At 64.9% G+C, this 111,675-nt stretch carries 106 protein-coding genes, 7 tRNA genes and 1 other RNA gene (2 of these 114 only partly in view); 71 read left to right on the forward strand and 43 right to left on the reverse strand.

What is annotated here, in order from left to right; all coding sequences use genetic code 11:
• The 7 genes from lon to IFT65_RS07290 all read left to right on the forward strand — a co-directional run.
• A protein-coding gene (lon, locus tag IFT65_RS07260; RefSeq protein ID WP_188324884.1) for an endopeptidase La crosses the window boundary here: on the forward strand, positions 1–1,038 show its 3' portion. 1,428 nt of this gene lie to the left of the window's left edge; only the last 1,038 of its 2,466 coding nucleotides appear in the window; the start codon falls outside the window, past its left edge; it ends in the stop codon at positions 1,036–1,038.
• Between the two features lie 199 nt (positions 1,039–1,237).
• Entirely contained in the window at positions 1,238–1,510 is a 273-nt protein-coding gene (locus IFT65_RS07265) for an HU family DNA-binding protein (protein WP_042613351.1), read from the forward strand.
• 11 nt (positions 1,511–1,521) lie between these two features.
• Positions 1,522–1,596: transfer RNA gene (locus IFT65_RS07270), tRNA-Val, on the forward strand.
• Between the two features lie 27 nt (positions 1,597–1,623).
• Positions 1,624–1,700: transfer RNA gene (locus tag IFT65_RS07275), tRNA-Asp, on the forward strand.
• A gap of 83 nt (positions 1,701–1,783) precedes the next feature.
• Positions 1,784–1,860: transfer RNA gene (locus IFT65_RS07280), tRNA-Asp, on the forward strand.
• Positions 1,861–1,965: 105 nt separating this feature from the next.
• Positions 1,966–2,042, forward strand: a tRNA-Asp gene (locus IFT65_RS07285).
• A 176-nt stretch (positions 2,043–2,218) separates the two neighbouring features.
• Complete coding sequence (locus IFT65_RS07290) at positions 2,219–4,177, forward strand: peptidyl-prolyl cis-trans isomerase (RefSeq protein WP_192080914.1); 1,959 nt, start codon at positions 2,219–2,221, stop codon at positions 4,175–4,177.
• Between the two features lie 316 nt (positions 4,178–4,493).
• Here IFT65_RS07290 and IFT65_RS07295 read toward each other — a convergent pair whose 3' ends face one another.
• Together IFT65_RS07295 and gloB are read right to left on the reverse strand one after the other, a co-directional pair.
• Positions 4,494–5,711: a lytic transglycosylase domain-containing protein gene (locus IFT65_RS07295; protein WP_192080915.1), complete on the reverse strand. Its 1,218-nt coding sequence runs from the start codon at positions 5,709–5,711 to the stop codon at positions 4,494–4,496.
• Entirely contained in the window at positions 5,708–6,472 is a 765-nt protein-coding gene (gene gloB / locus IFT65_RS07300; RefSeq protein WP_192080916.1) for a hydroxyacylglutathione hydrolase, read from the reverse strand. Before gloB ends, IFT65_RS07295 begins: the two co-directional genes overlap by 4 nt.
• An 11-nt stretch (positions 6,473–6,483) precedes the next feature.
• Here gloB and IFT65_RS07305 point away from each other — a divergent pair, with 11 nt between their 5' ends.
• From IFT65_RS07305 to dnaQ, 3 genes are read left to right on the forward strand one after another with little or no spacing between them, the layout of a single operon-like run.
• Positions 6,484–7,167, forward strand: a complete 684-nt coding sequence (locus tag IFT65_RS07305) for a hypothetical protein (RefSeq protein WP_192080917.1) — start codon at positions 6,484–6,486, stop codon at positions 7,165–7,167.
• On the forward strand, positions 7,154–7,609 hold the full coding sequence (gene rnhA / locus IFT65_RS07310; RefSeq protein WP_192080918.1) for a ribonuclease HI: 456 nt from the start codon (positions 7,154–7,156) through the stop codon (positions 7,607–7,609). The genes IFT65_RS07305 and rnhA overlap by 14 nt, the downstream gene beginning before the upstream one ends.
• A gap of 4 nt (positions 7,610–7,613) precedes the next feature.
• Positions 7,614–8,342 (forward strand): DNA polymerase III subunit epsilon, encoded by a 729-nt coding sequence (gene dnaQ / locus IFT65_RS07315; protein ID WP_192080919.1) that lies wholly within the window; start codon positions 7,614–7,616, stop codon positions 8,340–8,342.
• A gap of 218 nt (positions 8,343–8,560) precedes the next feature.
• Here the strand turns inward: dnaQ and IFT65_RS07320 are convergent, their stop codons facing one another.
• A complete protein-coding gene (locus tag IFT65_RS07320; RefSeq protein ID WP_188324877.1) occupies positions 8,561–9,265 on the reverse strand; it encodes a protein phosphatase 2C domain-containing protein in 705 nt (234 codons plus the stop codon).
• Positions 9,266–9,433: 168 nt separating this feature from the next.
• On the opposite strand from IFT65_RS07320, the gene IFT65_RS07325 reads away from it, so the two are divergent.
• Together IFT65_RS07325 and IFT65_RS07330 are read left to right on the forward strand one after the other, a co-directional pair.
• A tRNA-Ser gene (locus IFT65_RS07325) sits at positions 9,434–9,524 on the forward strand.
• A gap of 107 nt (positions 9,525–9,631) precedes the next feature.
• Positions 9,632–10,033 (forward strand): DUF6165 family protein, encoded by a 402-nt coding sequence (locus tag IFT65_RS07330; protein ID WP_192080920.1) that lies wholly within the window; start codon positions 9,632–9,634, stop codon positions 10,031–10,033.
• A 24-nt stretch (positions 10,034–10,057) separates the two neighbouring features.
• Here IFT65_RS07330 and IFT65_RS07335 read toward each other — a convergent pair whose 3' ends face one another.
• On the reverse strand, positions 10,058–11,110 hold the full coding sequence (locus IFT65_RS07335) for a glycosyltransferase family 9 protein (RefSeq protein ID WP_188324875.1): 1,053 nt from the start codon (positions 11,108–11,110) through the stop codon (positions 10,058–10,060).
• 21 nt (positions 11,111–11,131) lie between these two features.
• On the opposite strand from IFT65_RS07335, the gene IFT65_RS07340 reads away from it, so the two are divergent.
• Together IFT65_RS07340 and IFT65_RS07345 are read left to right on the forward strand one after the other, a co-directional pair.
• Positions 11,132–11,881, forward strand: coding sequence for a 3-deoxy-D-manno-octulosonic acid kinase (locus tag IFT65_RS07340; RefSeq protein ID WP_188324874.1), 750 nt, complete (start codon positions 11,132–11,134; stop codon positions 11,879–11,881).
• The gene (locus tag IFT65_RS07345; protein WP_192080921.1) at positions 11,881–12,633 is read left to right on the forward strand and encodes an MBL fold metallo-hydrolase; all 753 of its coding nucleotides are present in this window, start codon (positions 11,881–11,883) and stop codon (positions 12,631–12,633) included. The genes IFT65_RS07340 and IFT65_RS07345 overlap by 1 nt, the downstream gene beginning before the upstream one ends.
• A gap of 219 nt (positions 12,634–12,852) precedes the next feature.
• Here the strand turns inward: IFT65_RS07345 and ffs are convergent.
• An RNA gene (ffs, locus tag IFT65_RS07350) (signal recognition particle sRNA small type) lies at positions 12,853–12,949 on the reverse strand.
• Between the two features lie 258 nt (positions 12,950–13,207).
• Here ffs and IFT65_RS07355 point away from each other — a divergent pair.
• The 3 genes from IFT65_RS07355 (at position 13,208) to IFT65_RS07365 (ending at position 14,569) form a co-directional block, all read left to right on the forward strand.
• Positions 13,208–13,507, forward strand: coding sequence for a hypothetical protein (locus IFT65_RS07355; RefSeq protein ID WP_192080922.1), 300 nt, complete (start codon positions 13,208–13,210; stop codon positions 13,505–13,507).
• Positions 13,504–14,109: a hypothetical protein gene (locus tag IFT65_RS07360; protein WP_192080923.1), complete on the forward strand. Its 606-nt coding sequence runs from the start codon at positions 13,504–13,506 to the stop codon at positions 14,107–14,109. The genes IFT65_RS07355 and IFT65_RS07360 overlap by 4 nt, the downstream gene beginning before the upstream one ends.
• Positions 14,110–14,251: 142 nt before the next feature.
• Positions 14,252–14,569 (forward strand): multidrug efflux SMR transporter, encoded by a 318-nt coding sequence (locus tag IFT65_RS07365; protein ID WP_192080924.1) that lies wholly within the window; start codon positions 14,252–14,254, stop codon positions 14,567–14,569.
• Positions 14,570–14,633: 64 nt separating this feature from the next.
• Here the strand turns inward: IFT65_RS07365 and IFT65_RS07370 are convergent, their stop codons facing one another.
• The 3 genes from IFT65_RS07370 to IFT65_RS07380 form a co-directional block, all read right to left on the reverse strand.
• Positions 14,634–15,254: a TetR/AcrR family transcriptional regulator gene (locus IFT65_RS07370; RefSeq protein WP_249405078.1), complete on the reverse strand. Its 621-nt coding sequence runs from the start codon at positions 15,252–15,254 to the stop codon at positions 14,634–14,636.
• Positions 15,255–15,258: 4 nt separating this feature from the next.
• Positions 15,259–15,855, reverse strand: coding sequence for an NAD(P)H-dependent oxidoreductase (locus IFT65_RS07375; protein WP_192080925.1), 597 nt, complete (start codon positions 15,853–15,855; stop codon positions 15,259–15,261).
• 88 nt (positions 15,856–15,943) lie between these two features.
• Positions 15,944–16,486 (reverse strand): DUF1543 domain-containing protein, encoded by a 543-nt coding sequence (locus IFT65_RS07380; RefSeq protein ID WP_192080926.1) that lies wholly within the window; start codon positions 16,484–16,486, stop codon positions 15,944–15,946.
• A 132-nt stretch (positions 16,487–16,618) separates the two neighbouring features.
• On the opposite strand from IFT65_RS07380, the gene IFT65_RS07385 reads away from it, so the two are divergent.
• Positions 16,619–16,993 carry a hypothetical protein gene (locus IFT65_RS07385; protein WP_192081067.1) on the forward strand — a complete coding sequence of 125 codons (375 nt, stop codon included), beginning with the start codon at positions 16,619–16,621 and terminating at the stop codon, positions 16,991–16,993.
• Between the two features lie 147 nt (positions 16,994–17,140).
• Here the strand turns inward: IFT65_RS07385 and IFT65_RS07390 are convergent.
• A tRNA-Ser gene (locus IFT65_RS07390) sits at positions 17,141–17,233 on the reverse strand.
• A gap of 143 nt (positions 17,234–17,376) precedes the next feature.
• Here IFT65_RS07390 and dnaX point away from each other — a divergent pair.
• The 4 genes from dnaX to IFT65_RS07410 are packed head-to-tail and all read left to right on the forward strand — an operon-like array spanning position 17,377 to position 20,703.
• Positions 17,377–19,344, forward strand: coding sequence for a DNA polymerase III subunit gamma/tau (dnaX, locus tag IFT65_RS07395; protein WP_192080927.1), 1,968 nt, complete (start codon positions 17,377–17,379; stop codon positions 19,342–19,344).
• 6 nt (positions 19,345–19,350) lie between these two features.
• Complete coding sequence (locus tag IFT65_RS07400) at positions 19,351–19,671, forward strand: YbaB/EbfC family nucleoid-associated protein (RefSeq protein WP_192080928.1); 321 nt, start codon at positions 19,351–19,353, stop codon at positions 19,669–19,671.
• A gap of 55 nt (positions 19,672–19,726) precedes the next feature.
• A complete protein-coding gene (recR, locus tag IFT65_RS07405; RefSeq protein WP_192080929.1) occupies positions 19,727–20,326 on the forward strand; it encodes a recombination mediator RecR in 600 nt (199 codons plus the stop codon).
• Between the two features lie 17 nt (positions 20,327–20,343).
• Positions 20,344–20,703, forward strand: coding sequence for a histidine triad nucleotide-binding protein (locus IFT65_RS07410; protein WP_192080930.1), 360 nt, complete (start codon positions 20,344–20,346; stop codon positions 20,701–20,703).
• A gap of 65 nt (positions 20,704–20,768) precedes the next feature.
• Here the strand turns inward: IFT65_RS07410 and IFT65_RS07415 are convergent, their stop codons facing one another.
• From IFT65_RS07415 to IFT65_RS07430, 4 genes are read right to left on the reverse strand one after another with little or no spacing between them, the layout of a single operon-like run.
• Positions 20,769–21,293 (reverse strand): Slp family lipoprotein, encoded by a 525-nt coding sequence (locus IFT65_RS07415; RefSeq protein WP_188324847.1) that lies wholly within the window; start codon positions 21,291–21,293, stop codon positions 20,769–20,771.
• A complete protein-coding gene (locus tag IFT65_RS07420; RefSeq protein WP_192080931.1) occupies positions 21,290–23,233 on the reverse strand; it encodes a DUF3488 and transglutaminase-like domain-containing protein in 1,944 nt (647 codons plus the stop codon). The genes IFT65_RS07415 and IFT65_RS07420 overlap by 4 nt, the downstream gene beginning before the upstream one ends.
• On the reverse strand, positions 23,226–24,182 hold the full coding sequence (locus tag IFT65_RS07425) for a DUF58 domain-containing protein (protein WP_249405079.1): 957 nt from the start codon (positions 24,180–24,182) through the stop codon (positions 23,226–23,228). The genes IFT65_RS07420 and IFT65_RS07425 overlap by 8 nt, the downstream gene beginning before the upstream one ends.
• On the reverse strand, positions 24,179–25,105 hold the full coding sequence (locus tag IFT65_RS07430) for a MoxR family ATPase (RefSeq protein ID WP_192081056.1): 927 nt from the start codon (positions 25,103–25,105) through the stop codon (positions 24,179–24,181). Before IFT65_RS07430 ends, IFT65_RS07425 begins: the two co-directional genes overlap by 4 nt.
• A 67-nt stretch (positions 25,106–25,172) precedes the next feature.
• Between IFT65_RS07430 and IFT65_RS07435 the strand changes: the two genes are divergently transcribed.
• Positions 25,173–27,014, forward strand: coding sequence for a glycosyltransferase family 39 protein (locus IFT65_RS07435; protein ID WP_192081057.1), 1,842 nt, complete (start codon positions 25,173–25,175; stop codon positions 27,012–27,014).
• Positions 27,015–27,060: 46 nt separating this feature from the next.
• Here the strand turns inward: IFT65_RS07435 and IFT65_RS07440 are convergent, their stop codons facing one another.
• On the reverse strand, positions 27,061–27,633 hold the full coding sequence (locus IFT65_RS07440; RefSeq protein ID WP_192080932.1) for a Maf family nucleotide pyrophosphatase: 573 nt from the start codon (positions 27,631–27,633) through the stop codon (positions 27,061–27,063).
• A 114-nt stretch (positions 27,634–27,747) separates the two neighbouring features.
• On the opposite strand from IFT65_RS07440, the gene IFT65_RS07445 reads away from it, so the two are divergent.
• From IFT65_RS07445 to IFT65_RS07515, 15 genes are all read left to right on the forward strand, one after another.
• Positions 27,748–28,263, forward strand: coding sequence for a YceD family protein (locus tag IFT65_RS07445; protein ID WP_188327348.1), 516 nt, complete (start codon positions 27,748–27,750; stop codon positions 28,261–28,263).
• Between the two features lie 135 nt (positions 28,264–28,398).
• The gene (rpmF, locus tag IFT65_RS07450) at positions 28,399–28,593 is read left to right on the forward strand and encodes a 50S ribosomal protein L32 (protein WP_042613380.1); all 195 of its coding nucleotides are present in this window, start codon (positions 28,399–28,401) and stop codon (positions 28,591–28,593) included.
• A 90-nt stretch (positions 28,594–28,683) separates the two neighbouring features.
• Positions 28,684–29,661, forward strand: a complete 978-nt coding sequence (locus tag IFT65_RS07455; RefSeq protein WP_192080933.1) for a beta-ketoacyl-ACP synthase III — start codon at positions 28,684–28,686, stop codon at positions 29,659–29,661.
• A 73-nt stretch (positions 29,662–29,734) separates the two neighbouring features.
• The gene (locus tag IFT65_RS07460; RefSeq protein ID WP_192080934.1) at positions 29,735–30,517 is read left to right on the forward strand and encodes a serine/threonine protein phosphatase; all 783 of its coding nucleotides are present in this window, start codon (positions 29,735–29,737) and stop codon (positions 30,515–30,517) included.
• A gap of 241 nt (positions 30,518–30,758) precedes the next feature.
• On the forward strand, positions 30,759–31,703 hold the full coding sequence (gene fabD, locus IFT65_RS07465; protein WP_188324841.1) for an ACP S-malonyltransferase: 945 nt from the start codon (positions 30,759–30,761) through the stop codon (positions 31,701–31,703).
• 79 nt (positions 31,704–31,782) lie between these two features.
• Positions 31,783–32,526, forward strand: a complete 744-nt coding sequence (fabG, locus tag IFT65_RS07470) for a 3-oxoacyl-ACP reductase FabG (RefSeq protein WP_192080935.1) — start codon at positions 31,783–31,785, stop codon at positions 32,524–32,526.
• Between the two features lie 151 nt (positions 32,527–32,677).
• Positions 32,678–32,917, forward strand: coding sequence for an acyl carrier protein (gene acpP / locus IFT65_RS07475; RefSeq protein ID WP_188324839.1), 240 nt, complete (start codon positions 32,678–32,680; stop codon positions 32,915–32,917).
• A 151-nt stretch (positions 32,918–33,068) separates the two neighbouring features.
• Positions 33,069–34,331: a beta-ketoacyl-ACP synthase II gene (gene fabF, locus IFT65_RS07480; protein ID WP_188324838.1), complete on the forward strand. Its 1,263-nt coding sequence runs from the start codon at positions 33,069–33,071 to the stop codon at positions 34,329–34,331.
• Positions 34,332–34,670: 339 nt separating this feature from the next.
• Positions 34,671–36,035 carry an aminodeoxychorismate synthase component I gene (locus IFT65_RS07485; RefSeq protein WP_192080936.1) on the forward strand — a complete coding sequence of 455 codons (1,365 nt, stop codon included), beginning with the start codon at positions 34,671–34,673 and terminating at the stop codon, positions 36,033–36,035.
• Between the two features lie 145 nt (positions 36,036–36,180).
• Positions 36,181–37,242, forward strand: a complete 1,062-nt coding sequence (gene mltG, locus IFT65_RS07490) for an endolytic transglycosylase MltG (RefSeq protein WP_192080937.1) — start codon at positions 36,181–36,183, stop codon at positions 37,240–37,242.
• A complete protein-coding gene (gene tmk, locus IFT65_RS07495; RefSeq protein ID WP_192080938.1) occupies positions 37,239–37,904 on the forward strand; it encodes a dTMP kinase in 666 nt (221 codons plus the stop codon). The genes mltG and tmk overlap by 4 nt, the downstream gene beginning before the upstream one ends.
• Entirely contained in the window at positions 37,901–38,872 is a 972-nt protein-coding gene (locus IFT65_RS07500) for a DNA polymerase III subunit delta' (protein WP_192080939.1), read from the forward strand. The genes tmk and IFT65_RS07500 overlap by 4 nt, the downstream gene beginning before the upstream one ends.
• Positions 38,869–39,222: a PilZ domain-containing protein gene (locus IFT65_RS07505; protein WP_188324833.1), complete on the forward strand. Its 354-nt coding sequence runs from the start codon at positions 38,869–38,871 to the stop codon at positions 39,220–39,222. Before IFT65_RS07500 ends, IFT65_RS07505 begins: the two co-directional genes overlap by 4 nt.
• Positions 39,223–39,288: 66 nt before the next feature.
• Positions 39,289–39,363, forward strand: a tRNA-Val gene (locus IFT65_RS07510).
• Between the two features lie 342 nt (positions 39,364–39,705).
• On the forward strand, positions 39,706–40,500 hold the full coding sequence (locus tag IFT65_RS07515) for a type I restriction enzyme HsdR N-terminal domain-containing protein (RefSeq protein WP_192080940.1): 795 nt from the start codon (positions 39,706–39,708) through the stop codon (positions 40,498–40,500).
• A 169-nt stretch (positions 40,501–40,669) separates the two neighbouring features.
• On the opposite strand, the gene IFT65_RS07520 is transcribed toward IFT65_RS07515, so the two are convergent.
• Positions 40,670–40,999 carry a helix-turn-helix domain-containing protein gene (locus tag IFT65_RS07520; protein WP_192080941.1) on the reverse strand — a complete coding sequence of 110 codons (330 nt, stop codon included), beginning with the start codon at positions 40,997–40,999 and terminating at the stop codon, positions 40,670–40,672.
• Positions 41,000–41,576: 577 nt separating this feature from the next.
• Here IFT65_RS07520 and IFT65_RS07525 point away from each other — a divergent pair.
• Positions 41,577–41,981: a hypothetical protein gene (locus IFT65_RS07525; RefSeq protein WP_192080942.1), complete on the forward strand. Its 405-nt coding sequence runs from the start codon at positions 41,577–41,579 to the stop codon at positions 41,979–41,981.
• Between the two features lie 234 nt (positions 41,982–42,215).
• Here IFT65_RS07525 and IFT65_RS07530 read toward each other — a convergent pair whose 3' ends face one another.
• Positions 42,216–44,648, reverse strand: a complete 2,433-nt coding sequence (locus IFT65_RS07530) for a membrane-bound PQQ-dependent dehydrogenase, glucose/quinate/shikimate family (protein WP_192080943.1) — start codon at positions 44,646–44,648, stop codon at positions 42,216–42,218.
• Between the two features lie 307 nt (positions 44,649–44,955).
• On the opposite strand from IFT65_RS07530, the gene IFT65_RS07535 reads away from it, so the two are divergent.
• From IFT65_RS07535 to IFT65_RS07560, 6 genes are all read left to right on the forward strand, one after another.
• Positions 44,956–45,123 (forward strand): hypothetical protein, encoded by a 168-nt coding sequence (locus tag IFT65_RS07535; protein WP_192080944.1) that lies wholly within the window; start codon positions 44,956–44,958, stop codon positions 45,121–45,123.
• A 102-nt stretch (positions 45,124–45,225) separates the two neighbouring features.
• On the forward strand, positions 45,226–45,642 hold the full coding sequence (locus IFT65_RS07540) for a BLUF domain-containing protein (protein WP_192080945.1): 417 nt from the start codon (positions 45,226–45,228) through the stop codon (positions 45,640–45,642).
• A gap of 93 nt (positions 45,643–45,735) precedes the next feature.
• Positions 45,736–46,527, forward strand: coding sequence for a hypothetical protein (locus IFT65_RS07545; protein ID WP_192080946.1), 792 nt, complete (start codon positions 45,736–45,738; stop codon positions 46,525–46,527).
• A gap of 169 nt (positions 46,528–46,696) precedes the next feature.
• On the forward strand, positions 46,697–47,605 hold the full coding sequence (locus tag IFT65_RS07550; RefSeq protein ID WP_249405080.1) for a glycoside hydrolase family 43 protein: 909 nt from the start codon (positions 46,697–46,699) through the stop codon (positions 47,603–47,605).
• A 129-nt stretch (positions 47,606–47,734) separates the two neighbouring features.
• Positions 47,735–48,115 (forward strand): YbjQ family protein, encoded by a 381-nt coding sequence (locus IFT65_RS07555; RefSeq protein WP_188324824.1) that lies wholly within the window; start codon positions 47,735–47,737, stop codon positions 48,113–48,115.
• A 117-nt stretch (positions 48,116–48,232) separates the two neighbouring features.
• A complete protein-coding gene (locus tag IFT65_RS07560) occupies positions 48,233–48,619 on the forward strand; it encodes a GNAT family N-acetyltransferase (protein ID WP_192080948.1) in 387 nt (128 codons plus the stop codon).
• An 8-nt stretch (positions 48,620–48,627) separates the two neighbouring features.
• On the opposite strand, the gene IFT65_RS07565 is transcribed toward IFT65_RS07560, so the two are convergent.
• Complete coding sequence (locus IFT65_RS07565) at positions 48,628–50,031, reverse strand: S41 family peptidase (protein ID WP_192080949.1); 1,404 nt, start codon at positions 50,029–50,031, stop codon at positions 48,628–48,630.
• 199 nt (positions 50,032–50,230) lie between these two features.
• Here IFT65_RS07565 and IFT65_RS07570 point away from each other — a divergent pair, with 199 nt between their 5' ends.
• Positions 50,231–51,892, forward strand: a complete 1,662-nt coding sequence (locus IFT65_RS07570) for a hypothetical protein (protein ID WP_192080950.1) — start codon at positions 50,231–50,233, stop codon at positions 51,890–51,892.
• A gap of 91 nt (positions 51,893–51,983) precedes the next feature.
• Here the strand turns inward: IFT65_RS07570 and IFT65_RS07575 are convergent, their stop codons facing one another.
• Positions 51,984–52,472 (reverse strand): hypothetical protein, encoded by a 489-nt coding sequence (locus IFT65_RS07575; protein WP_342365872.1) that lies wholly within the window; start codon positions 52,470–52,472, stop codon positions 51,984–51,986.
• Positions 52,473–52,670: 198 nt separating this feature from the next.
• Here IFT65_RS07575 and IFT65_RS07580 point away from each other — a divergent pair, with 198 nt between their 5' ends.
• On the forward strand, positions 52,671–54,011 hold the full coding sequence (locus tag IFT65_RS07580) for a S41 family peptidase (protein ID WP_192080951.1): 1,341 nt from the start codon (positions 52,671–52,673) through the stop codon (positions 54,009–54,011).
• A gap of 117 nt (positions 54,012–54,128) precedes the next feature.
• Here IFT65_RS07580 and IFT65_RS07585 read toward each other — a convergent pair whose 3' ends face one another.
• Positions 54,129–57,557 carry a response regulator gene (locus IFT65_RS07585; protein WP_192080952.1) on the reverse strand — a complete coding sequence of 1,143 codons (3,429 nt, stop codon included), beginning with the start codon at positions 57,555–57,557 and terminating at the stop codon, positions 54,129–54,131.
• 587 nt (positions 57,558–58,144) lie between these two features.
• Here IFT65_RS07585 and IFT65_RS07590 point away from each other — a divergent pair.
• Together IFT65_RS07590 and IFT65_RS07595 are read left to right on the forward strand one after the other, a co-directional pair.
• Entirely contained in the window at positions 58,145–58,771 is a 627-nt protein-coding gene (locus IFT65_RS07590) for a hypothetical protein (RefSeq protein WP_192080953.1), read from the forward strand.
• A gap of 76 nt (positions 58,772–58,847) precedes the next feature.
• On the forward strand, positions 58,848–59,612 hold the full coding sequence (locus IFT65_RS07595; protein WP_192080954.1) for a hypothetical protein: 765 nt from the start codon (positions 58,848–58,850) through the stop codon (positions 59,610–59,612).
• Positions 59,613–59,909: 297 nt separating this feature from the next.
• Here IFT65_RS07595 and IFT65_RS07600 read toward each other — a convergent pair whose 3' ends face one another.
• A complete protein-coding gene (locus IFT65_RS07600) occupies positions 59,910–60,494 on the reverse strand; it encodes a TetR/AcrR family transcriptional regulator (protein ID WP_192080955.1) in 585 nt (194 codons plus the stop codon).
• 135 nt (positions 60,495–60,629) lie between these two features.
• Here IFT65_RS07600 and IFT65_RS07605 point away from each other — a divergent pair, with 135 nt between their 5' ends.
• Together IFT65_RS07605 and IFT65_RS07610 are read left to right on the forward strand one after the other, a co-directional pair.
• Positions 60,630–61,856 (forward strand): MFS transporter, encoded by a 1,227-nt coding sequence (locus IFT65_RS07605; protein WP_192080956.1) that lies wholly within the window; start codon positions 60,630–60,632, stop codon positions 61,854–61,856.
• Positions 61,857–61,888: 32 nt separating this feature from the next.
• Positions 61,889–63,091, forward strand: coding sequence for an MFS transporter (locus IFT65_RS07610; RefSeq protein ID WP_192080957.1), 1,203 nt, complete (start codon positions 61,889–61,891; stop codon positions 63,089–63,091).
• A gap of 187 nt (positions 63,092–63,278) precedes the next feature.
• Here IFT65_RS07610 and IFT65_RS07615 read toward each other — a convergent pair whose 3' ends face one another.
• Together IFT65_RS07615 and IFT65_RS07620 are read right to left on the reverse strand one after the other, a co-directional pair.
• Positions 63,279–63,662 carry a nuclear transport factor 2 family protein gene (locus tag IFT65_RS07615; RefSeq protein WP_192080958.1) on the reverse strand — a complete coding sequence of 128 codons (384 nt, stop codon included), beginning with the start codon at positions 63,660–63,662 and terminating at the stop codon, positions 63,279–63,281.
• 52 nt (positions 63,663–63,714) lie between these two features.
• Positions 63,715–64,818 (reverse strand): alkene reductase, encoded by a 1,104-nt coding sequence (locus tag IFT65_RS07620; protein ID WP_197974032.1) that lies wholly within the window; start codon positions 64,816–64,818, stop codon positions 63,715–63,717.
• Positions 64,819–64,920: 102 nt separating this feature from the next.
• Here IFT65_RS07620 and IFT65_RS07625 point away from each other — a divergent pair, with 102 nt between their 5' ends.
• Positions 64,921–65,883 (forward strand): LysR family transcriptional regulator, encoded by a 963-nt coding sequence (locus tag IFT65_RS07625; RefSeq protein WP_192080960.1) that lies wholly within the window; start codon positions 64,921–64,923, stop codon positions 65,881–65,883.
• Between the two features lie 127 nt (positions 65,884–66,010).
• On the opposite strand, the gene IFT65_RS07630 is transcribed toward IFT65_RS07625, so the two are convergent.
• Complete coding sequence (locus IFT65_RS07630) at positions 66,011–67,048, reverse strand: alpha/beta hydrolase (RefSeq protein ID WP_192080961.1); 1,038 nt, start codon at positions 67,046–67,048, stop codon at positions 66,011–66,013.
• Positions 67,049–67,220: 172 nt separating this feature from the next.
• Between IFT65_RS07630 and IFT65_RS07635 the strand changes: the two genes are divergently transcribed.
• On the forward strand, positions 67,221–68,114 hold the full coding sequence (locus IFT65_RS07635; protein WP_192080962.1) for a LysR family transcriptional regulator: 894 nt from the start codon (positions 67,221–67,223) through the stop codon (positions 68,112–68,114).
• Here IFT65_RS07635 and IFT65_RS07640 read toward each other — a convergent pair.
• The 7 genes from IFT65_RS07640 to IFT65_RS07670 form a co-directional block, all read right to left on the reverse strand.
• Entirely contained in the window at positions 68,089–69,321 is a 1,233-nt protein-coding gene (locus IFT65_RS07640) for an MFS transporter (protein WP_197974033.1), read from the reverse strand. The two genes, IFT65_RS07635 and IFT65_RS07640, sit on opposite strands and share 26 nt — an antisense overlap.
• Positions 69,322–69,505: 184 nt before the next feature.
• Positions 69,506–70,594 carry a DUF5694 domain-containing protein gene (locus tag IFT65_RS07645; RefSeq protein ID WP_192080963.1) on the reverse strand — a complete coding sequence of 363 codons (1,089 nt, stop codon included), beginning with the start codon at positions 70,592–70,594 and terminating at the stop codon, positions 69,506–69,508.
• A gap of 122 nt (positions 70,595–70,716) precedes the next feature.
• Positions 70,717–71,307 (reverse strand): DUF1349 domain-containing protein, encoded by a 591-nt coding sequence (locus IFT65_RS07650; protein ID WP_192080964.1) that lies wholly within the window; start codon positions 71,305–71,307, stop codon positions 70,717–70,719.
• Positions 71,308–71,378: 71 nt separating this feature from the next.
• Positions 71,379–73,001, reverse strand: coding sequence for a PQQ-dependent sugar dehydrogenase (locus IFT65_RS07655; RefSeq protein WP_192080965.1), 1,623 nt, complete (start codon positions 72,999–73,001; stop codon positions 71,379–71,381).
• Positions 73,002–73,483: 482 nt separating this feature from the next.
• Positions 73,484–74,509, reverse strand: coding sequence for an NADP-dependent oxidoreductase (locus tag IFT65_RS07660; protein WP_192080966.1), 1,026 nt, complete (start codon positions 74,507–74,509; stop codon positions 73,484–73,486).
• Between the two features lie 82 nt (positions 74,510–74,591).
• A complete protein-coding gene (locus IFT65_RS07665) occupies positions 74,592–75,380 on the reverse strand; it encodes an SDR family oxidoreductase (RefSeq protein ID WP_192080967.1) in 789 nt (262 codons plus the stop codon).
• A 33-nt stretch (positions 75,381–75,413) separates the two neighbouring features.
• Entirely contained in the window at positions 75,414–76,508 is a 1,095-nt protein-coding gene (locus IFT65_RS07670) for an alkene reductase (protein ID WP_192080968.1), read from the reverse strand.
• A 180-nt stretch (positions 76,509–76,688) separates the two neighbouring features.
• Between IFT65_RS07670 and IFT65_RS07675 the strand changes: the two genes are divergently transcribed.
• The 6 genes from IFT65_RS07675 (at position 76,689) to IFT65_RS07700 (ending at position 83,105) form a co-directional block, all read left to right on the forward strand.
• The gene (locus tag IFT65_RS07675; RefSeq protein WP_192080969.1) at positions 76,689–77,279 is read left to right on the forward strand and encodes a TetR/AcrR family transcriptional regulator; all 591 of its coding nucleotides are present in this window, start codon (positions 76,689–76,691) and stop codon (positions 77,277–77,279) included.
• A 105-nt stretch (positions 77,280–77,384) separates the two neighbouring features.
• A complete protein-coding gene (locus IFT65_RS07680) occupies positions 77,385–78,371 on the forward strand; it encodes an MDR family oxidoreductase (protein WP_192080970.1) in 987 nt (328 codons plus the stop codon).
• A 226-nt stretch (positions 78,372–78,597) separates the two neighbouring features.
• Positions 78,598–80,364, forward strand: coding sequence for a methyl-accepting chemotaxis protein (locus IFT65_RS07685; RefSeq protein WP_192080971.1), 1,767 nt, complete (start codon positions 78,598–78,600; stop codon positions 80,362–80,364).
• An 86-nt stretch (positions 80,365–80,450) separates the two neighbouring features.
• A complete protein-coding gene (locus tag IFT65_RS07690) occupies positions 80,451–81,338 on the forward strand; it encodes an SDR family oxidoreductase (protein ID WP_192080972.1) in 888 nt (295 codons plus the stop codon).
• Positions 81,339–81,381: 43 nt separating this feature from the next.
• Positions 81,382–82,278 carry a LysR substrate-binding domain-containing protein gene (locus tag IFT65_RS07695; RefSeq protein WP_192080973.1) on the forward strand — a complete coding sequence of 299 codons (897 nt, stop codon included), beginning with the start codon at positions 81,382–81,384 and terminating at the stop codon, positions 82,276–82,278.
• 95 nt (positions 82,279–82,373) lie between these two features.
• On the forward strand, positions 82,374–83,105 hold the full coding sequence (locus IFT65_RS07700) for a class I SAM-dependent methyltransferase (protein WP_188324795.1): 732 nt from the start codon (positions 82,374–82,376) through the stop codon (positions 83,103–83,105).
• A gap of 4 nt (positions 83,106–83,109) precedes the next feature.
• On the opposite strand, the gene IFT65_RS07705 is transcribed toward IFT65_RS07700, so the two are convergent.
• From IFT65_RS07705 to IFT65_RS07715, 3 genes are all read right to left on the reverse strand, one after another.
• The gene (locus IFT65_RS07705) at positions 83,110–83,925 is read right to left on the reverse strand and encodes a sugar phosphate isomerase/epimerase family protein (RefSeq protein ID WP_192080974.1); all 816 of its coding nucleotides are present in this window, start codon (positions 83,923–83,925) and stop codon (positions 83,110–83,112) included.
• 101 nt (positions 83,926–84,026) lie between these two features.
• Positions 84,027–84,191: a hypothetical protein gene (locus IFT65_RS07710; RefSeq protein ID WP_188324793.1), complete on the reverse strand. Its 165-nt coding sequence runs from the start codon at positions 84,189–84,191 to the stop codon at positions 84,027–84,029.
• On the reverse strand, positions 84,188–85,327 hold the full coding sequence (locus tag IFT65_RS07715) for a PepSY-associated TM helix domain-containing protein (protein WP_192080975.1): 1,140 nt from the start codon (positions 85,325–85,327) through the stop codon (positions 84,188–84,190). The genes IFT65_RS07710 and IFT65_RS07715 overlap by 4 nt, the downstream gene beginning before the upstream one ends.
• 216 nt (positions 85,328–85,543) lie before the next feature.
• Here IFT65_RS07715 and IFT65_RS07720 point away from each other — a divergent pair, with 216 nt between their 5' ends.
• The 3 genes from IFT65_RS07720 to IFT65_RS07730 all read left to right on the forward strand — a co-directional run bounded on the left by IFT65_RS07720 (position 85,544) and on the right by IFT65_RS07730 (position 91,140).
• Positions 85,544–86,281: a class I SAM-dependent methyltransferase gene (locus tag IFT65_RS07720; protein ID WP_192080976.1), complete on the forward strand. Its 738-nt coding sequence runs from the start codon at positions 85,544–85,546 to the stop codon at positions 86,279–86,281.
• Positions 86,282–86,858: 577 nt separating this feature from the next.
• Positions 86,859–88,031 (forward strand): efflux RND transporter periplasmic adaptor subunit, encoded by a 1,173-nt coding sequence (locus tag IFT65_RS07725; RefSeq protein ID WP_192080977.1) that lies wholly within the window; start codon positions 86,859–86,861, stop codon positions 88,029–88,031.
• A gap of 7 nt (positions 88,032–88,038) precedes the next feature.
• Positions 88,039–91,140, forward strand: coding sequence for an efflux RND transporter permease subunit (locus IFT65_RS07730; RefSeq protein ID WP_192080978.1), 3,102 nt, complete (start codon positions 88,039–88,041; stop codon positions 91,138–91,140).
• A 321-nt stretch (positions 91,141–91,461) separates the two neighbouring features.
• Here the strand turns inward: IFT65_RS07730 and IFT65_RS07735 are convergent, their stop codons facing one another.
• The gene (locus IFT65_RS07735; protein ID WP_192080979.1) at positions 91,462–91,860 is read right to left on the reverse strand and encodes a GFA family protein; all 399 of its coding nucleotides are present in this window, start codon (positions 91,858–91,860) and stop codon (positions 91,462–91,464) included.
• Between the two features lie 215 nt (positions 91,861–92,075).
• On the opposite strand from IFT65_RS07735, the gene IFT65_RS07740 reads away from it, so the two are divergent.
• Both IFT65_RS07740 and IFT65_RS07745 read left to right on the forward strand, forming a co-directional pair.
• Positions 92,076–93,053, forward strand: coding sequence for a DUF4105 domain-containing protein (locus IFT65_RS07740; RefSeq protein WP_192080980.1), 978 nt, complete (start codon positions 92,076–92,078; stop codon positions 93,051–93,053).
• A 5-nt stretch (positions 93,054–93,058) separates the two neighbouring features.
• Positions 93,059–95,035 carry an alpha/beta hydrolase gene (locus IFT65_RS07745; RefSeq protein ID WP_192081060.1) on the forward strand — a complete coding sequence of 659 codons (1,977 nt, stop codon included), beginning with the start codon at positions 93,059–93,061 and terminating at the stop codon, positions 95,033–95,035.
• 52 nt (positions 95,036–95,087) lie between these two features.
• Here IFT65_RS07745 and IFT65_RS07750 read toward each other — a convergent pair whose 3' ends face one another.
• Together IFT65_RS07750 and IFT65_RS07755 are read right to left on the reverse strand one after the other, a co-directional pair.
• Positions 95,088–95,792, reverse strand: coding sequence for a hypothetical protein (locus tag IFT65_RS07750; protein WP_192080981.1), 705 nt, complete (start codon positions 95,790–95,792; stop codon positions 95,088–95,090).
• Between the two features lie 244 nt (positions 95,793–96,036).
• Positions 96,037–97,395 carry an MFS transporter gene (locus IFT65_RS07755; protein WP_192080982.1) on the reverse strand — a complete coding sequence of 453 codons (1,359 nt, stop codon included), beginning with the start codon at positions 97,393–97,395 and terminating at the stop codon, positions 96,037–96,039.
• Positions 97,396–97,461: 66 nt separating this feature from the next.
• On the opposite strand from IFT65_RS07755, the gene soxR reads away from it, so the two are divergent.
• Positions 97,462–97,896 carry a redox-sensitive transcriptional activator SoxR gene (gene soxR / locus IFT65_RS07760; RefSeq protein WP_192080983.1) on the forward strand — a complete coding sequence of 145 codons (435 nt, stop codon included), beginning with the start codon at positions 97,462–97,464 and terminating at the stop codon, positions 97,894–97,896.
• A gap of 220 nt (positions 97,897–98,116) precedes the next feature.
• On the opposite strand, the gene IFT65_RS07765 is transcribed toward soxR, so the two are convergent.
• Complete coding sequence (locus IFT65_RS07765) at positions 98,117–98,719, reverse strand: short chain dehydrogenase (RefSeq protein ID WP_192080984.1); 603 nt, start codon at positions 98,717–98,719, stop codon at positions 98,117–98,119.
• A gap of 95 nt (positions 98,720–98,814) precedes the next feature.
• Between IFT65_RS07765 and IFT65_RS07770 the strand changes: the two genes are divergently transcribed.
• Positions 98,815–99,711, forward strand: coding sequence for a LysR family transcriptional regulator (locus tag IFT65_RS07770; RefSeq protein WP_192080985.1), 897 nt, complete (start codon positions 98,815–98,817; stop codon positions 99,709–99,711).
• Positions 99,712–99,886: 175 nt separating this feature from the next.
• On the opposite strand, the gene proC is transcribed toward IFT65_RS07770, so the two are convergent.
• Both proC and IFT65_RS07780 read right to left on the reverse strand, forming a co-directional pair.
• Complete coding sequence (gene proC / locus IFT65_RS07775; protein WP_192080986.1) at positions 99,887–100,708, reverse strand: pyrroline-5-carboxylate reductase; 822 nt, start codon at positions 100,706–100,708, stop codon at positions 99,887–99,889.
• 18 nt (positions 100,709–100,726) lie between these two features.
• A complete protein-coding gene (locus tag IFT65_RS07780; RefSeq protein ID WP_342365874.1) occupies positions 100,727–101,383 on the reverse strand; it encodes a YggS family pyridoxal phosphate-dependent enzyme in 657 nt (218 codons plus the stop codon).
• A gap of 108 nt (positions 101,384–101,491) precedes the next feature.
• On the opposite strand from IFT65_RS07780, the gene IFT65_RS07785 reads away from it, so the two are divergent.
• Both IFT65_RS07785 and IFT65_RS07790 read left to right on the forward strand, forming a co-directional pair.
• Entirely contained in the window at positions 101,492–102,529 is a 1,038-nt protein-coding gene (locus tag IFT65_RS07785; RefSeq protein ID WP_188324779.1) for a type IV pilus twitching motility protein PilT, read from the forward strand.
• A gap of 90 nt (positions 102,530–102,619) precedes the next feature.
• Positions 102,620–103,765, forward strand: coding sequence for a PilT/PilU family type 4a pilus ATPase (locus IFT65_RS07790; protein ID WP_188324778.1), 1,146 nt, complete (start codon positions 102,620–102,622; stop codon positions 103,763–103,765).
• Positions 103,766–103,849: 84 nt separating this feature from the next.
• On the opposite strand, the gene IFT65_RS07795 is transcribed toward IFT65_RS07790, so the two are convergent.
• Positions 103,850–104,254, reverse strand: a complete 405-nt coding sequence (locus IFT65_RS07795) for a hypothetical protein (RefSeq protein ID WP_192080988.1) — start codon at positions 104,252–104,254, stop codon at positions 103,850–103,852.
• A 108-nt stretch (positions 104,255–104,362) separates the two neighbouring features.
• On the opposite strand from IFT65_RS07795, the gene IFT65_RS07800 reads away from it, so the two are divergent.
• Entirely contained in the window at positions 104,363–105,346 is a 984-nt protein-coding gene (locus tag IFT65_RS07800) for an aldo/keto reductase (RefSeq protein ID WP_192080989.1), read from the forward strand.
• 86 nt (positions 105,347–105,432) lie between these two features.
• On the opposite strand, the gene IFT65_RS07805 is transcribed toward IFT65_RS07800, so the two are convergent.
• Entirely contained in the window at positions 105,433–106,326 is an 894-nt protein-coding gene (locus IFT65_RS07805; protein ID WP_192080990.1) for a LysR family transcriptional regulator, read from the reverse strand.
• Between the two features lie 162 nt (positions 106,327–106,488).
• On the opposite strand from IFT65_RS07805, the gene IFT65_RS07810 reads away from it, so the two are divergent.
• On the forward strand, positions 106,489–106,929 hold the full coding sequence (locus IFT65_RS07810; RefSeq protein ID WP_249405101.1) for a cupin domain-containing protein: 441 nt from the start codon (positions 106,489–106,491) through the stop codon (positions 106,927–106,929).
• A 391-nt stretch (positions 106,930–107,320) separates the two neighbouring features.
• Positions 107,321–108,949: an FAD-binding protein gene (locus IFT65_RS07815; protein WP_192080992.1), complete on the forward strand. Its 1,629-nt coding sequence runs from the start codon at positions 107,321–107,323 to the stop codon at positions 108,947–108,949.
• Between the two features lie 52 nt (positions 108,950–109,001).
• On the opposite strand, the gene IFT65_RS07820 is transcribed toward IFT65_RS07815, so the two are convergent.
• Together IFT65_RS07820 and IFT65_RS07825 are read right to left on the reverse strand one after the other, a co-directional pair.
• Positions 109,002–110,381 carry a sigma-54 dependent transcriptional regulator gene (locus tag IFT65_RS07820; RefSeq protein WP_188324774.1) on the reverse strand — a complete coding sequence of 460 codons (1,380 nt, stop codon included), beginning with the start codon at positions 110,379–110,381 and terminating at the stop codon, positions 109,002–109,004.
• Positions 110,382–110,441: 60 nt separating this feature from the next.
• A protein-coding gene (locus IFT65_RS07825) for an ATP-binding protein (RefSeq protein ID WP_192081061.1) crosses the window boundary here: on the reverse strand, positions 110,442–111,675 show its 3' portion. Its footprint extends 383 nt past the window's final position; only the last 1,234 of its 1,617 coding nucleotides appear in the window; the start codon falls outside the window, past its right edge — the gene reads right to left on this strand; its stop codon occupies positions 110,442–110,444.

Genomic DNA, 111,675 nt, shown 5'->3' on the forward strand with positions numbered 1-111,675 from the left:
AACATTCCGGGCCCGCTGCTGGACCGCATGGAAGTGATCCGCATCCCCGGCTACACCGAGGAAGAGAAGCTCAACATCGCCATGCGCTACCTGGTGCCCAAGCAGATCAAGGCCAATGGCCTGAAGGCTGAGGAACTGGAGATCGATGCAGCCGCCATCCAGGACATCGTGCGCTACTACACGCGCGAATCCGGCGTGCGCAGCCTTGAGCGCGAGATCGCCAAGATCTGTCGCAAGGTGGTCAAGGAGATCGCGCTGGCCGGTCCGGGCGGCATGCCGAAGCCGGCCAAGCTGGCCAAGGGCAAGAAGTCGAAGAAGACCGCGCTGGTCAACGTCGACGGCAGCAACGTGGATACCTACCTGGGCGTGCGTCGCTTCGACTTCGGCCGTGCCGAAGAAGAGAACGAGATCGGCCTGGTGACGGGTCTGGCATGGACGGAAGTCGGCGGTGATCTGCTGCAGATCGAATCCACGCTGGTCCCGGGCAAGGGTCAGTTGATCCTGACCGGCCAGCTCGGCAACGTGATGAAGGAGTCCGCATCGGCTGCGTTGTCGGTGGTGCGCTCGCGTGCCGTGCAGCTGGGCATCGATGCCGGCTTCCTGCAGAAGCAGGACGTCCACGTGCACGTGCCGGATGGCGCGACGCCGAAGGATGGCCCCAGTGCCGGCGCTGCGATGGTGACCTCGCTGGTGTCGATCCTGACCAAGGTGCCGGTGCGCGCCGATGTTGCGATGACGGGTGAAATCACCCTGCGTGGCCGTGTCACTGCGATCGGCGGGCTGAAAGAGAAGCTGCTGGCCGCGCTGCGCGGTGGCATCCGGACGGTCATCATCCCGGAAGAGAATCGCAAGGACCTGGCGGATATCCCGGCCAATGTCACCCGCGACATCAAGATCATCCCGGTGAAGTACATCGAGGAAGTGCTGGAGCTGGCGCTGGAGCGTCCTCTCGCGCCGAAGAAGGCACGCAAGACCGCGCAGCGTGTCACGGTTCGCAGCAAGGGCAAGACAGCTTCCACCACGCGAGTCAAGCACTGATTGGTGCATTGTAATCGGCCGAAACCCGCGTCATTGCTGGGTTTCGGCTTGCGTGGGTGTAGGGCCACTGGTATAAAAGCAACACTCGCGAATCAGCTTGACCGAATTGAGCGAACCGATCCAACGCCCGCGTTCCAGTTGCATCGAACGTTGGCTTCCCTGGCTAATCCGCGGACCCCCGCATAAGGAGTTGTAGAGAATGAACAAGACCGAATTGATCGACGCCGTTGCCGAGACCGCCGACCTGACCAAGGCCGAGTCCGCCCGCGCCGTCGACGCCGTCGTTGCTGCCGTCACCAAGGCACTGAAGAGCGGTGATGCTGTGACGCTGGTCGGCTTTGGCACCTTCCAGGTCCGTGACCGCGCTGCGCGCACCGGCCGCAACCCGAAGACCGGCGACACCATCGCCATCGCGGCTTCGAAGAATCCGTCGTTCAAGGCTGGTAAGGCCCTGAAGGATGCTGTAAACTAAGCGGCTCGCTGGGGTGCTTAGCTCAGTGGTAGAGCGTCTCCTTTACACGGAGAGGGTCGGGGGTTCGAAACCCTCAGCACCCACCACAGCACCGCAGTAAAAGTTTGAAATGTGGAGCGGTAGTTCAGCTGGTTAGAATGCTGGCCTGTCACGCCGGAGGTCGCGGGTTCGAGTCCCGTCCGCTCCGCCAGTTTCAACGAGGCCTCCGGGTACATCCTGGGGGCTTTGTTTTCTCACCGGCCTGGCCGATGCGGAAACACGGTTTTGCAGTATGGAGCGGTAGTTCAGCTGGTTAGAATGCTGGCCTGTCACGCCGGAGGTCGCGGGTTCGAGTCCCGTCCGCTCCGCCACTGCATCGAAGTAAGGCCTTGTGAAAAACTTCTGAAAAAAGTGTTCATCGGGCTGGGCAATCAGATTATCTTCGGATAGAATGAGCGCCTGCAAAGTTTCAACGCGGAGCGGTAGTTCAGCTGGTTAGAATGCTGGCCTGTCACGCCGGAGGTCGCGGGTTCGAGTCCCGTCCGCTCCGCCACGAATGGAAAGCCCCTGGTGAAAGCCAGGGGCTTTTTTTATGCTTTTTGCGACGGGAGCCGATCTCTTTCGCCGGGTGTGACGGATCCGGCCCCACGCCATGTGCGCGCCTCTTTTGGAGCCTGCCCTGAAGCGGGTTACACTGCCCGGCTCGCCACTCAGGCCATGATTTTTCCCATGCTGCAGAAACTTCGCGACAAGACCTCGGGCTGGATCGTCACCGTGATCCTGGGGCTGCTGATGATCCCGTTCCTGTTCGTCATCGACTCCAGCTATCTGGGTGGTGTCGGCGCACAGAACGTGGCCAAGGTATCCGCACCGCCATCCTGGTGGTCATCCGCTCCGTCCTGGTGGCCGGCCCGCCTGTTCTGGAAGCACAACGAAATCACCTCGCAGGAATTCCGCGAACGCTTTGAACAAGAGCGTGCCCGCGTGCGCCAGCAGCAGGGTGATGATTTCGATCCGCGTGCGTTCGAAAGCGTGGAGAACAAGCTCGCCGTGCTCGACCAGCTGGTCGACGAACAGGTCGTCCGTCTGGCGGGTGAGCAGGCTGGCGTGGTGATCGGTGACGTGGCCGTGCGCGAGTACATCGCAACGATCCCGGCCTTCCTGGGTGCCGATGGCAAGTTCAACGGCGACCAGTACCGCATCGCCCTGGCCAGCGGCAACCCGCCGCGCACGCCGGCGATGTTCGAGCAGCTGGTGCGCACCAGCCTGCAGCAGTCGATCATTCCGAGCGCGCTGCAGAATTCCGGCTTTGTCACCGAAGCAGAGACCGAGCGACTGCTGAAGCTGCTGGGCGAGACGCGTGACGTGGAGATCGCCATGCTGCCAGAGCAGCCGGCCGACACCGCACCGGTCACCGATGCGCAGATCAAGCAGTGGTACGACACGCATACCAAGGATTTCCGCCAGGCCGAGTCGGTCAAGCTGGAGTACGTGGAGATCAACGGGGCCACGCTGCCGCCGCCGGCAGCCCCCGATGAGGCCAGCCTGCGCAAGCGCTACAACGATGAGAAGGCACGCTTCGCCACGCCCGAACAGCGTCTGGCCTCGCACATCCTGATCAGCACCGGCGACGGTGCCGAAGCCAAGGCGGCCAAACTGGCGACCGAGGCAAAGGCAGCGGGTGCGGATTTCGCAGCGCTCGCCAAGGCCAACTCCGATGACACCGGCTCCAAGGAGCAGGGCGGCGATCTGGGCTGGGTGGATCGCGGCGCGATGGTGAAGCCGTTCGAAGATGCGGTGTTCGCGGCGAAGGCCGGCGACATCATCGGACCGGTGAAGACCGACTTCGGTTATCACGTGATCCAGGTGCGCGAAGTGCGCGGTGGCGAAGGCAAGCCGTTCGAGGAAGTGCGCGATCAGTTGCTGGCCGAGCAGATCAAGGCCGATGGCGAGCGCGGTTACACCGAGCTGGCCGGCCGCGTGGTCGATGCCACCAACAAGAGCCCGAGTGATCTGGCGTCGGCGGCGAAGACCGTGGGTCTGCCGCTGCAGACCGTGGGCCCGTTCACCCGCCAGGACGCGAGCGGCATTGCCGCCAATCCAGCCGTGCTGCGTGCCGCGTTCTCGGACGTCCTGGTACAGGACGGTACCGCGAGCGACCCCATTGCGCTGGACGAGAGCGGCAACCACAGCGTGGTGATCCGCGTGGCAGAGCACACTCCGGAACAGGCGATCCCGCTGGACAAGGCGCGTGAGCAGGTGACCGCCGCGATCCGCGCAGACCGTACCCGCCAAGCGGCAGAAAAGGCAGCCGATGCGCTGCTGGCCAAGCTGAAGGGCGGTCAGACCCTGCAGGGCCTGGCAGAGAGTGAAAAGCTGCAGGTCAGCCCGATGCCCGGCCTGCCGCGCACCCAGCCGGTGCCCACGCCCGAGATCAACCGTGCGGTATTCAGCGCCGCGCTGCCGACCGAAGGCAAGCCGAGCTACGGCAAGATCGACGTGCAGGGACGCGCCGTGGTGTTCGCCGTGACCAAGGTGACCCCCGGCGACCTGAAGGACGTGACGGCCGAGCAGCGCCAGCAGCTCAAGCAGCAGCTGAGCCAGCTCGATGGCATGGCCGCAGCGGATGCGTTCATCAAGTCCACCCGCAAGCGCTTCCTGGTGCAGACCACCGAAGCCAACCTGTAACGGGACGGGCGACATCGCAATGAAAAGGCCCGGCAACGCCGGGCCTTTTTTTGTGTGCCCGCGCATCCTGTCGCCGCGCCACGCCCGGCACACGCAACGATCCGGTAGCGCCGAGCCACGCTCGGCGGGGGCCTGCACACGGAGCGATCCGGTAGCGCCGAGCCACGCTCGGCGGAGGCCTGGACACGGATACATTCCGCCGAGCACGGCTCGGCGCTACCAGGGAATCGGCTATGCGCTCGGCAGGGGCGGGACCCTGCACACGGATACATTCCGCCGAGCACGGCTCGGCGCTACCAAAGAATCGCGGCGACCTTCAGTCTTCGACGCGCAGCTGTGCGCCAGGCTTCAACACGCTCTGGCCGCTCAATCCGTTCAAGCTCAGCAGTGCCTTCACCGGCATGCCGTAGCGGCGCGCGATGGTCCATGCAGACTCGCCGTTGCGCACCGTGTGACGGCGGGTGCGTGGCCGATCGGCGGCACTGGCCACCGTGCGTGCCACCACCGGTGCGGGCGACACGGCCGCCACAGCGGCAGTTGCCGTCTGGCCGGTCACGCTGCCCGTTGAAGCAATAGCCGCCACCGACGCCGTCTCCGGCGCGCTTACCGGCGCCAACAGGCGCACCGGCGCATTCTGCGGGCGGCCACGGCCATCCGCTGCGGGATTCAGCCGCGCGATGCGTGCCGGGTCCAGCGCACGCTGAGCGGCCCACTGCTGCACGCTGGTGCCGGCCGGCAGGGTATGGCTTTTCAATACGGGCACCGTCCGGTCCAGCGACGCCATCACCGCCGGCTGTTCCTCGGCATTCTCCAGGACGCAGGCCAGCGCATGCAGCTTCTCCACATACGCGTGGGTGATCGGTGACATGCCGGGCAGATCGGCGGGCACGGCGTTGGTGGAGTTCATGCCGGCCTTGCGCAGGCCCTGCAGCACCCGGTATTCGCCGGCGTTGTAGGCCATCGTGGCCAAGCGCCAGTCGCCGCCGAACATGCCGTGCAGCGTCTTGAGATAGCGCACTGCCGCTTGGGTGGAATCGACAGCCGACAGGCGGCCATCGTAGCCCTCGCTCATCGGAACCCGATGGTTGCGGGCGGTGCTGGCGATGAACTGCCACAGCCCCGCGGGGCCCGCGCCACTGCGCGCATTGGGTCGGTAGCCACTTTCCACGAAGGGGATCAGCGCGAACTCGGTGGGCAGGCTTGCTTTGCGCAGCTCTTCCACCACGTAGCCAAACAGCACCAGCGCATCGTCGTTCTGGTTCGCCAGCCGCGCAGGCGCGTGGGCGAATTGCTTCTGCCAGCGCGGGCTGGTCGCCTCGGCGTCGCAGGTCGGTTCAGCCAGGCCCTCGCGGAAGCTGGCGAAGATGTCCTGGCCATTGCGCACGCTGGGCGGCGGCAAGGTTGCAGGATCCAACGGAAGGGCGCCGAGACCGGCCATGTTCTGGCTGATGCCAGCACCGAGTGACTGCGCGTTTGCGGTCCCGGCCAGCCCCAGCAGAATCCCCAGGGCTAGCGGTAGACTTCGGCGCATCATGCGCGAAAGCCGTCTTTCCAGTGCCGAAGTCCGGCCATTACGTCGACATCGTCGTTGACCTCCCGCCCCAGGAAAGCCGCCACCGCAGCGCGTACGGGCGCGGTGTGGGTACGCAGGAACGGGTTGCACTGTATTTCAGTTGCCAGGGAAACCGGCAGGGTAGGGCGATCATCGCGGCGCATGGCCAGGGCCTCCTCTTGGCGTTGCCGCAGGGCAACGTTGGCGGGGTCGACATGCCGCGCGAAGACGGCATTTGACACGGTGTATTCGTGGCCGCAGCACAGGAGCAGCTGCGACGGCAGGGACGCCAACCTGCTCAGGGAACCGAGCAGTTGGGATGGCGTACCTTCGAACAGGCGCCCACAGCCCAGGCTGAACAAGGCATCGCCACTGAAAAGATGTTCATCAGTGTGAAACGCGACATGGCTGTGAGTGTGCCCGGGCACGGATACTACGTGGAACATCCGCCCCGCTGCCTGAACGTGTTCACCATCGGCCACGCGCTCGGTAGCCAGCGGAATGCGCGATTCCTGTGGCGCGATCACCCGGATACCGGGAAATCTGGCCTGCAGCGCGGCCACGCCCCCGATGTGGTCATCGTGATGATGGGTGAGCAGGATGGCCTGCGGGCGAAGCCCATCGTCGGCTGCCGCCAGCACAGGACCGGCATCGCCGGGATCGACGACCACGGCGGTGCCGTCATCGCCGACCAGGCACCAGATGTAGTTGTCCGCGAATGCGGGCAGGGTCATGAGTCGCATAGAATCGGACCATGCCCGTCCTGCCGAGTCTCCGTCAAGCAACGCCCGCCTCGTGGTTCGACAGTGAGCCTGCGCAGCTTCTCTATGAATTGGAACAACAACTGCTGTTGCCGCAGCTCGCCAGCCTGCCCAGCCAGCCTTGGTTGTGGGTTGCCCCCAGCCCGCGGTGGCTGGAGGGGGCGGCCCTGACCGGGCGCGGGTTGCGCCTGCACCCGGAGGGCGGAGGTTACGCGGGTGAAGCGCGCTGCGCGTTGCCGCTGCCGCTGCCCAACGAGAGCGTGTACACCATCGTCCTGCAGCATGTGACGGCCAGTAATGCGGCCCAGCTGCTGGCTGAGTGCGAGCGTGTGTTGATGCCAGGCGGCCGGCTGTTCCTGAGCAGCCTCAATCCGTTCAGCCCCTACCGCACCCAGTGGCGCCGTCACGGGATGGTGGTGCGCACGCCGCAGCGCTTGCGGCAGCTGATCGACCGGGTGGGACTGGCATGTGGCGATACCCGTTACATCGGCCCGATGTGGCCGGCCGGCAGCGCGCGCTCCGGCAGCTTGGCGCCGCTGCGGGCGGCCTGTCTGTTCAGTGCGGAAAAACGCACCTTTGCCTTGCCGGGGCCCACGCCCCTGAGGGTACGCTGGGCCGGCCCGATGGCCACGCCCGGCATGACCCGATCGATTCTGGAACCGAATGAAGACCATTGAAGTACACACCGACGGCTCGTGCCTCGGTAACCCCGGCCCGGGCGGCTGGGCAGCCTTGCTGCGTTACAAGACGCATGAGCGCGAACTGAGCGGCGGCGAGCCGGATACCACCAACAACCGCATGGAGCTGATGGCGGCCATCTCCGGCCTGGAGGCGCTGAGCGAACCCTGCCAGATCGTGCTGTACACCGATTCGCAGTACGTGCGCCAAGGCCTGACCGAGTGGATGCCGGGCTGGATCCGCAAGAACTGGAAGACCGCGGGTGGCTCGCCGGTGAAGAACCGCGAGCTGTGGGAGCGCCTGCACGCGGCCACGCTGCGCCACCAGATCGACTGGCGCTGGGTGAAGGGGCATTCCGGTGACCCCGACAACGAGCGCGTGGACGTGCTCGCGCGCGAGGCGGCGACCAAGGTGCGCGCGACCGGCAAGGCGGTAAACTGAGCCCATGCGTCAGATCATCCTTGATACCGAAACCACCGGTCTTGCCTGGCAGAAGGGCAACCGCGTCGTCGAAATCGGCTGCGTGGAGCTGTTCAAGCGCCGGCCCAGTGGCAACCACTACCACCAGTACCTGAAACCGGACGTGGACTTCGAGCCCGGTGCGCAGGAAGTCACCGGGCTCACCCTGGATTTCCTGGCCGACAAGCCGGATTTCGCCCAGGTGGCCGAGGCCTTCCTGGCCTTCATCGACGGCGCCGAGCTGATCATCCACAACGCCGCGTTCGATCTGGGATTCCTCGACAACGAGCTGTCCCGCCTGGGACCGCAGTTCGGCAAGATCACCGACCGCTGCACCGTGGTCGATACCTTGGCGCTGGCGCGCGAGCGCTTCCCTGGCCAGCGCAATTCGCTGGACGCGCTGTGCAAGCGCCTGGGCGTGGACAACGCGCACCGCCAGCTGCACGGCGCGCTGCTCGATGCGCAGATCCTTGGCGAGGTCTACATCGCACTGACCTCGGGCCAGGATGATCTTGGCTTTGACATGGACGAAGACGGCGCCAAGCGCGTGGCCACCATGCAGGGCTTCGACCCGGCCAAGCTGCTGCCGCGCCCGCGCGTGCAGGCCACCGCCTCGGAACTGGAGGCCCATGCCGCCCGCCTGGAGCGCCTGCGCAAGAAAGCCGGCCACGCCATCTGGGACGGCCCGAAGATCGAAGCCGCCGCCGTCGCCTGAAAGCGCCCGGACGGTAGAGCCGGCTTCAGCCGGCTGCTCCAGCCGTTACGGTAGAGCCGGCTTCAGCCGGCTGCTTTCAGACGCTACGGTAGAGCCGGCTTCAGCCGGCTGCTCCAGCCGTTACGGTAGAGCCGGCTTCAGCCGGCTGCTTTCAGGCCCAGCCGACTGAAGTCGGCTCTACCAGGCAACACGGCAGCGCTGCCTGGGCTGGCGGTTGCTCAGTGGCAGCGCACCAGCACGACGGTGATGTTGTCCGATCCGCCGCCGTCCAGCGCCGCCGCCACCAGCGTATCCACGCATTCCTGCGCGCTCGCATCGTCGAAGGCCAGTGTGCGCGCGATACCGCTGTCATCCAGCTCTTCGGTGAGACCGTCGCTGCACAGCAGCAGCTGCATGCCCGGCCGCAGCTCGCCGGCCGTGGTCGCCACATTCAGATGCGCCGGGTCGGTCACCCCCAGTGCCTGGGTCACCACGTTGCGATGCGGATGCGCCCGCGCCTGTTCTGGCGTCAGGTTGCCCTGGGTCATCATCTCCTGCACCACACTGTGGTCCTGGCTCAGCTGCGCCAGCTGGCCGTCTCGCCACAGGTAGGCACGGCTGTCGCCCACCCACGCCACTTCGTAACGGTTGCCCTGCACGCGGGCAGCCACCACCGTGGTGCCCATGGGCAGCGTGTCGTTGCGGCGACGCGACGCGCGGATGATCTCTTCATCGGCGGTGCGGATGGCCTGGGCCAGCGGCGCCCCCCGGCGGATCTCGCGCACGATGGTTTCCCGTGCCAAGGCACTGGCCACCTCGCCACAGGCATGGCCGCCCATGCCGTCGGCCACCAGCCACAGCGCCAGTTCGCCATCACCGTAATAGGTGTCCTCGTTGAGGGCACGGCGCAGGCCGGGGTGGGTCAGGTGTCCGAATTCGATCATGAGTGGGGGGCAGCGAAAGGGGGGTCTACCAGGCAGTACGCCATCATCGCGGCGGGCAGGACATCCGACAAGCGCGGTAGTCAGGGAAGTTTCACTTTCCTGCGCGTGATGACTTGTGAATATCCGCGCATCCTCGTATCATGCGCGTCCCCGGTACGCCGGGGAAACGGAGAGGTGGCAGAGCGGTTGAATGTACCTGACTCGAAATCAGGCAGGCGTTTATAGCGCCTCGGGGGTTCGAATCCCCCCCTCTCCGCCAGATAAAAAAGAAAAGGGCTGCCCATCGGGTGGCCCTTTTCTTTTCCGCCCACCGGGGACACATGCACCACGCGTTATCATCCCCCTCTGCTTCCAGAGAGTGCCTCCATGACTGCTGAAATCCTCGTTCCCGTCGCCTTCGGCGAGCTGCTCGACAAGATCTCGATCCTGCAGATCAAGTCCGAGCGCATCAGCGACGAAGGTAAGCTGGCCAACGTGCGTGCAGAGCTTTCCGCGCTGGAGAGCACCTGGATGTCCCATCCCGCAGGGGGCAAGGACGTGGCGCAGCTGCGCGCGGACCTCAAGGCCGTCAACGAAGAGCTGTGGAACATCGAAGACACCATCCGCCTGCAGGACAAAGCCGGCGACTTCGGTCCGACCTTCGTGGAGCTGGCGCGCAGCGTCTACCTGCGCAACGACGAACGCGCGCGGATCAAGAAGGCCATCAACCTGGCGCTGGGCTCGGTGTACGTGGAAGAGAAGTCGTACAAGGATTACCGCGCCAGCTGACCCGCCACAGTACGCCCGGCGTCACTACCGGGCTGGCCGGTCTGCCACGTAGCGCTCGAAGGCAGCGATCCCGTCCTCCACCGTGATCAGCTGCATCACGTCGTCGAACTCGATCTTCGTACCCCATTTCAGCGCGCTTGCGGGCTTGCCGAGGAACTTCCGCGCGGCATCGTCATAGCGGTCCACGCAGTAGCGGCGATCCGAATACGGGCCGCTGCGGTGCGGATTGCTGGCCGCGTGCAGGCCCAGCACTTTCGCGCCCACGGCGTTGGCGATGTGCATGGGGCCCGAATCCGGGGTCATCACCAACGCGGCCCGCGCCAGCAGGGCGGGCAGTTGTTTCAATGTGTCCTTGCCCACCAGATCCAGCGCCGGCTGCTGCAACTGCGCCTGGATGGCGTCGGCGGTGTTGCGCTCCAACTCGCTGCGTCCACCGCACAGCACCACCCGCCAGCCGCGCGACGCCGCATGGTTGGCAACGGCCGCATAGCGGTCGGCATACCAGTTGCGGCGCTCATGGCTGGAGCACGGCGAGATCATCAGCACCGGGCGCCCGTCATCCTGCCACTGGGCCTGCGCCCACTCGTGCGCCGCGGGCGGCACCGCCAAGTCTCCCCAGCTGACCTCCGTCTGCTTGATCCCCAAGGGCTCGCAGAAGCTGCCGATCGCATCCAGTACGTGGATGCCCGGACGGTCCGGGATGCGCTCGTTGATGAACAGGCCATGCAGGTCCTTGGAGCGGCTGCGGTCATAGCCGATCCGGCGACGGGCGGGAATGAAGGCCGACAGCACGTTGGCGCGAAAAGCGACCTGCATCTGCAGCAGCGCCTCGAATCGGCCCTCGGGCAGCTGCGCGCGCAGGGCCTTCATGCCGGCCAGCCCCGTCTTCTTGTCATACGGATGGAAGGTGACGCCGGGCAGGCCTTCGAGCAGTTTCAGCCCTATTTTGTCGATCACCCAATGTATCGGCGTGCCCGGACGCGCGGCCTGCAGGGTCCGCACCAGCGGCACCACGTGGGTCACATCACCCAGCGCGGACAAACGCAAAAGGCACAGGGAAGAGGACGTTGATGCCATGGTGTTGTTAGACTCGAAGGAATGGTCGCATTCGACGCCAATGAAGCGATGACGCCTTGCCGCGAAGGACGCGGCATGGGTGCCATTCTGTTCGACCGCGAACGGCTGCGGCAAGCCGACGCCAGCCTGTTCTCGCCGCAGCACTGGGGCGAGCGGGCGCGGCCGGTAGGCGAGGGCGGTCGCGGCAGCGCGTGGTTCGTGGATGCGCCCTTCGGGGCCAGCGTGCTGCGGCACTACCGGCGCGGTGGGCTGGTGGCCAAGCTGAGCCACGACCGTTACCTGTGGCGTGGCTCCCAGCGCACCCGCAGCTTTGCCGAATTCCGCCTGATGCGTGCACTGCGCGAGCTCAAGCTGCCCGTGCCCCGGCCCATCGCGGCGTATTACATGCGCGAAGGCCTGCGTTACCGCTGCGCGATCCTGATGGAGCGCATCGAGGGCGTACGTTCGCTGGCCGACCGCGCGCTGGTCGCCGGCCGCGGCGCACCGTGGGAAGAAACCGGGCGGCTGATCGCCCGTTTCCATCGCGCCGGGCTGGACCATGCCGACCTCAATGCCCACAACATCCTGTTCGATGGCAACGGCCATGGCTGGCTGATCGACTTCGACCGCTGCGTGCAGCGTATCCCGGCCACCGCGTGGCGGGAGCGCAACCTCAAGCGCCTGCTGCGCTCGCTGCTGAAGCTGCGCGGCGAACGCAGCACCGATGAAGTGGAAAAGGACTTCGCGCGGCTGCGCCGTGCCTACGACCTGGCCTGGAACCGGGGCACCTGATGGACTGGTCGCTGCGTTTCCTGGGCGTCGGCAATGCGTCGGCGGTGGAGCTCGGTTCGCCGATGTCGGTGATCGAGCGCGACGGACAGCCCTGGCTGACCATCGATTGCGGCGGTGAAGGCCTGACCGCGTTCCAGGCGCACTACGGCCACCTGCCGCAGGCGCTGTTCGTCACGCATGTGCACCTGGACCACGTGGCCGGCTTCGAGCGGTTGTTCGTGGATACCTTCTTCAACGCCCAGCGTCGCGGCAAAGTGCGGCTGTACGTGCCCGCGCCGGTGGTGCCGCTGCTGCACAGGCGTATCGGGGATTACCCCAACGTGCTGGCCGAAGGCGGCGCCAACTTCTGGGATGCCTTCCAGCTGATCGTGGTGGGCGATGCGTTCTGGCACGAGGGCGTGCGCTTGGAGGTATTCCCCGCACGCCATCACTGGCCGGAGACCGCCTATGGCCTGCGGCTGAAAGGGTCACTGACCTGGAGTGGCGATACGCGGCCCATTCCCGAAATGCTGGCGCGCTTTGCCGATGACAACGAACTGATTGCCCACGATTGCGGGTTGCACGGCAACCCATCGCACACGGGCGTGGATGACCTCGAGCGCGAATACAGCGCTGAACAGCAGGCGCGGATGATGCTGTATCACTACGCCAGCGCAGCGGATGGCGATGCGTTGCGCGCGCGCGGCCATCGCGTGGCGATGCCGGGCGAGTGCGTGCCGCTGGCCACCCCGACCGCCATGCAGGTCGCCTGACCCCGACCGGTTTTTCCGTGTGCAGTCCTGAGTCGCGCGATGCGCGCATCGGTAGCGCTGAGCCATGCTCGGCGGAATGTTTCCGCGTGCAGTTCCCCGCCGAGCGTGGCTCGGCGCTACGGGAATGTTTGCGTGTGCAGTCCTCGCCGAGCGTGGCTCGGCGCTACCAAGGGCAGGTAGCCGCACGGCATCGCGTTTCAGTGGCCCAAAAAGGTGGCGACCCCGCCGGCTGACCTCGGCGCCCGCGTCGATCGATACCGTTGCTGCCTTCCGGCCCTGGCGGGATTTTCGATCTAGCGTCGCGAGGGGCCGACGGGGCCGCCATAGAGACGTGGACAGCGGGAGTAGTGGCGCCGCGCGCCGAACCTCACCGGTCCTGGCTGCACATCGCAGAGCGACGGCAGGCGCGCATTCTAGCGCATGCGTTGGTGGGTTAGCCAGCACGCACGACGGGAAGTTTCCCTGTACTACGGCTGCGAGTCAGCTGATTTCCGGCGTTGCGCGCCGTGCCTACGCTGAACAAGGTGCCTGCGATTATGGCCGATACGAGAAGTATCGTATAAGGTGGTGTCTTGTGGGATTCAGCGAAGCCAAGCAACGGGTGCTCCGTGACCTGCAAGCTGGCAACTTCGTGCACGAAGTCCGCCGCAACATCAGCAGCAAGAATCTGCTGCTGACCGGGCGTATCGGCGCGTCGGATCTGGCAGGGATTCTCAGGCGGGCACGGGGACAGGACCACCGCAGCTCGCCCCATCACCGGGATGCAGGCATCGAGGTGCACGAGATCCTCGTCGAAGGCTGGTATGTAAAGTTCTACTTTCTTTCCGATACGACGTTCATCAGCGTCCACCGACAAGAGTCCATCAGGCCATGAAGCTTTATCGCGAAGGCGACCACAGTCAGGCTCTGTGTCATCGAGACGGTCGGGCCACCGCCACGTTTGGCTACCGGGACGTGCCCTTCTCTGATGGGCGTGCGATCGCGCGCGGCATCCTGGTCGGATCTTGCAACACGTGTGGCGATGTGATCCTCATCCCGGCACAGTCAACGCCGGCGGTGGCCAATGCGCGTTCGGCGCAGCAGTGCTCGTTTGAGGTCAATCTACCTTCAGTGTTCGTTGAACTTCTGGACGCCGCTGCCGCGCGTATAACGCCACTGGCGACACCTGACTTCCGCAAACGGCTGTTCTTTTTCTACGTCAACCGGTACGCGCACGGTCAGGAGACGTCAGCCGAGCTTGCGAAGCTGGCCAGACGGTCGGCAGAGGTGGGGGCGGGCGGGCCGGCCAAGCGCTTGTCGATGAAATTGAGTGCTTTCGCCAACGAGCGCATCGAGACCGTACTGCAGCGTTCCTCGTTGACCAGAACCGAACTGATCAAGTGCGTCGCGTTGAAGGTGGGCGACGAGATCGTCTTACCAGAACGGCCGAGGCATATAGGGCAGCTGACAGTGCTTGCCGACATCCTGTACGCCTGATCAGCGTGAATCCGTTGTAACCAAAGGAGGCTCCGTGTGGGCTGGCGATCCTGCCGTTGCTAGAATCATCGGCGGAGGAACGGCCTCCCTCGCACCGGGTTGAAATGTCCAGGACGGCCTGGCCCCTGCAAAGGAGGCCGCCATGGCCTGGATCTATCTTTTGTTCGCTGGTCTTCTCGAAATCGTCTGGGCCGTTTCGATGAAACAGTCCGAAGGCTTCAGCAAGCTCACCCCGACGCTCATCACCCTGGTCGGCATGATCGCCAGTTTCTGGTTGCTGGCCGTGGCCATGCGTACGTTGCCACTGGGTACCGCATACACGATCTGGACCGGCATCGGCGCTGTCGGTGCGTTCGTGATCGGTATCGTGTTTCTGGGTGAGCAGATGAGCGCGATGCGCATCGGCGCCGCCGTGCTGATCGTCTGCGGACTGGTGCTGATGAAACTGTCGAGCAACTGACAAGGCCGGGGTCAGGTCCGTTTCGTGTAACCGAAGGGATCTGGCCCCGACAGGCGTAGCGCGATCATGCGCCGCGCTTCACCACCGACAGGATCACCGACCGCAGCTCGTCTTTCGCCTGCGCCTCGCTGATGTCGCCATCCACCGCGGCCTGCGACAGCGTATCGGCCGCCCCGAGCACGGCCCACATGCCCGCAGAGGGCACCCCGTCCCTTCCAGCGAAGGGGGCGAAGATGCCTTCGCACTTCTCGATGAAGGCCTGCTGGTACCGGCGTTTCACCTCCAGCAATTCCGCGGATCCGCCCAACGCGGCTACCACCGCGGATATTTCGCGCCCTTGGGTGAGCACGCAGGCGACATAGCTGTCTGCCACCACGCGGGCCTTGTCCTGCAGCGTCGCACGCGCGGCATCAACCGCAGCATCGAAGACCATCGTCTGTCGCGCGTCGTAGTCCTCATACAGCGCCGCCAACAGACCGTTCCGCGTACCGAAGTGGTCGTACGCCACGGGTTTGGTCACGCCCGCAGCCTCGGCCAGGCGCCCCAGTGACAGGGCGTCGCTGCCTTCGTCGCTGATCAGCGCCCATGCAACGTCCAGCAGCTGCCGCGTGCGCTGCCCGCGTGGCAGGCGCTGGCGCGCAGGTGCTGCGGGTGCTGGATTCAACGGGGCAGGGTGCTTGGGCAATGCGTCAATCCTTGGGTGAAACGATGCGGCGCCCAATGTCGAAGGCGGTATCCAGATGCGCAGCGGGAAAGCCGGGATCCGACGCGAGCAGTCGGGTGGAGCTGATAACAGGGGCACCACAATAGTCGAAGATGCCGTGGTCGATCTGGGTCGTCATGGCGGTTGCGTAGCCATGGCGATCGATCATGCCCTGGTCCGCGCCGCCGTTGGCGACCAGATGCACCTGCAATCGCTGCAGCTTCTTGATGACCTTTCCCTCCGGGTTCTCTTCGTAGGCCCAGCCGTTGGAAAACACGCGATCGATCCAGCCCTTCAGCAAGCCCGGGAACGACCACCAGTAGATCGGGTAGACGATCACCAGCCTGTCCGCCCGGTCCAGGCGCGCGTGCTCATGGGCGATCTCCGGCGGGGCCGGCGCGCGCTTCTCGAAATAGGCGAGGTCGGCAGGCGAGAAGGCCGGATCGAATCCTTCGGCGGCCAGGTCGGCGATTTCGACGCTGTCTGCAGCGTCTGCGCTGGCGATGCCTTCCGCCACGCGCTCAGCGATGGCATGGGTGAGGGAATCGGGATTGGGGTGCGAGATCACGATGAGGGTGTGCATGGGCGTCCTGAGCGGTGGGTTACCATTAGTAACCTACTATCCGTAGGTAGTCGCCCGGACGCAACTACATGGATGGAACGCTGGCACCTCATCCCGTGCTGGTTCGTCGCCCGATGGGCCGGTAGCCCTGCCACTCCGGCTTCGGTGCCGTTCCAGACGGATTGGGAGTGAGGTGCACCTGTCTGCCGTTGAAATCGCTGAGCGCCAGGCAGTTGTCCACCTCCCGCAGATCATCCTTGTGCAGTTGGTCCGCGCCCTGCAGCAACTGCCTGCGTGCCTTCGCCTTCGCGCCGGCGGCGTCCGCTGCGACAAACAGGCCGAACTCGTGCAGCTCAGCCAGCGTGTCCTTGCGGTAACCGCCCATGTTGACGAAGAAGAGGGTGAGGCCGGACGGATCCGGGCCATCGGCCAGGCGCACGTCGAAACCGTCCGCCCAGGTGATGTCCACGTAGCCATCCAGATGCAGGCTGGAGGGGTCGCCGAACCATGCCTCGCGCAGCGCGGGATAGGCATCCTGCACGCGGGCGACTGCCGCGAACTGCACGTCGTGCAGCTCGATGTTGGCGCGGCCGGCCGTACCGCCGATGTAGAACTGGTAAAGGCGCGGAGGAAAGAGCGAGGCAGTCGGCATGGCAGGCAGTCGATGCGGGAGCGAGCAGCCAGCGTAGCAGTGCCATGGTGCGTCGATGCCTTCGCGTTCGCGTGATGCACATGCCGTGGGTCTTACCGTGGAAACACGAACTTCATCGACGAGGAGTACCCGATGCGAACTTCTGCAACTGCGTCTGTGCACGGCGGTGGCGCCCGCCTGGTCATCTGGTGTGGTGGCTTGGCCGTGGCGTCGGCGCTGAGCGCCTGCGGTGCGGGCGCACCGCCCGACAAGGGCGCGGCTTCATCGCCAGCGGAGTCCGTGGCGCCGGACGCAGATCAGCTTTCGCCCGCCGCCACGCCTGCAGCACAGCGACCGATGGACGAAGTGCCCAAGCAGAAGACCAATGCCGCAGGCGAGCGCGAATATCAGTTCAACAACGGCTGTGTGGTGGTTATCGAACCCAAGCGGGCCGTGGTGAAGAGCGAAGGTCCAGAGTGCGCATCGCATCACCGTGACATCGCCCTGCTGTACGCCGCCGGCGACTGACCCCCGGTGGTGCCGACATTAGTCGGCAGCACGTATCCCGGTAGCGCCGACCCATGGTCGGCGAGCGCAGCGGCCGCCCGTGCGCGCAAAGCGGCCGCGCGGGACAAATAAAAAGGGCCGCCCGATGGGCAGCCCTTTTCATTTGTCTGGCGGAGAGAGGGGGATTCGAACCCCCGAAGCGCGGTTTAGACGCTTACACACTTTCCAGGCGTGCTCCTTCAACCGCTCGGACACCTCTCCGGATTCCCCTGCGGAACGACAATGCCGTTGCAGGGGCCGCAGATTCTAGCTGGCTGCGCGGCTGGACACAAGCACCTTCGGTGGCAGGCGGGGGGACTGGACAGGCGTGGCACAATGGACGTCCTGATGAAGACGGTGGCCTGATGTCCTATCTCGTCCTTGCCCGCAAGTGGCGTCCGAAGCGGTTTGCCGAGCTGGTGGGCCAGGAACACGTGGTCCGCGCGCTGACCAATGCGCTGGACAGCGGCCGCGTGCACCATGCTTTCCTGTTTACCGGTACCCGCGGCGTGGGCAAGACCACCATCGCGCGTATTTTTGCCAAGTCGCTGAACTGCGAACAGGGCACCAGCGCGGATCCGTGTGGTCAGTGCCCGTCGTGCCTGGATATCGATTCGGGCCGTTACATCGACCTGCTGGAAATCGATGCGGCGTCCAACACCGGCGTGGACGATGTCCGCGAGGTGATCGAGAACGCGCAGTACATGCCGTCGCGCGGCAAGTACAAGGTCTACCTGATCGACGAAGTGCACATGCTGTCCAAGGCGGCCTTCAATGCGCTGCTGAAGACGCTGGAAGAACCGCCGGAGCACGTGAAGTTCCTGCTGGCCACCACCGATCCGCAGAAGCTGCCGGTGACCGTGCTCAGCCGCTGCCTGCAGTTCAACCTCAAGCGCCTGGACGAAGATCAGATCCAAGGGCAGATGACCCGCATCCTGGCGGCCGAGGACATCGAAGCCGACGAGAGCGCGCTGGTGCAACTGTCCAAGGCCGCCGATGGCAGCCTGCGTGACGGCCTGTCCCTGCTCGACCAGGCCATCGCCTACGCCGGCGGTGCGCTGCGCGAAGACGTGGTGCGCACCATGCTGGGGACGGTTGATCGCACCCAGGTCGCGGCCATGCTGGAAGCGCTGGCCGACGGCGATGGTCAGCGCCTGCTCAAGGTCGTGGCGGCGCTGGCGGAGTTTTCGCCGGACTGGAGTGGCGTGCTGGAAGCGCTGGCCGAGGCGCTGCATCGCATACAGGTGCAGCAGCTGGTGCCGGGCGCGATCGCCGCCGACGGTCTGGACCTTGCCCGTTTCGCGGACAGTGTGCGGCCGGAAGTGGTGCAGCTCTGGTACCAGATGGCGCTCAATGGCCGCCGTGACCTGTCGCTGGCGCCGAGCCCGCGCGCGGGCTTTGAAATGGCCGTGCTGCGCATGCTGGCCTTCCGTCCGGCCGCTGCGGTGCCGCCGGTGCCGCGTACGCCGGAAGGGGGCGAGGGCGCGCAGCCGGGTGGCTCGTCAGGGTCGGGGGTGAATCCGGGGCCGACGGGTATCGCGGCCGCGTCCGCGGCCGCCGAGCAGGACGCGCCACAACCGAAGCAAACGGCCCCCGCGGCCGTGAAGCAGGCAGCGCCGGACCCCAAACCGGTGCAGGAACCACCGCCGGTGGAAGATCCGCCGCCGGCACCGCCCGTGCCGGTGGAAGAGCCGCCGCCGTCGTCCCCGGATGATGCCGATCTGCCGCCGTGGCAGGTGCAGGCAGCCGAGGGCGATGATGAGCGTGATGCCGCCCTGGCGGCTGAAATGGCCGGCCCGGACGCCGCCATGGTGGCGCCGTGGCAGCCGCCGGCAGAGCCAGCCCCCGCGCTGGCCACGCCGTTCCAGGCCGAAGGCATCGCCATCGCGCCGGTCGCGGCCAAGAAGGCGGATGCTCCGTCTGCAGCCGGCGAGCTGTCAGCGCTGGCGTGCGCCGAAGACTGGCTGGAACTGGTGGCTGGCAGCGGCCTGAGTGGTCCCTCGCGGCAGCTCGCCGCCAATGCGGCCTTCATCAGTTTCCAGCATGGGGTCTTGAAACTGGGCTTGTCGCCCGGATTTGAATACCTGAGTTCCGAGCGCGCCTTGGGTGCGCTGTCGGAGATGCTGGGCAAGGCGCTGGGTTCGCCGCCGAAGATCGTGGTCGATACCACGCAGGCGTCGGCCGAGACCCTGCACCAGCGCTCGGACCGTCAGCGTGGCGAACGCCAGCAGGCGGCCGAGGCGTTTTTCATGGCCGATCCGGAAGTACAGGTGCTGATCCAACAGCACGGTGCGCGGCTCGTGTCCGAATCCATCCGTCCCTTTGAAGAGTAAAGAACCATGCGCGGCAATATCGCCCAGATGATGCAGCAGGCCCAGAAGATGCAGGAGAACCTGCAGAAGGCCCAGGAAGAAATCGCCAAGCTTGAAGTCACCGGTGCGGCCGGTGGCGGCATGGTCAGCGTCACCCTGACCGGTGCCAAGGAGTGCCGCAAGGTGCGTATCGATCCGTCGCTGCTGGGCGACCAGGAAATGCTGGAAGACCTGGTGGCGGCTGCGTTCAACGACGCCTCCAACAAGGTCGATGCGGAGTCCAAGACGCGCATGGGTTCGGCCACGGCCGGCATGCAGTTGCCGCCGGGCATGAAGCTGCCGTTCTGAGCAGCGGCTCCATCACCTGCAGCGGGCCGTCGGCCCGCTCCATCGAAGCGCGACCATGACCGCCCCCCTGCTTGAACAGTTGATCGATGCACTGCGTGTGCTGCCGGGCGTGGGCCAGAAGACGGCCCAGCGCATGGCGTACCACCTGCTGGAGCGCGAGCGCGAGGGCGGCGAGAAGCTGTCGGCGATCCTGGCCCAGGCGATGGAGCGCATCGGCCACTGTGCGCAGTGCCGGGACTTCAGCGAAACCGAACTGTGCGCGACCTGCGCCAACAGCAGCCGTGATCGTGGCCAGTTGTGCGTGGTGGAGTCACCCGCCGATCGCCTGGCCATCGAGACCGCAACCGGTTTCCGTGGCGTGTACTACGTGCTGCAGGGGCGCTTGTCGCCGCTTGATGGCATCGGCCCGCGCGAGCTGGGGCTGGAGCAGTTGGACCAGCGCCTGGCGCAGGGCGAAATCGGCGAGATGATCATCGCCACCAGTGCCACCGTGGAAGGCGAAGCGACCGCGCATTATCTCGCGCAGTTGGCGCGTGCACGCACCGTGCGCCCCAGCCGCTTGGCGCAGGGCCTGCCACTGGGCGGTGAGCTGGAGTTCGTCGATCGCGGCACGTTGTCGCATGCGTTCGGTACGCGCAGCGAAGTGCGGGAATAACCATCATCGAGGCAGCCATGAGCAACGAAACGCTTTTCAGCAAGATCATCCGCCGCGAAATCCCTGCCACCATCGTCTATGAAGACGACGAGGTCCTGGGCTTCAACGACATCGCCCCGCAGGCGCCGGTGCATGTGCTCTTCATTCCCAAGCAGCACATCATCCCCACCCTGGATGACCTTCAGCCTGAGCAGGCCCACCTGATCGGCAAGCTGGCGTTGGCGGCCGCCTCGTATGCGCGTGACCAGGGGCTGGCGCAGGATGGCTACCGTATCGTCATTAACTGCCGCGAGAACGCGGGCCAGACCGTCTTCCACATCCACCTGCACCTGCTGGCCGGTGCGCCACTGGGTCACTTCGGCGCGCCCGGAAAGTAAGTACGCCGTGTACGAAAAAGCCGCCCGAAGGCGGCTTTCTGGTCAGCAACAAAACGGCAGGTGGCTTACCACCAGCCGTAACGGCCATAGCCCCACGGGCCCCATGCCGGACCCGGACCCCACGGTCCATACGGGTAGGGCACCACGTCCACCTGACGCTGCACCGGCCACAGATAGATCACGTCGGCGGCGAGCTTGGGCAGGCGGTAGTCGTACTCTCCGATCTTGACGCTCTCGAAGCCGTCCACGCGGCCGATGAAGGTCACATCGCGGCCCTCTTCGAACACGGCCGGATCGTAGAAGCCGGCACGACAGGCCACGAACCGGCCATCGCTGGCGTCGGTCGAGGTGGAGGTCGGGCGGCCACTGGCGGTCAGCGGGCGCGAGATGATCTGGAAGCAGGTCTGGCCCTGCACCGGCATCGTCTCGATGATGCGGCCACCCCAGCGCACCGGCGCACCGACCTGCTGGGTCGATACCGAGTCACGGGGCGTGACGGGGTTGAACTGGCCCTGCAGCGGCTTGGGCGCCGTTGCGCAGGCGGCCAGTACAAGCGAAGCCGCCAAGGGAAGCAGAAGTTTCAGGTTCATGGTGTGGCTCCGGAAGTCGGACGATGCCTTCGCAGGTCGACCAATAATGAGGCGTGGTCGACGTGAGTGCCAGCGTAGCGCGCGTCGACGAAACGCTGGCTGAGCGCCAGCAGTGCAGGGTCGCTCCGTTGGGCGTGAACGCGGCGTGCCCAGTCCATGGCAGGCTCGGCCGGTTCGCGTCCCAGGCCGCGCCGCGTGTACCGCCGCCCAAGGCGATGCCACGCGCGCAGCAGGGGGTCACGCTCGCGTTCGCCGCGTGCCAGCACCCACGCCATGGCACCGACGGCGAGCAACGCGATGACCACGAAGCCGATGATCAGTTGCCCCGGCTTCAGGTCCGGCATGCCGAAGGTGCGCAGCAGGTGCTGCTGGCGGTTGGCATCGAAGGACAGCACCAGGTCGTTCCAGCCACGCCGCAGCCAGTCCAGGGCTTGTCCGGTCTGCAGCCACGCCCCCTGCACGCCGCCCGGATTGGCGCCCAGGCGATCGTCCAAGGTGTCGTAGATGCGCTCTGGTGCCACCGCAGCGGTGGGGTCCACACGCACCCAGCCGCGCCCCGCCAGCCACACTTCGGCCCACGCGTGAGCGTCCATGCGGCGCACCACCCAGTAGTCGCCGATGGGATTGCGCACGCCGCCGGCAAAGCCGGTGACCACGCGTGCCGGCACCCCTGCATTGCGCATCAACACCACGAAGGCAGAGCTGAAGTGTTCACAAAATCCCACCTTCTGGTCGAACAGAAATTCGTCCACGGCGTTGCGGCCCGGCAGCGGGGTTTCCAGCGAGTACGCAAACTCGGCGCGTATCCACTCCAGGCTGCGGCGCACCAGTGCGGCGTCATCGGTGCCGGCCTGCGCGCGCCATTGCCTTGCCAGTGCGGCGGTGCGCGGGTTGAAGTCGGCAGGCAACTGCAGGGCCAGTTCGCGCTGGATCGGTGACAGGTCGCCGGCAAATACCTGCGGAGGGGCGGACTGCAGCGTCCATCGGGTCAATGCGCTCAGCGGGCGGTCGCTGATCAGGCTGTAGTCCGCTGTCAGCCGGCTGCCTTCAGGGGCTGCGCCGGGCAGATCCAGCGCGACCAGCTGCCGGCGGTCGGTGGGTTCGTAATCGATGGTGTAGTCCCAGCGCTGCGCACCGGGCTGTACCGCTGCCGGCGGGGCCTGTTCCAGGCCGCGATCGCGCTGCCAGCGGCGCCCGTCGAAACGGCTCAGCACGGGGCCGCGCCAGTAGCGCTGTTCGGCCGCCGGCACCGGCCCGCGGAACTGCGCGCGCAGGGCGGGGGTGTCGTCGGCCATCAGATCCAGCCATTGCCCGGGTTCCATGCTGTCGGACAGGCCGGGTCGGGCGACCGCCCGCTCGGGCAGACCCCACAACGGCTGCGACAGCCGCGGGAACAGCCAGAACGTGGCCATCGCCAGCGGCAGGCCGATCAGCAACAGACGCATCACGCCGCGCAGTTGCGTGCGCAGGGCCGGTGGCGGTGCATGTCCTTCGGCCTGTGCCAAGCGCTGCAGGGCCAGCAGAGCGCAGGTGCCGGCCAGTACCGCCAGCACGGTGGTGATCGGTCCCTGGTCCAGCAGGAAGGCGGCGAACGGCGCGAACAAGGCGAAGCCGAGCAGGCTGCGGGCATCACGCAGCGTGCGCAGTTCGCTGGATTTGATCGCCAGCATGGCCGCCAGCAGCGCGCAGCCGGTATCGCGTCCAGGCCGCATGCCCATCTGCGCATAGATCAACGCCAGCATCGCCACCACCAGCAGCAATCGCACGGGCACCGGTAGCAGGCCACGACGCGACACCAGCGCGGTCAGCACGGCCGTGCCGGCAATGGCCGACGCCAGCAGCGTGGGCAACTGCAACAACAGCGGAAGCAAGGCCAGCGCGGTGCTGGCCAATGCCCAGCCGCGTGCGTGGCGATCCAGCAAAGAGGCAGGTTCAGTCATGAGGCAGCAGCGCCAGCGCGCGCAGGCAGAGGTGATGATGGGGCGCGCCCTGGGCCGGACCCAGCGGCGGTTGCCCCGGCAGCTTCAAGGTGTAGCGCCGTCCCTGGCGTTCGGCCAGGTCGACCCAGCGCGCCAGACGGGCAACACGTTGTTCTGTGCCCAGTCCCTGCAGGTGACGCCAGTCCAGTACGGCATCGATCCCTACCGGTTTTTCGTACTCGCGCACCAGCAGCGTGTCGCGGCGCGCGGAATGCTTCCAGGAAATGCTGCGGCGAGGATCCCCTGCGCGATACGGACGCAACTGATGCAGCTCTTCGCCGGCGGCGTCCATGCGGCTGTGCAGCGGGTCGCTGCCCTGTTCGGGTAGTCCCGGTCCCTGCGTTTCCGCTTGTGGATACACCAGCAATGGCTGGTCCGGCCAGAACCATGCCCATGCGCGTACCAGGCCGAGCGGCTGCGTGGTGGACAGGCGGATGCGCTCCAGGTCCAGCCAACCGCGCTGTTCGGTAGGCAGGTCGAGCGTGGCTTCCACGCGGCCGGTGGCCGGCAGCGTGACCCAGCTGCGGGCATCACCATGATCCAGCTGCAGGCCAGGGCGGTTGCGCTGTTCGCGCTGCGACAAGGCCAGCCGCAGCCGCAGGGGATGGCCGGCGGGCACCGGCTCGGCGGCCACCGCATCCAGGCTTACCCCGGAGAGCGCAAGGTGGGCGCTGATCGTGCTGGCTACTGCCGCGCCGGACAACAGCAGGGCCAGCAGCAATGCAGGATTGTTGTTGTAGTTCAGCGCCCCCAGCAGCATCGCCAACAGCAGCGCCGCGACGAACAGCCCGAACCGCGTGGGCAGCACGTAGATGCGCCGCCGATGCAGTCGCTGTGGCAGGGTTTCAGTTTGACGCGGCTGGGCAAGCGCCAGCAGACGCTGCCGACGCGAAGGCGCAGGCGCGTTCAATCCACCGGCACCGTCTGCAGAATGGCGCGTGCGAGCGCAGGACCGGCGGAGGATTCCGCTTCGCCTACCAGGCGATGGCCGGCGACCCCAATGAACAGCGTCTGCACATCTTCGGGCACCACGTGCGCACGTCCCAGCAGCAAGGCATGGGCCTTGGCCGCGCGCAACAGGGCCAGCCCGGCACGCGGCGACAGGCCCACGCGCACGCCGGCATGTTGGCGGCTGCGGGTCAGCAGGGCCTGCACGTAATCCACCAGCGCATCGCTGACGTGGACCTGCAGCACGGCATCGCGCAACTGCCGTACCTGGTTGTCGTCCAGCTTCGGGGTGGCGCGCGCGATCAACTCGCGTCGGTCCACGCCACGCAGCAGCTCGCGTTCGGCATCCACGTTCGGATAGCCCATCGCCAGCCGCAGCAGGAAACGGTCCAGCTGCGAATCCGGCAGCGGGAAGGTGCCCGAGAGGTCCACCGGGTTCTGCGTGGCGATCACGAAGAACGGGTCGGGCAGGGCATGGGTCTGCCCGTCCAGCGTCACCTGCTGCTCGGCCATCGCTTCCAGCAGGGCGCTCTGCGTACGGGGCGGGGCGCGGTTGATTTCATCGGCCAGCAGCACGTGGGTGAACACCGGCCCGGGATGGAAGGCGAACTCGCGGCTTCCGGGATCGAGGATCGACACGCCCAGCACATCGGCAGGCAGCAGGTCGGAAGTGAACTGCACGCGCTGGAAACCGAGCCCCAGACTGGATGCCAGGGCGTGGGCGAGGGTGGTCTTGCCCAGGCCGGGCAGGTCCTCGATCAGCAGGTGCCCGCCGGACAGCAGCGCCACGAAGGCCAGCCGTACCTCATGGGCCTTGCCCAGCACCAGCGAATTGACCTGCTCTTGCGCAGCATGCAGGGCCTGAAGCAGTTCATCGGTTAGCATGCGGGACACGCGGGGCGAAGATTCCATCGTCGTCTCTGGCTCGGTCTTCCTTCGATTCTATAGAGCAATGCAGGGCGAACAACGCGCACGCACGATATTTCTGTGGTTATGGACGCTGATCACGGCTGTGAAGCTGGTCGTGGCGGCGCGTCTGCCGTTGTTCGTGGACGAAGCGTTTTATTGGCAGGAAGGTCAGCATCTGGCCGCTGCGTATTCCGATCTGCCCGGGCTCACCGCATGGTTGGCGCGGGTAGGCGTGGAGATCGGTGGCCATCACGTGCTGGCGCTGCGGCTGCCGTTCCTGGCCATCGGCGCCTGGCTGCCGTGGGCGGTCTCGCGCATTGCCACGCGCTGGTTCGGCAATGTCGCCGGCTGGCAGGCAGGCAGCCTGACGCTGCTGATGCCGCTGTCGGCCACGTTGGGCATGCTGGCGGTGCCGGACGTGCCCATGGCGATGGCGGCGGTGTTGTGCCTGGGTGCCGGTGCGCGCCTGCTGCGCCAGGTTGACGCCGGCGCGGCGGTACGTCTGGCGCTCGGCTTGCTGATCGGCGCGTTGAGTCATTACCGCTTCATCGGCGTGATCGCGGTGGGCTTCGTTGCGCTGTTGTTGATGCCGCAGGGCCGCCGCATGCTGCGCGATCCGCGCATCTGGGTGGCACTGGCGGTGGGCGTGCTCGCATGGCTGCCGTTGCTGGCGTGGAATGCAGACAACCACGAGGCCGGCCTGAAATTCCAGGTGGTGGATCGCCATCCCTGGGATTTCCAGTGGTCGGGGCTGTGGTTCCTGTTGATCCAGCCCATGCTGGTCACCCCGTTGCTGTGCATCGCGATGTGGAAAGTGGCCGTGGCCGGCACCCGCGCAGGCGACGGCGCGCGCGCGCAGTGGCGCTATTTCGGCCTGGTGGGCGGGGTGTCCACGCTGGCGATCTTCGTGCTGGGCTTCTTCACCGACGTGGAGCGCATCAGCTTCCACTGGCCGCTGCCGGGGTACCTGGCGCTGCTGGTGGCCGTGCCGGTCGTACTCAACGGTTGGCCGCGCTGGCTGCGCCGTACCGCCTGGTGGACCGCAGGCGTCGGTCTGGCATTGGCCTTCAGTTACTACCTGATGGTGTCCTCACCGGCGCTGCGCGAGCAGCTTGCCGGCTACAAGTATTACCCGCGCAACTTCGCCGGCTGGGAACCGCTGGCCGCGGCAGTGCGCGATGAACTGAAACAGATGCCGCCGGAGACCAAGGTGCTGGCCGGTAACTTCAAGGTCGGCGCGGAACTGGGCTTCCAGCTGGGCAATGCGGAGATCGAGGTGCTGCCGCACCCGTTGAACGACAAGCACGGCCGGAGTGTGCAGCTGGGACTGTGGGGCCTGTTGCATGAGGGTCGGCGCGATGGCCCGCGCTTGCTGGTGCTGTCGCCCAGCGACCAGCGTTACCGCGAACTGTTGGACCGCTACCACGCCATCTGCACGCAGGTCGGCCCCTTGCCGCCGCCTCGCGTGGTCAGCAACGATCACGGTTTCCAGCGTTTCCTGCTGTTCCGCTTGCCGCCGCAGCGCGACGAGCGGCCGTGCGTGACCCCCGCGATGGCGTGGTTCGATACGCCGTCCTCGGGCGACCGCGTGGATGCACAGATGCCGGTTAAGGGATGGGCATTCAAGGACGGGGTGGGGCTGTCGCGCGTGGAAGTGCTGGTGGATGGCCGCTACGTTACGGACGCGGTGTACGGGCGCACGTTCGATATCCGTCCGGCCTGGCCGCAGTCGACCGATCCGCAGCATCCGCAGGTGGGCTTCGACGCGCGCATCGACACCACCACGCTGGCACCCGGCCGGCACTGGCTGGGCCTGCGGCTGCACGGTCACGACGGCAGCGTGGAGACGTGGCAGGAACAGCCGTTCGTGGTGCCTGTGCGGTAACGCGACAGCTGCCGGGATTCCGGTAGGTGAGGCCGGGCTTGGGCGCTCAGGGAGCGGCGAAGCCGGCCTGCCGCAGCAGCCCGCACAGTGCGATCAGCGGTAGTCCGACCAACGCGGTGGGGTCGCGGTTCTCGATTGCGTCGAACAGGGCGATCCCCAGACCCTCGCACTTGAAGCTGCCGGCGCAGTCGAGCGGCTGTTCGGCGTCCACGTAGCGCGCGATCTCCGCCGCCTGCAGATCGCGGAAGCGCACGCTGGTGGTGTCCACTGCGTGCAATTGCTCCGCATTACGCATCAGGCAGATCGCGGTGTGGAAGTGCACCATCTTGCCGGACATGGCCGCCAACTGCGCCTGCGCGGCCGGCACACTGCCGGGCTTGCCCAATGGATGGCCGTCCAGATCGGCGACCTGGTCCGATCCGATCACCCAGGCGCCCGGGTACCGCTTGGCGACCTCCGCTGCCTTGGCTGCCGCCAGCCGCACCGCCAGCGCACGTGGAGGCTCGCCAGCCAGCGGCGATTCATCCACGTCGGGCCGTACGCAGTCGAAGGGCAGGGCCAGCCGTTGCAGCAGCGCGCGGCGGTAGGGGGACGTAGAAGCCAGCAGCAGGGTGCTCATGCGGCATGATGACAGTCTGGGCGGGCCAGTCTGGCCCCTGCGCGGCCCCTGCGACAACCCTGAAGTCATCGGCATTTGACAGGGGCGGCGGCGATCCTTAACATTCAGCGGCTTATGTCCGCGAACGTGCCCGAAACGCTGGATGCTTGGCGGATGGTCGCAGCGCGAAGGCGCTTCGACGGCCAAGTCGATCTGGCTCAGTTCACCCGCCTGCAAGGCCTCGTTGCCGATGCGGAAGGTCAGTGCACGTTTGCGCTGGAATTCTCGCACGACGACATCCTGCGGGTATCCTATGTGGAATTGACCATCGATACCGAGCTGCCGCTGATCTGTCAGCGCAGCCTGCAGCGTTTCCTGCTGCCGGTGAAGCTGGTGCAGAAGATCGGCCTGATCCGCGAGGAAGACGAGGAATCGTCGCTTCCGGAAGACTTCGAGGCTTTGCTGGTGCCGGTAGATGGCCAGTTGGCACCGTTGGAGCTGGTCGAGGATGAGTTGGTGTTGGCGGTTCCGGTCGTAGCCCTCTCGCCCGATGGCGAAGCAGTCGAGCGCGAATGGGCACCGACGAAGGAAGAAACGGACAAGGTCAACCCGTTCGCGGCGCTGGCCTCTCTGAAGAAAAAAGATCCGTGATGTCGAGTTCGCTCGACTGACGAATTTGCAGCCGGGTATCGTCGGCGGCTGCGGCGAAAGCGAAAAGTGTGCTGGACGCTGGCGTCCTGTGCGACGAAACGACGAAGAAAATCGAACCGAGTTTGGAGCAATCCCATGGCTGTGCAGAAATCCCGTGTTACCCCGTCCCGCCGCGGCATGCGCCGTGCGCATGACGCCCTGAGCGCAAAGCAGCTGTCGACCGACCCGACCACGGGCGAAGTGCATCTGCGTCACCACATCACTGCCGATGGTTTCTACCGCGGCAAGAAGGTCATCCAGACCAAGACTTCTTCCGTCGAAGAAGATTGATGTGAGTGAAGGCCGCTGCCGTCCAGGCAGCGGCCTTTGCCGTATCTTCCCGGGTTACCGTCTGCGGTCACCCGCGCAACAGGAATGTCGATGAGCAAGCGGATCTACTCGAGGATCGCGGGCACCGGTAGCTATTTGCCGGAGAAAGTGCTGACCAACGCCGACCTGGAACGCATGGTCGAGACGTCGGACGAGTGGATCGTTTCGCGCACCGGCATCAAAGAGCGGCACATCGCCGCTGATGAAGAAACCACCAGTGACCTCGGCTACCACGCTGCGGTAAAGGCACTGGAAGCGGCCGGCATCGATGCCAGCCAGCTGGACATGATCGTGGTCGGTACCACCACGCCCGATCTGATTTTCCCGTCCACCGCGTGCCTGATCCAGGCCAAGCTCGGTGCGAGCGGTTGCCCCGCTTTCGACGTCAATGCCGCCTGTTCCGGCTTTGTGTTCGCGTTGAGCGTGGCCGACAAATTCATTCGTTCCGGTGATGCACGCTACGTGCTGGTCATCGGTGCGGAAACCCTCACCCGTATCGTCGACTGGAAAGACCGCACGACCTGCGTGCTGTTCGGTGACGGTGCCGGTGCGGTGGTGCTGAAGGCCGATGAAGAGACCGGCATCCTCAGCACCCACCTGCATTCGGATGGCAGCAAGAAAGAACTGCTGTGGAATCCGGTCGGGATCTCCGTCGGGTTCGGCAAGGGCGAAGAAGCCCGCGGCGCGATCCTGATGAAGGGCAACGACGTCTTCAAGTACGCAGTGAAGGCGCTGGACTCGGTCGTTGATGAAACCCTGGCAGCCAACGCGCTGACCAAGGACGACCTGGACTGGCTGATCCCGCATCAGGCCAACCTGCGCATCATCGAAGCGACGGCCAAGCGCCTGGACCTGTCGATGGACCAGGTAGTGGTGACGGTCGACCAGCACGGCAACACCTCGTCGGCTTCGGTGCCGATGGCGCTGGATCACGCGGTGCGTTCGGGCCGTGTGGAGCGTGGTCAACTGCTGCTGTTGGAAGCCTTCGGTGGCGGCTTCACGTGGGGTTCGGCGCTGCTGCGTTATTGATAACCCTCTGTCACGACATCGTTATATCGTCGTTGCGGCCCTTCGGGGCCGTAGTGCGTTATGGAGAAACCCCATGGTCGAACCCATCACCCTCGAAGGCCAGCGCGCTTGGCTGAAACAGTACGGGGAAGGCAGTCGCGCCGTTGCGCTGGGCCTGCTCAATTTCATCGCCAATCGCTTCCATCTGGATGCACTGCGCCCGCCGCCGCACCGCGGGGGTGATGCCGCTGCGCGTACCGAGGCGCGTCGGTTGGGTGAGTTGCAGGCGCAAGGGGTGAACGTGCCCGCCGTGCTGGGCAGTGGTCACGCCGCGCTGGTGCTGGGCGACAACGGCAGCTCGTTCAATACCTGTCTGCGAGAGGCCGATGACGCCGGTCGTGATCGGCTGGTGGCTGCTGCGATGCAGGCCATGGCGGACGCACATGCGCAAGGTGCCTACTTCGGTCAACCGCTGCCGCGCAATCTCACGTGGGATGGCGAGCATGTCGGCTTCATTGATTTCGAAGAAGATCCGCTGGAAGTGATGGACCTGGCGCAGGCGCAGGCCCGTGACTGGCTGATGTTCGGCTACGGCGTGGCCAAGTATTACGCTGACCGGCCGCAGCAGTTGCAGGCGTTGATGGCCGCAGCGATGGACGGCGCGAACGAGCCCGTGCGTGAGCATGCGCATGCGGTGACCGGCCGCCTGCAGCACGTCGCCAAGGCCAGCAAGAAGCTGGGTCGCTCGGCGCGTGCGCTGGCCAACGCCATCCTGATCGTGCACGGGGCCACCACGCTGGGCGTGCTGATGGTGCTGATGGTGTGCGTGGACTGGCTGGCCGACGGCCACTTGGACCTGCTTGAACTGTTGACCTGACCGACCGGGCTGGCGGCCTACGGCCGAGCCGACCTCCCGGCAGAATCGAGGGTAGAGCCGACTTCAGTCGGCTGCTTTACCTCCCGCGCGCCGCACCCATCCCGCCGAGCACGGCTCGGCGCTACCACCTGCGAGCTCCCGCCCATGCCCCGGTGCGCCCCCTGCATACGCGCACGTACAGACGGCCGACGGCAATCGCCTTTATCATGGCCTGCTTCGATTAAACCAAGCGGATGACCGCGTGACCGATTCCACTCTTGCGTTCGTGTTCCCCGGCCAAGGCTCCCAGTCTGTGGGCATGCTGGCTGAGTTGGCTGAGCTGCACCCGCAGGTGCGTGAGGCGTTCAGCGAAGCATCCGATGGCGCCGGCGTCGACCTGTGGGCGCTGTCCCAGGGTGGCCCCGAGGAAATGCTCAACCGCACCGAGTACACCCAGCCGGCCCTGCTGGCGGGCAGCATCGGGGTGTGGCGCACATGGCAGGCCCTCGGCGGCGCACAGCCTGCCGTGCTGGCCGGCCACAGCCTGGGTGAGTACACCGCGCTTGTTGCCGCTGGGGCGCTGAGCCTGCACGACGGTGCCCACCTGGTGCGCCTGCGTGGCCAACTGATGCAGGAAGCCGCGCCGGCCGGCGTGGGCGCCATGGCTGCCGTGCTCGGCGCCGAAGACGCCCTGGTGCTGGAGGTCTGCGCCGAAGCCGCTGGCAGCCAGGTGCTGGTGCCGGCCAACTACAACTCGCCCGGCCAGATCGTGATCGGGGGCGACGCCGCTGCAGTGGATCGCGCGCTGGCGCTGCTCGCTGAAAAGGGCGTGCGCAAGGCGGTCAAGCTGGCTGTCAGCGTGCCCTCGCATACCCCGTTGATGCGCGAAGCTGCCAACCGCCTGGCCGAAACCATGCGCGGCCTGGCCTGGCAGGCACCGCGCCTGCCGGTTGTGCAGAACGTGGATGCCAAGGTGCATGACGGCGTGGAAGCCATCGCCCAAGCGCTGGTGCAGCAGTTGTACCAGCCGGTGCAGTGGACGGGCTGCGTGCAGGCGCTGGCCGCACGCGGTGTCACCCGCATCGCCGAATGTGGCCCGGGCAAGGTGCTGACCGGCCTGATCAAGCGTATCGACAAGACCATCGACGGCCGTTCGCTGGCTACCCCGGGCGACGTTGAAGCCGCCCGTGAGGCATGGTCGGCCTGACCCCTTCCCGTTACCCGCCGCGCCGTGCCGTCCTGGCAGGGCCGTGCGCGGGTTACCGAACTGTTTCGAGGACTCCATCATGAGCAAGCCCCTGCAGGGTGAAATCGCACTGGTCACCGGCGCAAGCCGCGGTATCGGTGCCGCCATCGCCGATCTGCTGGCCGCCCAGGGCGCCACGGTGATCGGCACGGCCACCACCGATTCCGGCGCTGCCGCCATCGGCGAGCGTCTGGCGGCACAGGGTGGCCATGGCCGCGCGCTGAACGTCACCGACGCCGCTGCGCTGGACGCCGTGCTGGCCGACATCGCCAAGGAATTCGGCGCGATCAGCATCCTGGTCAACAACGCCGGCATCACCCGCGACAACCTGCTGATGCGCATGAAGGAAGAGGACTGGGCGTCGATCATCGACACCAACCTGACCAGCGTGTTCCGCACCAGCAAGGCCGTCATGCGCGGCATGATGAAGTCCCGCAAGGGCCGCATCATCAACATCGCCTCGGTGGTGGGTGTGACCGGCAATGCCGGCCAGGCCAACTACGCCGCGGCGAAGGCCGGCATCATCGGCTTCTCCAAGTCGCTGGCCAAGGAGATCGGCTCGCGCGGGGTGACCGTCAATGTCGTCGCGCCGGGCTTCATCGACACCGATATGACCAAGGCATTGCCGGACGAAGCGCGCGCTGCGCTGGTGGGCAACATCGCCCTGGAACGCCTGGGTTCGCCGGAGGATATCGCCCATGCGGTGGCCTTCCTGGCCAGCCCGGCGGCAAACTACATCACCGGAGAAACCCTCCATGTGAACGGCGGCATGTACATGCCGTAAGCACCGGGCGCACGGACCGCGCCGCAAGTGGTTGATCTGGATCGCATTTTGCAAGCATGCAAGGCGCTGCCGGTTTCCACTACACTATCCCACGGCCATCGCCACCGATGGCGTCTTTTTTGAACCACTACTCCATCTGGAGCGATACCCCATGAGCACCATCGAAGAACGCGTCAAGAAAATCGTCGTCGAACAGCTTGGCGTCAAGGAAGAAGAAGTCGTCACCACCGCATCGTTCGTCGATGACCTGGGTGCCGATTCGCTGGACACCGTTGAACTGGTGATGGCGCTGGAAGAAGAGTTCGAGTGCGAAATCCCGGACGAAGAAGCGGAGAAGATCACCACCGTCCAGGCGGCGATCGACTACGTCAAGGCACACATCAAGAACTGATGTACGGCCGCTGGTGCGCGGAGACGGCCTGCCCGTAACCGCGCACGGCACCCCATGGGGCCGCGCATGCGGCCCTGTGTGTTTGCATGGTTCCACAAACTGAGCACCACCCCGCGTCATACCCGCACCACCTTCGGGTCAGGAGAGAGCAATGAAGCGTCGCGTCGTCGTTACCGGCATGGGCATGGTTTCGCCACTGGGCAATGACCTGGCCAGCAGCTGGCAAGGTATCACCGAGGGCCGTTCGGGCATCGGCCCGCTGACCCACGTTGCAGACTCCTACCTGGACCGTTTCACCACCAAGATTGCAGGTGAGGTCAAGGATTTCGACATCACCGCCGACAACGAACTGTTCGGCAAGTACCGCGTGTCCGGCAAGGACGCGAAGAAGATGGATCCCTTCATCCACTACGGCCTCGGCGCATCGTTCATGGCGCTGGCCGATTCGGGTCTTGAGATCAACGAAGGCAATGCCGAGCGCATTGGCGCCATCGTTGGCGCCGGCATCGGCGGCCTGCTGGGCATTGAAGAACAGACCATCGACTTCCACGAAGGCAAGAAGATCTCGCCCTTCTACGTGCCGAAGACGATCATCAACATGTTGCCGGGCCAGTTGAGCATCATCGCCGGCCTGAAGGGCCCGTCGTTCTCGGCGGTGTCTGCGTGCGCCACGTCGAACCATTCCATCGGCACCGCGATGCGCATGATCCAGTACGGCGATGCCGACGTGATGGTCGCCGGTGGCGCCGAGCGTGGCTCTTCGCCGACCGCACTGGGTGGCTTCTGCGCGATGAAGGCCATGTCCACCCGCAACGATGCGCCGACCGAAGCGTCGCGCCCGTGGGACAAGGACCGCGATGGCTTCGTGCTGGGCGATGGCGCCGGCATCCTGATCCTGGAAGAGTACGAGCACGCCAAGGCACGCGGCGCGAAGATCTACTGCGAACTGGCCGGCTTCGGTGCCAGCTCGGATGCGTACCACATGACCGCCCCGGCAGAGAGCGGCGAAGGCGCCGCGCGCTGCATGGTCGCGGCCATGAAGGACGCGGGCGTCAACCCGGATCAGATCGGTTACCTCAACGCGCACGGCACCTCCACGCCGCTGGGCGACCTGGGCGAGACCATGGCGATGAAGACCGCCTTCGGCGACCACGCCTACAAGATGCTGGTCAGCTCCACCAAGTCGATGACCGGCCACCTGCTCGGCGCCGCCGGCGGCGTGGAAGCCATCTTCTCCGTGCTGGCCCTGCAGGACGGCGTGATCCCGCCGACCATCAACCTGCACCAGCCGGGCGAAGGCTGCGACCTGGACTACGTGCCCAACGAAGCGCGCCAGGCCAAGGTCGACGTGGTGATGTCGAATGGCTTCGGATTCGGCGGCACCAACGGCACCCTGGTGTTCAAACGCGCCTGAGGGCGACCACCAGGCTCTGGTAGAGCCGACGTCAGTCGGCTGCCCTAGCCCGCAGGGCGCCCGCCACCGCCCGGCCCTGGTAGAGCCGACTTCAGTCGGCTGCCGTAGCCCGCAGCGCGGCCGCCACCGCCCGGCCCTGGTAGAGCCGACTTCAGTCGGCTGCCGTAGCCCTCACGGCGGCCGCCACCGCCCGGCCCTGGTAGAGCCGACTTCAGTCGGCTGCCGTAGCCTTCGGTGTGACAACTACCGCTTCGCTCGCCGAGCATGGCTCGGCGCTACCCTCCAGGCTCAGGCTTCCGCACCATGCCCGATCCGACTCCACGCTCAGGCTTCCGCGCCATGCCCGATCCGATCCTGATCCAGTCCCTGAGCACCCCCGTCGATCTGCTCGCCCTGCAGCAGGCCGACCCGGCGCGGTTCCCGTTGCTCATGGAATCCACGGCATCGGGCACCGCCCAAGGCCGCTGGGACCTGCTGCTGGTCGTCAGCGAGGAATACCTGCGCCTGGACGCCGACGGCGTCACCCGCGACCACCACGGCCGCGCGCACGGCGGCAGCTTCCTCGACGCCCTGGACGGCGCGTGGCACGCCGAGCGTCTCCCGTCGTCCACCGACCGCAGCCTGCCGTTCCGCGGTGGCTGGGCGCTGCTGCTGGACTACGAAGTGGCCAGCCAGATCGAAACCGTGCTGCCGCGGATGGCGCGTACCGACGGCCAGCCCACCGCGCTGGCCCTGCGCTGCCGCGCCGCGGTGCTGTACGACCACCAGCAAGGGCGAAGCCACCTGATCGCCGAAGCCGGCCAGGAAGCGGTGCTGGAGGCCCTGCGCGTGCAGCTGACGCAGCCGCAAGCCGAAGCAGGGGAGGGCTGGCAACCGCCCGTCAGCGTCGAAGAAGACGCGCCCATTCGTTTCACCGACGGCGTGCGGCGGATCATCGACTACCTGCGTGCCGGCGACGTGTTCCAGGTGAACCTGTCGCGGCGCTGGTGCGCACGCTTCGCCGAGCCGGTGAGCCCGCAGGCGCTGTACGCCCAACTGCGCCGCGCCAACCCCGCGCCGTTCGCCGGCCTGTTCACCGGCCATGGCCGCCACGTGGTCAGCTCATCGCCCGAACGGCTGGTATCGGTGCACGGTGGCCATGCCCAGACCCGCCCGATCGCCGGCACCCGTCCGCGCTTTGATGGCGACGACGATGCCGCCCGCATCCAGGAGCTCGTCGGCCATCCCAAGGAGCGCGCCGAACACGTGATGCTGATCGACCTGGAGCGCAATGACCTGGGCCGTATCTGCACCCCCGGCAGCGTGGTGGTGGACGAACTGATGACCGTGGAAAGCTATGCCCACGTGCATCACATCGTCAGCAACGTCAGCGGCCAGCTGCGTGCGGAGGTAACGCCCGGCCAGGTGATCGCCGCCACCTTCCCCGGCGGCACCATCACCGGCTGCCCCAAGGTGCGCTGCATGCAGATCATCAGCGAACTGGAGCAGGTGCCACGCGGTGCCTACACCGGCGCCTTCGGCTGGTTGAACCGCGACGGCGACCTGGACCTGAACATCCTGATCCGTACCGCCGAAGTGGACGGCCACGAGGTCAGCTTCCGCACCGGCGCCGGCATCGTCGTCGATTCGGAGCCCGACAAAGAACTCGACGAAACCCGGGCCAAGGCCCGCGGCCTGATGCGCGCCCTCGGCCAGACCGGCTGATCGCATCCGGTAACGACGGCCGCTTGACCGGGTAGTGACGGCCGCTGGCCGTCAGCTGTTGCCCCGGCGTCGCTCACGCCGGGCACGGCTCGGCGCTGCACGTTCGCGGTATCCTGCTCTCCTGATTCAAATCCCGAGGTAATCCATGGCGGCAGCCAAGCGCGGGTGTCTGTTTGTCGTAGGAACGCTGATCATCCTGGGCGCCATCGCGGTCGGTGCCGGGGCCTGGTTCTACTACGAACAACGCCAATTCGCCGACACCCCGCTGACCCCCAGCGAGGAGAGCATGGTCATCGCCAGCGGCGATGGCTTCAACACCGTGCTCGGCAAGCTGCGCACCGCCGGCGTGGACGAAGGCCAGGACGCGCAGTGGCAACTGCTCGCGCGCCAGCTCGATGCTGCCGGCAAGCTGAAAGTAGGCGAGTACGCGCTGGACGCGTCGCTGACCCCGCGCGAGCTGTTGCTGCGCATGCGCCAGGGACGCGTACTGCAGCACCGCCTGACGATCATTGAAGGCTGGAACATCCGCCAGGTGCGCGCCGCGCTCAAGCGCGCTACGCCGCTGGTGCACACCACCGATGATCTCGACGACAGCGCGCTGATGCAGCGCCTCGGCTTCGGCGGCGAGCACCCGGAAGGCCGTTTCCTGCCGGAAACCTACGTCTACCAGCGCGGCGACACGGATCTGGACCTGCTCAAGCGTGCGCATGCCGCCATGGAGAAGGCCCTCACAGAGGCCTGGGAAAATCGCGCCGACGACCTGCCGATCAACTCGCCGTACGAGCTGCTCACCCTGGCCTCGATCATCGAGAAAGAAACGGCCTTGGCCAGCGAGCGTCCGCAGATCGCGGGCGTGTTCGCCCGTCGCCTGAAAATGGGCATGCGCCTGCAGACCGACCCCACGGTGATCTACGGCATCGGCCCGGCCTACGACGGCAACATCCGCCGCGTGCACCTGACCACCGACACGCCGTACAACACCTATACCCGCACCGGCCTGACGCCGACCCCGATCGCCATGCCCAGCCGTGATGCGCTCAATGCGGCCGCGCAGCCAGCGCCCGGCAACACGCTGTACTTCGTGGCGGTGGGCGATGGCAGTGGCGCGCACATTTTTTCGGCCAGCTATGCAGAGCACAACGTGGCCGTAGCGCGTTACCTGCAGCAGCTGCGCCAGAACCGCAGCAAGGAGATCCCGGCGCAATGAGTTCCGCGCTACTGCGCCACCCGCGTTTCGTCAGCCTGGAAGGCGGCGAGGGCGCTGGCAAGACCACCGCCATCAATGCCATCCACGCCGCCCTGCGCGCGCGCGGACACGAGGTCGTGCTGACCCGTGAACCCGGCGGGACGCCCCTGGCCGAACGCATCCGCGCCATCGTGCTCAAGCCCGACGCCGACATCGCCGACGAACCGCTGAGCGCCGAGGCCGAGCTGCTGCTGGTATTTGCCGCACGCGCCCAGCACGTGCGCCAGATCATCCAGCCCGCCCTGCAGCGCGGTGCCTATGTGGTGACGGATCGGTTCACCGATTCCAGCTATGCCTACCAAGGGGGCGGCCGTGGGCTGGAGGCCGACTGGATCGCCGATCTGGAGCGCCGCGTGGTCGGTTTGCTGCCCGGCCTGACGCTGCTGCTCGACGTGGATGTGGATGTCGGCCGCGCACGCGCCAACAGCCGCGACATGTGGCCGGACCGCATCGAAAACGAGCAGGACGATTTCTTCCAGCGCGTACGTGAAGTCTTTCGCGACCGCGCCCGCCACGATGCACAGCGGTTCGCGCTGATCGATGCCAGCCAGCCGCAGGACCGCGTCGCTGCCGATGTGGTGGCGCGCGTTGAGCAGTGGCTGCACGAACAGGAGCGCGCATGAGCACGACACCCCTCCACGGATTCTCACCGTGGCAGCAGCGCGCCTACGACCAGATGATTGCCGCACTGGATGCCGGGCGCCTGGGCCATGGCCTGCTGATCTGCGGACCGGCCGGGCTGGGGCAGCGTGCCGTGGCCGATGCGTTGGCGCTGCACGTGCTGAGCCAGGGCGGTGGCCCGCAGGCCGAGCGTACCCGGCAGCTGATTGCCGCCGGCACCCACCCGGACCTGCAGATCATCAGCTTCATTCCCAACAAAAGCGGCGACAAGCTGCGCACCGAGATCGTCATCGAACAGGTGCGCGAGATCGGCCAGAAGCTCTCGTTGACCCCGCAATACGGCGTCGCCCAGGTGGTCATCGTGGATCCCGCCGATGCGATCAACCGCGCGGCCTGCAATGCGCTGCTGAAGACCCTGGAAGAACCGCAGCCCGGCCGCTACCTGTGGCTGGTGAGCAGCGATCCGGCACGGCTGCCACAGACCGTGCGCAGTCGCTGCCAGCGGCTGGAGTTCAAGCTGCCGCCGCGCGAAGAAGCGCTGGCTTGGCTGCAACAGCAGGGGCACCGTGAAATCGATGCCCTTGAAGCGCTGGACGCCGCGCGCGGCCACCCCGGGCTGGCCGATTCCTGGCTGCGCGAAGAGGGGCTGGAGCTGCGCCGCGAAGTCACCAAGGACCTGGAACAGCTGGCTGCCGGCCGCACCGGAGCCGTAGCGCTGGCGCAGAAGTGGACCGGCGATGACGATGCCGCGCTGCGTCTGCGCTTCGCGGCGGACCTCGCGCTGGCCCAGGCCAGCAGCGATGGCTTGACCGCGCCGGAGCGATTGCACAAGCTGGCAGCCTGGTTCGACGCTGCCAACCGGACCCGCGACCTGCTGCGCACCACCGTGCGCGCGGACTTGGCCGTGGTGGAACTGTTGCTGGCCTGGAACAAGGTCAACGAACGGCAGCACCCAAGGGGTAATCGATGAGTGCCACCAACGCCCGACAGGGCATCCTGTCCCTTGCCGTCAAGGACAAGGCCGCGCTGTACAGCGCCTACATGCCGTTCGTGAAGAATGGCGGCGTGTTCGTGCCTACGCCCAAGCGCTACTTCCTGGGTGATGAAGTGTTCCTGCTGCTGACCCTGCCCGATTCCAGCGAGCGCCTGCCGGTGGCTGGCAAGGTGATCTGGGTGACCCCGGCCGGAGCGCAGGGCAATCGCACGGCGGGCATCGGCGTGCAGCTGGCCGACGGCCAGGAAGGGGAGAGCGTGCGGCACAAGATCGAGACGCTGCTGGCGGGTCTGACCACGTCGGAAAAGCCGACGCACACGATGTGAAATCGGCGATGTGAAAAGTGTTGACGCTCTCGGAAAAGTTCCTATAATGAGCGGCTCAGCAGCATCGGGCGGTTAGCTCAGCGGTAGAGCATTGCCTTCACACGGCAAGGGTCACAAGTTCGAACCTTGTACCGCCCACCATGATTCAGTCGAAAAAGCCTCCGGAAACGGGGGCTTTTTTGTGTCTGTGGGGCTGGGACGTGGGCGATGCGGAAGATGACAAAGAAGTCGCAGGAAATAACTGCCTTGGAGAGAATGCGAACGCCAAGTCGTCGCGCCGGGCGCTGATTCGGGCCCGCAGGGTAAATGCGATTTGCAGGTAGCGGATTTCTGTCTTCGACCCATCTTTTCAGTAAAAAGCCGACTGTCCCGATGACCATGAGCGCGGCGGACTCGCGGAGGGCTGATTCGCTCGATGGGTACGTTGCGTGAACCACGTCAAAACGCGACTATGCAGGCACTGCCAATGGAAGGGGGTGCGGTATGTTGAAGATTCCGAAGAAAGTCTTGGATCGATGGCCCACGACGGTCAAGCCGCTGGTCGCCGTAGCGGTATCCCACAAAACAAAAGATGTGTCCGAAGCGGATACCGTAACGCTGGTAAAAGACATGCTGGCCGAGGTATTCGGCTATGACAAGTACAACGAACTGACCAGTGAGCAGCAGATCAGGGGCACCTTCTGCGACTTGGCCGTCAAGATCGACGGAAAGATCCGCGTCCTTATCGAAGTTAAAGCTGCTGCCATTGCGCTCAATGAGACGCATCTAAGGCAAGCGATCAACTACGGCGCCCATGAAGGCATCGAGTGGATAGTGCTGACCAACGCGCTGGAGTGGCGCCTTTACCGGATCAAGTTTGGTCAGCCCATTGAGTACGAACTTGTTTCATCGTTCTGCGTTGCAGATGTGAATCTGAAGAACGAGGAAGATCAGCGCCGCTTGTTCCTGCTCTGCAGGGAGGGCATCACGTCCGACGCGATGGGCCTCTATCACCAGCACATCTCGGTGCTCAACAAGTTCACCGTGGCCCAGGTGGTATTGGGTGAGCCCGTTGTTGCAGTCGTGCGCCGAGAGCTTCGCCGCCTTTTCCCTGAACTCAAGATCGAGTCCGAGGCAATTGTTGAATTGCTGAACAACGAGATTCTCAAGCGAGAGGTATTGGACGGAGAGAAGGTCAAGGACGCCCAACTGCGGATACGCAAGGCACAGTCGAAGAGCGCGAAGGATCAAGCCAGCAGGCAATCCGTGCGTGAAGCTCAGGCCGTGCCCGAGGCCTGACATAAAGAAGGTGCGCCGTTCATCAACTGTCCGAGAAAAGCCCGAATGAGGCTGGTTCGTTGGTCCCGTGCGATGCAGTAGAAAAGCGTCAGCTCAAGCACGCCCGGTGAGCCGCCGGGCTTTGCTTTCTGATCAAGCCCTGAGCCGAATTGGATCTTAGCGAAACGAGCTAATCGTCAGCCATTCCGTTTTCTTGGGTCGAGTTGCTTGGTGTGCGTACGCTTGAACCTGGGTCCCTTTTACGTCTCTTTCGGGTCTTGCTCTCCACGGACGCCATTACCGCATCCGGCACGTCGATCACGACGTACAGGCCGAGCTCAGTCAGCACGGTGAAGAGCTTCTCCCACTGAACGGTGCCGCCGCCACGTTCCACTTTGGCGAGGAAGTTCTCGCTGACGCCGATTCCTTCAGCGGCGTAATCCTGCCGCATGCCTTGCTGCTTGCGCGTGGCGCGCACCAAGGGCCCTAGATCCTCGGGTCGGTGCAGCCTTATCTTCATCGGGAATCCTTGCGATCGTGCGGATTTTCAGCTTCAACGACGTCGGCGGGTGATTTTCCCCACGATCGTAAGGATTTTCAGTCCAGCCCACGTCTGCCGGGTTGTTGGGTCTGCGGAAGCTTGCGTAGGTCGGGCCATGGATGTCGAGCCTCATCAGCCTCGTTGCGTGTCGCATGCTCCTCGTGCCAATGAACACGCCCTCTCAGCGCCTCTGCGAGGAAAGGTCGAGTGCAGGGGAAACGCGTCGATTCGACCTGATGCGATGGGCACGCATCCGCAACACCCACTTCCCAACTTTCCTCATGGACGCAGGCACTTACCGCTGCGCACGATAGCCACGCTGTCACCACGGGGTGGCAGCCGGGATTGGCATCCTGTCAGAAGAAATCCGTGAAGCTCTGTTATGCCTTCTGGGCACGGCGGAGAATGCACTGCACTGCCCAACGGTTACACGGTGGGCGGTGCGGGGGATCCCTGATCCGCCGGTTTCTCGATTTCTTCTCCGGTATGCCAACCCGCATCGTCCGCCACCTTGCGCCCTCGCGCGGGTGGCCTCAACGCATGCGAGGTCCTATCGATGACAGCCGAACAGCCCTTGGGCAGCGCGCGTGTGGCGGCGCTGCTGGGCGAGCAGATCCACGACGTGCCGTCCTGCTTCATTGCAAAGCTGGAGCGTCGGCTGCAGGAGTTTGAACGGCTGACGCCGGTGGTAGGTCATCTCAGCCATCGAGTGGTCGTGCCCGCTGCGCCGGCCGCCGTAACGCCGCGTTTCGAGGACCTGGAGCGGCACGGCAAGGTCGCCGTTCCCCTGCGCGTGATGCAGGCACTGGATGCGGCGCTGGAGATTCTCCATGCCGAACAGATAGCGCGGCGCGATGGCGATGACGGCACACTGCTGGGTGATCATCTGCTGGAGGGGTTGCTGATTGCCGGCCGCGAGTTGATCAAGTCATCGGCAGGCACGCAGTTGGCCCTGCGATGACGGGTTCCTCACCGTCCAGTTCGAAAGCGCGCGCACGCGTGGCCTGATCCAGAGCGCGTCACCGACGCGCCGTAGATGCTGGTTGCGATGCCTTGATGGCATGGAATCTGAGGGGTGTCGCTGGCTCGTGGGAAGCGGGACGGCCAGCGGCCGTCACTACCGAAAGCTGAGGCGTAGCCGGAAGCCAAAACGCATACGGGGCTGCATCCGTTGGGATGCGACCCCGTTACCTGCTTACTTGGGCAGCGCGTACGCCACCACGTAGTTGCCGCGCGGGGTATGCATGAAGTGGTGTCCCGTTGCGGTGATCACCAGATACTCCCGGCCGCCTTCTTCGTAGATCATCGGCATGGCTTGGCCGCCGGCGGGCAGCGGGGCCGACCACACGGTCTTGCCGGTGGTGATGTCGATGGCGCGGATCAGGTCATCGGTGGCTGCGGCGATGAACACCAAGCCGGATTTGGTCACCACCGAGCCACCGTTGTTCGGTGTACCGATGACGATCGGCAAGCCGGTCGGCAGGCCGAACGGGCCGTTCTTGCGGGCGGTGCCCAACGGGCGGTCCCACACGGTGCGGCCGTCGCGGACGTCGATCGCGCGGATGCCGCCGTACGGGGGTTCCTTGCACAGCATGCCGGTGAACTTCATCTGCCAGCCGGCGTTGACGTCCACTGCAACCGGCAATCCTTCCTGCGGATCACCAGCGCCTTCGCCGTGTGCCTTGTAGCCCGGATCGTTGATGATCTGCGGCGCCTTCCAGCCCTTCTTGTCGGCCTCGGCACGCGTCACCAGACGGGTGTAGTTCGGCATGTCGTTGTAGTTGGCGATGATCAGGCCACGGGCCGGATCCAGCGCGACGCCACCCCAATCCGATCCACCGTTGTAGCCGGGATAATTGATGATCGGCTTGTCCACGCTGGGCGGGGTGTACTGACCGCGATAATCCGCCTGGTGGTACTGGATACGGCACGCCAGCTGATCCAGCGGCGTCAGGCCCCAGGTTTTCTCCGGCGTCATATCACCCTTGGCCAGGCTGTTGAACAGCGAGAACGGCTGCGTTTTCGAGCGCGCAGCCGGCTCGAACCCACCCTGCGGGACAGCGCGTTCTTCCACCGGGAACAGCGGCTTGCCGGTCTCGCGGTTGAGCACATACACATCACCGCTCTTGGTCGGGAAGATCACGGCCGGCACGCGCGTGCCGTCGGCCTGCGGATAATCAAACAGCGTAGGCGGTGAGCCCGGATCGTTGTCCCACACATCGTCGTGCGTGTTCTGGAAGGTCCAGCGCGGCTGGCCGGTTTCCACGTCCAGCGCAGTCAACGACGGCGAGTACTTCAGCTCTTCAGGTGTGCGCTCGGAGGAATAGTAATCACCCGACGCATTGGCCACCGGCAGGTAAACCAGGCCCAGCTTGTTGTCGCCGGTGAACGAGCTCCATACATCCGGCGAACCGCGCTTGTAGACGTCCGTGCCGGTACGCGGTGCCGTATCCATCGGCGTTGCAGCGTCCCACGCCCACTTCGGCTTGCCGGTGCGCACGTCGTACGCCTTGGTCACGCCGGACGGGCCGTACGCGCGCTGGCCGTCGATGGTGGTGTGGCCAACGATCAACGTATCGCGCACCACGACAGGTGCGGAGGTGATGGCCACGTAGCCTTGGTAGACCTCGCCCATGCCTTCGGTCAGTTTCACTTCGCCGTTGTTGCCGAAGGATGCGCAGCGCTTGCCGTCACGTGCATCCAGTTCGATGATCCGTGCGTCCAGTGTGCCCACGATGATGCGGGCTGCGCAGGCACCACCGGTGGCGGCGACGTCGGTGTTCGGCGCGGTGGCGGGCTCTGCGAAATAAGCCAGCGAGCGGCAGGCCGGGGTATACGGCACGGCCTTGGACGTCACGCCGGGGTCGAAGGTCCACTTGGTCTTGCCGGTGGCGGCGTCCAGTGCGGTCACCGTGTTGAGATAACCGCAGACGAACAGCGAATCGCCGATTTTCAGCGGCGTGTTCTGTACACCCCAGCGCGAATCCGTGGGTGTCTTGCCGACTTCCGCGGTCCAGGCAACGCTCAGATTCTTTACGTTTTCCGGGGTGATCTGACTGGCCAGCGAATAACGCATGGTGGCCTGGTTGCCGCCGTAGCTGGGCCAATCGGAGGAGGGCAGTGCACTGTCGGTGCCTTCGCCGGTGCCGGCTTCGAACACGTTGCCGGCGATGGCGGGCACGTTGTCTGCTTCGGTTACGCCATGCGGCACGAATGCCAGTCCAGTGGCGACCAGGAAACCCGCCACCAGCACGCCGGTCACTGCACCGGCCTTGCGGCGGCTGACGCGCGCATGCAGCGTGGGCAGCAGCAGTGAGAACGCAATGGCAAAGACCAGCACCAGCGCAAAGCGCGGCACCCACGCCCAGTAACGCGTACCGGCTTCCCAGATGGTCCACGCCAAGGTGATCAGGAACATGGCGCCAAACCACAGCGAGGCCGATGGTCGCCTGCGTGCCAGGCCGATCGCGCTGGCCAGGCTGAGTACGCCGGCGATGGCGTAATACCAGTTGCCGCCCAGTGATATCAGCCAGATACCGCCGCCTATCATGTACAGGCCGAATGCGCCCAGTAACAGTGACAGTAGCCACCTGCCTGCGCGAGTGATGGGTTTTTCCGAGGAGTTCATTTTAATTCCGAGGGAGGTGGACGTCCCTGTGACCCATCCGGACCGTCTTGCGGCGCGTGGTGGAGGGAACCGATGGCCAGGTAACTGCGCGGTTGGCACAGAGGCATGGCGCCTGATGCCATGCCCTCTCCGCATGACCGTGCAAGGCTATGCCTGCTAGGGTGAAGAGGGCATGGAATTTGGGCCCTGTTTCATGCGAATGTTTTGCAGCATCAGGCGGCTTGCACGGACGCGGGTTGTTGGCGAAACAACAGGTCGTGTCGAAACCGCTATGCGCCATTTCTTTTGAATAAGCGGAGCGACGACAATGGACAGAACCGACACAGGGAAATCGAACGCTTCGGATTACTACGCATTCCGAATCAAAAAGCGCGACGCTCGCTACATCGCGGCGATTGTGATTTTCTGGTTTATCTGGAGCGAGGCCGGGGAGTTGTCCGCACTGTTTCAGCGCCTTGGTGGGGCGATAATCTAAGGCTGACTTCGGACCCCTATTCAGCTTCCGTCAAAAATATGAATGCGTTCAGCTGATACGCTTTCGGCTTGGTTTAGGCCGCGCAGAAGCGCAAGGAGTTTCATGTCCTTGGAAGCGGTGGTGTACACAAGCCGGGTCAGCAAGCGTATCGACCCCCATGAGCTTCAGGCGCTGGTATCCGATGCCGAAGCATTCAACAGCGGTGCCGATGTCAGCAGCGTGTTGCTGTTCGACGGTGGGCGCTTCCTGCACTATCTCGAAGGCCCTGCCAGGGGCCTCACCGATGCGTATGGCCGCGTGCGGCAAGCCAGCCGCCATACGAACATCATCGAAGTCGCCAAAGGGGTGGCCGGAAAGCGGCTGTTCCGTCACTGGCCGATCAAACGGTTCGATGTAGACAGCATAGTGCTGGGGTCCATCGCACGTGCTGACTGGTCCGGCTTCCTGCAGGGGCACCATCGCCCCGGTGCGGTGGATCACCTGCTCGATGTGGTGAATCGCCGACTGGATCCCGCATAAGGGTTATCCACCCTCATCAGCCTGCACGACATTGACCCGACTCCATCGGCGTGCGATAGAAACGCATGACGCGGGTTACCAACGGAGTTGGGGATGAGTGCAGGGACGATGGCGGTCAGAGGGTATTGGTTGCTGGGCACGCTGGCTGTGGCCGTCGCGATATGGGGCGTGTTTTTCAAGCGCGATGCGGCAGCTGAGAAAGTGGCTACGACACATGCGATGTCGGCCAGTGAAGCTTCATCGGGCGTGTCATCGGATGCTGGGCGTGTGCAGACCCCCGGCACCTCAACCCTACCGCTGGCAGGTGAGCCGCAGCCGGGCATGCACGGGTGGGTCCAGGGCTATCCGTGGGATCCGGCGCGGCCCGGAATTGCGATCAGTGAGGCGGATGCAGCGTGGCTGGACAGCCACGGTTTTCCGGGCGTGGATGTGGAGATGCGCCTACTTGGCCTGCCGCTGCCGACGCTGCAGGCTCTGGCCAACAACGGAAATGAGCCTGCCAAGGCAATCTATGCGTACCGCATCGCGCGGCAGGGCGCACCACGCGCACAGGTGCTTGAACTGCTTGAGAGCAGTGCCAGGGCGGGTTCCGTCTATGCATTGAAGACCGCAGGCGATATCCACATGCTGGTGGAGGGGTTCCAAGATCCCGCGATGGCGAACGCCTACTACATGTTGCAGGCACGGGCGGGCGATCAGGCGGGCTTTGCACAAGGCACCCTCATCGACTATCACCTGGCCCCCGAACAACGTTTTCGCGCGCGCGTGCTCGAGCAGGGGCTGTGGGATCGCCTCGCGCTCTCCGAACACGCCGATTCTCCGGTCAGGCCAGGCTATGACGAGTTTGTCGAAACTGTCTTCGCGGCACCGGGCGAAGGCCCTTGATGCAGCGCACCGTGCATTCCGCCTAGATCGATCTAATACTGCAGGCATCAATCCGGTTTGGGGAGGGCAGGGCATGGCGCTGGGCAGGAATCTGATCGCTGTGGCAATGGCAGCAACCCTATCGTTCGGCGCGCACGCAGCGCCTGCGGGTCAAGACAGCAAGCACGCGATGTCTGGCAACCCCATCCTGCCCGGCTGGTACGCCGATCCAGAAGCCGCAGTGTTCGACGATACCTATTGGATCTATCCCACCACCTCGCGCCCTTACGCGGAGCAGGTGTTCTTCGATGCGTTTTCCTCGCCGGACCTGGTGAACTGGACCAAGCATTCCGCCGTATTGAAGATTGAAGCCATCAGCTGGGCCAAAGAGGCGCTGTGGGCACCGTCGGTGGTGGAAAAGGACGGCAAGTACTACTTCTTCTTTTCCGCCAATGACATCAAGAACGATGACGAAGTCGGCGGCATCGGGGTCGCCGTGGCGGACAAGCCGGAAGGCCCGTTTCGCGACTATCTGGGCAAGCCGCTGATCGGTACCTTCCATAACGGCGCACAACCGATCGATCAGTTCGTCTTCAAGGATGACGATGGCACGTGGTACCTGATTTACGGCGGCTGGAAACACGCCAACATTGTGCGCTTGAAGGACGACTTCAGTGCTCTGCAGCCGTTGCCGGATGGGACGCTGTACAAGGAAATAACGCCCGCGCCGGAATACGTGGAGGGCTCGCTGATGTTCAAGCGCGATGGACGCTATTACTACATGTGGTCCGAAGGCGGATGGGGGGAGCCGGACTATGCGGTGGCCTACGCCATCGCCGATACACCCACCGGTCCGTTCAAGCGTATCGGCACGATCCTGCAGCAGGATCCGGCCATCGCCACCAGCGCCGGCCACCACTCGGTGATCCATGCGCCGGGCAGCGAAGACTGGTACATCGTCTACCACCGCCGCCCGTTGGGTGAGACCAGCCGCCACCACCGCGCGACCGCAATCGAGCGCATGTCGTTCGACGCGCAGGGGCACATCCTGCCGGTGAAGATCACGCACGAAGGGGTCAAGGCACATCCGCTGAAGTGACAGGAGGGACAGGGCGCTGGCGTGGGCGGTCGAGCGCATAGGGTGAGCGGCGTGGCGGGCGTGGCGCGTTCAGTCCACTATGCGGATCGACCCTTCTGCTTTCCCACCTGACCACAGGCAACCGCCACCATGGCCGATCCGTACAACAGCGCAGCGCGTCCTTCCACCGGTCACCTGCTGGATGATTCAATGGTCACCACCGCGCTGGAGCTTCCGGGCTTCCGCGTGGTGCGCAACCTCGGCGTGGTGCGCGGCATCACCGTGCGCTCGCGCTCCATCGTCGGCAACTTCCTGGGCGGCATCCAGACCCTGTTCGGCGGCAACATCACCATCTATACCGAACTGTGCGAGCAGGCCCGCGAAGAAACGTACCGGGACATGGTCAAGCACGCGCGCGTCCTGGGCGGTAATGCGGTGATCGCCATGCGCTACGACGCCACCGACATCATGACCGGGCTGACCGAGGTGCTGTGCTATGGCACGGCCGTGGTGGTGGAGCCCAGTCGCTGACAGGGCATACGGGACTCTGGATCGGGGCTGGAGGTGCGGGTGGCGTGGGCACCGATCAGGCGGTGCCGCCCCGTGAGATGATCTGAACAACCTCGCTGCAGCGGAGAATGCTTACACATGGACGTCCGCTACACGAGCACGACAGAGGGAATCGACTGGGACGCGCTCGCCGCTCTGTTGAGCCGGGCAGGGCTGGGAAATCGACCTCCCGCATTGCTCGAATCCCTCTTCCGGCAGAGCCAGGTCACGGTGTTTGCGTACGACGACGGCCAGTTGGTCGGGGCGGCGCGCGCGCTGTCCGATTACACGCTCTGGTCTGTTGTTTTTGATGTCGCCGTAGATCCCGCGTGCCAAGGCAAGGGCATCGGTGCAGCGCTCGTCAAACGCATTCTGCAGTTGGCGGGCACGCCGAATGCCATGCTGAAGTCGAATCCGGGCAAGGAGCGGTTCTACGAGATGCTGGGATTCGAGCTCATGCCGCTGGGGATGGAACGCAGGTCGTGATGTTGTCTTCAGGGCAGGCGCTGCCGCCGTAACCAGCGCGCCGCTTCTGCTTCCGCGTCATCCATCAGCGGCAGGGAATCAACGCGCTCGTCAGGCTCGATCGGGCCGCCATGGACCTGCCCGGTTCGGTCTACGAATGATGTCGTGGTCAGCTGCAACACCGTCCCATCCTGCAGCGTAAAGCCCGCGTTGCCGGTTGAAAGACCATGGGTGGGCGTACCGAAGCTGCGCGTGCGGGCTCGGCCGCGGAAGGCAAGCACCACCGCTTCACCCGAACTGGCGGTGTGATGGGAGCTGAGCACCGCGACAGGTAGCCGGCCAAGATCGCTTACCTGTGCAGCACGCTCGGTCATGCGGTTGCGCCACGCGGTACGGCTGCCATCCCGCCGCTGGAACCAGCCCAGCGTCTGGCCGCGCAGCAGGGGTTCCAGACCGTCCAACATCGGCCACATATTGCCGCCCCGGTTCTCACGAAGATCGACGACCCACGCGTGCACGCCTGCGCGAGTTCCGGCCTGCAACGCATCGGTTATCGAGGCGGTGTAGCGCGCTCGAAGCGCACGGTCGCTACCGAGGAAGCCCGGTACTTGGATAGAGCCGAGGCCACTATCGAGCAGTTTCCACGTCGCGGGCTTGAACACCGCGTGTTCTTGCTGCGGCAGCGCCGCTAGACGATCGGGGTCCAGCAGAACGCTGTGCCGGTCGCCCAACGCTCTCAGCACTTGGCGAATGGCGCGCCGTGCCTCACCGGACGTCGCATCCTCACGGGGCTGCCACTGTGTGCGGAAATCATCGGGGAGTTTCGCGGCGTTGAGTGCATTGCCGGCGATGACGTCCATCGCCTCGCGGTACAGCGCAATGCCCGGCGCAACGGGGGTAGTCGAAGGATGCAAGGTGACGCCCTGCAGTGCATACGCGCCGCCGCCGCGCACCGAGGTAACGACCTCCACGCGCGTCGTACGCGGCGAATGCTCAACGGCCAGCCTCAGGCCTTTCAGGTCGGCAGGCCCCTCGATCCGGCGACGAACTCGATCAAGTCGCCGCCAGCCGTCGTAGGACGCCAGTGATACCAACAGCGTCGTCGAATCGTCCACGCTGCCCGTATCCACGTCGAGCACGTACTGGCTGGCGTCGCCTGCCTCTGGGCGCAGTGCGTACGCGTAGCCGCAGATCTCTCCTGGTTCGGACACAACGCGTATCACCGCGCCGCGTGCGGATTCCGGGCTCCCGGCGAAGCTCTGAGTGCACGGTGCACCGACGTTGGCTATGCCCGTGCGCCACGGCTTCGGTACCGTCCATGCGATCCAGGCAGCGACGCAGAACACGAGCAGTGCGGCTACAGCAGCGGCGGACACCACTAGCCTTCGCAACAGGCCGCGGCGTCGTTTCTTCAAGTGCTTGTGCGCGCGCATGCTGCAACCCATTCCATCCTTGGCAGAGCGCTCAGTCTACTGCCGCCGCCGCTCCTCATGCTGCAGCTCGGGCGAGTGGAGGATGCGATGAAAGCAGTGCCGGACGTCTACGTCAGCGTGGCTGCCAGCGAATCGGACGCGGCTGAGGCCTGCGTTGCTACACTTTCGCGTTGTCATTAATTTCAGGGAAGCGGGGCAGATGGATCTAGTGCGACATTGTCTCAGCACCTCAGTGGTGGTGGTGCTGGCGGTTGTTGGCGTAGCACCGGCATTGGCAGCGCAGTACGGTGTCGAAGGGCCGGCGGTGTACTACGTCAGCCATACGATCAGCAGTGAGGCCGCCGAGGATGGTGAGGTCTCCAACATCGGCTATTACCGCGCAGACCTGCACGCGTCGCGTCGTGGATCTGCGCAGCTGGAGCTGGCTCCCCTCTGGACGCGGCAGGTCGACGCGTCGGGCGTGACGCGTTATCTGTTGGATCTGCAACCAGGCACGGACGACGAAGTTCTCGATGTACTGACCGACGGGTTTGCCGCGCCGCTGACGAAAGACGGTGAGCCGGGACCGCTGCGTGCGATTGACCAGAACGCCTGGTCGGTGCTGACGAAGGCATCACCCAACGAGGCAGGCGCGTTGCTGGCAACGTATCAGGCACCCGGCCTGCGCCCGGTGCCGCTGCCTGCATCGGTGGCCGTCGGTGACCGCATCAGCGGCTGGCAACGTATCGAGCCCTACGGCGCCCTGAAGACCACCCTGCGTGTCATCGAGGTGACGGACACGGCGGTGTTGATGGGCATGACGCTCGACGGCGCGGGCGCGGGCGCGCACGGCGAAGGGCGACTGGTCGTGCAGCGCGTTGATGGCATGCCGATCGAGCTGCGCATGGAGGTAAACCTACCGGGCAGCAAGGGACAGCCGGCGACCCGGCATCGTGTCCATCTGGCCGACATGCGCCATGACCTCATGCTGCAGATGGCGGACGAGGTGGAGAGCTACGTCAGCTATGTCGAACAGATAAATCAGCAGCTTGCCAGGCCACCCTTCAGCGCGCCGTCCCCGGCATCGTCTGCGTATACCCACCATCCCGCGCCATTGGGTGCGCTGGAGGACTACATGGTAGGTGCGGAGGTACTTCCCGCACTGGCGCCGCACATGGGGTCGCTGTGGATCCCTGCAGAGACCGGCAGCGGACGGTGGTTGGCCCTCGGTGCGCGCATGCCCGCCTCCACCCCTGCAGGCGCGCGTCGAAGCGAGCACGAGCCCATGCTGATGTCGCGGCTGCATACCGTTGAGCTGTTGGACGCACAGGCGGCACCGATCATCGGCCTTGAAGCCCATCCTGTTACTCCGACCTTGTTCTTGTCAGAGAGGTACTCGGCCGCACAGAACGAGCTGAGCTTCCCGTTCCACCTGCCGCTCGGTGCGTCGCGCGCGCTGTTGGGGCAGGTGGAAGCCGTACGCATGTCGGTGGATGCCGAGGTCTACGCCTTCGATACGTCGGAGACCCTTGAGGCAGGCGCGCTTGCTACACGCAATCCCGATGCAACGCTGCTGAGGCCCTCTGCCCACCGTGTGACGCTGGTGCAGGGACGGCAGACGTGGAAACAGAAGACGGGGCTGTACACGGTGGTCGTGCCACTCGATTCGGACGGCAAGGAGATGCCATCCGAGCAGTTATCGGTCGCTCCGCTGAAACCCGCGCAGCCCAACCGGCTCGCCGAGCTGCCCCTCGCATGGGAGAACAGCACGTTGCCCATCCGCACTGAAATCGCGACGCCCCGGCCGATTGCCCGACTGCAGGTGCGGCACTACCGGTGGACGTCGATCCCCGTCCAGTGGACTTTCCCGATGTATCCCTGACGGCTGGGATGGATGTGCGTTCCGTGGCGTGGTGCCTGCTGGCGGCCTGAGCGGCCGTCAGCGGGCTGACACGCTGTGCCGTACTGTCGCGTCACTCTTCGCCTTGTTGCGAGAGACTCACCCGGCCATCCTGCTCGATGAATCGAAGTTCCGGCTTTCCTTGGTACGTCGTCAGCATGGCGGCGGAGTCGTTCTGATGAATGACAAACAAGGATGCACCCGCATTCTCGTTCGCCACTACCTTGAAGACTTCTTTGCCGCTCCCTGCGCCGTCCAGCGTCAGCACTGCCTCGTCGCCGAGGTCAACGGTGAGGTAGCCTCCGCGCTCATTCCCGTCCGGGCCGTTCAGCAGGATGCCGGATGCAGGCGCCACACGCTCTTCTCTTCTGCCCAGGATCATGGGGCCGTTTACAGGCGCACCTATCTCCACGCGCGATACGCCTGATGCGTCCCTGACGATCAAGCCTCGGGCTTCTATGACGCGAGCCGGGTCGTTTGCCTGATCCGCCCGGTGAAGGGCGAACAACGAGATGCCGACGGCGGTCAGCGAGATTGCACTGTTGAGCAAGAGTCCTTTCACAGCCTTCTCCAGAAGTCATGGCGTGGTCGGCCATGATCTGCGATGAGTACTGCGTGCAGCAACGCCTGCCTGCTACAGCGTCGTGGACATCATCGTCAGCGCTCGAACCACGCCGGGAACATCACCGTCCTTGCGTCCGCATGTCGCCTTGTCGGTGCAATGTGCCTGGACTAGGATCGTGGTTCAAGGTGAACATGGATGTTGACTATGCGTGGCACAGCGGCTCTTCTCGTCATGGCGCTCTTCAGCTCGGATGCGCAGGCAGCGACGATCTGGGAAGGTACCAGTACTTATTCGATCACCACGGGATCGGGGGACGTTCTCGGCACGAGTGGCGCGGCGGTCGCTCTGTCCGCCGAATCAACGGGTGAGCATTCCTTCGTCGGCGCGGTTGCCTCGTTGGACGCTGGTCCTTTTCGCGGAAGGGAAGTTCGCTTGGCCGGCAATCTCACGGTTACCCAAGGGAGGGGTCAAGCCGCGATCTGGGTTCGTGCAGATGGTCCCGATGGACGGTTGGGTTTCGCCAACTCGGGGCGCGAACCCGTTCGCGCCGATGAGGGGCGACTCGCGCGTGAGGTACTGCTCTATGTGCCGGTCGGCACGACCCGCCTCAAGTTCGGCGTGACATTGAACAGCGTCGGGCACGTGGAAGTAGAGAATCTCAGGTTGACGCAGGAGGCAGTGAGTTCGGCCGGGATTACCGCTCATGACATGCTGACGTACGCGCTTCCCATCATTCGCGCCGAGGCACTGAACGCGGGTAACGTCAATTGGTCTGCCGAAGAGACGGTCCAGCTGTCGCCGGAGCTTAAGGATCTTCCTGCGCAGGAGGCGTATAGCAGGCTGCGCAAGGTGCTGGATGCCTTGGCAGATCGCCACAGCCTGCTTCAGATGCCAAGGGAGGCCCTCGCTTACCGCCAGAGCGCGGTTGCGAGCAGGCCCATCGAGTCCAGGTTGATGCAGGATATCGGCTACGTGCTGGTGCCCGGCCTGCGTGGAAACAATGCGGGCGCCGGTGCCACATTTACCGCAGAGCTCTGCGAGCGGATCACCACACTAGCGCCAGCCTCATCAAAGGGCTGGATCCTCGATCTTCGTCAGGACACGGGCGGCAACATGTGGCCCATGCTCAACGGGCTGCATTCCTTGCTGGGGTCCCACGATGCGGGAGCATTCCGCAATCGGGACGGTGCCGTGACACGCTGGCGCTCGCAGCCCACGCCTGGATGCAGTGTGGACCTCTCCCGTAGTCCCGTGGCCGTGCTGGTGGGGCCGAAGACGGCGAGCTCCGGGGAGGCCATCGCCGTGGCGTTCAGGGCACGTCCGGGAACCCGGTTCTTTGGGCAGACCACAGCAGGGCTCGCGACGTCCAATCGTGGCTTCCCGCTTCCAGATGGCGGCATGCTTCGGTTGACCGTCGGGGCAATGCTCGACCGTGATGGTGAAGCCTACCCCCAAGGCATCGCGCCTGAGCATCTGGTGCCCCGTGATCAGGACGCCGTTGAAGTTGCCGCAGCGTGGCTGCGCTCGATGCCCTGAACGCGTGGCGTATCTCAGCCGCAGCGTTCGGCGCGCTGATCGCTGTGACGCGGACGCCAGCAGGATGCCAGCATCGTTTCTTCCGAATCCGCAGCGGGGGAAGATGCGCTCGCCGGGTCAGGCCGTCAGCCAGACCCGGATCAACGACACCAGCTTGTCCACGTCCAGTGGCTTGGCCACGTAGTCGTTCGCACCGGCCTGGATGCATTGCTGCTGGTCGTCGGGCATCGCCTTCGCGGTCAGGGCGATGATCGGCAACGTGTCGAAGCGCCCGTCCTGGCGTATCTCACGGCTCGCGGTCAGGCCATCCTTGACCGGCATCATGATGTCCATCAGCACCAGTTCAATGGGCGCAGGACCGGTGACGGCAGCGGTCAGGACATCGATGGCCTCCTGGCCGTTGCGCGCGATGGTGACCTTGCAACCGTGTGGCTCAAGCACGTTCATCAGCGCATAGATGTTGCGGACATCATCCTCCACGATCAACACGCGGCGTCCTTCCAATGCAGTGTCCCGGTGCTGCGCGGTGCGGAGCATGCCCTGTTTGGATTCCGGCAACTCGCTGACCACCTGGTGCAGGAACAGCGTCACCTCATCGAGCAGACGTTCGGGTGAGCGCGCGCCCTTGATGATGATGGAGCGGGAGTAGCGGCCCAGTCGCACTTCTTCGGCGGTCGACAACACCCTACCGGTATAGACGATGATCGGCGGCAGGGCCTCCGCGCTCTGCGCGCTGAGCATCTCCAGCAACTCGAATCCCGACGCATCGGAGAGCGTCAGGTCCAGCACCATGCAGTCGAAGGAATGTTCGCCCAGCGCCTGGAGGCACTCCGCCGCCGAACGCGCACCGATCGTTTGCACATCCGCCAAGGCCAGCAGCTCGCGCACGGCATCCAGCTGGACGGCGTCATCTTCAACCACCAGTACCAGGCGCGGACGCAGCGAAAGGCGGCGCTCCAGAGACAGCAGCACGCCGGCGAGCTCATCGCGGGTGGCAGGCTTGCCGAGGAAGCCCACCGCGCCCAGCGACAGCGCCTTGCGCGAGTGATCCAGCGCGGACACGACGTGGATGGGGATATGCCGCGTATGCATATCGCGCTTGAGCACGTCCAGCACGGACAGACCCGATTGGTCGGGCAGGCCGACGTCCAGCACGATGGCATGCGGCAGCTCTGCGCGCGCAGCCGCCAACGCTTCGCCTGCGGTCTGCGCCACGCGCGCGCGGAAGCCCATCTCGGTCGCCAGGTCGCTGACGATCTGCCCGAATGCGATGTCGTCCTCGACGATCAGGATCAGGCCCCGCTCGGTGCTGTCGGCTCTGTGGCCTCCGCCGCTGGTCGGACGCGGCTCCGGTGTTGCCGCCGGGGTGTTGGCAACGTACGTGGCGCGAGCGGACGCTGCGGCCGTGACCGCGACGGAGACAGCAGGGCGCGCTGCGGTCGCCAACCGGGTCGCGACGACCAGCCGGAAGCAGCTGCCCTTGCCCGGCTCGCTCTCCACGGTGATGTCGCCGCCCAGCAGACGTGCAAGCTCCTGCGAGATGGAAAGCCCCAAGCCCGTTCCGCCGTAGCGACGGCTGATCGATCCATCAGCCTGCTGGAATGCCTCGAAGATGCGCGCCTGCTGCTCGGGTGCGATGCCGATGCCGGTGTCGGTCACCGAGAACAGGATGTGGCCATCGCCGCTGGCCGAAGCGGAGACTGTCACGCCGCCCTGTTCGGTGAACTTCAAGGCATTGGACAGCAGGTTCTTGAGGATCTGCTCGATGCGCTGGCGATCGGATTCGATCACCGGCGGGCAGTCGGCTGTCATCAGCACGTCCAGCGACAGGCCCTTCTCACTGGCCACAGGGCCGAGCAGGGCCGCGATGCCGGACAGCAGCTTCTCCACTCCGAAGCGCTCGGCATGCACCTCGATGTGGCCGGCCTCGATCTTGGACAGATCGAGGATTTCGTTGATGAGCACGAGCAGGTCCGTGCCGGAAGAATGGATGGTCCGCGCGAACTTCACCTGCTCCGCGGTGAGATTGCCATCGCGGTTGTCGCCCAGCAGCTTGGACAGAATGAGCGCGGAGTTGAGTGGCGTGCGCAGCTCGTGCGACATGTTGGCCAGGAACTCCGACTTGTACTGGCTGGCACGCTGCACCTTGTGCGACTCGGCCAGGATGGCCGCGTTGGCGCGTGCGAGTTTGTCGCGCTCTTCCTCGAGTTGCTGTGACTGGTCGAACAGCTGGCTGTTGGTCTGCTCCAGCTCGGCCTGCTGTTCCTCCAGCTCGTGCTGGCTGCCGCGCAGGGCACGGCTCTGCTCCTCCAGTTCCTCGTTGGAAACTTTCAGCTCCTCGCTCTGCACCTGCAGCGCTTCGGTCTGCCGCTGCGTCTGCGCCAACAGCTCGGAGAGCCTTGCCCGGTAGGCCGCTGACCGCAAGGCGACCGCCATGTCGGCGGAGGCCAGTTCAAGCAGTTCGACGACCTCTGTCGGTACCGCTCCGAAGAAGCCCAGCTCGATGACCCCGCTCACCTCGCCTTCGTGGATGCTCGGAGCGATGACCAGGTGGCGCGGCTGCGCCTGCCCAAGACCCGAGCCCACCGTGAAGTAGCCCGGCGGCACATCCGATACCACCAGGACGCGCTTCTCATCCACCGCACGGCCGAGCAGGCTGCCACGGTCACGCTGCACGTTGGCGCCGTCGGGCGCGGACGCGGCGCCCACCGCGCCGATCTGGCGGAAGCCCGTGGTTGCCGGTTCGAACAGCATGCCGGCCTCTGCGCCGGTAAAGCGCGTCAGGAAGCCGAGGCTGGCGCGTGCCAGTGCGACGCTGTCCAGGTCGCCACCGGTGGCGGTGGCCAGCTCCAGCCGACCCCGCTGCAGCCAGGCATCGCGCTCGCGTGCCCGCGTATGGCGGCGGAGCAGGAAGGCGATGAAGATCGTCAGCACAATGCCCAGCACGGCGCTTGCCGCACCCGAGCTCAGCGCTGCGCTGTAGGCAGATTCCATCTCTTCCAATCGCCGGGCGCGCTTGTCCAGTTCGACTGCGCCCATGGCGGCCAAGCGCGCACGGATGTCATCCATGGCCGCCTTGCCGCGATTGGAGCCGACCACGGCGAGCGTGGGCTCCAGCCCCTGCGTGCGACGCACTTCGATCGTCTCGTGCAGTTCGTCCAGCTTGTCCTGCACCCTGCGCGCCAACAACTTGAGCCGGTCCCGTTGCGCCGGGTCATCGGCCAAGGCTTCCTTTACCGCCTCCAATCGCGTGCTGGCCACACCCAATGCGGCCCGGTAAGGCTCGAGGTAGTTGTCATCGCCGGTGAGCAGATAGCCGCGTTGGCCGGTTTCGGCATCCTGCACCGATGAGAGGACATCCGCCAAAGCGGTCATCGTCTCCTGGGAGCGGATCACCAGCGCGCTGCCCTCGCGGATGGTGTGGATGTTCTTGACCGCCAGGAACCCGCTGGCGAGGAAGAACACCATGACCGCCAACAGCGGCCACAGCGTGCGGGAGGCAGTTCCGGTCTGGATGGCTGCACGGGGTTTGGGCGAGTAGGGCATGGCGTGGCAAGGGGCGGCGGATGCAACCGTTCAGATTAGCACGGTGGGCTGGGTGACCGGTGGCTGGGTTGGAGCGGGGTTGTCGGGCTGGGTTTGCGGTGCGGTTGGTTGCCGGGTGGTGGTGGGGGATCGACGGCGTGGTTCGATCAGGGCATGTGGGACTGATCAAACGAACATCTGCTCTCGGACAGAGACGGGGATCAGCGCACTTAGATTGGTGGCGTGATCAAGCGAGGGGGGGGGATGAGCTCAGGTCGTCCTGATTGGCTCTGGTGCATTCATTTTTGGCTTTCAGTGGCAGCTTTTGGCCTTTAGCGGATATCGGCGGGGCGGGGGATTAAAGATGTTTATCGCGGGTAGGGCCGCGCTACGTTCCACCCGAAGCGGACCATCAAAGCTTCTCGGCGGCTTTCCTAAGTGCCCCCTGATTAGCTAGCTGGTTCCGCCCGTGCATCGGCTTGTTATCCGGTCTCGAACGCCCTAAGCTCGAGTCATATCAACGGGATAGCTCACCGCACGGTGCGCTGTGTATAAGTCGCATAACCGGACCAAGGGATCCGGCTCCTCAGTAGATAGGGGGCACTACGATGACCACACGGTCCATAGATGAGATACGTGCCGAGTACATCTCCTCAATGGGAGATGAGTTAGGTGCCAGCTTCTACGAGCTCTATCGAAAGCTCGTCGAACTCCATATCCTATGGCAGCAGTACCGTCAGCTGTTTGGAGATGACACGGAGACGGTTAACTTGCTTAACAGAGCCGCTGGCCTGTTCTTCAAGATCGTGCAAGACGAGCTATGGGACAGTGTCCTGCTTGGCGTTTCGCGCATGACAGATCGACCGGAAACAGGTAAGAAAAAAAACCTGACAATACAGTCGCTACCTCCGATGATTACGGATCTCGCGCTACGAGCCGAACTTCAAGCACTTTGCGACGAGGCGTTGGACTCAGCAGAGTTTGCGCGCGAACATCGCAATAAGCGCATTGCTCATCAGGATCACAACTACCTCAGCAATCGAGGCTCCGATCCCCTGAGCGGCATAAGCAGGGCGCTCGTGGAGCAGATGCTAGCAGCTTTGCGCGCTGTTCTTAACCGTCTGGAGAAGCATTTTAGGGACAGCACTGTCATGTACGAAGACTTCGTGGATGAGAGTGGGGCTAGGCTTTTGATCCACAAACTGAGAAAGCTAGAACGGCTACAGAAGGGCTAGTGCGCCCTAGCAATGTATTCAGGCCGAACCAGCTTCGCGGCTAGGCCTAACTCAGGTGTTTGGAACTACGGACGTGATGAACAATCGTGAAGTTCACTATAGGTACGCAATCGCTGCTTTGATCCTTGCAGTATGCGGCGCAATAGGATTCGGACTCGTAGACGACAACCGGCTAGTGGATAGAGTCTCCTTTGCACTAACGATTAACTCTCTAGTTCTCGGGGTTGTAGCCATCATATACAGCTTCATCGCGTCGCATAAGCAAGAGCAGCAACTTAGAAAACTCATCGAGACGAATACCAAAATATCTCTAGCTGCCACGAGAATTACGGCGATCTCCAGTGAGATGGGCAAACACCTTCGCGAGGTTCCACGAAGATTTGATAATGTTGATAAAGGGCTCGAAGAGCTTAAGAATGCGGCCCTTCAAACAAGCAGCGAGTCGGAAGCCATTAATCTAGTGGCGACTGCCCCGGCCAATGCCGACCCAAGCGCGAGCAGCGGTGGCGGTTTCACCAAATATTTAACTGAGCTGACTTACGCCGGGATTGCTTCCGTCTACATGTACTTTAAGGCGATTGAGTCCGGAAAAACCATCAAGAAGGAAGAGACCGAACGGGACAGCATTCCGGAGATGCACTTCCAAATAGGTAGTTTGCAAGCTATTGAGGCAGGGGGCTACCTTAAGGCCAAGTACAGTAGTAGCGAGATCACCCCCGTCAGCATGGACGATCAAGCCAAGAGCGCGCTTGTGCCGTTCATAGAGAGATGCAAAAAGATATTTCCCAATGACCACGCTATGATTAAGATGATCCATGCGATTGACGAGCTGTTCCCGTAACAATCAATTCAAATCGACGCAGCTTCTCGGTGCGGCTTAGTTCGGGCTTTTTCTTGATGTCCGCTTCTGGCCGCAAGCGGACCCGATGTCAGCTATCTCTGTGGCGGGAGCAGACCCGTTTTTCAGGCGCTGAAAGGCATGAAAACTCTCTCTTGGGTCAACGCATGGATATCAGCGAACGTCGCGGTACAGCTTCGCCATCATGCGGGTGAAGTCGGCCCAGTCGCGGTTGTTGGGAGAGTGGAACAACGCCTGCGCCCGCTCATCGTTGCAGCCATGCCAGGACACAACCCAATCCTAGCCACCCCTCAGCCCCTTCAACAACAGATCGAGCGCTGCCTTGGCCTGCACCAGGCGCACGTTTCCGTCATCGCCTTCCGCAATCCAGAACGCGGCCTCGGCGAGGCTGCCGTAGATCAGTGAGGCCAGCGCCAATGCATCCACGGGCGCAATCACGCCGCGCTCGATGAGCCCTTCGATGAGCCGTTGCATCGACGTCACGCAGTAGCGCTGCGAATCCGGTGAGGCACCGCCCAGCACGGCACGTGCATCGCGCAACACGATGCGCTGGATGTCCGGCTCCAGTGCCATGTCCAGGTACGCGCAGCAGCGCTGACGGAAGCCTTCCCACGGGTCGGCCATCTGGTCGCTGATCGCCTGCAGACGTGCGTCGGTCTCTGCATCGATCTGGTCGACCACCGCTGCCAGCAGGCCGCGCTTGTCCCCGAAGTGGTGGTACAGCGCGCCACGCGTAAGCCCTGCCTGGGCCGTCAGGTCATCCATGGAGGTCGCGGCATAGCCGTGTTCACCGAAGACCCGTCGAGCGGTGGAAATCAGGCTGGCACGGGTTTGTTCCATCTCTGCACGGGTGCGGCGAACCATCGGAGCTCCTGGTGGTGGACATGCATGATCGTTTACATACGTTGCGTATGAATGTAGCCTCTTATTCATACGAACTGTATGTATTGTCATGTCCAAGCCTGCATGAGGCAAGCGCGGACCCTCCTGGAGAACCCAATGGCAACGCCTTACCGCGAGCTCTTCGACACGCCTGGCACCCGCGCCCTCGCCTTGGCCGGGCTGATTGCACGCGTACCACTGCCGATGACCGGCATCGGCATCATCACCCTGCTGTCTGCCGTGAAAGGAAGTTATGCCCTTGCAGGCGCGGTGTCGGCGGTGTTCGTTTTCACCTACGCCGTTGTGTCACCGCAGGTTTCGCGGCTGGTCGACCGGCACGGACAGGGCAGGGTGCTTCCCCTTGCCACGGCCATCAGCATCGCCGGGCTATTGCTCCTTGCCGTCAGCACCTTCGCGCAGGCGCCGGACTGGATGCTGTTTGCCGGCGCCCTGCTTGCGGGGTGCATGCCCAGCGTCTCGGCGATGGTCCGCGCACGTTGGACCGCGCTGCACCGGGGGCGTCCGCAGCTGCAGACCGCGTTCTCCCTGGAAACAGTGTTCGATGAGCTCAGCTTCATTGCCGGCCCGCCCATCGCGGTTGCGCTGTCGATCGGGCTGCTGCCGCAGGCGGGTGTGCTGGCGGCGGCTGTGCTGCTGGCTGTCGGAGTAGCCGCGCTGGTGATGCAGCGGGGCACCGAGCCTGCCGTGGAAAACAACGCCCTGGCACGGGGCAGACAGCGGTCGATGATCACCTTGCCAGGTGTGCGCTGGTTGGTCCTGTTGATGCTGGCGATGGGCCTCATTGTCGGCACCATCGACATCACCAGTGTTGCCTTCACTGCATCCCTTGGCCAACCCGCCGCAGCCAGCCTCGTTCTTTCCGCATACGCCCTCGGTTCCTGCGCGGCAGGATTGCTGTTCGGCGCGCGGGTGTTCCCGTTTCCCCTGCATCGGCTGCTCTTGTGGGGCGGCGTCGCCACCGCGCTCACCACCCTCCCGCTGCTGTACGTCGCGGCTGTCATTCCGCTGGCACTGGCGGTACTGGTGGCCGGTTTGTTCTTCGCGCCGACCATGATCGTCGCCATGTCGTTGGTTGAACGGCAGGTGCCCGCGCATCGCGTTACCGAGGGCATGACCTGGCTGCTGGCCGGCCTGAACGTCGGCGTGGCGGCAGGCGCTGCCTCCTCGGGTCAGGCGGTGGATCGCATGGGCCCTTCGGCTGGGATTGTGGTTGCGCTCTGCGCGGGCGGGCTCGTGCTGATCAGTGCCCTGATGGCCAGCCGCACACTTGCGCGCTTGGATCGCGTTGAACCCATCGCGCGAACCGTCACCGACGCCGGTTGATATCGACTCCTGTCCCGTTAGAGGTCACTCCCATGCCCACCCCCTCGTCGGCGGCCGCCCAGCCGCTCGCGCGTCATCCCTGGCTGGCCGTTTCGGCCGTAGGCCTCTCCACATTTTCCGTCGTCACCACCGAGATGTTGCCGGTGGGATTGCTGACTCCCATTGCCGACGCGCTCGGCATCAGTGCCGGCGATGCTGGTTGGCTGATCTCGCTGCCCGCACTGCTGGCGGCAGTGTGTGCACCGTTGCTCGTCATCGCCGCCGGCACGCTTGACCGCCGACTGATCCTGCGCGCACTGCTGGCGTTGCTGGTGGTGGCCAACCTTGCATCGGCGCTGGCACCAGGCATCGGATCGATGCTCGCGGCGCGGGCGCTGGTGGGGCTGTGCATGGGCGGCGTGTGGGCCATCGCGGGCGGGCTGGCTGCACGTCTGGTGGCTGCACACCGCGTCGGCCTGGCGACCTCGATCATCTTTGGCGGCGTGGCGGCGGCCTCTGTGCTGGGTGTCCCGCTGGGCACGATGATCGGCGAAGCGCTCGGCTGGCGCGCCGTATTCTTCGCGATGTCGGCGTTCAGTGCATTGGTGTTGCTGCTGCATCTGGGCGTCATGCCCGCACTGCCCGTAGCACTGGGTACGACTGCGCGGCTGTTTCTGCAGCAACTGGGCAATCGTGCCTTGCAGGTGGGGCTGCTGCTGACCTTGCTGCTGGTGTCCAGCCACTTCATGGTGTTCACCTTCGTGCGTCCCTTGCTTGCGGCCTGGTCCGGCATCGATGCACGCTGGATGGGCGCGTTGCTGTTTGCCTACGGCGTCGCAGGGATTGCCGGCAACTTCGTCATGGGCCCACTCGCTGCGCGTCGTACGTGGCCGGCAGTTTTAGCGCTTTCGGTCGGGTTGCTGTTGACGCCGCTGCTGCTGTTGTCCGTTGGTACGTCCTTTGGGGGCGCTATCGTCGTGCTGGTGGTGTGGGGACTGACGTATGGAGGCGTGTCGGTGGGTCTGATGACCTGGATGATGAAAGCCGTCCCCCGTGCCATGGAGGTTGCCGGATCGTTGTATGTGGGCGTGTTCAACATCGGTATTGCGGCCGGAGCCTGGGCAGGAGGCTGGTGGCTGGATCGCACCGGGATCCAAGGGAATCTGTGGATTGCGGCAGCGCTGTCACTGGCCGCACTGATCCTCTGCCTGATTGCGCGCTACCTGCCGCGCGCCGTGCCGTGGGTGCGGGGGTAATCGTCTTGGGCGTGGGAGCGTCGTAAAGAATGGGGTCATCAAATCTGAGTTGGTTGAGCAGCCACGCCTACATCGGAAGAAGTTCCTGACTGTGCGTGCCTGGCGCCAGCGCGCTCAAGCAGTCGGCGGCATGCGCCGACTGCTTGAGGCACCTACGAGCGTATGGAGTTGCTGTGCGGATGCGCGGTCAAGGTGCCGCGTGGGTCTGAAACACTTTGCTGATGACCAGCCAATTGCCATCGATCTTCAGCAGGTGGAAGAAGTCAGTGAACGAGAGGCCCGACATTCCATTGGCATCAATGCGGGCGCTGGCCGCTGTGCCGACGATTTCGATTCGGGTGACTTCCGCCTCAGCGTCAGGAGAGGGGTGGAAGTGCGTGTCGATACCTTCAAACAGCACCGTGATGGCGCCACCCGACAGCTTGCCCTCGGGGTCGATGCTGTACATCGTTGCTTGCGGGGCGAATGCGGGCTTCATGATGCTGCTCTGGCCCTGCCTGCAGCCCGCGATGTACTGGTTCAGTACCTCCGCGATGGCGCGGTAATCCTGGACGTAGGTTGATTCGGTCATGACTGTTCCTTGATTGACGTGGTGGGTCGAGGCCGTTCGGTACGCTTTCGCGTCAGTTGGCGAGCGTCGGCCAGTCGGTGTAGCCCTTCTCACCATTCCCGTAGTACGTATCGCGCGGCGCGACGGCGAGCTCGGCACCTTCTTTCAATCGACGCACGAGATCCGGATTCGCGATGAACGGGCGGCCAAACGCTACGGCATCGATCTTGCCCTCTTCCCGACGCTTCACTGCCAACGCCAGGTCGTAGTTGTTGTTGCCGATATAGGGGCCGCTGAAGAGGGCGCGCAGTGCGTCCAGATCAACGTCTTCCGGCACCACGCGCGAGGTTGCCGTGGCGCCTTCCACAAAGTGCAGGTAGGCCAGTTGGAATCGGTTGAGCTGCTCGATCAGGTAGCCGTAGGTCTTCATCACCTGGCTGTCCAAGGGCGTGTTGCCTGCATCAGGCGTCACCGGCGAAATCCGGATGCCGACCCGGTCGTGACCCCAGACCTCAACCACTGCAGCCGTGACCTCCAGCGTCAGTCGGCTGCGATTCTCGATGGTGCCACCGTACGCGTCGTCACGTTGGTTGGTGGAGTCGCGCAGGAACTGGTCAAGCAGGTAGCTGTTGGCCGAATGCACTTCCACACCATCGAAGCCGGCGCGCTTTGCGCATTCGGCGGCATGCCGATACTGCTGGATGATGCCCGGAATCTCGGACGTCTCCAGCGCACGGGGCGGCGAGACATCGAGCATTCCCTTCGCGGTAAACGTCTGTCCTTCTGCCCGGATCGGCGATGGTGCGACCGGCTGGGCTCCATCCGGCTGCAGGTCCACGTGGGAGAAACGCCCCACATGCCACAGCTGGCAGACGATAAGGCCACCGGCCGCGTGTACTGCGTCGGTTACTACTTTCCAGCCCGCCACCTGTTCTTCCGACCAGATGCCGGGCGTCAGGTCGTAGCCCCGCCCCTGAGCGGAGATGTTGGTGGCTTCACTGATGAGCAAGCCGGCGCTGGCCCGCTGTGCGTAGTACCGCGCATGCATCTCGTTCGGCACACCATCCGCGCCCATGCGGCTTCGCGTCAGCGGCGCCATGACGATCCGGTTCGCCAGCTTCAGCGCGCCGAGGGCTACCGGAGAGAAGAGATCGTTGGGAGAGGTGCTGGGCATCATCGCTGTTCCTTTCGGCAACCGGGTTGCCTGCTGAATTCATTTGATTTCAGGAGTATGGGTGCGTGCGATAATGACGTGAATAGACACAACGGGACATACGGTATGGACCATAAGTTCACAATCCGGTCTGCAGCGCAGGGGGACAGTGCGGCAAATGGTCACTCTGCTCCCCCGGTGTATCTGCAAGGACTCCTGACGTTTGAGTCAGTGGCCCGTCACCTGAACTTCTCCAAGGCGGCAGGCGAACTGGGCGTTACCCCGACTGCGGTGTCCCGCACCATCAAAACCCTTGAGGCGCAGTTGAATGTCCGGCTCTTCAACCGGACCACGCGCAGCGTCAGCTTGACTGAAGCGGGGGCGTCACTCAGCTCCACGTTGTCACCCGCGCTTGCGCTGATCAGGAACTCCTTGTCAGAGACGCTGCAGGCGACCGACCAGCCCTCTGGCACCGTGCGGGTCAATTCTTCCTACGTGGCCTACCGGACGTTGATCGAGCCGCATCTTCCTGAGTTTCTCGCCAGGTTCCCCTTGATCCACGTCGAGATATCACTGGACAACGTACTTGGCGACATCGTCAGTAGTGGCTATGACATCGGCATCCGCATGGGAAAAAGAGTGCAGAACGATATGGTCGCCAAACAGCTCGGGGCTGCGCAGAAACGGATCGTGGTGGCTGCGCCAGAGTACTTTCAGGAGCGGACGGAGCCCAGGACGATCGACGATCTGCTGCAGCATGACTGCATACGACAGCGCTACTCCGGGGGAGGACGATGGTTCGACTGGAAGTTCGATGCTGATGGGCAGACCGTCCAGATCGAGGTTCATGGACGCCTCCTCTTCGATGAAATGAAGTCCGTCGTGGATGCCGCCGTCCAAGGCCAAGGTATCGGCTTCGTGTATGAGGATTTTGCGAAGCAGGAGTTGGCGGGCGGCCGATTGCAGCGAGTTCTGCAACAGCACAGTGGAATGGACGACGCATTCCATCTGTACTATCCACATCGAACGCATATGCCAGGCAAGCTTCGTGCATTCATCGACTTCATGACGGACAAGAATGCAGCGTAGCGAGCGTGGTCGAGCTGCTCAGGGGCGATAGCCGCAGCTCGCGAGCCACGACGGCTACATCGCCCTGATCAGGAAGGTAAAGTCCCCCGCATCGATGCCACTGTGCACTTCAACTTTGTACGCAGCCTCAGGTGCCGGCAAGCGTGCGGGTAAAGAACGCCACCAGCTTGTCGAATGGGATCAGATCCACGCGATCGTAGAGATCCACGTGCCCTGCGCCGGGTACCAGGTAGAGCTCCTTCGGCTGTCCGGCGAGCGCGTAGGCCTGCTGGCTGAACTCCAGCGAATGCGCCTTGTCGCCGGCGATGAACAACAGGGGGCGCGGCGAGATGGTCTCGATGTCAGTGAACGGATAGAAGTTCATGAAGCGCACCTCGCTGGTCAGCATGCGGTTCTGGGTGGTTTCCAGCGTACGCCCCTGCGGAATCGAGATGCCGCGCGGCGTGCGGTAGAACGCCCAGAACTCCCGCGTCACCGGATCGGCGTCGGCCGGCAGTTCCACGGGCAGATAGTCGAGGAATACGCCCTGGCCCGTGGTGAACTCCGCATAGCGCTGCTCCGCTGCTTTCGCCAACAGGTCCTTGCGCTGCTGCAGCGATACCGAATTCCCCAGGCCGTGGCGTGTCACCGCGCCCATGTCGTACATGCTCACCGTGGCAATGGCACGCAGGCGTGGATCCAGTTTCGCAGCGCTGATGGCAAAGCTGCCGCTGCCACAGATGCCGAGCACGCCGATCCGGCTGCGGTCGACGAAATCGCGGGTCCCCAGATAGTCCACGGCCGCGCTGAAGGCTTCGCTGTACATCTCCGGCGCCACCAGATTACGCGGCTCGCCGGCACTCTCGCCCCAGAAGGGCAGGTCGATGGCCAACGTCACGAATCCGTGTTCTGCCAGTTTCTGCGCGTACAGCAGGGAGCTCTGTTCTTTGACCGCTCCCATCGGGTGGCCCACGATCACCGCGGGCAAGTTGCCGGTGGTGGCAGCTGGATGCGTGGGGCGCACGAGGCTGCCCACGACCTCCATGTGGTACTGGTTCTTGAAGCTCACTTTCTCGATGGTGACGTCATCGCTTCGGTAGAAATTGTCTGCGCCGGTCGGCATGGTGGCTCCCATCGCGGTGAATGTGCTGGCGGTGAGCGCCAGCAACAGGGCAAGGTGTTTCATCGGGTCTACTCGGTAAGAGGGCAGGGCGGCGTCGCACAGGAATGGCGCAGTCCACGGTAGCCGCCCGCAAAGTCCCTGATTAGCCGGTGCACCGTTGAAGGCTTACTGAGCCCTGCTCACCAATCGCGGTGATACTGTCGGTCACCACGTAGGCGCCTGGGCGGAATCAGCAATGGCAGGGTTCAAGACCAATGATCTGCAAGCCTTCCTCGCTGTCGCGCAGGAGCAGAGCTTCACCAAGGCGGCCGCCAGGCTGGGCGTCTCGGCTTCGGCGCTTAGCCACACCATGCGGCAGCTGGAAGAACGCCTGGGTGTGCGGCTGCTGGCGCGGACAACGCGCAACGTGGCGCCCACCGAGGCGGGCGAATGCCTGATGCGTTCCATCGCCCCGCATTTCGATGCCATCAGTGCGAGCGTGGAGGCGCTTGGTGATCTGCGCGACCGACCGGCGGGAACCCTTCGCATCACCTGCAGCGACGATGCCATCGAGATGGTGATCCGTCCGCGGCTGGCCGCCTTCCTGGCGGCCTATCCGGACATTACGCTGGAGTTCCATGTCGATTACGGCTTCTCCAACGTCGTGCTGGAGCGGTTCGACGCGGGGATCCGCTTGGGTGAGGCGTTGAGCAACGACATGATCGCGGTACGCATCGGACCGGATTGGCGACTGGTGGTGGTGGGTTCGCCGGCGTACTTCCAGCGTCACGCCATGCCCGCCACGCCGTATGACATCACCGGGCTGCCCTGCGTCAACATCCGCCACCGCCCGACGGGGAGCATCTACGCCTGGGAGTTCGAGAAGGACGGGAAAGAGTTCACGGTGAAGGGTGAGGGGCAGCTCGTTTTCAACAGCATGTACCACGTCATCAACGCGGCCGTTGATGGTATCGGCCTGGCCTACGTCACCGAGGATCTTGTCGCCTCGCACATCGCCCGCGGTGAACTGGTGCAGGTATTGGATGCATGGTGCCCGACGTTCGCCGGTTACCACCTCTACTACCCCAACCGCCGCCAGCCATCGCCTGCGTTTTCGGCGCTCGTCAACGCGCTGCGATACCCGACGTGATCGTCGTACGCGCGGTCAGCGCGGCCAGCAGCGCCCCGACCACCAGCACGACAGCGCTGGCGATGAAGGTGGCGCGGTAACCGCTGCCGTCGAACAGCAGCCCGCCTACCGTGGAGCCCAGCGCGATCGCCAACTGCACGATCGCCACCATCAGTCCACCGCCGGCCTCGGCATCATCGGGCAGGGATTTGGCCAGCCAGGCCCACCAAGCCACCGGCGCGGCCGTAGCCACCAGTCCCCACGCTGCAAGCAGGACGAACACCGTGCTGCCGGACTGTCCGAACACCGTAAGGGTGAGGGCGATGGCGGCCATCACCAGCGGAATGATCATCAGCGGGCGGTACACACTGTTCTTGATGAAGCCACCGATCAGCACGGTGCCGATGAAGCCCGCCACGCCCAGCGCCAGCAGCATCAGGGACAGCGTGGCCACGTCCACCCGTGTCACTGCCTCCAGGAACGGGCGCAGATAGGTGAACAGCATGAACTGTCCACAGAAGAACACGCCCGCAGCTGCCATACCACGCAGCACGAGTGGCCGCTTCAGTACGGCGAAGACGCTGGGCGTCACGCCGGAGCGCGTTGCTACCTTCAACGAAGGAAGGCTGATCCACTGCCAGACCAGCGCGACCAGCGCGACCGGTACCAGGCACATGAAGGCACCGCGCCAGCCGATGATGCCGCCCAGGTAGCTGCCCAGCGGTGCGGCAATGACGGTGGCCAGCGCGTTGCCGCCGTTGAACACCGCCAGCGCCTTGGGCACGCTTTGCGGTTGCACCAGCCGCATTGCGATGGCGGCGGACATGGACCAGAAGCCACCGATGACGACGCCGATCAGCGCCCGTCCGACCATGTAGACCGGGTAATTCGGGGCAAGGCTGACGATGACCCCGGAAACGCCCATCAGCACCGTCAGCAGCAGGAGCAGGGTCTTGCGGTCCAGGTCTCCCGCGATGCGACGGATGGACAGGCTGGTGATGACGGCGAACGCGCCCGAAATGGCGATGCCGTAGCCCGCCCACCCCTCGCTGACGCCGAGCGACGTCGCGATGGGGGTCAGCAGGCTGACCGGCATGAACTCCGATGCGATCAGCCCGAACACGCACAGGGTCATGGCAAAGACACCGGCCCAGTGAGCAGGGGCGTCGGCAACGGCAACGGGAGCGGGTACACGCTCCGCAGCGGCGGATGTGGTGACAGGATTCATGGAAAACAGCCTTCGGGGGAGTCAGGGTGCTGCCGCAACATGGGATGCGACAGCATCCGGCGCGCTGCACCGGAGACCATGATCTCCCGCTCCATCGCCTCCGATAAGGGGGGCTGATCTGGATGAACTGTTGAGTGATACTCAGGAGTCAGCGCGCTGGCGATGGGCGGGCCATCGCGCGGGCTCAGCGCAGTACGTTCTCGGCATCCACCAGCTGCACATCGTGCATCAGGTTGAGGTACGCCTCGTAGTACGGCTTGTGCGATGCGCCGACGATGGCCAGCAGGCGCGTGCCGGGCGCGTGACCCAGCACATCACGGATGTTGGCGACCATGCGCAGGTTGCGGGTTTCCCAGTAGCCCACGTAATTGCGCCCAAAGCCCGGCGATGACGGCTCCATCAGCGCCGCGCCGAAGTCACTGTGATACGTCTGCAGGGCGGCTTCCGGCGCGTTGTACGCGCGGTAGATCGCCAGCAGGCCGCCGGGCTTGCCGAGATTGGCATGCAGCGCATCATCGGCGTCAGAGCGCGCCTTGGTATACGGGTTGTCCCATGCCTTCATGATGGCTTCGCCGGAGGCCTTCTCCAACGCCTTCGGTGTGGCTGAGTCGGCGGTGTGGTCATCGACCGCCCACACGCGCTCCAGGCCGAGCTTTGCAGCCAGCGTAGCGGCGATAAGAATCGACTCGTCGCGCCGTTGCAGGCGTTTGTCCAGGTAGGCGACCAGATCATCGGTCAGGCCGTCGGCCGCGGTGCGCTGCGGCGGGGGAAGACGCAGCCATTGCACGATGGCGGAATTACGTTCGCCGGCCGCCAGCAGTACCAGGGCCAGTCGGCGTCGCTGTGCCGAGGTGGGCGCGGCGGGCAGGCTGCCCAACAGCCGCTCGGCTTCGGCGTTCGCCGCAGGCACGTCCAAGCCGGCAGCGATCTGCGCAGGACCGGTATCCGGGCAGTAACTGTCGATGCTGTCGACGTAGCGGGACGGGAAGCGCCGCATGTAATCGCACTGCAGGCCGGATACCGCCTCCACTGCGATGGCGTCCGGCTTCCACGCCGTCAGCCGCTCCATCAGGGGCTCCAGCTGGGCAGGGGTGAAGGTGTCCGGCAGCCCGGACAGGTGGGGCGAGCCCAGCACCAGCACCTCATTGGCGCGGCCCACTGGTGGACCCTTCAAGGTCTCGGGGTGGAAGTCGGGATGATAGCCGGGGCTGGCCGCCAGTGCGGTGGCGCTGCACAGTACAAGGATGAAACTACCGCCGATGCGCCTGATCATGCTGCTTCCTCTGCAAAGGCCGATGCCTTGCCTGTGGCCGATGCTGGGCGACACGGAGCGTGGACGAAAGCCCCTTTGGTCATTGCAACCATCCCGCTGTTTGCCGCATCGCCGGCATGCCGTCAGGACAGGTCGTGTAGATCTTTTCCTGAAGCAGGTCCCAGCGTCCAGTCCGAGAACGTGACACGGAGGCCCCCGCGTTTCGGGCTGCACGCCATCGGACCCACCTGGTATTGCGCGGCAATGGGCACCGGGCAGAGTCGAACCAGGGGCCAGTGTGTGCCGTCCGCAGAAACCTGCAGCCGCAGCACGCCGGCGTCTACGGTGGCGCGCATCCAGAAGTCCGTGGGGTCGCCCAGGTAGGGCGCGGTTGCCCAGTCGGAAATGCCGTCGGTGCGGACGCTGCTGAGCATGGCCCGTCCGTCGCTGAGTTCGATGCCGGCCTTGATCCAATGCTGCTCGTCGATACGCACCATGATGCCGGCCTGATCGTAGAGTTCCTGGTAGTCACCGCGTACACGCAGCTGGCAGGTGAAGCGAGCCGGGGCCTTCACCGCAAGGAAGTGACCGTTGTCATGGGTGAATCCGTAGTGGGTTTCGCGCCAGAAATCGGTGCCCGGTGCGGTGACGACCTGAAGCTGGCCGTCCGCATCAAGCGGGTGTTCTGCCGGCGCGTTGTGCCAGATGCCGTGCTGCAGTGTTGGGTAATGCATGTGGGTGCTCGTCGTCTCTCGTCAAGCGGTCGGGTTATGCGGTCATCTGTGCAGCGGGGTGAGGGGGCGAATCACGCGCTGCCAGTGCGCGGCGTCAGTCGCAGCAGCTTCCCCTCGACCCCATCGGTGAGCACATGGATCGACCCATCAGGAGCGACCTTGACATCGCGTATGCGCTCATGGAGGTCAGCCAGCAGCAGCTCCTGTCCCACGATGCGACGGCCATCGCGCAGCACACGCCGCACCGCGCGCTCCTTCAGTGCAGGCACGAGCAGGTTGCCGCGCCACGCGGGAAACAGGTCTCCGTCGTACACCGCAAGGCCCGCCGGCGCAATCGAAGGTGTCCATTCGAGCATCGGGTCCCGGTAGCCCTGCAGGCGGCGGAAAGGCGTCACGCGGGCGAAGGGATAGTCGATGCCACCCGTGACGAGCGGCCAGCCGTAGTTGCCGCCCGCCACGATGCGGTTGATCTCATCGCCGCCGCGGGGACCGTGCTCTGAAAGCAGTAGATCGCCGGTGGTGGGGTCGATGGTGATCCCCTGCGCATTGCGATGGCCGAGGCTGTAGAGTTCCGGCGCGGTACCGGGCTGGCCGATGAAGGGATTATCGGCGGGCGGGCGGCCTTCGCGGTCGATCCGGATCACGGCGCCCAGGTGGTTGGCGGGATTCTGTGCTTCCTCACGCCGCGCGCTGCCGTCGCCGACCGTCAGCACGAGCGTGCCATCGGCAAGAAACGCGATGCGTCCGCCGTTGTTGCCGGCACTCGGTTTTGGCGTTGAATCGAACAGGACGCGGACCTCCTCGATCCTGTCGTCGGCAAGGCGTGCACGTACCACGCGCGTGCCATTGGCCGACGCCACACCGTAGCCCATCGTCAGGTACAGCCGGCCGTTCTGGTCGAACTGCGGGTCCAACGCGATGTCCATCAGGCCGGCGGTGCCGCCCTGCAGGAAGATCGGCGCCAACCCGTCCAGCGCAATCTCCGAACGGGTGCCATCGGCGGCGATGGCCAGCAGCCGTCCGCCCATCTCGGTCACCAGCACGCGGCCATCCGGCAGGAACGCGAGTGACCAGGGGCGGTTCAAGCCGCTGGTGACCGTCTGCACCTGGTAGCTGGCAGCAGGCGTGTCGACCGGCCTGTCGCCGGCAAGTGGCGCGGTGGTGAAGAACAGCAGGGCAGGGACGAACAGCAGCACGGCGGCCAGCACACCATGGCGCCACGGCCACCCCGGTGCGGTCGCCTGCGCTGTGCCACGCCCCGGCGCGCTCATCGTGGCGTACAACACACCGCCGACCCCGCCTGCCAGTGACATCAGGATATGGCCGAGTGGACCACGCGTTCCGGGCAGGGCCGGCATGGGAATCACCGAACGCATCATCCAGAACGCCACCCACACACCGGCCAGAGAGGCGGCAGCGAACACGCCGTTCCGCCATGCACCGGGGGTGATGCGCATGATCCGATGCGCCACCACGATGGCAGGCAGCAGGGCAGCGAACGCGATGCCGGTCATGACCGGGCCGAACATCGCCAGGTCTTCCAGCGTGGTCCACGCCCGCAGAGCCGCAGGCAGGGGAATGCCGAAGCCCGACAACTCACTGAAGACGAGCTGCGTCTGCACGATGCTGGCCACAACACCGGTCGCGATGGCGGCAGCCAGCAATGCGGCGATGTGGGGGAGGTAGCGCTTCATCTTCAACCTGTCGTTCCTCTTTCAGGATCGGCATTGCCGTCTGCCCCCATTCTAGGGGGCGAGGGGCGTCTGCACGGCTGACGGACGCCGCAGGCAGGGTTCTGGACGTTCCAGGCGGCCGGTAGCGCCGAGCCATGCTCGGCGGCGTGTTAATCGCCAAGCACGTCGTACATCAAGTCGCCGCGGCTGTTCAGTGCGATGGCGCGCCGGTCTGCTGCAGATACGCGCTGAAGTGCGGCGTTTTCCGGTAGAGCTGACTTCAGTCGGCTGCCTTCGCCAATGCAGCCGACTGAAGTCGGCTCTACCAGTGCATTCCGCGCATTCCGCGCACCATGCATTCCGTGCATTCCGCGCATTCCGTGCATTCCGTGCATTCCGCGCATTCGGTGCATTTCGTGCATTTTGATGCGCTCCAGTGGGATGCCGGGTCGCTGGGCACGTGAGGTGAGCCTGCCGTTGCGGTCGCCGCGTGCGGCGCGGCATCACTCCGATCCGCGCCCAGCAGGCGGCACGACCTGCACCACCACCTTGCCCTTGGCGCGTCCGGCGTCCACGTAGGCCATCGCGTCGGCCGTGGCCTCGAAGGGAAACACTTTATCCAGCACGGGGCGGATGCTGCCTGCTTCGATCAGCGAGGTTATTTCGCGCAGTTGCGGGCCATCAGCGCGCATGAACACGAAGCGGTACTCGACTCCTTTGCGCTTGGCCTTGCGCTGAATGCCGCTGCTCAGCAGGCGCATGACCTGTCGAAGCGGCCAGGACAAGCCCTGTGTTGCGGCAAAGGCGGGGGTAGGCGGCCCCGAAATGGAGATCAACATTCCGCCGGGTTTGAGGACGGTCAGCGACTTCTCCAGCACGTCGTTGCCCAGACTGTTCAACACGACGTCGTAGTCGTGCAGGAGGTCCGCGAAATCCTGTGTCCGGTAGTCGATCACCTGGTCCGCACCCAGCGCCTTCACCCACTCCACATTGGCGGTGCCGGTGGTCGTGGCGACGAACGCGCCCAGATGCTTGGCGAGTTGGATGGCGATCGTACCCACCCCGCCGGAGCCGGCGTGGATGAGTACTTTCTGGCCCTTCTTCAAGTGTGCGGTTTCCACCAGCACCTGCCAGGCGGTCAGCGCGACCAGCGGCACCGAGGCGGCTTCTTCCCAACCGAGATTCGTTGGCTTCAGCGCAACACTGGCCGCCTTCACCGCGATGCGTTCGGCGAAGGTGCCGATGCGATCCTGGTCGGGGCGGACATACACCTCATCGCCGACGTTGAACTGCTGCACCGCACTGCCAACGCGGACCACGGTGCCGGCGACATCGTTGCCGAGCGTCAACGGCAGCGTGTAGGGCAGGATCAGCTTGAACTCACCGCTGCGGATCTTGCTGTCCAATGCGTTGACACCGGCGGCATACACCTGGATCAGGACATCGTCTTCCCGCAGTGCCGGCTCCGGCACGGAGGCGATGTGGCCCACTTCCTTCTTGCCATGGCGGTCGATGATGAAGGCTTTCATTGCAGGTGTCCTGTTGGGTGGATGCGGCAGGCCGGTGTACGTGGAGCAGAACGCGATCGCCGAAGCGACGCGGTCACGCGGGTCAGTCGCCGCTGCGGTAGCGTTCGGCAGCGTGCGCCTGGCGGATGTCACCGAGTAATGCCTGACGTGACCCCTGCAGGGCGTCCCAATGCGACGCGTCGTGCAGCGGCGGGATGGTCACCTCTTCACGGCGGTCAAAGCCCACCAGGGCGGCGTCCACCAGTTCGTTGACCTCCATCAGGTCGGGAAGCGTGTCGGGGTCGATACCTGCTCGCGACCAGATTTCCGTTCGCGTTCCAGCAGGCAGCACGGCCTGCACATGGACGCCCTTCGGGCCCAGCTCCAGCTGCATGCCCTGCGACAGGAACAGGACGAAAGCCTTGGTTGCACCGTAGAGTGTCATGCCGAACTCCGGGGCGAGTCCAACGACTGAGCCGACATTGATGATGGCGCCTTCACCGGCGGCGGCGAGACGCGGGGCGATCGCGGCGGCAAGCCGTGCCAACGCCAGCGTGTTCAGCGTGAACAGGCGCTCAATGCCCTCTGCGGACTGCTCGAGGAAACTGCCCGTCTGTGCCATGCCGGCGTTGTTGACCAATATGCCGATCCGGGTGTCGTCGCGGAGTTGCGCCTCGACCCTGCGGAGGTCATCCGGGTGGGTGAGGTCTGCGGTCACCACGTCGATGGCCACGGCAGTTTCCTTGCGCAATCGTGCGGCAAGTGCCTCCAGACGCGCGGTATCGCGGGCCACCAGGACGAGTGCGTGGCCGCGCCGTGCGAAGCGGTCCGCGTAGACGGCACCGATGCCGGTGGAGGCGCCGGTGATGAGGACGCTGTGTGCAGTGTTCATGCGGTAGGTCTCTGATGTTCGGGATCGGGGGAGTTATGCGGCGGATGCGGCGGGGTGCCTTGGATAGTCGGTGTAGCCTTCGGCGCCTCCGCCATACAGCGTGGCGGGATTGAGTGGAGCGAGCGGCGCCCCGGTCTTCAGTCGTTCCACCAGATCCGGGTTGCTGATGAAGGCGCGTCCGAAGGCCACCAGATCCGCCTTGTCCTCTGCCACGTGGCGGGTTGCGAGTTCCAGGTCATAGCCGTTGTTGGCCAGATAGGTCTGCTTGAAGCGTCGGCGCAACGCGCTGAAGTCGAACGGCGCGACATCGCGCGGGCCGCCGGTGGCGCCCTCGACCACATGCAGGTACACCACGCCCAAGCGGCTGAGGTGGTCGACGATGTAGTCGTACTGCGGCTGTGGGTCGCTGATCGAGATAGCGTTGGCCGGCGACACCGGCGAGATGCGCACACCGGTGCGGTCGGCACCGATCTCTTCTGCCACCGCAGCGGTGACGTCGAGCAGCAGTCGCGCGCGGTTCTCGATGGAGCCACCGTACGCATCGGTGCGTTGGTTCGCGCCGTCCTTGATGAACTGCTCAAGCAGGTATCCGTTGGCGCCGTGGATTTCCACGCCGTCGAAGCCTGCGGCGATTGCATTGGCCGCGGCCTGGCGGAAGTCGTTGACGATGCCGGGCAGCTCGTCGATCTCCAGCGCGCGCGGTTCGGATACTTCGGCGAAACCGTTGTTCACGAAGGTCTTGGTCTGCGCACGCAGGGCAGAGGCTGACACCGGAGCGGCACCGTTCGGTTGCAGGTCGACATGTGAGATGCGGCCGACGTGCCACAGCTGCACGAAGATCCGCCCACCCTCGCGGTGCACGGCGTCGGTGACCTTGCGCCAGCCGTCGATCTGGTCCTGGGTGTACAGCCCGGGAGTGTCCTGGTAGCCCTGCGCCTGGGCAGAAACCTGGGTGGCTTCGGTAATGATCAGGCCCGCCGACGCGCGCTGTGCGTAATAGGTGGCGGCGAGATCGGTGGGCACCAGGCCGGGTCCAGCACGGTTGCGCGTCAACGGCGCCATGACGATGCGGTTGGCAAGCACCAGCGGGCCCAGAGCATAGGGGTCGAACAGCGATGGGGTCGCCATGGAATGTCTCTCTCTTGGTGATGACGGGGGCCAACCGGGTCGCTTGGGCGTGCCGGCTCTGGCTGACGATAGCAATGATGATGACCGTAATCTTAAATGTCAATGGTTTGATTATGGGCATCATCTATGGGTGATATAGTGCTTCCACGCACATGGCCGCACTGAGGGAGTACCCCCGCAATGAAAGTCAGCAAGGCACAGGCGCAGGCCAACCGTGCCCATATCGTTGAGGTCGCCTCCGCGTTGTTTCGCGAAAAGGGCTATGACGGCGTCGGCGTCGCGGACCTCATGGCCCATGCCGGCTTCACCCACGGCGGCTTCTACAAACACTTCGGTTCCAAGGCGGATCTGATGGCGGAAGCAGCGGCGTGCGGCTTTGCCCAGTCACTCGCGGCGGCAGGTGACGGTGGCTTGGATGCGTTTCTCGGCCACTACCTGTCACGCGCGCACCGTGACAACCCGGCCGTGGGCTGCACGATGGCCGCGCTGAGCACCGATGCTGCGCGCCAGCCCGATGCGGTCAGGGCCGTCTTCGCCGAAGGAATCGAGCGCCAGGTGTCCGCACCGATGCCGGATGCGGATGCCTCTGCGGCGGTAGCGGAGGGCAGGTCACGTGCGCAGCGGATCGCCCTGATTGCGCAGGCGGTCGGTGCGATCGTGTTGTCCAGGGCGTGCCCGGATGATTCGCCACTGGCCGATGAGATACTCGAGGCCTGCCGCCATGCGGTGCTGGCGGATGAATCAGCACGCGCTGCTGTCTTTCAGGGCTGAGCGCGCGCCGGGCCCCCGAACATCGCGTTGTCTGGCGCCCGGTGCATCTTCGTACCGCCCCAGGCGCCGCATCCACCCCCTCGCCAGCCACAGTCGGAGTAAACCATGACTTTCAAAGCGCTTCTCGCCACCCAGACCGGTGACCGCATCGCAGCTGACGTCGTAGAGCTCGACGAACATGACCTGATGCCCGGTGACGTCACCGTTGCCGTGGAGTATTCGACGGTCAATTACAAAGATGCGCTGGCCCTGGATGGACGTTCCCCGGTGATCCGTAAGTTCCCGTTGATTCCCGGCATCGACCTGGCGGGCATCGTGGAGAGCTCCGGCCATGCCGGCTTCTCGGCGGGTGACCGCGTACTGGTCAACGGCTGGGGATTGAGCCAGACCCACCATGGCGGTTTTTCGCAGAAAGCGCGCGTACCCGGGGAATGGTTGGTCAAGGTCCCCGAGGCATTTTCCACGCAGGATGCGATGGCGATCGGAACGGCCGGCTATACGGCGATGCTGTCCGTGCTCGCGCTGGAGCACGGTGGAGTGACGCCCGACCACGGCGACGTGCTGGTGACGGGGGCGAATGGCGGGGCCGGGTCCATCGCGATCGCGTTGTTGTCCCGGCTCGGTTATCGCGTCGTGGCGTCGACAGGGCGCCTGCAGGAAGCGGAGTATCTGAAGGAACTCGGTGCCGCTGAGATCATCGACCGTGCCACGCTCTCGGCGCCGGGTGCGCCCATCGCGAAGGAGCGCTGGGCCGGCGCCATTGATGCCGTGGGCAGCCATACGCTTGCCAATGTGCTGGCCCAGATCCGCTATCGCGGCGTCGTGGCGGCGTTCGGGCTGGCGCAGGGGGCGGATCTGCCGGGTTCGGTGTTGCCCTTCATCCTGCGCAATGTGACCTTGGCCGGCATCGATTCGGTCAATGCACCGTACGCCGCGCGCGAACAGGCCTGGGCACGACTGGCCACGGATCTGGACCTGCACAAGCTTGCCCGCACCACCCGGATGATCGGCCTGGCGGACGTTCCCGGACTGGCGGCGGACGTGCTGCAAGGGCGTGTGCAGGGCCGCACGGTGGTCGACGTCAACGCATAAGGGGCGGAACAGGGCATGCAGTGAGAAACTGATCTCTCGGATATCTCGATAATCGTGACCGGGGTCTCAAAGTTAATCCTCAAGATAATCTGCGAACTGCCGTTACAAACTTCACAGCATTCTGCTCTCCCTGCTGCGGCCTTCGTTCGTCCCCACGCCATCGCGTCGCCCCGCCGTGTATCTGCACGGCCCAGCCCTTCAGCCTGTTGGACCCGAGGACCCTGCAATGCCCAGCCCATCTGTCGGTACCCGGGTACCCGCACGCCTCTCTGCCTTTCTGTTTCGACCGTCCGCCACCCGGCACGCGGCGGCGGACGCGGCGGCGCGCAGGGACCAGGACCTGCAGGCGCAGGTCGATGCACTGCACCGGGTACAGGCGGTCATCGAGTTCGGGTTGGATGGCACCGTGCTGAAAGCCAATGCCAACGTGCTGGCGACCCTCGGCTACACGATGGAAGAGATCCAGGGGCGGCACCATTCCATGTTCATGGAGCCGGAGCAGGTGCGCAGTGCAGCGTACAAAGCCTTCTGGGAAAAGCTGGGCCGTGGCGAATTCGACGCGGGTCAATACAGGCGGGTGGGCAAAGGCGGGCGTGAAATCTGGATCCAGGCGTCCTACAACCCGGTCTTCGACAGCAAGGGCACGCCCTGCAAAGTGGTGAAGTTCGCCACTGACATCACGGAAGAACGGCAACGTGCCGCAGATGTCGCGGGCCAGCTTGCCGCGATCAACAAATCGCAGGCGGTCATCGAGTTCAGCCTGGACGGGCGTATCGAGACCGCCAACGAGAACTTCCTGGAGACCACGGGCTACTCGCTCGATGAGATACGCGGCAAACATCATTCCATGTTTGCCGACCCCGTTTATGCCCAGAGTGCCGAATACCGCCAGTTCTGGGAGAAACTCGGGCGCGGCGAATACGACGCGGGACGCTATCGCCGGTTTGGCAAGGGTGGCCGTGAGGTGTGGATCCAGGCCTCGTACAACCCGATCCATGACATGGATGGGCGGCCGTTCAAGGTGGTCAAGTACGCAAGCGATATCACGGCGCAGGTGCTCGAGTCACAGGCACTGCAGCAGGCGGTGGACCAGACCCGGGACGTGGTCGCCGCCGCGCAGGGCGGTGACCTGAGTCGCCGCATCGACCTCAACGGCAAACGCGGCGCGATCGGCGAGCTTTGCCAGGGGATCAACCTGCTGGTGGAGTCGATGGCCGGCATGATCGGGCGGATCAAGGCATCCGCGGATGCGGTCGCGATGGGCGCAGGCGAGATCGCGGAAGGCAACGATGACCTGGCACGGCGAACCGAGCAGCAGGCAGCGTCGCTGGAGGAAACCGCCGTATCGATGCAGGGCCTGACCGCGGCCGTGCGGCAGACCGCAGACAGCGCACAGCAGGCCAGCGAGTTGGCTGGCGCGACGGTGCGGGTGGCCGAACAGGGCGGTCAAGCCGTGCATGACGTGGTCTCGACCATGTCGCTGATCGCGGCGTCTTCGCATCGCATCGGCGACATCATCGGCGTGATCGACGGCATCGCGTTCCAGACCAATATCCTGGCATTGAATGCTGCAGTAGAAGCGGCGCGTGCTGGCGAGCACGGGCGTGGGTTCGCCGTGGTTGCATCGGAGATCAGGTCGTTGTCGCAGCGGTCGGCTACCGCCGCCAGCGAGATCAAACAGATCATCAGCGATTCGGTCGGCAAGGTCGGCGCCGGCAGCACGTTGGCGCAGGGGGCAGAGCGCACGATGGACGACATCGTCCAGAGCGTGCGGCGGGTCAACGATCTGATCCGCGGCATCAGCGCGGCCGCTCAACACCAGAGCGAAAGCATCGTGCAGATCAACCAGGCGGTGGATCACATCGACGAGGGAACCCAGCAGAACGCGGCGCTGGTCGAGGAGGCATCCGCGGCTGCGCGCAGCATGGAAGAACAGGCAACGCAGCTGCTGGGCACCGTGGCCGCGTTCCGCACCGAGGCATTGTCCCGCTAGCGCGGGCAGCGTTGATACGTGTTGGGTATCACTGCTGGCAGACAACGGTATTGGCCGTTGTTGATCCGGTCGTTCAGGCTGGACGCATGCATACCCCTGTTTCTTTCCAAGGCCAGGTTGGCCTCATCACCGGCGCCGCAGGCGGCCTTGGGCTCGCTTACGCGCGGTTGCTGGCGGGTCGTGGCGCAACGGTCGCGATGCACGATGTAGGTGCCGATACCGATGGCAGAGGCCTTGATGCGACCCGCATCTCCCGTGCAGCGGAGCAGTTGCAGGCGCAAGGTCGCACGGTCAGCAGTCACTGCCTGCCCATCAACACGCGCGCACAATGCCACGCACTGGTCGACGACGTGCTGCAGCAGCACGGACGCCTGGACTTTCTGATCCACAACGCGGGCTGGGTGGCCTACCAGCCGGTGCAGGACGTAGACGAAGCGCAGCTGGAGCACACGCTGCTTATCGCGGCCAAGGCGCCGCTGTGGTTGGCTCAGGCGGCATGGCCGAGCATGCGCGCCAATGGAGGCGGGCGCATCGTGGTGACGACGTCTGATCGGGCGCTGTATCCGCAGCATGTGCAGCAGGGGCTGGTCAGCTATGCGATGGCAAAGATGGCCGCTGTCGGACTGGTCAACGTGCTGGCCGCCGAAGGGGTTGGGGACAACATCGTGGTCAACGCGATATCGCCGGTAGCGAAGACACGCATGTGGGGGCACCAGGGCGAGCCTGATGAGCTGCACCCCGATGCGGTGGCCACGGGCGTTGCGTGGCTGGCGTCCACCCGTTGCACGGAAGGCGGCTGGATCCTGCGTGCGAGCAACGGGCAGTTCCACGCCACGCGCGCAGGCGAAGCGGCCGGCGTGGATTATCCGCGCGATCTGAAGGCGATCGCGGTCGACACGGTTGAAGGATTCAATGCCGCGTGGCCACGCATCGCGTTGACCAACACCGAGTCGCGCTCGACGCATTCCGGCTGAGCGCTGCTGATACCCTGAGTGCCTTGTCTGCAAGGCGACCGCCATGATCGATCTCCGTCTGCTGCGCCAGTTCGTGGCCGTGGCAGAAGAGCTGCACTTCCATCGTGCCGCGGCGCGCCTGCACATGTCCCAGCCACCCCTCACCGCTGCGATCCGCCGCCTCGAAGAGCTCGTGGGTGCCATGCTGGTGTTGCGCGGGCACAGGACACTTGGGCTTACGGCTGCCGGGAAAGTGCTGCTCGTCGAAGCACGACGCACCTTGCAGCAGGCCGACCATGCGCTCGCTGCGACCCGCGAAGCAGCAGCGGGGCGCACCGGCGTGGTGCGCGTGGCGTATGTCGGCAGTGCGCTGTACGGCAGCCTGCCGCAACGGATCCGGTGCTTCCGGCGGAGCCATCCGGGCGTGCGTCTGGAGCTGCGCGAGGCGACCTCGTTCCAGCAACAGGCGATGCTGCGGCAGGGACAGATCGATATCGGCATCCTCATCCCCCCGCTTCCCTCTTCCGCAGACCTGCGGTTGCACGCGTTCGACAGTGACACGTTGGCGATCGCACTGCCCCGCGATCATCCACTCGCCGCCCGCGCCTCATTGCAGGTGGCCGACCTTGCCAGAGAAGAGTTTGTCGGCTGGCCGGCGGCCGAAGGGGAGGGTTTCCACGCGCACGTGATGCAGCAGTGCAGTGCTGCAGGCTTCGTACCCAATGTCGTGCAGGAGGCGCACGGCATGCACGCCGTACTTTCGCTGGTGGCAGTGGAAACCGGGATTGCGATCATCCCGGCCAGCATGATGGGCTTCCGCGCCGCCGAGATCGCCTATGTCCCCCTGTCGGCGCCGGTGACCACGTTCGATCTGTGCTTCTGCACCACCGTGCTGAACGATGCGCCGGCGCTGCAGGCCTTCCTGCACGCGGCAGACGGTCGCATGGTGGCCAGTGGCTGACATCCAGCGCGCGGGCGACGCATATGACTCTTCAAGGGCGAATGCTTCGTCGCTAGCGTCTGATCACACGTTCCGGACACTCAAAGGATGATGTGATGACCGCGCACTACGACAACATGGTGGATCAGTACGTGGCCTACGCCAGCTCCTCGCCCACCCGTCCCATCGAGATGCGCACCATGCTGCAGTTGGCGGGCGAGATCGAGGGCAGGTCGGTGCTGGATCTCGCCTGTGGGTCCGGCTATTACGGACGCGAGTTTCTTCGCCACGGTGCCGGCCGCGCGCACGGGGTAGATCTATCGCAAGGCATGATCGACTACGCACGCGCGCTTTCCGCGGACCGCGGTGACGACATGACCTTCGAGGTGAATGATGTGACCGCAATGCCCGCAACGGCGGAGCACGACATCGTGCTGGCGGCGTATCTGTTCAATTACGCGCAGTCGCTGCACGCGCTGCAGCAGATGTTCGAATCGGTGATCCCGCACGTGAAGCGTGGCGGCAGGCTGGTGGTGCAGACGCTCAATCCGGAATTCCGGATGGCGCTTGGCAACTATTCTGCTTATGGGGTGAAGGCGATCGAGGAGGTGCCGTGGCGGGAGGGTGCACGGCTGGTGTTCGAGTTCCCCGGCTCGCCCCCGGCGCGGATCACCAACTACCGGTGGGCGAGAGAACACTATGAGCATGCGATCCGGTCAGCGGGGTTCCGTGCTGTCAGCTGGCATGAACCGCATCTGTTGGAAGCGGATATCCGCGGCCGTCCTGCCGGCTATTGGGAGGGCTACGTACACAACTGCATGTCGGTGAATCTGGTGTGCGAACGTTGACGCATCAGCGCCGGGACAACACCCGGTCGAGTGCATCCATCGCGCGCTGTGCCACCGTGCCGACATCCTCGGCCTTCAACGCATCGTTGAATACTTCCAGGCCCACCGGGCCGGAATAGCCCATGTCCTGCAGCGCATCCAGCAGTTCGTGTACTGGCCAGATGCCTTCGCCCGGCAGACAACGTGCATGGCGGGCGGTGTCGATCACGTGGCCGGGCAGGGGCTGCTGCTGCACGTCACTCAGTTGCACCAGCGCGATGCGGTGCGCGGGAATCCCGCGCAGGTCGTCGACGCTGCGGCCTGCGGCAAACAGATGGAATGCGTCGACGACGATGTCGAGATTGTCAGCGTCCACCGCCTGTACCTGACGCCACACGGCGGGGAGCGTGGAGTTGAGCACACTCCACGCCATCCCTTCATACGCGATGCGCAGTCCTCGTGATCCCGCTTCCGCGCACAGCCAGCGCAGATCCGGCCCGACGCGATCGCCGATGCAGCGCGTGTCGGTGGAGGCGGGTACCAGCACCGTCCGGGCCCCCAATGCAGCCGCCAGATCCAACAGGCCGATGGCCTCGTGGCGTTTATCGCGGCGATGCGGGTCGGGTGCACCGTCAAAATCGAGGAGCACCTGGACGTCGGTAAGTCCCATCGCGGTGTCCTGCAGCGCGGAACGCACTGCAGCGGCCGACGTCGGCTCCACATCCTGGCGCCATATCTCGACCTGATCGAACCCGGCGGACGCTGCGGCGGCGAGCTTCTGCGAGGTGCCGCCGCCAAGCAGCACGGTGTTGAGGAAACGAGGGGAGGTGGTGAGCCGCATCTGGCGAGGGTACCGTCGCTGGGATGCAGGCGGTGTCGACGTGGAGCGCACCATCCAGAGCCGGCAATCGACGAAGGCCGATCGCCGACCGCGCACGCCGATCAGCGACGGTCGCGTTTGATCCAGGCCCGCACGAACAACGCGATCAGGCCACTGAAGATGACCCAGGACACAAGGTCGAACAGGCCGTCGCCGAGCAGCGCGCTGACCAGCCCGATGAGGCTGGCCAGCGTGATCCATGCAGGTGCGATGAAAGGACTCTTCATGCAACCTCCTGGGTCTGCGCCCGTTCGATCTCCGCTACGCGCGTGGCAGTGCTCCCGCGCTTGAACCAGAGGTACAGTCCGCTGATCAGCACAGCGATGGTCAGCAGGTCCATCAGCGCCCACAGGATCTTCAGCGGCAGCTTGCCGTAGTCGCCGAAGTGCAGAGGCTGGCTCAGCAGCAGCACGGTCATGTAGGTGGGCAACTGCGGCTGTGCCGTCAGGGCGCCGGTCTGCGCGTCGATCAATACGGGCCGATACAACCGCTCGGTCACCGGCGAATCGCCCTGCATGAACACGCCATAGTGGTGGTCACCGCTGTAGCCGGTACCGGGGAAGCTGACGAACGCCGGGCGCATGTCCGGCTCGGCTGCGCGCGCGGTGTCTACCGCGGCCTGCAGCGACGCGAGCTGCGTCGGCTTGGGCTGGCCGGCGTAGCGTGCAGCGAACTCGCCCAGTTGCTGCGTCTGCCAGGCCTGCTCCAAGGGCTTGGCCAGCGTGTTGATGGCACCGGTAAGGCCGACGACCAGCGCCCAGCCGAGGGTGACGATGCCGATCACGTTGTGCAGATCGAGCCAGGCAAGACGGCGGCTGCGACCCGTGCGCAGCGTGCCGAAGCGCTGCTTGCGCATGAAGGGGCCGTAGAGCACCAGCCCGGACACGATGGCGACAACGAACAGCAGCCCCATCGCGCCCATGAACAACAACCCCGGCAGCCCAAGGAACAGATCCGTGTGCAGGCGGTACAGGAAGTACATCACGCCTTCGTTGAACTGCGGTGCGGGGACCTGTTCGCCACTGACGGTGTTCAGCAGCACGGTCTGCATCTGCGGCGCGGGCGTGTCGCTGCGCGCACCGGTATTGACGTACATCAGCGGTGCATCGGGGTCCCAGCCGACGAACAGGGGCACATTGCCGGGAAAGTGCTGCAGGGCGGTCTGAACCTGCGCATCCAGGTTGCGGATCGGTGCATCGGCAGGGGCAGCGGGAATTTCGGGGTCAGCGCCGGTGAGGTGCCCGATCTCATGGCCGAAGATGAGGGGCAGGCCGGTCAGGCAGAGCAGCAGCAGGAACAGCGTGCAGACCAGGCTTGTCCATTTATGGACGACGAACCAGGCTTTGATGGCGGAACGTTGCATGGAGCGGAAAGTCTCGGTCGGCGATGGGCGGAAGGCCAATAGGCGGGCGCCGGGACGCTTGCGTGTCCCTCTTGGCACGCCGGAATGAAACAGGCAGTTGTTGCACAATATATAACGATAAGCCACCGGGCCGATCCGACGGTGTCGTGACGACCTCTCGACGCAGGACGGCAGCAGCGGCAAGCATGGTGCTCGACTGCTGGGGAGCTCCTTCCGATGCCTGTCTCTGCTTCGTATGACGCGTTCTGCCGCTACTATCTCGCGCTTGAGCGCGCGTCCCCCTCCCGTTCACTGGAACGATGCACGCTGCTGGAACTGGCCGGTGACCTGAGTGGCCGCGATGTAGTGGATCTTGCATGCGGAGAGGGGTGGTGCGGTCGCCAATTGCTCGCCGCCGGGGCGAGGTCAGCGCTGGGGATCGATATCTGCACCAGCATGATCGCTGAAGGTCGCGCAAGATCGGCCGGCGAGGGGGACCGCATGACGTTCCTGCACGCAGATGTGATGGATGTGGAGCGGGATGGCCAGTTCGACATCGTGACGGGGGCCTGTTTGCTCTGTCTTGCCAAGACCCGCAACGAGCTTGCAGCGATGTACGCACAGGCAAGGCGCCTGCTGCGACCTGGTGGCTGTTTCATCGCGGTGGTCAACAACCCCCAGTACCGTCACACCGGCAGCATCAACCCCGCCACACATGCGCAGGTGCTTGAGTGCGTGAGCGGCGAGGGTCATCAGCGCATGCGCATCCGGTTCGGTGCCCGGGAGGATGCGGTCGTCGTGGATTACAACTGGGATACGGCCAGCCATGAGGCCGCGGCCGAACAGGCAGGCTTCCACGAGAGTGTCTGGATGTGGCCAAAGGTGACCCCCGACATTCGTGCGAAGCATCCGGCGGGTTTCTGGGATGAATACGAAACCAACTGCGCGCGAGCCTTCTTGCGAGTGCGGTGCTGAACCGATGTCATTGTGTACCGCGCGCCATCATATTCAGTTTCAGGTCGCCTGCGCGCAACGTGCTGTCCGCCGCCGAAACCTGTACATGGCGACGCAGCGGGACCCCCACGCGTGTGAACATGGCGTCCGACGCAACGGACTGGGTCAGATAACCGTCCCCTGAGGCCCTCAATCCTGGGTGATCCGCGCTGGCCGGGGATGCGATCGAGCGTGACGACGCCGTAGGTGGCGGACTGTGCAGTTGCCACGTCGCCGTCGTGGCCCAGCGGGACGGTGAGCTGCGACTATCCAGCTCTGTCGCCATTCCCTCAGCCGTGACGGCGTCAGCCTTGATGGACAATGCGCGCGGCAGCGCCGTAGCCGGGTTCAGGGAGCAGTGCATCCCCGCAACCGAAGGCGTCTGCTACGGATGAAAAAAGTTTCATTTGGCGTCCACGCGTCCGTGCGGGGGTTTTCTTCTATATTCGCCGCACGCAGGATGCGGCGTGGCCGGCACCGCCGTGGCATGGCCCCTGACGCGTCGCATCGGATTCGTCCGAAAACTCCCCGATTTCCTTCCCCCGCAGGAAAATGTCCAATGGTTTTTCCATGTTTCGGCAGGCTGGTCCTCGCCGCCACCCTTTGCTTCATTCTCAACGGGTGCACACAGAAAGAGGCCGCCCCCGCCGCCGCGCCGCGCGACGTATCGGTGATGACCCTGCAGGCCCGGGCCGTCGCATTGGACCAGGAGCTGCCGGGACGCACGGTTGCCTTCGAAGAATCGGATGTACGCCCGCAGGTTTCGGGTGTGTTGCTGAAGCGGCTGTTCGAAGAGGGGGCTACCGTGAGCGCGGGTGATCCGTTGTTCCAGATCGACCCGTCGTTGTACCAGGCGGCGTTGAATGAAGCGGCGGCGAACCTGCGCACGGCGCAGGCCACGGCCGTGACCGAGCGCCTGCGCGCCGGGCGGTTGCAGGCGCTGGGCCAGGAGCAGCTGACCTCCCAACAGGCGGTGGACGATGCGATCGCCACGGCCAAGCAGGCCGACGCGGCGGTGGATGGGGCCAATGCGGCCCTGCAGACCGCGCAGACCAATCTACGGTTCGCCGCGGTGTCCGCACCGATCAGCGGGCGGGTGGGCCGGGCGCTTTTCACTCCGGGCGCGCTGGTGACTTCCGGCCAGGCCGAGCCGCTGGCGAAGATCCAGCAGGTGGATCCGATGAATGTGGATATCACCCAGTCCAGCAATGAGTTCCTGGCGCTGCGCCGTGCCATTGCCGAGGGCGGCGTGCAGGCATCGGCGACGCCGGTGACATTGAAGCTGTCCGACGGCAGTGCGTACCCGCTGCAGGGCACGCTGGAGTTTGCCGATCTGGACGTGGACCAGGACACCGGCAGCATTACCCTGCGGGCGACCTTCCCGAACCCGGACGGGCAACTGCTGCCGGGCATGTACGTGCGTGCGATGGTCGGGCAGGGCACGCGCCAGCAGGCAGTGCTGGTGCCGCAGTCCGTGGTCGATCGCAGTCCGCGGGGCAACGCGCTTGCCTGGGTCGTGGATGCCGACGACGTAGTGCGCCAGCGGGAATTCCGCACCCTGCGCGCGGTCGGCGACCAATGGCTGGTGGCCGATGGCCTGAAGGCCGGGGAGCGCATCGTCATCGGCGGCCGGCAAGGTCTCGTGGATGGGGCGAAGGTGGCGGTGACGGACGCCAAGGACGGTGCCAAGGTTGCCGTGGCACCCGCCGACACCGCAGCGAAGAAGGGCTGACCTGCGCATGCTCTCCCGATTCTTCATCCACCGTCCGATCTTCGCCTGGGTACTGGCGATCTCCATCATGGCCCTGGGCAGCATCGCGGTCCTGCAGTTGCCGGTGGAGCAGTACCCCGACATCGCGCCTCCCCAGATCAACATCACCGCCAACTACACCGGTGCGTCCGCGCAGACCGTGGAAGACAGCGTCACGCAGGTGATCGAGCAGCAGATCAAAGGCATCGACCACCTGTTATATTTTTCTTCCAGCAGTTCCTCCGCAGGGCAGGCACGCATCACGGTCACCTTCGACCAGCAGGCCGACCCGGACATCGCCCAGGTGCAGGTGCAGAACAGCGTCAACCAGGCGATCAACCGCCTGCCGCAGGAAGTGCAGCAGCAGGGCGTAACGGTAGCCAAGTCGCAGGGCGACTCGCTGATGGTGGTCGCGCTGTATGACACCACCGGCAAGATGCAGCGGGTGGACGTGTCGGATTTCCTGTCCAGCAGCGTGCAGGATCCGATGAGCCGTATCCCGGGCGTTGGCGAGATCGATGTGTTCGGCGCGCCGTATGCGATGCGCATCTGGATGGATCCCCATCAGCTTCGTGCCTACAGCCTGATGCCGAGCGATGTGCGCAGCGCGATCGAGGCGCAGAACACCCAGGTGACGGCCGGCGAGCTGGGCGGTCTGCCGGCGATGGACGACCAGAGCCTCAACGCCACGGTGACCTCGCAGTCACGGCTGCAGACCCCGGAGCAGTTCCGCGCGATCATCCTCAAGACACTGCCCAATGGCGCGGCCTTGACGCTGGACCAGGTCGCGCGCATTGAGATCGGTGCGCAGGGCTACACCATGAGCAGTTTCCTCAATGGGTACCCGGCCGCCGGATTCTCGGTCACCCTGGCCTCCGGTGCCAATGCCCTGCAGACCGCCGATGCCGTGCGTGCGGAAATCGAGCGCCTGAAGCCGACGTTCCCGCCGGGCCTTGAGGTGGCGTACCCACGCGACAGCACCCCGTTTGTACGGGTGTCGGTGGAAGGGGTGGTCCATACGTTGATCGAGGCGATCATCCTGGTGGTGGTGGTGATGTTCCTGTTCCTGCAGAACCTGCGCGCGACGCTGATCCCGGCGATCACGGTGCCGGTGGTATTGCTGGGAACCTTCGGGGTGCTGGCCGTCGCCGGGTTCACGATCAACACGCTGACGCTGTTCGCGATGGTGCTGGCGATCGGTCTGCTGGTGGACGATGCGATCGTGGTGGTGGAGAACGTCGAGCGCATCATCCACGAAGAAGGGCTGCCACCGGCCGAAGCCACCGAGCGCTCGATGGGCGAGATCACCGGTGCGCTGATCGGCATCACCGTGGTGCTCGGTGCCGTTTTCCTGCCGATGGCGATGTTTGGCGGAGCCACCGGCATCATCTACCGGCAGTTCTCGATCACCATTGCGTCGGCCATGGTGCTTTCCGCGCTGGTCGCGCTGACCCTGACCCCGGCACTGTGCGCCACCCTGCTCAAGCCCGCCGACAAGGAGCGCCCGCCGGGACGCTTTTTCCGCTGGTTCAATGCTCGGGTGGAACGCACCCAGGCCTCCTACCGTGCCGGCCTGGCCCACGTGGTCGGTCGGCCGCGGCGCTGGATGGCCTTCTATCTGCTGGTGGTCGTCGCGGTGGCGGGCCTGTACCTGCGCATGCCGACCGGCTTCCTGCCCGTAGAGGACCAAGGGCTGGTGATGTTCCAGTTCACCACGCCGGAAGGTACGCCCATGGCCAAGACCGAAGCATTGGGCGAGGACATCGGACGTTACTTTCGGGAAAATGAAAAGCAGAGCGTGGATGTGGCCTTCGTGGTGGTCGGTCGCAACAATGCCGGTACAGGGCAGAACGCGGGCCAGGGGTTCCTTGCGCTGAAACCGTGGAGTGAGCGCGATGGGGACACCAGCGCCGATGCGATCATCGCCCGCGCCAACGCGCACTTCCGTGCTGTGGCCGATGCCCAGGTCAACGTCCTGTCGCCGCCTGCGGTGCGCGGGCTGGGCCAGTCCAGCGGATTCGAACTGTGGCTGCAGGACAGCAGTGCGGCGGGGCGCGAAGCGCTGAAGGGGGCGCAGCAGCGCGTGGTGCAGGCGGCCAACGAGGACGCCGGCCTTTCATCGGTGCGCTTGAATGGACTGGGCGATCGCGCCCAGCTGCAGGTGGATATCGACCAGGCCCAGGCGAGCGCCCTGGGTCTGGCGCAGGCGGACATCAACACCACGTTGTCGGCCGCCTGGGGCGGAACCTACGTGAATGATTTCCTGGACCGCGGCCGGGTCAAGCGCGTTTACATTCAGGGCGACGCCCCGTACCGGAGCGTGCCCGAGGACATCAACCAGTGGTATGTGCGTGGCAGCGATGGGCAGATGGCATCGTTCGCCAGTTTTGCCCGCACGCATTGGGAGCGCGGGCCGCAGCTGCAGCAACGCTTCAACGGCCTGCCGGCGATGCAGCTGCAGGGCAGTGCCGCCCAGGGCAGCAGCTCGGGTCAGGCCATGGGCCGCATGACGCAGTTGGTGGCCCAGGAAGAGGGATTCGGCCTGCAGTGGAGCGGCCTGTCCTATCAGGAGCAGCTCTCCAGCAACCAGACGATCTGGCTGTACCTGGCGTCCATTGCGTTCATTTTCCTGTGCCTCGCGGCGCTGTATGAAAGCTGGACAGTGCCGGTGGCGGTGCTGCTGGTGATTCCGCTGGGCGTGCTCGGCACCGTGTTGGCGACCACCGTCGCAGGCTTCGTCAACGACATCTATTTCCAGGTCGGCATGTTGACCACCATCGGCCTGTCCGCAAAGAACGCGATCCTGATCGTGGAATTCGCCGAGGCCGAGTACCGTGCCGGACGCTCTGCGGTGGATGCGGCACTGGAAGGGGCGCGCCTGCGGCTGCGGCCCATCGTGATGACCTCGCTGGCCTTCGTGGCCGGCGTAGTGCCGCTGGCCCTGGCCACGGGTGCCGGGGCGGTGAGTCGGCGCGAGATCGGTATCAGCGTGATCGGCGGCATGGTGTCCGGCACGCTGTTGGCGATCTTGATGGTGCCGTTGTTCTTCGTGCTGGTGCGCGGTCTGGGCCGGCGGAAAAAGAGCGCCTGAACGTGAGTGGCCGTGCCGTTCAGCACGGTCATCGTCATGTCATCGGCGGATCACATGGCGGTCGCCGGGGCGGACTTAGGGTGGGTGCACCCGCCCCCAACGGAGTTCCGCCATGTGGCTCATCGACCGCCTGCTTCCGCACACTGCACTACTGGCAACGCCAAGCGATGCAGGGCCGATCGAAGAGGGACCGGATGCGCCTCCCGAAGCAGGCGCCCGGCGCCTGACCTTGAAGCGCCCCGTACGCGCAGGTCGCTTGGCGATCTCGCCCTGGCAGAAGGTTGCCGCCCCGAGCCGCCGCAGCAGGCACTGACCTGGTGTCTATCGGTCGGCCGGGTGGTTGACCCCGTCATTGGTGGGTACCACGCCCAGCCCGAACGGATCGATGCCCTCCAGGCAGGCCACGTTGTAGCCGTACTCATGCGGATTCGAGCGCCGACGGTGGTGGGTGTAGATTCCGCAGACATCGCAGAACCAGTGCTCGGCCACGTGGGTGTTGAACTGGTAGAGACGCAGGTGGGCGTGCCCCTGCAGGATCTCGATCCCGTTTTCAGCCACGGTGGCCGCGATGGCGCCACGACGCCGACACAGCGAGCAGTCACACCGGCGCGGATCGACGATGCCATCGGGCAGATGCAGGCGCAATTGCACAGCGCCGCAATGGCAACTGGCGGTGTGCCATTCGTTGACTGCCACAGCCGAAACCTCTTTGATGCCCATGATCCCTCCCGGTGCGTGGCGTCATTCTGCCCGAAGTATCTCCTGTCGCGTCGTGCCACTCCCGGCGGCTACCGGGACGCCACCGGTCTGCGCGGCGGCCATTCCTGAACGCCCTCGGATTTCCCCGGCACCTCGCTTGTGGCTAACTAGGCGCCCCAAGATGAATGCGACAGGTCCCCGTGAAGGCAGCAGGCCGTTGGAGTATCGGAACCCTCATGCTGCTGGCGACCCTGTGGGTCGCTGGACTGGTGTTCTATCAGGTGCCGGGACCCGGCTGGTTGGCGGGATGCGCGGCGCTGCTCTGGTTGCTGGCGGGTGGCTGGATGTCGGTGCGCGTAGCGCGCGGACGGGCGGGACGCAGGCTGCCCGCTGCCTACGGACTGTGCATGGTGGCTGCGGCACTGACGTGGCTGGGCCTGACGCCGCGACAGGACCGCGCATGGGCTGACGACGTGGCGCAGCGGCTGCACGTGGCCTCTTTCGACGGTCGAAGGGTCGTGCTGGACAACGTCCGCGACTTCACCTGGCGCACCGAGCAGGACTACGATGCGCGCTGGGTCCGCCGGGAGTACGACCTGCAGCAGTTGGCGTCGGCCGACCTGGTGATGTCCTATTGGATGGGACCTGCCATCGCCCACACGTTGGTGTCGTTCGGATTCGAGGACGGTCGGCAGCTGGTGTTCTCGCTGGAGATCCGCAAAGAGCAGGGCGAGTCGTTCTCCGCGCTGGGCGGCTTCTTCCGCAAGTTCGAAATGACCCTGGTGGCATCCGAAGAAACCGACATCATCCGCACGCGCACCAATGCGCGCGGTGAGGATGTCTATCTGTACCGGCTGCATGGCCTGAGCCAGGCCCAGTTGCGTACCTTGTTCGCCGCCTACATCGACGAGGCGCGCACGCTCGATGCGGCGCCGGCGTTCTACAACACCTTGACCAGCAACTGCACCACGATCGTATTTGATCTGGCACGGCATATCGCCCCCGGGCTGCCGCTGGACTACCGCCTGCTGCTGTCCGGGTATCTGGACCGGTACGCATTCGATCAAGGCGCGTTGACGCCGGGGCATTCGTTCAAAGCGCTCCGCGAGCGTGCACGCATCACTGATCGCGCGCTGCAGCCGGCGTCTGACAGGGATTTCTCCAGATGGATCCGCCGTGGCGTGCCCGGCACCGCCCAGGAAGGTGAACAATGATCGACATGAGGGCGCCGGTTTACTGGCCGAAGAGGGTACGCCTGCTGCTCGCTGCCGCCGTGCTGCTTCTGGGCAGTGGCTGCGCGATGGTAACGGTCAAGCAGGTGGCCAACACCGATTACCTGTCCAGCAAGCGCTCGGATGTGCTGACCACCGGCAAGCTCAGTGCGGCATCACAGGAAACACTGAGCGTGGTGGGGCTGGATGCCAGCCAGTGTGGCAAGGACGTAGTGGTCTGCCGCAGGACGTTGCTGGATACCGATGGCATCAGTGCCGAACAGCGCATGTCGGCGTTGTCCGAATTGTGGGTGCAGACGGCGCTGGCCCTCAGTCCGAAACCCAAGCATGCAGACAAGGAGCCGATGAGCGACGCGGCGGTGGATGCGTGGCTGGAGGCGGCGCGCTACGCGTATGCGTACCTGTTCTTCAGTGGCCGCGCGCCCTCTGATCGTGCCTTCGAGGATCGTCAGACGCAGGTGCGCGACTACTACAACTATGCCGCTGAGCAGACGGCGTCGGTGGTGTTCCGTCGGGCACGCGCGTCCGCGCTGGAAGGCGAAGACTACAACGCGCCGGTGGCCGGCGAGCGCTGGACGATCACCTCCGACTACGATCGCCTGTCGATGCCCAGCATGCCCACCCGGCTGGTGTCGGCGGCAACGATCAGCTTCGTTGGCCTGCGCAGCACCTACCGCCGTGATGGGTTCGGTGCCGAGCTGGTGGTGGTGATGGACCCACCCCGGTTGAGCACCCCCTTGCCGGAGGCAGACGCGCCGGTGGATGCGGCCGCGCCCGCCAGGAAACACGAAGTGCCGCAGTACAGTGAGATGTCCTCGATCAACGCCACCGCGCTGCTGCGCTTCAAGGGCGACTCGCTGGACGACGTGCTGAAGACCAGCCAGGTATTGCTGGATGTGTACTCCCCGGAAGCGACCGAGCGGGTAGACCTGCACGGGCAGCAGGTGCCGCTGGCCGGCAACTTCACTGCGGCGTATGGGCTGTGGCTTGCACAGAGCGGGTTCGCCACACAGGCGCTGCGCACCTTGTTCGGCTTGGCCGAAGGCATCAAGGAGCCGCACATCTACCTGATGCAACCCTGGGACCCGAACCGCCGCATCATCTTCATGCTGCATGGATTGGGCAGCAGTCCGGAAGCGTGGGTGAACGTGGCCAACGAAATCATGGGCGAAGAGGAGCTGCGTCGCGAATTCCAGGTGTGGCAGGTGTATTACCCGACCAATGCGCCGATTGCGCTGAACCGGTACGAGATCTCGCGCGCGTTCAACAGCACCCTGAAACACTTCGATCCCAGCGGGCAGACGCGTGCGTCGAAGGACCAGGTGTTCATCGGCCACAGCATGGGCGGCGTACTGGGACGGCTGATGGTCAGCGCATCCGGCGATGCGTTGTGGAACGACCTGATGGCACGCTACGACCTGAAAGGCGAGCGCCTGCAGCGGGTGAAGACGAAGCTGGGCCCGCTGCTGCAGTTCCAGCCGCAGCCGAACGTGGAGCGGGCGATCTTCATCGCGGCCCCGCACAAGGGAACGGACATCGCGGGCAACCGGGTGGGGCGCCTGATCGGTCGTCTGGTGCGTCTGCCGTTGACGATCCTGGGTTCATTCGAGGATGCATTCAACACCCTGCAGCAGGCCGATGCGCAACGTAGTGGGAGCGAAAAGCTGCGTGTGCCCAACAGCATCGACAACCTGAAATCCACCGATCCCTTCGTCATGGCAGCCGGCTCGCTGCCGATCCAGCCCGGGCTGAAGTATCACTCGATCATTGCCCAGCGCAAGCCAGAAGTGCCGCTGCTGCAGTCCGATGACGGACTGGTGCCGTACTGGAGTTCCCACCTGGAGGGCGCCGTGTCGGAGAAGGTGATCATTTCCGGCCACAGCGTGCAGGAGACGCCGCAGGCCGTGCTGGAAATCCGCCGCATCCTGCGCGAAGACGTGGACGAGGTGGGTGCAAGGCCGTGAGCTGGAGTCTGGTGGATAACGTCCGCTGGTCGTCACAGGCCCTGGGGGCGCTTCACCGTATGCGGTAGCTGCCTTGGCTCAGGCCACACGCGCGCGGGACGCAGGCGCGCAGTTCAGTGTTGAGAGAACCGGGACGGGTGCCGCTGCAGTTCACACCTGTCTGGGCTGAAAGCTCGAAGGCACCCGCGTGACGCTCGGCACTTTGAGCGTAGCATCGTCTGTCATCGACGCTGACGCTGTAGGACACTGCGCCGGCTACCGAGCTTTTCACGCTCATCGATCCGATGGCGAAGAACGGCTGCCCCGGTGCTGCACTCCCAGAGGGAGCGGCGGTACGTGCATAGTCTGTCCAGTTGTCCAGGCTTGATGCAGGCTCGTCGAACGCGCGCTCGATCTCTTCGATGGTGGCCGGAGTGCCCTCTCGCGTTTCGGAAGATACGCACGACCAAGCGGCTATGGCATTTTCACCTCCCAGTATTCCCCGCCCCGTGCTGGGTCGCATCCCGCTCTCAAGGCACAGCGCTTCATGGTAGGTCTTTGTGGCAGCAGGCTGATCGCTGAAGTCTATGGAGAACCTATTGCCAGAGAGACGTCGTAGCTTCTGTTCCAGACGAATTCTGCTTCCATTGAAGTCGGAGTGCTCGGAAGTGCGGAGGATGACGTCGCCATCCGCACGGTGTTCCACAATGCGGTCGATGTAACCGGCCATTGGCAGCGGGGTCAGAGCGGCTGAGAAAAGGAGCGCGGTGGCAAGCATGGCGTTGTCCTCTGTGCTGGACTCGCATGTTTGCGGTTTACCGAAGCGTCGCACGTGGCTGACGTCTCAGAATGCAGCGAAGCTATCGAAAAGCAATCGGGCGTTGTTCTGCTATATCCGCAGAGGTGCAACGCGCGGTCGGAAACGATCGCTATTGGTGGGTGACGACCGTTCGTTGTTACAGAGCCGCCACCCACCAACGGCGTGACGACCCACCGTCGTCACCGACCCTGATCGCATGCGATCAGATGCGCCGCGCGACCACCGTGGCCAGCAGTGCCAGCAGCAGGGTCACCGCGAAGCACAGCAGGTAGCCCAGTGTTTCGCGACCATCGATGAAAGCGGCGAACAGTGCGCCGGACAGCGCCAGCGTGGTCGCCACCGCGATGCCTTCGCTGAGCTGCAGCGCCGAGCTGTTCGCGCCCTGTTCGTGACGCGGTGACATTGACAGCGTGAGCACCGACAGACTGGGGTAGATCAGGCCCATGCCGAGCCCGGTCAGTGACCAGCCTGCCAAGGCCAGCAGCAGGGGCACGCCCTGTTGCAGGGTCAGCGAGGTGAGCAGCAGGCCGCCGCCCATCATCCACGAACCGGCCTGCACCAGATGCGCACGGGTCCAGCCAAAACGTTGATGTCCCTGCAGCCATGAGCCGGAGAACCAGCCCAACGCCCCCATGCTGAGTGCAGCGCCTGCCCACAGGGGGGAGAGGTCACGTTCGCGTTGCAACAACAGCGGCAGGAAGGCTTCCGCGGCGAAGAACGCAGACGCGGCGATACCGCGTAGCGCGATCACGCTGGGCAAGCCGCGCCGCAGCGCCAAGGTGCCCGTAGGCAGCAGGTGGCGGCTGCATACCACCAGCCCGACCAGTGCGCTGGTCATCAACGCGAGCGCGGTGATGCCCTGCTGCTGTCCCCCCAGGTACAACAGAAGGGCGGCCAGCGCCGCGCCCACGGCCCACCGCACGACCGGGCGCGCAACGACCTCGGTGCGAACGTCCTGTGCACTGGCGCGCAGCGCGGGCACCAGCAACCAGGCAGCCGGCAGAGCGAGCACCGGAACCGCCAGGAATACCCAGCGCCACCCGGCGTACTGCACGATGAGGCCGCTCAGCCCCGGGCCTACCAGCGATGGGACCACCCAGCCCGCAGAGAAGGCGGCGAAGACTTTCGGCCGCAGCGGCTCTGGGAAGGTGCGCGCGACCAGCACGTACAGCGATACCGATACCGCGCCGATGCCCACGCCCTGCAGCAGGCGTCCGGCCACCAGAACCCCCATGCGCGGGGCGAGGCCGGCGACGATCAGACCGATGACGAAGAACGCGAGACCCAGCCACAGTGGCCGCGATGGTCCGCGTTGGTCGCACAGGCGACCCGCCACGGTCATCCCGATCACGCTGGTCGCCAACGCGCCGCCGAAGGCCAACGCGTACAGGCGCAGGCCATCCAGTGCGAACGCGACGGTAGGCATGGCCGCCGCAACGGCCAGCGCTTCGAACGCCACCAGCGCCACCAGTGCGACCATGCCGACCGTCGTGGCGCGATAGCGTGGCGAGAGGATGGATGCCTTATCCACCAGGGCCAGAGAAGAGACGTCGGAGTTCATGTCAGGGCTTGTAATGGGAATGCGGAGGCGGCAGCATCCGCCCTCAACCATGGTTGAGGTCAAGAGATGGCGATGCAGGAGCTTAGTGTAGGCGAGGTCGCCAAGCGCAGTGGCGTGGCGGTGTCGGCGCTGCACTTCTACGAGCGCAAGGGGCTGATCCGCAGCCTGCGCAACGCAGGAAACCAGCGGCGTTACCCGCGCGATGTACTGCGGCGCTTGGCAGTGATCCGGGTGGCACAGCGGGTAGGCATGCCACTGGAAGCAATCGGTGCGGCGTTGGCAGAGCTGCCTGAAGGACGCACACCCACCAAGGCGGAGTGGGCGCGCATGTCCGCGCGCTGGCGCAGCGAACTGGATGAGCGCATCCACCTGCTGCAGTTCCTTCGCGATCAGCTGACCGGCTGCATCGGCTGCGGCTGCCTGTCGCTGAAACGCTGCTGGCTGGCCAACCCCGGCGATGTGCTGGCAGAACAGGGCGAAGGGCCGCAGCGCTGGGACTGAGGACAGCCCTCGGGCTGCTGCTCGCCGCTGGTTCGGTAGAGCCGACTTCAGTCGGCTGCTGCTCGCTGCTGGTTCGGTAGAGCCGACTTCAGTCGGCTGCGCCTGCGCTAGTCGACTGAAGTCGACTCTACCGGGCATCCCCGGGCATCCCCGAGATCCCGTGGACCCCGGACATCCCGGACATCCCATGCCTCCTGAACCTGTTCGATCAGTCGCCAGCTCACCAGACCGTGAGCGTCTGCCCGCTCTGGATGCCTTCCACCGCCCGTTGGTAGGCCAGCGCGACCCGGCTGGCAGCCGCCGGTTCGAAGCCCGGGAAGTACGGCGCGTAGGCAACTGCGGATTCTTCCAGCACCGTAGGACTCACCACATTGATGCGCAGTCCGCGCGCCACCAGTTCGCATGCTGCCGCACGCACGAAGCCTTCCAGGCCAGCGTTCACCGCCGTCGCATTGCTGCCATCGCTGATCGGCTGGGCGCTCACTATGCCGCTGGTGAGGGTGATCGAGCCCCCTGCGCGCAGGTGATGCTGCGCGGCCAATGCCAGGCGCACCTGGCCAAGCAGCTTGTCCTGCAGTCCGCTGTTGAACTGGGCAGGCGTCATGTCCTGCAGGGGGCCGAAGTGCAACTGGCCGGTGGTGGCGATCACCGCGTCGAGCAGGCCGGTCTGCTGGAAGAGGTCGTGCACGCTGGCATCGTCGGTCAGATCCACGCGGTGATCGCCACTGCGACGCCCTGCGGTGACAACGTCATGGTGCTGGCCCAGATGCTGGGCTACCGCCTGCCCCAACGTCCCAGAGGCACCAACGATCAGGATCTTCATGCGGATACTCCTTCAGTAAGTGAGGCCAGTCTGGCGCGGCGATCGGCTTTGGATAAGGGGCGTATGATTCGCTCATTCCTAACCTGGAGTTAGTAATGGACACGCTCCGCTGCATGCAGGCCTTTGTCGCCGTGGCCGACCTCGGCAGCTTCGCGCGCGCGGCCGAACAGTTGGACGTGTCGGCCGTGATGGTCGGCAAGTACGTCCAGCAGCTGGAGGCGCATCTGGGTACGGCGCTGCTGCAACGGAACACCCGACGTCAGCGTCTGACGGAGGCCGGCACCGCGTATCTGGCCGGATGCCGGCAGGTGCTCGAGCAGGTGCAGCACGCCGAAGCGAGTGTCGCGGGCCTGCAGTTGCAGCCACGTGGGCTGCTACGGATCAGTGCGCCCAGCACGTGGGGCAGCTGCGTGCTTGCGCCGGCGCTGGCTTCGTTGCTGGAAGCGCAGCCGCTGGTGAATATCGAGTTGGACCTCAGCAATCGCACTGTCGACTTGATCGAGGACGGCTTCGACGCGGCGATCCGGGTAGGCCCGCTGCCGTCCCGCGAGGTGGTGGCGCGCCCCTTGCCGCCCTACGCGATGAGCCTGTGCGCGTCGCCGGACTACCTGCGGCGGAAAGGGACGCCGCGTGATCCAGCGGACCTCGCCCAGCATGAGTGCCTGAGCCATCTGTCCTGGCGCGGGGGCCATGGATGGCAGCTGGCGAACGGCGATGCGGTGGACTGGGAGCCGCGCGCACGGCTGAGCAGCAACGACGGCCAGGCACTGCGGCAGGCTGCGCTGGCCGGTGCCGGGTTGGTATTGCAGCCGACCGCGTTGCTGGGCGAAGACATCGCGGCGGGAAGGCTGGTCACCGTGCTGGCCGATCACGTGCCGGCCGCACGGCCGATGCACCTGATCTACCTGCCGGACCGCCGCCCCCGGCCACGCCTGCAGTGTTTCGTTGATTTCCTGATGGAGCGGTTTCCGGTGACGCCCGAGGTACGGTAGAGCCGACTTCAGTCGGCTGCGCTGGGGCCGGCCCGCTGGGTAGAGCCGACTTCAGTCGGCTGCCCCAACTCAGCCGACTGAAGTCGGCTCTACCCGTAGTGCGGCAGCCGACTGAAGTCGGCTCTACCTGTGGGGCGGCAGCCGAAGGTCGGCCAGCGGCCGTCGCTACCGGGGGTCAATCGTTGGCGGCGGACAGTTCGCGGCCACGTGTCTGTGCGGCAGCCAGCGCCGTTGCGACCAGCGCTTCAAAGCCGCCTGCCTGGAAGCTTTCGATCGCCGCCTGGGTCGTACCCCCCGGCGAGGTGACGCGACGGCGCAGCTCACCGGGTGCCTCGCCGGCTTCGTCCAGCATGCGCGATGCACCGAGCAGCGTCTGCTGCACCAGCGTGCGTGCCGCATCCGCGGGCAGACCCTGTGCAATGCCGGCGGCTTCCATCGCCTCGGCCAACAGGAAAACGTATGCCGGCCCGCTGCCGGATACAGCCGTCACCGAATCCATCAGCGCCTCGTCGTCCACCCAGACCGTGCCGCCTGCGCTGGCCAGGATGCGGTCGGCCTGCGTACGTTGCGCGTCGGTGACCGCTGGCGTGGCGAACAGTCCGGTGACACCGGCCCCCAGCAGGGCCGGGGTATTGGGCATGGCGCGCACCACGGCCACGTCTCCGCCCAGCCAGCGGTCCAGTTGGGTGCTGGTGATGCCGGCGGCGATGGATACCAGCAGCGGCCTCGTTGCCGCGGCAAGCGGCTGCAGCGATGCGCATACATCGCGCAGCACCTGTGGCTTGACCGCCAGCAGCCATGTGCCCGCCTGCGCCGCGGCTTCGCTGGCACCTGCGTAAGTCTTGACGCCAAACTCGGCCGTCAACGCCTCGCGCAGCGCAGTCACCGGCTCGGCCACGTGGATCTGGGCCGGTGCCGTGCCCTGGCGCACCAGCCCGGCAATCAGGCTGCGCGCCATGTTGCCGCCGCCGATGAAGGCAATGGAGGTATCGGTCATCTGGATCTTCCTTTCAATTCATGCGGGGCGCGGGCGGGCGCCAAAGAGTGCGGTGCCGATGCGGACCATGGTCGAGCCTTCCGCGATGGCCTCGGCGTAGTCGCCGCTCATGCCCATGGACAGCGTGTCTGCGCCGGGATGAAGGTCGGCAAGCGCCTGCTGCGCCTGATACATGCGCCTGAACGCCTGCTGCCGACGCGCGGCATCGGGCCATGGCGCCGGGATGGCCATCAGGCCGCGCAGGCGTAGGGTCGGTTCGGTCGAAATCGCCGCGGCCAGCGCATCCACTGCCTCCAACGCGCATCCGTGCTTGCTGTCTTCATCATCCACGTTCACCTGGATCAGGACATTCAACGGCGGCAAGGTGGCGGGACGGTGGCGGGCGAGCGCCTGCACGAGCTTCAACCGGTCTACGCTCTGCACCCAGTCGAAGGCGCACGCAACCGCGTCGGCCTTGTTCGACTGCAGGTGGCCGATCAGGTGCCATTCCAGTGCCAGACCTTGCAGCGCCTCGATCTTTGCCAGGGCCTCCTGCACGTAGTTTTCGCCGAAGGCGCGCTGGCCTTGGGCGGCCAACGCGGCGATGGCGTCGGCCGGGTGGGTCTTGGACACCGCCAGCAGGGACGGGGTTGGCCGCCCGGCGGCCTGGGCCGCGTTCTGCAGGTTGCTCAGTATTCCGGGCAGGGGACTTTGCACGTAACGCGTTCCGGTCTGACAGAACGCTATACTGACGCCCGGGGAAAGATCCTTCCAGTCCAAGCCGTTATTGGGGAGTAGCCGCTCATGGATATCGCCGAGCTGTTGGCGTTTTCCGTAAAGAACAAAGCATCCGACCTGCACCTGTCCGCAGGCCTGCCGCCGATGATCCGTGTCGACGGCGATGTCCGTCGCATCAACATTCCTGCGCTGGACCACAAGCAGGTGCATGCGCTTGTCTACGACATCATGTCGGACAAGCAGCGTCGCGATTACGAAGAGTTCCTCGAGGTCGATTTCTCGTTCGAGATTCCGTCGCTCGCGCGCTTCCGCGTCAATGCCTTCAACCAGAACCGTGGCGCGGGTGCGGTGTTCCGTACCATTCCGTCCGAGGTGCTGACCCTGGAGGACCTGGCCTGCCCACCGCTGTTCCGCGAGGTCATCCAGCAGCCGCAGGGGCTGATCCTGGTGACCGGGCCGACCGGCTCGGGCAAGTCGACGACGCTCGCCGCGATGATCGACTACATCAACAAGAACGAGTACGGACACATCCTCACCGTCGAGGATCCGATCGAGTTCGTGCACACCTCGCAGAAGTGCCTGATCAACCAGCGCGAAGTGCACCGCGATACGCACGGCTTCAACGAAGCGCTGCGTTCGGCGCTGCGCGAAGATCCGGACATCATCCTGGTCGGCGAGCTCCGCGATCTGGAAACCATCCGCCTGGCGCTTACCGCGGCGGAAACCGGCCACCTGGTGTTCGGTACGCTGCACACCAGTTCGGCGGCCAAGACCATCGACCGTATCGTCGACGTGTTCCCCGCCGGCGAAAAGCCGATGGTGCGCTCCATGCTGTCGGAGTCGCTGCGTGCGGTCATCTCGCAGGCGCTGCTGAAGAAGGTCGGCGGTGGACGCACGGCGGCCTGGGAAATCATGGTCGGCACGCCCGCCATCCGCAACCTGATCCGCGAGGACAAGGTGGCGCAGATGTACTCGGCCATCCAGACCGGTCAGCAGTACGGCATGATGACCCTGGACCAGCATCTGCAGGATCTGGTCAAGCGCAGCCTGATCACGCGCAACCAAGCCAAAGAGTACGCCAAGGACAAGCGCCTGTTCGAGTAAGGCGCGGCAACGGCAGGGCGGGGCGCGTCCAACCGGCGCGCGTCGCACGCCGATGCATCGCGCCTACCGCCCCGCCATCTGGAGTCCGCCGTGAACAGTGCCGCCACCAATACCATCGATTTCACTTCCTTCCTCAAGCTGATGGCGCACCAGCGCGCCTCGGACCTGTTCATCACGGCCGGCATGCCGCCGGCGATCAAGGTCAACGGCAAGATCTCGCCGATCACCCAGACCCCGCTGACGCCGCAGCAGAGCCGCGATCTGGTGTTGAACGTGATGACGCCGGCGCAGCGCGAAGAGTTCGAGAAGACGCACGAATGTAATTTCGCCATCGGCCTGTCCGGTGTCGGCCGCTTCCGCGTCAGCTGCTTCTACCAGCGCAACCAAGTGGGCATGGTGCTGCGCCGGATTGAAACGCGCATCCCCACCGTGGATGAGCTGGCGCTGCCGCCGATCATCAAGACGCTGGCGATGACCAAGCGCGGCATCATCCTGTTCGTCGGTGCGACCGGTACCGGCAAGTCGACCTCGCTGGCGGCGATGATCGGCTACCGCAACCACAACTCGACTGGCCATATCATCACCATCGAAGATCCGATCGAGTTCGTGCACCGCCACGAAGGCTGCATCATCACCCAGCGCGAGGTCGGCATCGATACGGACAGCTGGGAAGCGGCGTTGAAGAACACCCTGCGCCAGGCACCGGACGTGATCATGATCGGCGAGGTGCGTACCCGCGAAGGCATGGACCATGCGATTGCCTTCGCTGAGACCGGTCATCTGGTGCTGTGCACGCTGCATGCGAACAACGCCAACCAGGCGATGGACCGCATCATCAACTTCTTCCCCGAAGATCGCCGCAACCAGCTGCTGATGGATCTGTCGCTGAACATCAAGGGCGTGGTCGCGCAGCAGCTGATTCCCTCGCCGGACGGACGCTCGCGCAAGGTCGCCATGGAGATCATGCTCGGTACGCCGCTGGTGCAGGATTACATCCGCGAAGGTGAGATCCACAAGCTCAAGGAAGTCATGAAGGAGTCCACCCAGCTGGGCATGAAGACCTTCGACCAGAGCTTGTTCGAGCTGTACCAGGCGGGCGAGATCAGCTACGAAGACGCGCTGCGGTATGCCGATTCGCAGAACGAAGTGCGCCTGCGCATCAAGCTGAGCCAGGGCGGCGATGCCCGCACACTGTCGCAGGGCCTGGACGGTGTGGAGATTTCCGAAGTCCGCTGATCACGACGGCACGCCCGTCCTGGTAGAGCCGACGGGTAGAGCCGACTTCAGTCGGCTGCTCCACCTGCCCTGGTAGAGCCGACTTCAGTCGGCCCCCGCTCTGGTAGAGCCGACTTCAGTCGGCTGTCGGTGAAGCAGCCGACTGAAGTCGGCTCTACCAAGCGATAAAGCACAGCGATAAAACACAGCAGTGAAGCAAAGCAGCGAAGCAAAGCGGTGAAGCAAAGCAGCGAAGCAAAGCGGTGAAGCAAAGCAGTGAAGCAAAGCGGTGAAGCAAAGCAGTGAAGCAAAGCAGTGAAGCAAAGCAGTGAAGCAAAGCAGTGAAGCAAAGCGGTGAAGCAAAGCGGTGAAGCAAAGCAGCGAAGCAAAGCAGCGAAGCAAAGCAGTGAAGCGCCGCGATGTAGCAAAGCGATGAAGCGCACCGACGAAGCAACGCAGCGAAGCAACGCGATCAAGCACACCGCCACAAGCCACCGCTGTTGCTTTCATGAGCCCGGCTCATTACCGCCAGCGCCGCAGGGGATCCAATCGTCGACACCGCACAGCGTACGGTGGGCTTCCTTTGTTGATTCCGGCATCGCCGGCAGGAGCATTTCCATGGAGTCCCGTGAACTCGGCCGCAGTGGCCTGCACGTTTCCGCGATCGGTCTGGGCTGCATGGGCCTGAGCTTCGGGTATGGCCCCGCCACCGAACGCGCGCAGGCCGCCTCACTGCTGCATGCGGCGGTGGACCAGGGGGTGACGTTCTTCGACACCGCCGAAGCCTACGGTCCATTCGAGAACGAAGCGCTGTTGGGCGAGGCCTTGGCGCCGTACCGCGAGAAAGTGGTGATCGCCACCAAGTTCGGTTTCAAGGAAGGCCGCGCCGGCGCCGGACTGGACAGTCGCCCTGAACGCATCCGCGCGGTGGCCGAGGCCAGCCTGAAGCGCTTGCGTACCGATCGCATTGATCTGTTCTACCAGCATCGCGTTGATCCCAACGTGCCGATCGAAGATGTGGCCGGGACCGTGCGTGAGTTGATCGCCGAAGGCAAGGTGCAGCATTTTGGTTTGTCCGAAGCCGCTGCCGCGACCGTACGACGCGCCCATGCGGTGCAGCCGGTAACCGCGGTCCAGAGCGAGTACTCGCTGTGGTGGCGGCAGCCGGAAGCAGAACTGCTGCCTGTGCTGGAAGAGCTGGGAATCGGCTTCGTACCGTTCAGCCCGCTGGGCAAGGGCTTCCTGACCGGCGCGATTTCGGCCGATACCACGTTCGATGCCAGTGATTTCCGGAATTCGGTGCCGCGCTTCGCAGCCGATGCCCGCGCGGCGAACCAAGCCCTGGTGGATCGCATCGGCACGATCGCCGCTGATACCGGCGCAACGCCGGCGCAGGTGGCACTGGCGTGGTTGCTGGCGCAGGCGCCGTGGATCGTGCCAATTCCGGGAACGACCAAGCTGCCCAGGCTGCAGGAAAACCTCGGCGCGGCGTCGCTGACGTTGGACGGCGCGGCGCTGGCGCACATCGAAGCGGCGCTGGCCGAGATCGCGATCGTGGGTGAGCGCTACAGTGCGGCGCAGGCCCAGCTGGTAGGGCGATAGCGCGGAGCCCTGCTCGACGGCATCGGGTCCGGCAGGGTGATGTCTGCTACAAGCCGCGCTTTGCGCTCGCAGCGCAGGGCGCGGCGCTAGCGGGCTTCGCGCAGTGCATCGAGGACGATGCGCAGGGCCACCGAGGCCTGGCGACGCGAGGGATAGTAGGCGTAGTACCCATCGAAATCCGGGCACCAGTCTTCCAGCACCGACAGCAGCTGGCCGCTGTCGACTGCGACTCGTGCGAGGTCACAGGGCAGCCAGGCCAGGCCCCCGTCCGCCAGCGCGGCCCGCAACATCAGTGCGCTGTTGTTGAACGTCCACTGGCCGCTTACGCGGACGTTGATTTCTTCGCCATCGCGCTCGAACTCCCATGGCATCAAGCCGCCATGCGTGGGCAGGCGCAGGTTGATGCAATTGTGCGCGGCGAGATCCTGCGGATGCATCGGGATGACATGGTGACGGAAGTACGCCGGCGTGCCGACCACGCACATGCGCAGCGGTGGGCTGATCGGCACGGCGATCATGTCCTTGGCCACCTGGTCCCCCAGCCGGATGCCGATGTCATGCCGCTGGGCGACGATATCGCTCAGCCCGTAATCCACGGTCAGTTCCACCTTCAGATCCGGGTAGTCGAGCAGTACGCGCTGCAGTCGCGGCCATACCACGTGCTCGGCGGCATGGCCGGCGGTACTGATGCGGATGGTCCCCGCGGGTCGGTCGCGGTATTCGGCCAGCGCGGTCAGCTCTTCTTCGATTTCAGCCAGCCGCGGCGACAGGGTGTCCAGCAGCCGTTGCCCGGCTTCGGTCGTCGACACGCTGCGCGTCGTGCGGGTCAGCAGGCGCACGCCGAGTCGCTGTTCCAGCGCACGCAGCGTATGGCTGAGCGCGGACTGCGATACGCCCAGCTGGGCAGCGGCGCGGGTGAAGCTGCCCTCCCGGGCAACATGGACGAACGCTTGCAGATCGTTGAGATTCTCGCGCGGCATGCGCGCATCATCGCGCGCTGGGTCACGGTGGGCAATGATTGATGAGCGGCGTTTCTGGATGCATCCGCTCAGGCTGCTGCAATGGCGGCCCCAGCGAGGCGTAGGCTGGCGTTTCCAACCGTTTCCAAGGAATACACGATGTCCCTGCTACTGACCGCTGCGATGGCCATGGCCACGACCGCTGGCACGCCGGAAGGCGCATCCATCGCGGTCAACCCCGCCGGCAGCAAGGCATCTGCGGCCGGCCCCGCAGACTACTTCACGGGCACCGTTCGGATCGATGCGCCGTTCCAAGGCAGCGAGCCTGCGCGCGTTGGCGGGGCGACGGTGACCTTCGAGCCCGGTGCGCGTACGGCCTGGCATACCCATCCGCTGGGGCAGACGCTGATCGTCACCACCGGTACGGGTTGGGTGCAGGAGTGGGGCAAGCCCCGGCAACCCCTGCGTCCGGGCGACACGGTGTGGATCCCGCCAGGCGTGAAGCACTGGCATGGCGCTCGCGCTGATGCAGCGATGAGCCACATCGCCATCGCAGAGTCGCTCGATGGCAGTCCTGTAACGTGGCTCGAGCAGGTGACCGACGGGCAGTATCGCGACGAGTAAGGCACCGACAGCCGCTTGCCGCTGGACTGTCGTTGACGGCCGCTGCGCTCAACGAGCGTGGCGCGCGTTGCCGGGTGCGGTGTGACCGCAGCGTGTCGCAGCGGGCGCGAGGAAGCCCGTCGAAGAGGGTGCGTCATGGCGCGATCGTTGTCGGATGATTCAACGCGTAGCCTTTGCACACAGGAGGGCATCCCCGCCTCCGGCGCGCTGGACGGGCCTGATGGAACGCCTCTTGGGCACGCCTCTGTCGGCGACCACGCTAGACAATCCGTCAAGCGTCTGCAGTGCGCTGCACGCGGGTGTCTCTACCGCATCGACGCGGACGTTCATGGGGATCATCTTCGAGCCAGCCGAGCCACGTTGGTGAGGCGGTTACGAAGGAGTCGCAGAGATGAACGTCATCACCCGCCTCGATGCCCGCCACGAAGCCTTGCAGAAGGGGTTCAATCTTCGATGGCCACCCAGCCTGGCGGAGGGGGCAGATGATATCCGCATATGCACCACGCCGGATGAGGTACTCGCAGCAGCCAACGCCGCGCTCGCGGCAGGGCATCGCATCACCGTGCGCAGCGGCGGGCATTGCTATGAAGGCCTGGTGGCGAACAAGCTGGCAGGCGAGTCCCTGTCCATCATCGACCTGGGTGAAATGAAGGGGATGCAGTACGACGAGGAGCAACAGGTCACCTCCCCCTGGAACGAGGGTGCGGACCGTTACCGCTTCAAGATCCTTACCGGCAACCAGAACTGGGACGGCTACGTCTCGCTGTTCAAGCAGGCAGGGCGGACCCTCCCGGGCGGCTCGTGTTATTCCGTTGGCGTGGGGGGGCATATCAGTGGCGGTGGCTATGGCATGTTGTCACGCCTGCACGGGTTGACCGTGGATTGGGTGACGGGGGTGGATGTGCTCGTGCCGAACACGCAGGGCACGGCGCTGGTGCCTTGGCACGTGCGTGCAGACAGTCGGTCTGACATTCAGCGCGCTCTTTTCACTGCCTGCTGCGGTGCCGGTGGCGGCAACTTCGGCATCATCATCGCGTACTACTTCGACGACCTGCCGAAGGCTCCCCGCAAGGCGTACTGGTTGCCCTTGGTCTATCCATGGTCGTCGTTGAAGGGGCGCTTCACTGGCTTCCTGCAGGCGTACTGGACGTGGTTCGAAGCGCATGATGCGGATGCGACGAATCCCATCCAGGGGCGTGGCAACGGCGGGCTGTTCACGGTGCTGAAACTCAACCACATCGACGCCTCGGACAACGTCGTGCTGGGCATCCAGTTCACCGGCCCGCGGGGGGGCGTGGGCGGGGAGAATGATGCCCCGCTGCTGGATTTCATCAGCACGATGAACGCGGCAGCGGGCATCCCCGCAACGCGGTGCGCGGAATTCATCATGCCGAACATTCCGCCTTTGGCGCGGAGCGGCCCGCATCACCGCGACGTGATGCAGCTGGAGGCCGACGATGCCATGGATTGGATCTACCTGACCCAGACCGTGAATGGTTCGGGCGCCAACCACCGTGGCAAGTACAAATCGGTGTACCAGAACGCACAGTTCTCGCCCGCGATGTGCGATGCGCTGTGGACGCATCTGACGACCGCGACGAGCGAACGTCGGTTCCGGCAGACGCTGGTGCAGATCGATTCCTACGGGGGAGCGATCAACCGCAACGGCATCGGCGCGACGGCTGTTGCGCAACGCGCATCGCTGCTGAAAACCCAGTTCCAGTCTTATTGGGCGGACTGCGCTGATGATGCGGCGCACCTTGGATGGATGCGGACGATCTACGCTGCGGTCCATCAGGGAAAACCATCCCGCCCCGCGTTTGATGGCTGTTACATCAACTACCCCGACATCGACATGCGGTATGACGACGCTGGGCAGGAGGACGAGGACTGGCTGAACCTCTATTACGGGTGGAATACCGAACTGATCGAGAAGCTCGTCTCACTCAAGGCAAAGGTCGACCCGACCAACATCTTCCGCCACGCCCTTTCCATTCCCCTGCCTCTGCCTGGGAAGTGACCAACGCTGGCCGTCATCCCGGAACACGGATGACCCGCGGTCGTCACTGCCCTCATTCCATGCCGAGCTTTTTCAGCTTGTAGCGCAGCGCACGGAAGGTGATGCCCAGCTGGGCGGCCGTGCGCGTCTTGTTCCAGCGGTTCTCTTCCAGTGCGCGCTGGATGGCGGTGCGTTCCATCTGTTCGATGTAGGAGGGCAGGGCGGCGTTGCCGGCCGGCAGGTCTACCACCGCCTCCACCACCGGCCCGGCAGCGGCACCGGGCGCGCGCGTGGCCGCCTGGGGCAGGCGCAGGTCGGCGGCACCGATGCTGTCGCTCTCGGCGAGCGCCAGCGCACGTTCCAGGATGTTCTCCAGCTCGCGCACATTGCCGGGAAAGCTGTAATGCGCCAAGGCATCCAGAGCGGACGGCGCAAGCAGGGGAATGGCGCAGCCGTGATTACGCGCCAGCCGAGCCAGGATCGATGCAGCCAGCTCGGTCAGGTCTTCGTGGCGCTCGCGCAGCGGCGGCACGCGCAGCTCGATCACGTTGATGCGGTAATACAGATCGTGGCGGAAGCGGCCTTCATCCACCAGGTGGGCCAAGTCTTTATGCGTGGCCGACAGGATGCGCACGTCGACCGGGATTTCCGCCGATGCGCCGACAGGGCGCACCGACTTTTCCTGGATCGCGCGCAGCAGCTTGACCTGCATCTGCAGCGGCAGCTCGGCCACTTCGTCGAGGAACAGCGTGCCGCCGTGCGCGGCCTGGAACAGCCCCGGCTTGTCGGCATGCGCGCCGGTAAAGCTGCCTTTCTTGTGGCCGAAGAACTCGCTTTCCATCAGCTCCGATGGAATGGCGCCGCAGTTCACCGGGATGAACGGTCCTGCGGCGCGCGCGCCTTGTTCGTGGATGGTGCGCGCGACCAGCTCCTTGCCGACGCCGGATTCTCCAAGGATGTACACCGGCGCTTGGCTGCGGGCCACTTTGCCCAGCGTAGCGCGCAGGGTCTCCATCGGCTGCGAACGACCGAGCAGGCGGCTGCTCTGCTCGCCCGGAGTCACCGCACGTGGGCGTTCGGCGTTGTTGAGTTCCAGCGCATGCTTGACCAGCCCGCGCAGCACGGAAATGTCGACAGGCTTGCTGACGAAATCAAAAGCACCGGCCTTCAGCGCTTCCACGGCCAGGTCCATGCTGCCGAACGCGGTGATCATCGCCACCGGCGTGCGCGGGTAATGCTGTGCGATCTCGGTCACCAGCTCGATCCCATTGCCATCGGGCAAGCGCATGTCGGTGATGCACAGGTCATACGGATTGCTGGCCAGCAACTCGCGGGCCTCTGCCAGGTTGGCCGCAGTGTTGATGCGCAGGCCCATGCGGCCCAGCGTCAACACCAGCAGTTCACGGATGTCGCGTTCGTCATCGACGACAAGTGCGCTACGGGTTTCGTTCATGTGGAGAAAGATAGCCGAGGGGGACGATAGCGACAAATCATTGACGCGTGTGCGGCGCGATCATGGCCTGACCAATGCGTGCGGCGCGGGCAGGATCACCCGGAAGCAGGCCCCGCCCGCAGGCACCGGGACGTACTCCAGGCGCGCCTGGTTGGCGCGGCAGAGTTCGCGCGCGATGTACAGGCCCAGGCCGGTGCCATGCTCGGACGTGGTGAAGAACGGGTTGAACAGCTGTGCCGCCACCGCATCGGGAATGCCGGGGCCGCGGTCCATCACATCCACCACCGGGCCGCTTTCCTGGCGCGCCACGCGCAGCCGGATACGGGCGGGCTGCTCGCCGATCCGGCCGTACTTCAGCGCATTGTGGACCAGGGCGGTCAGGATCTGGTGCAGGTGGCGCGGGTCCACCTGGGCCGCGACGGAGGTGTCGGAAATGATCGATTCCACGCTGTCGGTTTCCAGCGACAGGCCCTGCTTGTACTCCAGTACGAAGCGGCGCACGAAGGCCGCCAGGTCCACGTTTTCCGGATTGGCGCGTTCGCGGCGGGCCAGTCCCAGCACGCTCTCCACGATGCCATTGGTGCGCTGGCACTGCTGGTGGATGATCTGCAGCAGCCGGCGGTCGCTTTCGCTGAAGTTGCCGTCTTCTTCTTCCAGCAGCTGCACGGCGTAGTTGATGGCGGCCAGTGGGTTGCGGATTTCATGGGCAAGGCTGGCCGAGAAGCGCCCCATCGCAGACAGCGTGAGGGATTCGGCCCGCCGCGATACCACGCTGGTGTCGTCCAGGAAGATCAGGGTCAGGTCGCTGCCGCTGCGCAGGCGGGCGAAGCGTGGCTGTACCTCCGGCTGGTCCGGTGACAGCTGCAGCGGCGCCTCTTCCTGGTTCCAGCCATTGCGCCAGCGCTGCAGGCGGCGTGACAGCTCAGGCGCCGCACGGCCCAAGCCCGCTCGGCCACCGTCACTGTCGCCGCCGCTGTCGCCCAGCAGGGTCGACGCCGCCTCATTGGCCAGCGTGATGCGGTTCTGCCCGTCCACCACCAGTACGCCGGTGCGCATGCGGCGGATGATCAGCTCGTTGATCTGGAACAGGTCGGCGACCTCGTCACCGCGCTGGTTGGCCAACTGTTGGTTGCGCCGTGCACGGTGGGCGACCTCCGAGCTGATGAAGGCCAGCGCCAGGTAGCTGGTCGTGAACATGGCCAGCTCGGCCAGCGTGCGTGTGGGGGCGCCGCCCTCCAGCAGCTTCCACAGGTATTCGGCCACGGTGGCCACGCTCGCACCCAACGCCAGGGAA

It is taken from the genome of Stenotrophomonas sp. CFBP 13725 (assembly GCF_014841935.1).
GTDB lineage: Bacteria > Pseudomonadota > Gammaproteobacteria > Xanthomonadales > Xanthomonadaceae > Stenotrophomonas.

Excerpts from the sequence above, each read along its gene's own strand:
- IFT65_RS07660 (WP_192080966.1), bottom strand. The coding sequence starts at position 74,509 with ATGAAAGCCTTCATCATCGACCGCCATGGCAAGAAGGAAGTGGGCCAC.
- IFT65_RS07815 (WP_192080992.1), top strand. The coding sequence starts at position 107,321 with ATGAACGTCATCACCCGCCTCGATGCCCGCCACGAAGCCTTGCAGAAG.
- fabG (WP_192080935.1), top strand. The coding sequence starts at position 31,783 with ATGAGCAAGCCCCTGCAGGGTGAAATCGCACTGGTCACCGGCGCAAGC.
- IFT65_RS07765 (WP_192080984.1), bottom strand. The coding sequence starts at position 98,719 with ATGAAGATCCTGATCGTTGGTGCCTCTGGGACGTTGGGGCAGGCGGTA.
- IFT65_RS07540 (WP_192080945.1), top strand. The coding sequence starts at position 45,226 with ATGTCCTTGGAAGCGGTGGTGTACACAAGCCGGGTCAGCAAGCGTATC.
- rpmF (WP_042613380.1), top strand. The coding sequence starts at position 28,399 with ATGGCTGTGCAGAAATCCCGTGTTACCCCGTCCCGCCGCGGCATGCGC.
- IFT65_RS07820 (WP_188324774.1), bottom strand. The coding sequence starts at position 110,381 with ATGAACGAAACCCGTAGCGCACTTGTCGTCGATGACGAACGCGACATC.
- IFT65_RS07455 (WP_192080933.1), top strand. The coding sequence starts at position 28,684 with ATGAGCAAGCGGATCTACTCGAGGATCGCGGGCACCGGTAGCTATTTG.
- proC (WP_192080986.1), bottom strand. The coding sequence starts at position 100,708 with ATGACCGATACCTCCATTGCCTTCATCGGCGGCGGCAACATGGCGCGC.
- IFT65_RS07485 (WP_192080936.1), top strand. The coding sequence starts at position 34,671 with ATGCCCGATCCGATCCTGATCCAGTCCCTGAGCACCCCCGTCGATCTG.
- IFT65_RS07440 (WP_192080932.1), bottom strand. The coding sequence starts at position 27,633 with ATGAGCACCCTGCTGCTGGCTTCTACGTCCCCCTACCGCCGCGCGCTG.
- IFT65_RS07430 (WP_192081056.1), bottom strand. The coding sequence starts at position 25,105 with ATGCTAACCGATGAACTGCTTCAGGCCCTGCATGCTGCGCAAGAGCAG.
- IFT65_RS07585 (WP_192080952.1), bottom strand. The coding sequence starts at position 57,557 with ATGCCCTACTCGCCCAAACCCCGTGCAGCCATCCAGACCGGAACTGCC.
- IFT65_RS07365 (WP_192080924.1), top strand. The coding sequence starts at position 14,252 with ATGGCCTGGATCTATCTTTTGTTCGCTGGTCTTCTCGAAATCGTCTGG.
- IFT65_RS07590 (WP_192080953.1), top strand. The coding sequence starts at position 58,145 with ATGACCACACGGTCCATAGATGAGATACGTGCCGAGTACATCTCCTCA.
- tmk (WP_192080938.1), top strand. The coding sequence starts at position 37,239 with ATGAGTTCCGCGCTACTGCGCCACCCGCGTTTCGTCAGCCTGGAAGGC.
- recR (WP_192080929.1), top strand. The coding sequence starts at position 19,727 with ATGACCGCCCCCCTGCTTGAACAGTTGATCGATGCACTGCGTGTGCTG.
- IFT65_RS07620 (WP_197974032.1), bottom strand. The coding sequence starts at position 64,818 with ATGATGCCCAGCACCTCTCCCAACGATCTCTTCTCTCCGGTAGCCCTC.
- IFT65_RS07690 (WP_192080972.1), top strand. The coding sequence starts at position 80,451 with ATGCATACCCCTGTTTCTTTCCAAGGCCAGGTTGGCCTCATCACCGGC.
- IFT65_RS07750 (WP_192080981.1), bottom strand. The coding sequence starts at position 95,792 with ATGCTTGCCACCGCGCTCCTTTTCTCAGCCGCTCTGACCCCGCTGCCA.
- IFT65_RS07610 (WP_192080957.1), top strand. The coding sequence starts at position 61,889 with ATGCCCACCCCCTCGTCGGCGGCCGCCCAGCCGCTCGCGCGTCATCCC.
- IFT65_RS07410 (WP_192080930.1), top strand. The coding sequence starts at position 20,344 with ATGAGCAACGAAACGCTTTTCAGCAAGATCATCCGCCGCGAAATCCCT.
- IFT65_RS07265 (WP_042613351.1), top strand. The coding sequence starts at position 1,238 with ATGAACAAGACCGAATTGATCGACGCCGTTGCCGAGACCGCCGACCTG.
- IFT65_RS07535 (WP_192080944.1), top strand. The coding sequence starts at position 44,956 with ATGGACAGAACCGACACAGGGAAATCGAACGCTTCGGATTACTACGCA.
- IFT65_RS07360 (WP_192080923.1), top strand. The coding sequence starts at position 13,504 with ATGAAGCTTTATCGCGAAGGCGACCACAGTCAGGCTCTGTGTCATCGA.
- IFT65_RS07635 (WP_192080962.1), top strand. The coding sequence starts at position 67,221 with ATGGCAGGGTTCAAGACCAATGATCTGCAAGCCTTCCTCGCTGTCGCG.
- IFT65_RS07290 (WP_192080914.1), top strand. The coding sequence starts at position 2,219 with ATGCTGCAGAAACTTCGCGACAAGACCTCGGGCTGGATCGTCACCGTG.
- IFT65_RS07755 (WP_192080982.1), bottom strand. The coding sequence starts at position 97,395 with ATGAACTCCGACGTCTCTTCTCTGGCCCTGGTGGATAAGGCATCCATC.
- IFT65_RS07335 (WP_188324875.1), bottom strand. The coding sequence starts at position 11,110 with ATGGCATCAACGTCCTCTTCCCTGTGCCTTTTGCGTTTGTCCGCGCTG.
- IFT65_RS07565 (WP_192080949.1), bottom strand. The coding sequence starts at position 50,031 with ATGCGCGCGCACAAGCACTTGAAGAAACGACGCCGCGGCCTGTTGCGA.
- IFT65_RS07650 (WP_192080964.1), bottom strand. The coding sequence starts at position 71,307 with ATGCATTACCCAACACTGCAGCACGGCATCTGGCACAACGCGCCGGCA.
- IFT65_RS07555 (WP_188324824.1), top strand. The coding sequence starts at position 47,735 with ATGGCCGATCCGTACAACAGCGCAGCGCGTCCTTCCACCGGTCACCTG.
- IFT65_RS07545 (WP_192080946.1), top strand. The coding sequence starts at position 45,736 with ATGAGTGCAGGGACGATGGCGGTCAGAGGGTATTGGTTGCTGGGCACG.
- IFT65_RS07460 (WP_192080934.1), top strand. The coding sequence starts at position 29,735 with ATGGTCGAACCCATCACCCTCGAAGGCCAGCGCGCTTGGCTGAAACAG.
- IFT65_RS07615 (WP_192080958.1), bottom strand. The coding sequence starts at position 63,662 with ATGACCGAATCAACCTACGTCCAGGATTACCGCGCCATCGCGGAGGTA.
- soxR (WP_192080983.1), top strand. The coding sequence starts at position 97,462 with ATGGCGATGCAGGAGCTTAGTGTAGGCGAGGTCGCCAAGCGCAGTGGC.
- IFT65_RS07795 (WP_192080988.1), bottom strand. The coding sequence starts at position 104,254 with ATGAAAGCAACAGCGGTGGCTTGTGGCGGTGTGCTTGATCGCGTTGCT.
- IFT65_RS07580 (WP_192080951.1), top strand. The coding sequence starts at position 52,671 with ATGTTGACTATGCGTGGCACAGCGGCTCTTCTCGTCATGGCGCTCTTC.
- IFT65_RS07645 (WP_192080963.1), bottom strand. The coding sequence starts at position 70,594 with ATGATCAGGCGCATCGGCGGTAGTTTCATCCTTGTACTGTGCAGCGCC.
- IFT65_RS07445 (WP_188327348.1), top strand. The coding sequence starts at position 27,748 with ATGTCCGCGAACGTGCCCGAAACGCTGGATGCTTGGCGGATGGTCGCA.
- IFT65_RS07675 (WP_192080969.1), top strand. The coding sequence starts at position 76,689 with ATGAAAGTCAGCAAGGCACAGGCGCAGGCCAACCGTGCCCATATCGTT.
- IFT65_RS07715 (WP_192080975.1), bottom strand. The coding sequence starts at position 85,327 with ATGCAACGTTCCGCCATCAAAGCCTGGTTCGTCGTCCATAAATGGACA.
- IFT65_RS07805 (WP_192080990.1), bottom strand. The coding sequence starts at position 106,326 with ATGCCGCGCGAGAATCTCAACGATCTGCAAGCGTTCGTCCATGTTGCC.
- IFT65_RS07655 (WP_192080965.1), bottom strand. The coding sequence starts at position 73,001 with ATGAAGCGCTACCTCCCCCACATCGCCGCATTGCTGGCTGCCGCCATC.
- IFT65_RS07530 (WP_192080943.1), bottom strand. The coding sequence starts at position 44,648 with ATGAACTCCTCGGAAAAACCCATCACTCGCGCAGGCAGGTGGCTACTG.
- IFT65_RS07670 (WP_192080968.1), bottom strand. The coding sequence starts at position 76,508 with ATGGCGACCCCATCGCTGTTCGACCCCTATGCTCTGGGCCCGCTGGTG.
- rnhA (WP_192080918.1), top strand. The coding sequence starts at position 7,154 with ATGAAGACCATTGAAGTACACACCGACGGCTCGTGCCTCGGTAACCCC.
- dnaX (WP_192080927.1), top strand. The coding sequence starts at position 17,377 with ATGTCCTATCTCGTCCTTGCCCGCAAGTGGCGTCCGAAGCGGTTTGCC.
- IFT65_RS07710 (WP_188324793.1), bottom strand. The coding sequence starts at position 84,191 with ATGAAGAGTCCTTTCATCGCACCTGCATGGATCACGCTGGCCAGCCTC.
- IFT65_RS07435 (WP_192081057.1), top strand. The coding sequence starts at position 25,173 with ATGCAGGGCGAACAACGCGCACGCACGATATTTCTGTGGTTATGGACG.
- gloB (WP_192080916.1), bottom strand. The coding sequence starts at position 6,472 with ATGCGACTCATGACCCTGCCCGCATTCGCGGACAACTACATCTGGTGC.
- IFT65_RS07800 (WP_192080989.1), top strand. The coding sequence starts at position 104,363 with ATGGAGTCCCGTGAACTCGGCCGCAGTGGCCTGCACGTTTCCGCGATC.
- IFT65_RS07385 (WP_192081067.1), top strand. The coding sequence starts at position 16,619 with ATGCGAACTTCTGCAACTGCGTCTGTGCACGGCGGTGGCGCCCGCCTG.
- IFT65_RS07340 (WP_188324874.1), top strand. The coding sequence starts at position 11,132 with ATGGTCGCATTCGACGCCAATGAAGCGATGACGCCTTGCCGCGAAGGA.
- IFT65_RS07730 (WP_192080978.1), top strand. The coding sequence starts at position 88,039 with ATGCTCTCCCGATTCTTCATCCACCGTCCGATCTTCGCCTGGGTACTG.
- IFT65_RS07320 (WP_188324877.1), bottom strand. The coding sequence starts at position 9,265 with ATGATCGAATTCGGACACCTGACCCACCCCGGCCTGCGCCGTGCCCTC.
- mltG (WP_192080937.1), top strand. The coding sequence starts at position 36,181 with ATGGCGGCAGCCAAGCGCGGGTGTCTGTTTGTCGTAGGAACGCTGATC.
- IFT65_RS07550 (WP_249405080.1), top strand. The coding sequence starts at position 46,697 with ATGTCTGGCAACCCCATCCTGCCCGGCTGGTACGCCGATCCAGAAGCC.
- IFT65_RS07520 (WP_192080941.1), bottom strand. The coding sequence starts at position 40,999 with ATGAAGATAAGGCTGCACCGACCCGAGGATCTAGGGCCCTTGGTGCGC.
- IFT65_RS07525 (WP_192080942.1), top strand. The coding sequence starts at position 41,577 with ATGACAGCCGAACAGCCCTTGGGCAGCGCGCGTGTGGCGGCGCTGCTG.
- fabF (WP_188324838.1), top strand. The coding sequence starts at position 33,069 with ATGAAGCGTCGCGTCGTCGTTACCGGCATGGGCATGGTTTCGCCACTG.
- IFT65_RS07725 (WP_192080977.1), top strand. The coding sequence starts at position 86,859 with ATGGTTTTTCCATGTTTCGGCAGGCTGGTCCTCGCCGCCACCCTTTGC.
- dnaQ (WP_192080919.1), top strand. The coding sequence starts at position 7,614 with ATGCGTCAGATCATCCTTGATACCGAAACCACCGGTCTTGCCTGGCAG.
- IFT65_RS07380 (WP_192080926.1), bottom strand. The coding sequence starts at position 16,486 with ATGCCGACTGCCTCGCTCTTTCCTCCGCGCCTTTACCAGTTCTACATC.
- IFT65_RS07560 (WP_192080948.1), top strand. The coding sequence starts at position 48,233 with ATGGACGTCCGCTACACGAGCACGACAGAGGGAATCGACTGGGACGCG.
- IFT65_RS07605 (WP_192080956.1), top strand. The coding sequence starts at position 60,630 with ATGGCAACGCCTTACCGCGAGCTCTTCGACACGCCTGGCACCCGCGCC.
- IFT65_RS07785 (WP_188324779.1), top strand. The coding sequence starts at position 101,492 with ATGGATATCGCCGAGCTGTTGGCGTTTTCCGTAAAGAACAAAGCATCC.
- IFT65_RS07500 (WP_192080939.1), top strand. The coding sequence starts at position 37,901 with ATGAGCACGACACCCCTCCACGGATTCTCACCGTGGCAGCAGCGCGCC.
- IFT65_RS07295 (WP_192080915.1), bottom strand. The coding sequence starts at position 5,711 with ATGATGCGCCGAAGTCTACCGCTAGCCCTGGGGATTCTGCTGGGGCTG.
- IFT65_RS07770 (WP_192080985.1), top strand. The coding sequence starts at position 98,815 with ATGGACACGCTCCGCTGCATGCAGGCCTTTGTCGCCGTGGCCGACCTC.
- acpP (WP_188324839.1), top strand. The coding sequence starts at position 32,678 with ATGAGCACCATCGAAGAACGCGTCAAGAAAATCGTCGTCGAACAGCTT.
- IFT65_RS07735 (WP_192080979.1), bottom strand. The coding sequence starts at position 91,860 with ATGGGCATCAAAGAGGTTTCGGCTGTGGCAGTCAACGAATGGCACACC.
- IFT65_RS07680 (WP_192080970.1), top strand. The coding sequence starts at position 77,385 with ATGACTTTCAAAGCGCTTCTCGCCACCCAGACCGGTGACCGCATCGCA.
- IFT65_RS07330 (WP_192080920.1), top strand. The coding sequence starts at position 9,632 with ATGACTGCTGAAATCCTCGTTCCCGTCGCCTTCGGCGAGCTGCTCGAC.
- IFT65_RS07415 (WP_188324847.1), bottom strand. The coding sequence starts at position 21,293 with ATGAACCTGAAACTTCTGCTTCCCTTGGCGGCTTCGCTTGTACTGGCC.
- IFT65_RS07720 (WP_192080976.1), top strand. The coding sequence starts at position 85,544 with ATGCCTGTCTCTGCTTCGTATGACGCGTTCTGCCGCTACTATCTCGCG.
- IFT65_RS07625 (WP_192080960.1), top strand. The coding sequence starts at position 64,921 with ATGGACCATAAGTTCACAATCCGGTCTGCAGCGCAGGGGGACAGTGCG.
- IFT65_RS07345 (WP_192080921.1), top strand. The coding sequence starts at position 11,881 with ATGGACTGGTCGCTGCGTTTCCTGGGCGTCGGCAATGCGTCGGCGGTG.
- IFT65_RS07375 (WP_192080925.1), bottom strand. The coding sequence starts at position 15,855 with ATGCACACCCTCATCGTGATCTCGCACCCCAATCCCGATTCCCTCACC.
- IFT65_RS07570 (WP_192080950.1), top strand. The coding sequence starts at position 50,231 with ATGGATCTAGTGCGACATTGTCTCAGCACCTCAGTGGTGGTGGTGCTG.
- IFT65_RS07665 (WP_192080967.1), bottom strand. The coding sequence starts at position 75,380 with ATGAACACTGCACACAGCGTCCTCATCACCGGCGCCTCCACCGGCATC.
- IFT65_RS07685 (WP_192080971.1), top strand. The coding sequence starts at position 78,598 with ATGCCCAGCCCATCTGTCGGTACCCGGGTACCCGCACGCCTCTCTGCC.
- IFT65_RS07515 (WP_192080940.1), top strand. The coding sequence starts at position 39,706 with ATGTTGAAGATTCCGAAGAAAGTCTTGGATCGATGGCCCACGACGGTC.
- IFT65_RS07810 (WP_249405101.1), top strand. The coding sequence starts at position 106,489 with ATGGCCATGGCCACGACCGCTGGCACGCCGGAAGGCGCATCCATCGCG.
- IFT65_RS07740 (WP_192080980.1), top strand. The coding sequence starts at position 92,076 with ATGCTGCTGGCGACCCTGTGGGTCGCTGGACTGGTGTTCTATCAGGTG.
- IFT65_RS07400 (WP_192080928.1), top strand. The coding sequence starts at position 19,351 with ATGCGCGGCAATATCGCCCAGATGATGCAGCAGGCCCAGAAGATGCAG.
- IFT65_RS07640 (WP_197974033.1), bottom strand. The coding sequence starts at position 69,321 with ATGAATCCTGTCACCACATCCGCCGCTGCGGAGCGTGTACCCGCTCCC.
- IFT65_RS07745 (WP_192081060.1), top strand. The coding sequence starts at position 93,059 with ATGAGGGCGCCGGTTTACTGGCCGAAGAGGGTACGCCTGCTGCTCGCT.
- IFT65_RS07705 (WP_192080974.1), bottom strand. The coding sequence starts at position 83,925 with ATGCGGCTCACCACCTCCCCTCGTTTCCTCAACACCGTGCTGCTTGGC.
- IFT65_RS07700 (WP_188324795.1), top strand. The coding sequence starts at position 82,374 with ATGACCGCGCACTACGACAACATGGTGGATCAGTACGTGGCCTACGCC.
- IFT65_RS07505 (WP_188324833.1), top strand. The coding sequence starts at position 38,869 with ATGAGTGCCACCAACGCCCGACAGGGCATCCTGTCCCTTGCCGTCAAG.
- IFT65_RS07305 (WP_192080917.1), top strand. The coding sequence starts at position 6,484 with ATGCCCGTCCTGCCGAGTCTCCGTCAAGCAACGCCCGCCTCGTGGTTC.
- IFT65_RS07630 (WP_192080961.1), bottom strand. The coding sequence starts at position 67,048 with ATGAAACACCTTGCCCTGTTGCTGGCGCTCACCGCCAGCACATTCACC.
- IFT65_RS07595 (WP_192080954.1), top strand. The coding sequence starts at position 58,848 with ATGAACAATCGTGAAGTTCACTATAGGTACGCAATCGCTGCTTTGATC.
- IFT65_RS07600 (WP_192080955.1), bottom strand. The coding sequence starts at position 60,494 with ATGGTTCGCCGCACCCGTGCAGAGATGGAACAAACCCGTGCCAGCCTG.
- IFT65_RS07695 (WP_192080973.1), top strand. The coding sequence starts at position 81,382 with ATGATCGATCTCCGTCTGCTGCGCCAGTTCGTGGCCGTGGCAGAAGAG.
- IFT65_RS07420 (WP_192080931.1), bottom strand. The coding sequence starts at position 23,233 with ATGACTGAACCTGCCTCTTTGCTGGATCGCCACGCACGCGGCTGGGCA.